This window comes from Pseudoalteromonas sp. 0303 (assembly GCF_013349995.1).
In the GTDB taxonomy this organism is placed as follows: domain Bacteria; phylum Pseudomonadota; class Gammaproteobacteria; order Enterobacterales; family Alteromonadaceae; genus Pseudoalteromonas.
Genome location: NZ_JABVXF010000005.1, coordinates 57,672 through 173,014, shown reverse-complemented (window position 1 = coordinate 173,014; position 115,343 = coordinate 57,672). Strand labels below are relative to the sequence as shown.

The 115,343-nt window shown below is 40.9% G+C and carries 90 protein-coding genes and 2 pseudogenes (2 of these 92 cut by a window edge); 47 read left to right on the top strand and 45 right to left on the bottom strand.

The window, feature by feature from the left end:
• Together HUS62_RS05695 and upp are read right to left on the bottom strand one after the other, a co-directional pair.
• Positions 1-160: the beginning of a uracil-xanthine permease family protein gene (locus HUS62_RS05695; RefSeq protein ID WP_054562436.1), read on the bottom strand. Its footprint begins 1,079 nt before the window's first position; only the first 160 of its 1,239 coding nucleotides appear in the window; its start codon is at positions 158-160; its stop codon lies beyond the left edge, outside the window.
• A 9-nt stretch (positions 161-169) separates the two neighbouring features.
• Complete coding sequence (gene upp / locus HUS62_RS05690; protein ID WP_054562437.1) at positions 170-799, bottom strand: uracil phosphoribosyltransferase; 630 nt, start codon at positions 797-799, stop codon at positions 170-172.
• Positions 800-990: 191 nt separating this feature from the next.
• Here upp and HUS62_RS05685 point away from each other — a divergent pair, with 191 nt between their 5' ends.
• On the top strand, positions 991-1,809 hold the full coding sequence (locus HUS62_RS05685) for an ABC transporter substrate-binding protein (protein WP_175078840.1): 819 nt from the start codon (positions 991-993) through the stop codon (positions 1,807-1,809).
• Here HUS62_RS05685 and HUS62_RS05680 read toward each other — a convergent pair.
• From HUS62_RS05680 to HUS62_RS05650, 7 genes are all read right to left on the bottom strand, one after another.
• A complete protein-coding gene (locus HUS62_RS05680; RefSeq protein ID WP_175078839.1) occupies positions 1,806-2,777 on the bottom strand; it encodes a Gfo/Idh/MocA family protein in 972 nt (323 codons plus the stop codon). The two genes, HUS62_RS05685 and HUS62_RS05680, sit on opposite strands and share 4 nt — an antisense overlap.
• A gap of 2 nt (positions 2,778-2,779) precedes the next feature.
• On the bottom strand, positions 2,780-3,727 hold the full coding sequence (locus tag HUS62_RS05675) for a phosphotransferase (RefSeq protein ID WP_175078838.1): 948 nt from the start codon (positions 3,725-3,727) through the stop codon (positions 2,780-2,782).
• Between the two features lie 145 nt (positions 3,728-3,872).
• Positions 3,873-6,128, bottom strand: coding sequence for an acyl-CoA dehydrogenase (locus HUS62_RS05670; protein WP_054562441.1), 2,256 nt, complete (start codon positions 6,126-6,128; stop codon positions 3,873-3,875).
• Between the two features lie 253 nt (positions 6,129-6,381).
• Positions 6,382-7,914 (bottom strand): phospholipase D family protein, encoded by a 1,533-nt coding sequence (locus HUS62_RS05665; RefSeq protein WP_119853037.1) that lies wholly within the window; start codon positions 7,912-7,914, stop codon positions 6,382-6,384.
• A gap of 157 nt (positions 7,915-8,071) precedes the next feature.
• Entirely contained in the window at positions 8,072-8,266 is a 195-nt protein-coding gene (locus tag HUS62_RS05660) for a (2Fe-2S)-binding protein (protein WP_054554573.1), read from the bottom strand.
• A gap of 304 nt (positions 8,267-8,570) precedes the next feature.
• Entirely contained in the window at positions 8,571-9,026 is a 456-nt protein-coding gene (locus HUS62_RS05655; protein ID WP_175078852.1) for a type II toxin-antitoxin system YhaV family toxin, read from the bottom strand.
• A gap of 20 nt (positions 9,027-9,046) precedes the next feature.
• Entirely contained in the window at positions 9,047-9,376 is a 330-nt protein-coding gene (locus HUS62_RS05650; protein WP_062565737.1) for a type II toxin-antitoxin system PrlF family antitoxin, read from the bottom strand.
• Positions 9,377-9,762: 386 nt separating this feature from the next.
• On the opposite strand from HUS62_RS05650, the gene HUS62_RS05645 reads away from it, so the two are divergent.
• Complete coding sequence (locus tag HUS62_RS05645; RefSeq protein WP_175078837.1) at positions 9,763-10,608, top strand: hypothetical protein; 846 nt, start codon at positions 9,763-9,765, stop codon at positions 10,606-10,608.
• A 117-nt stretch (positions 10,609-10,725) separates the two neighbouring features.
• Here the strand turns inward: HUS62_RS05645 and HUS62_RS05640 are convergent.
• Positions 10,726-11,099 (bottom strand): annotated as a pseudogene (locus HUS62_RS05640) (transposase); the annotation flags it as partial.
• Positions 11,100-11,354: 255 nt separating this feature from the next.
• Here HUS62_RS05640 and HUS62_RS05635 point away from each other — a divergent pair.
• Entirely contained in the window at positions 11,355-12,362 is a 1,008-nt protein-coding gene (locus tag HUS62_RS05635; protein ID WP_175078836.1) for a hypothetical protein, read from the top strand.
• Positions 12,363-12,745: 383 nt separating this feature from the next.
• On the opposite strand, the gene HUS62_RS05630 is transcribed toward HUS62_RS05635, so the two are convergent.
• On the bottom strand, positions 12,746-12,955 hold the full coding sequence (locus HUS62_RS05630; protein ID WP_175078835.1) for a hypothetical protein: 210 nt from the start codon (positions 12,953-12,955) through the stop codon (positions 12,746-12,748).
• A gap of 132 nt (positions 12,956-13,087) precedes the next feature.
• On the opposite strand from HUS62_RS05630, the gene HUS62_RS05625 reads away from it, so the two are divergent.
• Entirely contained in the window at positions 13,088-15,361 is a 2,274-nt protein-coding gene (locus HUS62_RS05625; RefSeq protein ID WP_175078834.1) for a CHRD domain-containing protein, read from the top strand.
• 87 nt (positions 15,362-15,448) lie between these two features.
• Here HUS62_RS05625 and HUS62_RS05620 read toward each other — a convergent pair whose 3' ends face one another.
• The 4 genes from HUS62_RS05620 to HUS62_RS05605 form a co-directional block, all read right to left on the bottom strand.
• A complete protein-coding gene (locus HUS62_RS05620) occupies positions 15,449-16,108 on the bottom strand; it encodes a hypothetical protein (protein WP_175078833.1) in 660 nt (219 codons plus the stop codon).
• 29 nt (positions 16,109-16,137) lie between these two features.
• Positions 16,138-16,653 (bottom strand): DUF6436 domain-containing protein, encoded by a 516-nt coding sequence (locus tag HUS62_RS05615; RefSeq protein ID WP_175078832.1) that lies wholly within the window; start codon positions 16,651-16,653, stop codon positions 16,138-16,140.
• Positions 16,637-18,103: a methyl-accepting chemotaxis protein gene (locus HUS62_RS05610; RefSeq protein ID WP_175078831.1), complete on the bottom strand. Its 1,467-nt coding sequence runs from the start codon at positions 18,101-18,103 to the stop codon at positions 16,637-16,639. The genes HUS62_RS05615 and HUS62_RS05610 overlap by 17 nt, the downstream gene beginning before the upstream one ends.
• Positions 18,104-18,179: 76 nt before the next feature.
• Positions 18,180-18,734, bottom strand: coding sequence for an isochorismatase family protein (locus HUS62_RS05605; RefSeq protein ID WP_175078830.1), 555 nt, complete (start codon positions 18,732-18,734; stop codon positions 18,180-18,182).
• Between the two features lie 253 nt (positions 18,735-18,987).
• On the opposite strand from HUS62_RS05605, the gene HUS62_RS05600 reads away from it, so the two are divergent.
• Complete coding sequence (locus tag HUS62_RS05600) at positions 18,988-23,439, top strand: EAL domain-containing protein (protein ID WP_175078829.1); 4,452 nt, start codon at positions 18,988-18,990, stop codon at positions 23,437-23,439.
• Between the two features lie 144 nt (positions 23,440-23,583).
• On the opposite strand, the gene HUS62_RS05595 is transcribed toward HUS62_RS05600, so the two are convergent.
• The 3 genes from HUS62_RS05595 to HUS62_RS05585 form a co-directional block, all read right to left on the bottom strand.
• Positions 23,584-24,477 (bottom strand): cation diffusion facilitator family transporter, encoded by an 894-nt coding sequence (locus tag HUS62_RS05595; RefSeq protein ID WP_175078828.1) that lies wholly within the window; start codon positions 24,475-24,477, stop codon positions 23,584-23,586.
• A 260-nt stretch (positions 24,478-24,737) separates the two neighbouring features.
• Positions 24,738-26,672 carry a methyl-accepting chemotaxis protein gene (locus HUS62_RS05590; protein ID WP_175078827.1) on the bottom strand — a complete coding sequence of 645 codons (1,935 nt, stop codon included), beginning with the start codon at positions 26,670-26,672 and terminating at the stop codon, positions 24,738-24,740.
• 229 nt (positions 26,673-26,901) lie between these two features.
• Complete coding sequence (locus HUS62_RS05585; protein ID WP_175078826.1) at positions 26,902-27,867, bottom strand: AraC family transcriptional regulator; 966 nt, start codon at positions 27,865-27,867, stop codon at positions 26,902-26,904.
• Between the two features lie 97 nt (positions 27,868-27,964).
• On the opposite strand from HUS62_RS05585, the gene HUS62_RS05580 reads away from it, so the two are divergent.
• The 8 genes from HUS62_RS05580 (at position 27,965) to HUS62_RS05545 (ending at position 35,871) form a co-directional block, all read left to right on the top strand.
• Positions 27,965-28,285, top strand: a complete 321-nt coding sequence (locus HUS62_RS05580; RefSeq protein WP_175078825.1) for a DUF962 domain-containing protein — start codon at positions 27,965-27,967, stop codon at positions 28,283-28,285.
• Between the two features lie 9 nt (positions 28,286-28,294).
• Positions 28,295-29,044, top strand: a complete 750-nt coding sequence (locus HUS62_RS05575) for a class II aldolase/adducin family protein (protein ID WP_220094968.1) — start codon at positions 28,295-28,297, stop codon at positions 29,042-29,044.
• 9 nt (positions 29,045-29,053) lie between these two features.
• A complete protein-coding gene (locus HUS62_RS05570) occupies positions 29,054-29,941 on the top strand; it encodes a bile acid:sodium symporter family protein (protein WP_175078824.1) in 888 nt (295 codons plus the stop codon).
• Between the two features lie 260 nt (positions 29,942-30,201).
• Positions 30,202-31,107 carry a GGDEF domain-containing protein gene (locus HUS62_RS05565; protein ID WP_175078823.1) on the top strand — a complete coding sequence of 302 codons (906 nt, stop codon included), beginning with the start codon at positions 30,202-30,204 and terminating at the stop codon, positions 31,105-31,107.
• Between the two features lie 122 nt (positions 31,108-31,229).
• Positions 31,230-32,183, top strand: a complete 954-nt coding sequence (locus tag HUS62_RS05560) for a slipin family protein (RefSeq protein ID WP_054562473.1) — start codon at positions 31,230-31,232, stop codon at positions 32,181-32,183.
• A gap of 8 nt (positions 32,184-32,191) precedes the next feature.
• Positions 32,192-32,644, top strand: a complete 453-nt coding sequence (locus tag HUS62_RS05555) for an NfeD family protein (protein WP_054562474.1) — start codon at positions 32,192-32,194, stop codon at positions 32,642-32,644.
• Positions 32,645-32,747: 103 nt separating this feature from the next.
• Positions 32,748-33,584: a patatin family protein gene (locus tag HUS62_RS05550; RefSeq protein ID WP_175078822.1), complete on the top strand. Its 837-nt coding sequence runs from the start codon at positions 32,748-32,750 to the stop codon at positions 33,582-33,584.
• An 88-nt stretch (positions 33,585-33,672) separates the two neighbouring features.
• Positions 33,673-35,871: a carbohydrate-binding family V/XII gene (locus HUS62_RS05545; protein WP_175078821.1), complete on the top strand. Its 2,199-nt coding sequence runs from the start codon at positions 33,673-33,675 to the stop codon at positions 35,869-35,871.
• Between the two features lie 34 nt (positions 35,872-35,905).
• Here the strand turns inward: HUS62_RS05545 and HUS62_RS05540 are convergent, their stop codons facing one another.
• From HUS62_RS05540 to galE, 4 genes are all read right to left on the bottom strand, one after another.
• The gene (locus HUS62_RS05540; protein WP_175078820.1) at positions 35,906-37,471 is read right to left on the bottom strand and encodes a sodium/sugar symporter; all 1,566 of its coding nucleotides are present in this window, start codon (positions 37,469-37,471) and stop codon (positions 35,906-35,908) included.
• A gap of 82 nt (positions 37,472-37,553) precedes the next feature.
• Positions 37,554-38,693: a galactokinase gene (gene galK, locus HUS62_RS05535; RefSeq protein WP_175078850.1), complete on the bottom strand. Its 1,140-nt coding sequence runs from the start codon at positions 38,691-38,693 to the stop codon at positions 37,554-37,556.
• Positions 38,693-39,736, bottom strand: a complete 1,044-nt coding sequence (locus HUS62_RS05530) for a UDP-glucose--hexose-1-phosphate uridylyltransferase (RefSeq protein ID WP_175078849.1) — start codon at positions 39,734-39,736, stop codon at positions 38,693-38,695. Before HUS62_RS05530 ends, galK begins: the two co-directional genes overlap by 1 nt.
• Before the next feature lie 270 nt (positions 39,737-40,006).
• On the bottom strand, positions 40,007-41,017 hold the full coding sequence (galE, locus tag HUS62_RS05525) for a UDP-glucose 4-epimerase GalE (RefSeq protein WP_175078819.1): 1,011 nt from the start codon (positions 41,015-41,017) through the stop codon (positions 40,007-40,009).
• Between the two features lie 162 nt (positions 41,018-41,179).
• Between galE and HUS62_RS05520 the strand changes: the two genes are divergently transcribed.
• From HUS62_RS05520 to HUS62_RS05505, 4 genes are all read left to right on the top strand, one after another.
• Positions 41,180-42,184, top strand: coding sequence for a substrate-binding domain-containing protein (locus tag HUS62_RS05520; RefSeq protein WP_175078818.1), 1,005 nt, complete (start codon positions 41,180-41,182; stop codon positions 42,182-42,184).
• A 110-nt stretch (positions 42,185-42,294) separates the two neighbouring features.
• On the top strand, positions 42,295-43,920 hold the full coding sequence (locus HUS62_RS05515) for a methyl-accepting chemotaxis protein (RefSeq protein WP_175078817.1): 1,626 nt from the start codon (positions 42,295-42,297) through the stop codon (positions 43,918-43,920).
• 36 nt (positions 43,921-43,956) lie between these two features.
• Positions 43,957-44,763 carry an ABC transporter substrate-binding protein gene (locus HUS62_RS05510; protein WP_175078816.1) on the top strand — a complete coding sequence of 269 codons (807 nt, stop codon included), beginning with the start codon at positions 43,957-43,959 and terminating at the stop codon, positions 44,761-44,763.
• A gap of 2 nt (positions 44,764-44,765) precedes the next feature.
• Positions 44,766-45,236, top strand: coding sequence for a DM13 domain-containing protein (locus tag HUS62_RS05505; RefSeq protein ID WP_175078815.1), 471 nt, complete (start codon positions 44,766-44,768; stop codon positions 45,234-45,236).
• 101 nt (positions 45,237-45,337) lie between these two features.
• Here HUS62_RS05505 and ahpF read toward each other — a convergent pair whose 3' ends face one another.
• From ahpF to HUS62_RS05485, 4 genes are all read right to left on the bottom strand, one after another.
• Positions 45,338-46,918 (bottom strand): alkyl hydroperoxide reductase subunit F, encoded by a 1,581-nt coding sequence (ahpF, locus tag HUS62_RS05500; RefSeq protein WP_175078814.1) that lies wholly within the window; start codon positions 46,916-46,918, stop codon positions 45,338-45,340.
• Positions 46,919-47,068: 150 nt separating this feature from the next.
• Positions 47,069-47,638: an alkyl hydroperoxide reductase subunit C gene (ahpC, locus tag HUS62_RS05495; protein ID WP_054553958.1), complete on the bottom strand. Its 570-nt coding sequence runs from the start codon at positions 47,636-47,638 to the stop codon at positions 47,069-47,071.
• Positions 47,639-47,846: 208 nt separating this feature from the next.
• Positions 47,847-48,350 carry a 2,4'-dihydroxyacetophenone dioxygenase family protein gene (locus HUS62_RS05490; protein WP_054562481.1) on the bottom strand — a complete coding sequence of 168 codons (504 nt, stop codon included), beginning with the start codon at positions 48,348-48,350 and terminating at the stop codon, positions 47,847-47,849.
• A gap of 47 nt (positions 48,351-48,397) precedes the next feature.
• Entirely contained in the window at positions 48,398-49,399 is a 1,002-nt protein-coding gene (locus tag HUS62_RS05485) for an NAD(P)-dependent oxidoreductase (protein WP_175078813.1), read from the bottom strand.
• Positions 49,400-49,547: 148 nt separating this feature from the next.
• On the opposite strand from HUS62_RS05485, the gene HUS62_RS05480 reads away from it, so the two are divergent.
• From HUS62_RS05480 to HUS62_RS05445, 8 genes are all read left to right on the top strand, one after another.
• Positions 49,548-50,567 (top strand): AraC family transcriptional regulator, encoded by a 1,020-nt coding sequence (locus HUS62_RS05480; protein ID WP_175078812.1) that lies wholly within the window; start codon positions 49,548-49,550, stop codon positions 50,565-50,567.
• 97 nt (positions 50,568-50,664) lie between these two features.
• On the top strand, positions 50,665-51,345 hold the full coding sequence (locus HUS62_RS05475) for an SDR family NAD(P)-dependent oxidoreductase (protein WP_175078811.1): 681 nt from the start codon (positions 50,665-50,667) through the stop codon (positions 51,343-51,345).
• Between the two features lie 9 nt (positions 51,346-51,354).
• The gene (locus tag HUS62_RS05470) at positions 51,355-52,890 is read left to right on the top strand and encodes an AMP-binding protein (protein ID WP_175078810.1); all 1,536 of its coding nucleotides are present in this window, start codon (positions 51,355-51,357) and stop codon (positions 52,888-52,890) included.
• A 99-nt stretch (positions 52,891-52,989) separates the two neighbouring features.
• Positions 52,990-53,409 carry a DUF3429 domain-containing protein gene (locus HUS62_RS05465; RefSeq protein WP_130167664.1) on the top strand — a complete coding sequence of 140 codons (420 nt, stop codon included), beginning with the start codon at positions 52,990-52,992 and terminating at the stop codon, positions 53,407-53,409.
• Positions 53,410-53,463: 54 nt separating this feature from the next.
• The gene (locus tag HUS62_RS05460; RefSeq protein ID WP_130167665.1) at positions 53,464-53,835 is read left to right on the top strand and encodes a hypothetical protein; all 372 of its coding nucleotides are present in this window, start codon (positions 53,464-53,466) and stop codon (positions 53,833-53,835) included.
• A gap of 4 nt (positions 53,836-53,839) precedes the next feature.
• On the top strand, positions 53,840-54,640 hold the full coding sequence (locus HUS62_RS05455) for a class I SAM-dependent methyltransferase (RefSeq protein ID WP_175078809.1): 801 nt from the start codon (positions 53,840-53,842) through the stop codon (positions 54,638-54,640).
• Between the two features lie 2 nt (positions 54,641-54,642).
• On the top strand, positions 54,643-55,629 hold the full coding sequence (locus tag HUS62_RS05450; RefSeq protein ID WP_175078808.1) for a Gfo/Idh/MocA family protein: 987 nt from the start codon (positions 54,643-54,645) through the stop codon (positions 55,627-55,629).
• 160 nt (positions 55,630-55,789) lie between these two features.
• The gene (locus tag HUS62_RS05445) at positions 55,790-57,466 is read left to right on the top strand and encodes a methyl-accepting chemotaxis protein (protein ID WP_175078807.1); all 1,677 of its coding nucleotides are present in this window, start codon (positions 55,790-55,792) and stop codon (positions 57,464-57,466) included.
• Between the two features lie 32 nt (positions 57,467-57,498).
• On the opposite strand, the gene HUS62_RS23355 is transcribed toward HUS62_RS05445, so the two are convergent.
• On the bottom strand, positions 57,499-58,149 hold the full coding sequence (locus HUS62_RS23355) for a TonB-dependent receptor domain-containing protein (protein ID WP_282658447.1): 651 nt from the start codon (positions 58,147-58,149) through the stop codon (positions 57,499-57,501).
• Positions 58,150-58,342: 193 nt separating this feature from the next.
• Between HUS62_RS23355 and HUS62_RS05435 the strand changes: the two genes are divergently transcribed.
• The 3 genes from HUS62_RS05435 to HUS62_RS05425 all read left to right on the top strand — a co-directional run bounded on the left by HUS62_RS05435 (position 58,343) and on the right by HUS62_RS05425 (position 63,516).
• Positions 58,343-59,224 (top strand): DMT family transporter, encoded by an 882-nt coding sequence (locus tag HUS62_RS05435; RefSeq protein ID WP_175078806.1) that lies wholly within the window; start codon positions 58,343-58,345, stop codon positions 59,222-59,224.
• A gap of 166 nt (positions 59,225-59,390) precedes the next feature.
• Entirely contained in the window at positions 59,391-61,037 is a 1,647-nt protein-coding gene (locus HUS62_RS05430; RefSeq protein WP_175078805.1) for a hypothetical protein, read from the top strand.
• A 400-nt stretch (positions 61,038-61,437) separates the two neighbouring features.
• Complete coding sequence (locus tag HUS62_RS05425; RefSeq protein WP_175078804.1) at positions 61,438-63,516, top strand: TonB-dependent siderophore receptor; 2,079 nt, start codon at positions 61,438-61,440, stop codon at positions 63,514-63,516.
• Between the two features lie 46 nt (positions 63,517-63,562).
• On the opposite strand, the gene HUS62_RS23350 is transcribed toward HUS62_RS05425, so the two are convergent.
• From HUS62_RS23350 to HUS62_RS05410, 3 genes are all read right to left on the bottom strand, one after another.
• Positions 63,563-64,621: a thrombospondin type 3 repeat-containing protein gene (locus tag HUS62_RS23350; protein ID WP_282658446.1), complete on the bottom strand. Its 1,059-nt coding sequence runs from the start codon at positions 64,619-64,621 to the stop codon at positions 63,563-63,565.
• A 65-nt stretch (positions 64,622-64,686) separates the two neighbouring features.
• Positions 64,687-65,685, bottom strand: a complete 999-nt coding sequence (locus tag HUS62_RS23055; RefSeq protein ID WP_175078803.1) for a PHB depolymerase family esterase — start codon at positions 65,683-65,685, stop codon at positions 64,687-64,689.
• A 275-nt stretch (positions 65,686-65,960) separates the two neighbouring features.
• Positions 65,961-68,915, bottom strand: a complete 2,955-nt coding sequence (locus HUS62_RS05410) for a glycoside hydrolase family 2 TIM barrel-domain containing protein (RefSeq protein WP_175078802.1) — start codon at positions 68,913-68,915, stop codon at positions 65,961-65,963.
• Positions 68,916-69,620: 705 nt separating this feature from the next.
• Between HUS62_RS05410 and HUS62_RS05405 the strand changes: the two genes are divergently transcribed.
• Positions 69,621-72,401 (top strand): TonB-dependent receptor, encoded by a 2,781-nt coding sequence (locus tag HUS62_RS05405; RefSeq protein ID WP_175078801.1) that lies wholly within the window; start codon positions 69,621-69,623, stop codon positions 72,399-72,401.
• A 288-nt stretch (positions 72,402-72,689) separates the two neighbouring features.
• Positions 72,690-74,132 carry a glucuronate isomerase gene (gene uxaC / locus HUS62_RS05400; RefSeq protein ID WP_175078800.1) on the top strand — a complete coding sequence of 481 codons (1,443 nt, stop codon included), beginning with the start codon at positions 72,690-72,692 and terminating at the stop codon, positions 74,130-74,132.
• Between the two features lie 35 nt (positions 74,133-74,167).
• On the opposite strand, the gene HUS62_RS05395 is transcribed toward uxaC, so the two are convergent.
• From HUS62_RS05395 to HUS62_RS05380, 4 genes are all read right to left on the bottom strand, one after another.
• Positions 74,168-75,184 carry a LacI family DNA-binding transcriptional regulator gene (locus HUS62_RS05395; RefSeq protein ID WP_175078799.1) on the bottom strand — a complete coding sequence of 339 codons (1,017 nt, stop codon included), beginning with the start codon at positions 75,182-75,184 and terminating at the stop codon, positions 74,168-74,170.
• A gap of 88 nt (positions 75,185-75,272) precedes the next feature.
• Positions 75,273-76,574 (bottom strand): TRAP transporter large permease, encoded by a 1,302-nt coding sequence (locus HUS62_RS05390; RefSeq protein WP_175078798.1) that lies wholly within the window; start codon positions 76,572-76,574, stop codon positions 75,273-75,275.
• Entirely contained in the window at positions 76,574-77,059 is a 486-nt protein-coding gene (locus tag HUS62_RS05385) for a TRAP transporter small permease (protein WP_062565778.1), read from the bottom strand. The genes HUS62_RS05390 and HUS62_RS05385 overlap by 1 nt, the downstream gene beginning before the upstream one ends.
• A complete protein-coding gene (locus HUS62_RS05380; protein WP_175078848.1) occupies positions 77,056-77,952 on the bottom strand; it encodes a TRAP transporter substrate-binding protein in 897 nt (298 codons plus the stop codon). Before HUS62_RS05380 ends, HUS62_RS05385 begins: the two co-directional genes overlap by 4 nt.
• Positions 77,953-78,330: 378 nt before the next feature.
• Between HUS62_RS05380 and HUS62_RS05375 the strand changes: the two genes are divergently transcribed.
• From HUS62_RS05375 to HUS62_RS05365, 3 genes are read left to right on the top strand one after another with little or no spacing between them, the layout of a single operon-like run.
• Positions 78,331-79,788 carry a tagaturonate reductase gene (locus tag HUS62_RS05375; protein ID WP_175078797.1) on the top strand — a complete coding sequence of 486 codons (1,458 nt, stop codon included), beginning with the start codon at positions 78,331-78,333 and terminating at the stop codon, positions 79,786-79,788.
• Positions 79,789-79,790: 2 nt separating this feature from the next.
• The gene (locus HUS62_RS05370) at positions 79,791-81,278 is read left to right on the top strand and encodes a UxaA family hydrolase (protein WP_175078796.1); all 1,488 of its coding nucleotides are present in this window, start codon (positions 79,791-79,793) and stop codon (positions 81,276-81,278) included.
• Positions 81,278-82,198: a sugar kinase gene (locus HUS62_RS05365; protein WP_175078795.1), complete on the top strand. Its 921-nt coding sequence runs from the start codon at positions 81,278-81,280 to the stop codon at positions 82,196-82,198. The genes HUS62_RS05370 and HUS62_RS05365 overlap by 1 nt, the downstream gene beginning before the upstream one ends.
• A 75-nt stretch (positions 82,199-82,273) precedes the next feature.
• On the opposite strand, the gene HUS62_RS05360 is transcribed toward HUS62_RS05365, so the two are convergent.
• Positions 82,274-84,250, bottom strand: a complete 1,977-nt coding sequence (locus HUS62_RS05360) for a ligand-gated channel protein (protein ID WP_175078794.1) — start codon at positions 84,248-84,250, stop codon at positions 82,274-82,276.
• A 118-nt stretch (positions 84,251-84,368) separates the two neighbouring features.
• On the opposite strand from HUS62_RS05360, the gene HUS62_RS05355 reads away from it, so the two are divergent.
• Complete coding sequence (locus tag HUS62_RS05355; protein ID WP_058584682.1) at positions 84,369-85,277, top strand: LysR family transcriptional regulator; 909 nt, start codon at positions 84,369-84,371, stop codon at positions 85,275-85,277.
• Positions 85,278-85,335: 58 nt separating this feature from the next.
• On the opposite strand, the gene HUS62_RS05350 is transcribed toward HUS62_RS05355, so the two are convergent.
• Both HUS62_RS05350 and HUS62_RS05345 read right to left on the bottom strand, forming a co-directional pair.
• Positions 85,336-85,953, bottom strand: coding sequence for a LysE family translocator (locus tag HUS62_RS05350; protein WP_054562642.1), 618 nt, complete (start codon positions 85,951-85,953; stop codon positions 85,336-85,338).
• Between the two features lie 91 nt (positions 85,954-86,044).
• Positions 86,045-86,804: pseudogene (locus tag HUS62_RS05345) on the bottom strand (SDR family NAD(P)-dependent oxidoreductase).
• 29 nt (positions 86,805-86,833) lie between these two features.
• Between HUS62_RS05345 and HUS62_RS05340 the strand changes: the two are divergent.
• A complete protein-coding gene (locus HUS62_RS05340; protein ID WP_282658445.1) occupies positions 86,834-87,820 on the top strand; it encodes a LysR family transcriptional regulator in 987 nt (328 codons plus the stop codon).
• A 24-nt stretch (positions 87,821-87,844) separates the two neighbouring features.
• Here the strand turns inward: HUS62_RS05340 and HUS62_RS05335 are convergent, their stop codons facing one another.
• From HUS62_RS05335 to HUS62_RS05325, 3 genes are all read right to left on the bottom strand, one after another.
• Complete coding sequence (locus tag HUS62_RS05335) at positions 87,845-88,942, bottom strand: serine hydrolase (protein ID WP_252949912.1); 1,098 nt, start codon at positions 88,940-88,942, stop codon at positions 87,845-87,847.
• Between the two features lie 109 nt (positions 88,943-89,051).
• Positions 89,052-89,651 carry a hypothetical protein gene (locus HUS62_RS05330; RefSeq protein ID WP_175078792.1) on the bottom strand — a complete coding sequence of 200 codons (600 nt, stop codon included), beginning with the start codon at positions 89,649-89,651 and terminating at the stop codon, positions 89,052-89,054.
• A 108-nt stretch (positions 89,652-89,759) separates the two neighbouring features.
• The gene (locus tag HUS62_RS05325) at positions 89,760-92,213 is read right to left on the bottom strand and encodes a prolyl oligopeptidase family serine peptidase (protein WP_175078791.1); all 2,454 of its coding nucleotides are present in this window, start codon (positions 92,211-92,213) and stop codon (positions 89,760-89,762) included.
• A 162-nt stretch (positions 92,214-92,375) separates the two neighbouring features.
• Between HUS62_RS05325 and HUS62_RS05320 the strand changes: the two genes are divergently transcribed.
• The 4 genes from HUS62_RS05320 (at position 92,376) to HUS62_RS05305 (ending at position 98,339) form a co-directional block, all read left to right on the top strand.
• Positions 92,376-93,383 (top strand): LacI family DNA-binding transcriptional regulator, encoded by a 1,008-nt coding sequence (locus HUS62_RS05320; protein ID WP_054553993.1) that lies wholly within the window; start codon positions 92,376-92,378, stop codon positions 93,381-93,383.
• Positions 93,380-94,600 carry a glycosyltransferase gene (locus HUS62_RS05315; RefSeq protein ID WP_175078790.1) on the top strand — a complete coding sequence of 407 codons (1,221 nt, stop codon included), beginning with the start codon at positions 93,380-93,382 and terminating at the stop codon, positions 94,598-94,600. The genes HUS62_RS05320 and HUS62_RS05315 overlap by 4 nt, the downstream gene beginning before the upstream one ends.
• A 149-nt stretch (positions 94,601-94,749) precedes the next feature.
• Positions 94,750-95,976 (top strand): threonine/serine exporter ThrE family protein, encoded by a 1,227-nt coding sequence (locus HUS62_RS05310; protein ID WP_082401625.1) that lies wholly within the window; start codon positions 94,750-94,752, stop codon positions 95,974-95,976.
• Positions 95,977-96,101: 125 nt separating this feature from the next.
• The gene (locus tag HUS62_RS05305; RefSeq protein WP_175078846.1) at positions 96,102-98,339 is read left to right on the top strand and encodes a CDC27 family protein; all 2,238 of its coding nucleotides are present in this window, start codon (positions 96,102-96,104) and stop codon (positions 98,337-98,339) included.
• A 54-nt stretch (positions 98,340-98,393) separates the two neighbouring features.
• Here the strand turns inward: HUS62_RS05305 and HUS62_RS05300 are convergent, their stop codons facing one another.
• Positions 98,394-99,890 carry an arylsulfatase gene (locus tag HUS62_RS05300; RefSeq protein ID WP_175078789.1) on the bottom strand — a complete coding sequence of 499 codons (1,497 nt, stop codon included), beginning with the start codon at positions 99,888-99,890 and terminating at the stop codon, positions 98,394-98,396.
• A 389-nt stretch (positions 99,891-100,279) separates the two neighbouring features.
• Here HUS62_RS05300 and HUS62_RS05295 point away from each other — a divergent pair, with 389 nt between their 5' ends.
• The 3 genes from HUS62_RS05295 to HUS62_RS05285 all read left to right on the top strand — a co-directional run bounded on the left by HUS62_RS05295 (position 100,280) and on the right by HUS62_RS05285 (position 102,852).
• Positions 100,280-101,071: a hypothetical protein gene (locus HUS62_RS05295; RefSeq protein WP_175078788.1), complete on the top strand. Its 792-nt coding sequence runs from the start codon at positions 100,280-100,282 to the stop codon at positions 101,069-101,071.
• A 38-nt stretch (positions 101,072-101,109) separates the two neighbouring features.
• Positions 101,110-102,279, top strand: a complete 1,170-nt coding sequence (locus HUS62_RS05290) for a BamA/TamA family outer membrane protein (protein WP_175078787.1) — start codon at positions 101,110-101,112, stop codon at positions 102,277-102,279.
• 111 nt (positions 102,280-102,390) lie between these two features.
• Entirely contained in the window at positions 102,391-102,852 is a 462-nt protein-coding gene (locus tag HUS62_RS05285; protein WP_175078786.1) for a hypothetical protein, read from the top strand.
• An 898-nt stretch (positions 102,853-103,750) separates the two neighbouring features.
• Here the strand turns inward: HUS62_RS05285 and HUS62_RS05280 are convergent.
• Positions 103,751-105,271 (bottom strand): aldehyde dehydrogenase family protein, encoded by a 1,521-nt coding sequence (locus tag HUS62_RS05280; protein WP_063701273.1) that lies wholly within the window; start codon positions 105,269-105,271, stop codon positions 103,751-103,753.
• A 177-nt stretch (positions 105,272-105,448) separates the two neighbouring features.
• On the opposite strand from HUS62_RS05280, the gene HUS62_RS05275 reads away from it, so the two are divergent.
• Complete coding sequence (locus tag HUS62_RS05275) at positions 105,449-106,357, top strand: AraC family transcriptional regulator (RefSeq protein ID WP_054562517.1); 909 nt, start codon at positions 105,449-105,451, stop codon at positions 106,355-106,357.
• Here the strand turns inward: HUS62_RS05275 and HUS62_RS05270 are convergent.
• Complete coding sequence (locus HUS62_RS05270) at positions 106,347-107,018, bottom strand: YoaK family protein (RefSeq protein WP_175078785.1); 672 nt, start codon at positions 107,016-107,018, stop codon at positions 106,347-106,349. The two genes, HUS62_RS05275 and HUS62_RS05270, sit on opposite strands and share 11 nt — an antisense overlap.
• 129 nt (positions 107,019-107,147) lie before the next feature.
• On the opposite strand from HUS62_RS05270, the gene HUS62_RS05265 reads away from it, so the two are divergent.
• Positions 107,148-108,179, top strand: coding sequence for a LacI family DNA-binding transcriptional regulator (locus HUS62_RS05265; RefSeq protein WP_175078784.1), 1,032 nt, complete (start codon positions 107,148-107,150; stop codon positions 108,177-108,179).
• Here the strand turns inward: HUS62_RS05265 and gtfA are convergent.
• Positions 108,176-109,648: a sucrose phosphorylase gene (gtfA, locus tag HUS62_RS05260; protein ID WP_175078783.1), complete on the bottom strand. Its 1,473-nt coding sequence runs from the start codon at positions 109,646-109,648 to the stop codon at positions 108,176-108,178. The two genes, HUS62_RS05265 and gtfA, sit on opposite strands and share 4 nt — an antisense overlap.
• 138 nt (positions 109,649-109,786) lie before the next feature.
• On the opposite strand from gtfA, the gene HUS62_RS05255 reads away from it, so the two are divergent.
• The 3 genes from HUS62_RS05255 to HUS62_RS05245 all read left to right on the top strand — a co-directional run bounded on the left by HUS62_RS05255 (position 109,787) and on the right by HUS62_RS05245 (position 114,833).
• On the top strand, positions 109,787-111,007 hold the full coding sequence (locus tag HUS62_RS05255; RefSeq protein ID WP_175078782.1) for a sugar MFS transporter: 1,221 nt from the start codon (positions 109,787-109,789) through the stop codon (positions 111,005-111,007).
• A 152-nt stretch (positions 111,008-111,159) separates the two neighbouring features.
• Positions 111,160-113,559 carry a TonB-dependent siderophore receptor gene (locus tag HUS62_RS05250; protein WP_175078781.1) on the top strand — a complete coding sequence of 800 codons (2,400 nt, stop codon included), beginning with the start codon at positions 111,160-111,162 and terminating at the stop codon, positions 113,557-113,559.
• Between the two features lie 188 nt (positions 113,560-113,747).
• Complete coding sequence (locus HUS62_RS05245; protein ID WP_175078780.1) at positions 113,748-114,833, top strand: methyl-accepting chemotaxis protein; 1,086 nt, start codon at positions 113,748-113,750, stop codon at positions 114,831-114,833.
• A gap of 63 nt (positions 114,834-114,896) precedes the next feature.
• On the opposite strand, the gene HUS62_RS05240 is transcribed toward HUS62_RS05245, so the two are convergent.
• Positions 114,897-115,343: the 3' end of a sugar efflux transporter gene (locus HUS62_RS05240; RefSeq protein WP_282658444.1), read on the bottom strand. Its footprint extends 765 nt past the window's final position; 447 of the gene's 1,212 nt are visible here — the last part of the coding sequence; its start codon lies beyond the right edge, outside the window — the gene reads right to left on this strand; the stop codon is at positions 114,897-114,899.

Here is a 115,343-nt window from a genome sequence, read left to right as displayed (position 1 = left end):
CCACATGAAACAGCAAGGTTCCTAAGCCTGCGGTAAATAAAGCCACATTGGGATCAAGGCCTGTTAGTAACGGCACAAGTACTAGTGCGCCAAATGCTACAAACAGCATTTGCGCGCCAGTTAGAATAGTTTTTAACGAAAATGTTTGATGGTTTTCCACGTGAGCGCCTTACACTGTGCCAAAAATCTTGTCACCGGCATCTCCTAAGCCTGGAATGATATATCCTTTTTCGTTTAAATGACTGTCTAAAGATGCTGTGAAAATTTCAACATCTGGGTGGGCTGCAAGGGTTTTTTCTACGCCTTCTGGTGCTGCTACTAATACAATCACTTTAATATCTTTACAGCCTGCTTTTTTAAGCATATCGATAGTTGCAATCATTGAACCACCGGTTGCAAGCATTGGGTCAATAACAAGGCTTAAACGCTCATCAATTTTACCAACCAGTTTTTCAAAATAAGGCACTGGCTCCAATGTTTCTTCGTTACGCTGAAGACCAACAACACTTACTTTTGCAGCAGGTAATAACTGCATAACACCATCCATCATACCAAGGCCGGCACGTAGAATAGGCACAACAGTAATTTTTTTACCTTTGATATGTTCTACATCTAATGTTGAACCATCCCACCCTGTGATTTGAACACTTTCTAATGGTAGGTTTTTTGTTGCTTCGTAAGTAAGCAAAGTACCTACTTCAGACGACAGCTCACGAAAACTTTTAGTACTAATACCTTCTGCACGCATAAGGCCAAGTTTGTGTTGAACTAACGGATGAGTAATTACATGGATAGACATAAGTAGAACCTAAATGAGATAAATTACGCCTATTTTAGCGCAAAATAGTCTTCTCGACTGCAAAAAATGCATGTTCATCGCATTAATTCTTTGAATTGGTCTAAAATTACACTATCAGCTGCAAATATTAATTTTTTTGCAACAACACGCACCGGCAATGTTTAACATTTTATTTATTTTGGGCCGCAGTAATGAAAACGTTTATCTTCACTTCGATACTACTTTTGTGTATTTGCCTACCGGTCCACAGTGAAACACTCGATATTCAAGTTATGGCAGACTTTGTTCCGCAAGATGGCGGTAACCCTGAAAATGAGGCCACCACGTTTTTGCTGGCTGCCGCAGCTGAATTAGGCGATGAAATCAGCCTACATTTTATACCTGCAAGCCGCTTAAGAGAGTGGCAGCAATTAAGAAAAATGAACAATGTTTGCTTGTACAATAAATTAAAAACCCCAGAGCGTGAAGCTCATGCTGTGTTTAGTCAGTACCCTCTGATGGCATTTCCTTCAAATAAACTGGTGGTATTTAATAAGCCCACCATTCCAGACGCCATTACCCTATTACAAGCTATCTATTACTACGACTTAACAATAGGTGTCACCAAAGGTCGTTCATACTCAGAAGAGACTGATAAGTTTGTCCGTTTAAATGATGAGCACTTTTTTATACTCGATGGGGCAACAAATGCACCAAGGCTCGGGCAAATGTTATTTCAAAATAAAATTGATGCCGTTTTAGAATACCAAACTGTATTTAGCAACCGTTATAAACGAGCTCCGGGACTGAGTAGTATTCGTTATATAAACCTTAAACCAGAAAAAGCCGCCGTGTTTGGTTATATTGCTTGTTCACCAACAGAGGTCGGCAAACAAGCAATTGCGCTATTCGATAAAGCGCTTAAAACAGAAAAGGTACGCACATTAATTAGTGAGCGCCTAATGGAGTTATTTCACGAAGGTGAAAACACACAAATTGTAAATGCCTTCAATGCAGCGTTTGAGCACTAAGCCGATAAAATCTGCTCCATTACCCAACTTGTATGAAGTGCGCTCTCACCAGTTGATGGATGAGGTTGCTGAGCATGAAAATAGTTCGCCATATTTTCAACATGATATTGTTGAATATGTGCAGGGTTATCAATTACGAACTCTTGTTTGCCCTGTGCGTTGTTAAGCACAATCGGCTTTTCGTCAAAAACACTAAAGCTAAGCTCGCCTTCACTGCCATAAATCATCACATCATCAAAACGATTTGCTGAAGCAAAATTCCAGCTCCCGGTGCCGGTAACACCAGATTGATGCTGCCAGTGCGCGGTAATAGCATCGAATGCTGAATATAAGTCTTGTTGATTAGCACATAAACCATGCACCTTACTAAAGTCACCTACAAGGTAGGCAAGTAAATCAAGACCATGGCTGGCTAAATCGTCGAAGTAACCTCCTCGTGCCACGTTTTGATCTGTGCGCCAGTTGTACTCACCCGATAAATCAAGAGCGTTAGGAGCTTTACTTAAATGCCAACTAACATGACGAGGCTTACCAATCGCACCTTGTTCTAATAACTGTTTAACGTGATTAAAGCGTGGTAATGAACGGCGATAATAAGCCACAAATAGCGGCTGTTTAGCCTCTTTAAACGCTGCGACAATATCAAGGCTGTCTTGATAACTTGGCGCCAGTGGCTTTTCAATACAACACGGTTTACCTGCCGCAGCAACCTCAAGAGCATACGCTTTATGGCTATCTGGCGGCGTGGCAATATACACTGCATCAACACTGTTATCGTTAATTAATTCGCTTGGCGATGCGAACACCTTTGCGACATTATGGCGTTTAGCGTAATCATGGGCTTTTTCTAGGTCGCGACGTGTCACCCCAATAAGCGCAATACCTTCTGCTTGTTGATAAGCAGGGCCGCTTTTCACTTCGGTTACAGCACCACAGCCGATAATGGCAAATCGCATTGGCTTATTCATTATTAACCCTTTATTTTTAAGTAAGTTACAAATTGCTGCTGCATGTAGCCGTTTATTTTAGCATGTTCAGGGCTCCAACCTGCTAAAAAGCGATAAAAATCGCTCCATGCGTAACACCAAAGCGCTCGCCAACTGCTAACAACATGCGCTGGGTTTACATTCGGTTGATAACGTTTTAGTGCCTGTGTGAGGGTGTCAAAATAGCGATTTAAATAGTCATCGGCAACTGATTTTAATGCCGTATCATTAAAGCAACTGCCTAAAAAATACATGACATCAATCACCCCAACACCCTTGCCAACATATTGAAAATCATAGCCAAGAACATGCTGGTTTTGTGGCGCAATCGCAAAATTGGCAAGCTTAGCATCACCATGAATTAACGTTTGGTAAGGTGACTCACTCAGCGCTATATCAATAGCGTGTGCCTGCGCTTTTAAGCTTAAATCACTCATGCGTTGTAGCTCATCAGGCCGCGTTGCTAAATGCCAATAACTACCTCGCGGCCAAATGCCATCGGCAGAACTTGCTAAATGAAAAGCATGAAAGTGTGCAAGCCAGTTTATAATTGCTTCAATGTCATTGTGTGTAGCACTTGCAGGCTGGTAGCCAAGCGCACTGAAATCACTAAATACCAGCGCTTGTTTACTGCCCTCTTGTATTGCCTCAATACAGTGGATAGACGCAGCTTCATGGGGTAATTGCTCTGCGTAATGCCGATACCAATTAAATTCGACTAAGTAAGATTGGCGCTTTCTGGCAAGCGCAAAATCACTTTGTTTTATACGACTATGATTGATCTGACTAGGCACTTCAATCGCTTTAATTACCGCAGCAGCACCATTCATTTGGCAACGAATAATCTCACCGCATCCACTCCATACTGATGCAGCTTGCTGTAGCTCTGTAATATTTGAAAAGTGACAAGTAACGAATTGCCTAAGATCCATAACGCTCTGTAATTTATATAAACCGGTGGCAATGGTAGGTGATATTGGCTATTGGCACAACGGCCTATTGGCAATAAAAAACCCGTGCTAGGCACGGGTTTTCGAAGATAAAGTCCTAATACTGCTCAGGACTTGCATTGTTGAATTACTCGTTTACCACACTTTTAAGTGGGTTAACTGGCTTTGCATTGTCATCCAGTAAGTTCATATCAAAGTCGAACTCATCAACACGAATCGCTTTTTCACGCTTCTTGTTGTAATCAATCAGTTTTGCATATTCTTCTTCGTTGATAACACTTGCAACAAGTGCATTATCAAGCGTTTCTGCAAAACGAACGCCCGGCTTAATAGTTTTAGCACGCAGAGCTTTTTTAACTTTCTTAAGTAAATCAAGGCATGCCATTTTCGCTTTGTACGCTTGCTCATTGATGTAATGACCATCACCTTCAATTGGGTTAACCAAGTGAGTGATTTGCGCTTTAAATGCCGTATCCATTTGCGCTTGAGTCGCAAGTTCACGGATTAAATCATCGCTGATCTTAGGCATTTTCATTGAGTAGTTCATCGTAATGAAACGCATAAATTTACGAGTACCACTTGCAGGGAAGTTATCTAAGAACTTATGCAATGCTTCTTCAGCGCTTTGTAGTGCAAAGCGAGTCGCATAGTGGAAGTAAGGTGCAGCTTGCTCACGTTCACTGCTTGCTACTTTTTGCTCGTAGTATTTAATTGATGCCATAGCAGCGTATAAGAAGCTCATTACGTCGCCTAAACGTGCAGATAACATCTCTGCTTGCTTAAGTTTGCCACCTAGTACCAATAACGAGAAGTCAGCGTAAACGGCAAGTTTTGCAGATAATTTATGCGCTGCTTTTTCGTATTCACGTACTTCTGGTAGTGACGATTTAGCACCCGCAGTAAACGGTAATACGCCTAAACGGAAAGCTCGTAAGCTATTAGCTACACTGTAACCCACTGTTTTACGTAAGATGCTGTTGAATTCTTTATCTGCATTTTTGTCTTCGCTGTGGATAGACTCAACCATAGTTTGTAGGTAAGGGTGACAACGCATTACACCTTGACCAAAAATCATAAGGTTACGAGTAAGAATGTTTGCACCTTCAACCGTGATTGCGATTGGTTGTGCAACATATCCACTTGCTAATGTATTTTGCGGACCATTTTGAATTGCTTTACCTGCTTGAATATCCATTGCTGAATCAAGCACGTTACGACCAATTTCTGTCATGTGGTATTTAGCAATCGCAGTAACTACAGATGGTTTTAAGCCCATGCCTAAACCTTCTGTTGTTAATACACGCATTGCTTCTTGAAGGTAAGTTTTACCTGCGATATCAGCAAGCTTCTCTTGGATACCTTCGAATTGACCAATCGCCAGACCAAACTGCTCACGTACTGCAGCGTACTCAGAAGCACCTTTGAATGCCACTTGTGATGAGCTAACACCTAATGCCGGTAGAGAGATACCACGGCCTGCACCTAAACAGCTAACCAGCATTTGCCAGCCACGACCGATGTTCTTTTGACCACCAATGATGAAGTCCATTGGTACAAATACTTTTTCGCCGCGAGTCGTACCGTTGTAAAAACGGATGCCCATAGGATCATGACGATTACCAAGTTCAACACCTGGGTGATCTTTAGGGATAAGCGCACAGGTAATACCTAAGTTTTCTTTGCCACCTAGTAAACCATCAGGGTCAACTACTTTAAATGCTAAACCTAATACTGTCGCAATTGGCGCAAGTGTGATGTAGCGTTTGTCCCAGGTAATTTCTAAGCCTAACACTTCTTCGCCATTGAACTGACCACGTTTAACAACACCAATATCTGGAATACCACCCGCATCAGAACCCGCTTCTGGGCTAGTTAGAGCGAAACATGGAATATCACGACCATTAGCAAGACGTGGTAAGTAGTGATCTTGTTGTTCTTTAGTACCAAAGTGAAGTAATAGCTCACCTGGGCCTAAAGAGTTAGGAACCATCACGGTTACCGCAACCGCAGAACTCTTAGTCGCGATAGTCGCAACGATTGTTGAGTTTGCATAAGGGCTGAATTCTAAACCGCCGAATGATTTAGGAATGATAAGCGAGAAAAAACGCTCTTTTTTCAAGAAATCAAGAATGTAGTCAGGAAGATGAACACCGTTTTGAATTTCAGAATCATCAATCATTGATAATAATTCTTTCACTGGGCCATCTAAGAATGCTTGCTCTTCAGCGCTCAGCTTAGCTGCTGGCACGTCACGAAGTGCATCGAAATCAGGTTTACCTTGGTAGATTGAACCTTCTAACCAAACATCACCCGCATCTAACGCTTCTTGTTCTGTAATTGAAATACTAGGTAATACTTTTTTTAATTTTGTACGTAAGCTCATAATAAACTCATCCGACCAGATAGTAATACCTACATTACGTCATAAAACGAGCAATAGATCAATTGGTCCAACCAGTTTTTTTAACATTTTTTTATATTTATTTTTTCTTTGCACGCTAAGCACTTGAATACAATGGGTTTACACGTGTACGCTCAAACACCATTTTTTATCCCGAAATGGTTAACAACTAAAGGCTGAAAGCAAAAAGCCCAACTAAAAAGTTGGGCCTAGGCATAAATACTGAAGAAATGGCTTATAGCTCATCTTCGATAGGGAATAACGAAATAAACCACACTTGAAAACGTCGCCACGAAGACGTTTGTGGTTCTTCATCAAACTGCTCATTACTCACGGTATCGAGCCAAACTAAGTCATTATCTTTGAGCTCAACTTTCCAGGCATATTCAGGCATTTGCGTATCAACCCAATGGGCCAAAAAGCGGCTAAGCTTTTCGCTTTCGATTAAAACGCCCATCTCGGTATTTAAATCAAGCGAGCGAGGGTCGAGGTTCATGGTGCCCACAAAAATCTTTTCATCATCAAAGGTCATGGTTTTTGCGTGTAAACTTGCTTGTGATGACCCGGTTACTTTACGCCCTGCTTTGCGCTTAATGGCCATTAAGTCACTGGGTTTTAACTCCCACAGCTTAACCCCGCCTTTTACGAGATCTTCTCGGTACTTTTTATAACCAGCATGCACCGCAGATACATCGGTAGCAGCCAAAGAATTAGTCAGTACAGTGACATCAACGCCCTGCTTTGCCCAATTGGTCAGTAATTTAACGCCCTGCTCACGAGGAATAAAATACGGCGACACAATAATTGCTTTTTGTTTCGGCTCGCCCATTTCTTTAAATAACATTGGCGACATATTGGCCGATTTTTCACTGACGTCGTTCATTACCTTATCGGGATGATCATAAAACAACACAGACTTTTGCCAATCGAATTCTATTTCATCGTGCAATAAGCGTTTTACAAAGGCGCTTTCGCGTAACTGCTCAACGTAATTACTCTGCTGATTTTGCTCAACATAGGTCGATAAGCTTTTAGTGATATCAATAAGTGATTGCTCATCACGCTCACCGTGCAAATCTTCAACAGGGTAAGACAGCTGATGGTTCCAATATAAATCAAATGCCTTTGATGCCTCTGGCACAATTTCGCCAACACTCATCACATCTAAATCAATAAATTCAGAATGATCTTCAGCAGAGAAATACGCATTACCTATGTTGCGCCCACCGGTGATAAAAATCCGATTATCAACAATAAAGCTCTTGTTATGCATACGTCTTGAAAGCTGGCTAAAGTTGGTAACAAAACCGAGCGCTCTAAAACGACGATTAGGAAATGGATTAAATAATCGAACTTCAATATTAGGGTGAACAGCCAGTGCAGCTAAATCAAGCTCACTGTCGGCTTGCGATAAGTCATCAAGCAACAAGCGAATTCTTACCCCCCTATCTGCGGCTTTTAATAAAAAGGCCGTAAATAAAATGGTGGTTTGCTGCCTGTGGTATAAATAGTACTGCACATCAATGGTGTGCTCTGCAGAATCAATGAGCGCCAACCTAGCTACAAAGGCATCGACCCCATCTGCTAAAGGATAAAACCCTGATAACCCAGGATGATTATTACCCACTGCATCTCCTATGGTACTGGGTGTATCCGCTGCAATGGCATAGCTTGGTTGAATGGACTCTCGTGAAGGTAACTGCGCACAGCCCGCGGTGATTAAAATGAGTACTGCACAAAAAAGTGATTTTGAAGAGTCTATTATCATGGCTTCCTACCAATGACCGTGTGATACACGTATCTGCTTTGTTATAACCCTAATAAATGAAGGGGTTAAAAGCAAATAAAAACTCGTAAGTATGGGGATAAATTAGAAGAATTAAACGAAGAAAAATAGTTAAGTAAACATGCTTAAGAGCAAGTAATTACGCTACTTGCTCAGTGATATCTGCAATTTCGATCAGTTTGCGATTAAGAATTTTTTTACAACAACCACAACACTTGCCGCACTGGCTACCCACTTGCAGCTCTTTTGATAAATCGCGCATCGTCATAGCGCCATCATCAATTGTTTGTTCGATTTTTTTATCAGTCACACCATGACATAAACAGATATACATGAATGCAAACCACTCTCATTTCTCTTGATGGTCAGCATATTAATCTAAACGGTAATAGTTCGCAATAGTGTTATAGACAATATTTGCATAACTTTTATACCGAAATTTCATAAATGGTACACAACTAAAAATTTTCCCTTATGATTTGGGCAGTTAGTTAAAGGCGGCTAAAGAAAAAAATTTAACTTTTTTGAGAGGGGTTAGTTTTGTAGTTGAATGAAAAAGATGGGCTGGCTTAAATACAGAGCATCAGTAAAATCACAGAGAAGACAAACTTCAACAACTGGAAAAACACGCGCCTTGATTATGGGAAGAGCAACTCGTCCTTAGCTGCTTTTAAAAGTTCATCCCATCCCTCTGGAGGGTGACCAGAATTTAACACCTTTTCGAATACTTTGTAGGCATCGGTTTTACTACCGTATGCACGTTTATTATTTTCATCATTGACCCATGCATAAACGATGATTTTTGACCCTAAATGATATCGAAAAAACAAACGGTATTGTTGGAAGAATTTTGCTCGAAACCAGTGCTTGTTATCATCACCTAATGTGCTTCCTTGGCGAAATTCAGGGCTGGTAGGATCGTGCGGTATGAGTTCAAAGATTAACCGTTGAATAGCGGCTAATCGTTTCGTGGCATTTTTTTTAAGGTAGCCCTTCGGATCTTTATTCCGAAGAGCCTCAACTTCTGTTTTAAGGCTTATGTATTGCTCTTTAAACAATGGATGAGTATAAAGTGTCCAACCATTTACGACCATTGGTATCGTTTTTTGCAAACTTACTCGTCCTCATCCAATAACGGAGCATCTAAATCGATTTCAACACCTTCAATCAACACATCAACGTTTTCTCGCATACTTGCTGATAACGGTTCTATTCTTTCAGGATGAGCCTGCATATCACGCGCTATGAATGATAAAAACTCGCCAAGTACAGGATCGCTTTCTTGCACTGCTGCACGCGAAATAACAACGCTGCCATCAGATTGAATCGTGTATTTAATTTTATCTTTTTTACCTAAGTGCAACGCCTTACGAACAGGGCTAGGCACCGTAGTTTGAAAACGGTCTGTCAATGTTGATTCAGTTTCTAAAGCAACTTGTGCCATAACAACCTCTGTCTTTTATTTGCTTCATTAGCTTTGATTTTAGTACGAACGAACAGGCAATGCAAATGCATTACCTTTTTAAAATGAGCTAGAAAATACACAAGTTGCTAATGCTGAAAGGGGACTTGCCTAGACCTCAGCTAACTGAGTGTGCGCTCATTCCCTCACGACGTAACATGATACAAAGCACCTGCAAACTCTAATCGTAGTGGCCTAGCCATCCTTTCACTATCAATCTTGGTTAGTTAATAACTAAAAATTAGGCCTCAATAAGCTAAAAAAAGACCTAACCCTGTTTGTTACTATTGCATGAGATTCTCCAAATTGGAGTAATATTTTGTCGATTTAAATCTTATTCTAGAGCTTGTTCTTATAAAGTCAGCGATATGAAATCATCTTTATCTAGATTTTTTCAAAATGCAGAACTAAAAGATGCGCTCCAGGATGCAAAATCAAAAATTGATGAATTAAACTCTGCTCGGAAAGAGCAAGAATTAATAATCTCAAGTTTGATTCAGGCTAACTCGGAAGTCGGTCAATTAAAAGGTCAAAACGCAAAGGCTTTAGAAGAAAAGAATTTAGAAATAAAGCGACTCAAAGACCAGTTATATTTAAAACGAATTACAGTGGCTCAGCGTATAGTTGAAGCAGAAAAAAGCATTATAAAACTTCACTCATTTAAGAAATTCATTAATTCTTCAGTTGGAATTGAGCAGCACAATAAAGTATTGGCAGAGATCCCAGTCAAGGAAGCTGAATATCTTGCAGGAATTGAGAAGCTTATGGATAAAGTCGAGCTAGGTAAATCTCAGTTCTATTCGCGTTTTGATAGCTATACACAAAACACAATTATTACTTTGGAGCCTAATTGGAAACTTGAGAGGCAATACTTAAATTATATCACCAGTATTGTTTCTAATAGGCCCAAACCTAACTATCGACCTAAAACTTCGAATGTAAGGAATGGTCCAAAAGTTGACTTTGTAGGTATATTTTCATTGCCTTGGCACATTGTCCGTAATAAGTACGCCGTATATTTTGTTTATGAGGTTAATGGAAAAAGGTATGAAGTTCCGTTTATTTTGCCTGTATTTGCTACGCAAGGTAAGGATTATGGCGATAGGAGATGTTATAGAGGTCACCCTTTAGGCTCTGGTTATAAAGGGGAAGGAAATCGAATTCTATGTATCATGTATGATACACATCCGGAAATGCTCGAAAAGAATACTTAATTGCTAGTAACTATTTTGCAGATGCATTGTCTGCTGAGATTAAAATCCCTATGGGTAAATTGCTAAATATTTAGCTCGCAGCTAGACCCTGTACCACATTTTGTGTAACTGCCAGTTTTAAATAATATATTTTAATCGGTCTTCGAATTCGATCATGAATCGATTTAAGGCCGATTTCCAATTTCTTATCGGAATCGCCCTTTTTTTAGATGCCTGCTCAACAGCCAAGTAAACTACTTTTTTAGCCAAGTCATCATGCGGGAACAGCTTACGCTTTTTGATGGCTTTGTGGATAACTGAGTTCAGCGATTCGATGGCATTGGTAGTGTAAATAGCTTTTCTGATACCTTCGGGGTAATTAAATAAGGTGCTGTCGTTCTGCCAATTATTACGCCATGAGCAAGAGATATTAGGGTATATTTGCTATCCCAGCGGTGCTCGAAATATTCTAAGGCCATTAAGGCTTCGTCCTCAGTTACTAATTGGTATATGTACAAACTATGGGGTCACCCATTAGTTCTTTGTTCTGCTTTCAAAAAGACTTCTTGCTATCTACCCAATGCAATGTCTACTTTGATGAATTCGTATTATTTATTTTCAATGCTCTGTGCTTTCCTTCTGAAAGTAGCCCCTTGTAACAGGTGAGTATTTATATATATCAGGAACTTATATTTTTTGACAAGAGAGAATTTCATGTAATTATGGAGGCACTTAAAACAAAAACACTTCATCAACATAGGATCACCATGAAAAAACTAACAGCTACTTTAGGCATCGCAATAGCTCTGTCTTTATCTGCATGTAAGAGTACTCCTGTAGACCCTGCTAAACTTGCAGAAAAAGAATCTCTAAGCAAAGTAACACTAGTAAAAGATATTGAAGTAACACCCACAGGTAGCGAGCGCATCAACAAAACACGTTATCTCGCCCGTAACTTGATGGGAACAAAAGACCGCAAAGAACTTGCCCAAAGAATTGCAAACGAATCACCTGGGTGGAACGTCGCTGAACCGACCATTGGCTTTATTGGTGCAGCCGCTTTAACAGGCAACCCAATGTCGCTAGAAGGCAGCTCTCAAGCTGTAACAATTGGCGCAGCGCTTGATATGGCAAGCTATATCTTTGATGGCTCGAAAGAAAAAATTGGCCAAATTTGGCTGCCAAGCGAAGTAAACGGCAAGACAATTGATACTCCTGAGCAAGCAAAAACAATTGCTGTGGAACTAACATTTGAAGCGCTAAAAACCGCGTTTAGCAACCACGGTTATGACATTAAAGAAAGTGGCACAATGTCGAAAGGCTACAACCTAATTTATTCAGGCACATTACGCCCTGACGCAAATACATCTGACTTTCCTAACAAGCCAAAACATATCTTAGCGATAGTAACGTCTATTGATTATCAAAAAATCGAGACTATAGACCCAATTGAAGCGCTGTCACTTGGTTTTAAACCTGCTTACCGCTCGTCACCTGCAGGCCATCAAATTACTATTTTAGGCGGCCATAAAGTAGATGAAAATGGCCAAACGTTAACAGCCACCACTGAATCAGGCCACGAAATCGTAGACGTTCAAGAAGTCCTATGGCAAAAAGCAATTGGTCGTAGCCTATATCGTGATATATCTAAAGAGATTCCATGGGTTCAGGGTGACGACTCATACGGCAACCGTTACGTCGTACATAACGGCTACGTGTACAGCTTCTTCTCAACGAGCCCTAATATATTCCTGACCAAACAAATTGACGGTTAATAGACATCTGGTCGCTTACCTTCCTTTCACCCCCTTCTTCATAAATATTATAAAAGCAGGGGGTAGCTCTTTCTTCTACCCCTAATAATTATTTTACTAAAAGAACTGTTCACAAGCACGGAGAATAAAGCAGTACTTGACTGCCTAATGAAACGATTTTGAATCCTTTGAGTCAAGTATTTCAATATTATCTCACCTGTAAATGAGCCAATTACTTGTTATCATAATTCAGTTAGGGAAAGTAAAGCTTAACCTTACTCTCAAATTTTGGTGTACATTTTTTATGACGATGGTAGAGATAACCATGCCTCTTTACTTATCAAAATTACACTTATAAATATGCAATTGGCAAAGCAACTGCGAACAAGCTCTTTGATTTGAACTTACGCTTTATTGTTAAACAGCATACCTGAGTGATTACTAGACGTAGGAGCAAACAAAGAGTTTATCATCGTAGAAACATTACTTTTTACGGCAAGCTGGACTGCATTTATTTCTTCATCAAGTTGTTTATTAAGCTCTAGTAACTCACTTTCTCGTTGTTCTGGAGCTAGACCTTTATTGCTTTTTAAACTATTAATCCCCTTTTTCAACAAACCAACACTAAAGAACCAGTTTTTAACTTTTAAATAACCTTTTGTGATCGTTTTTTAAATACCTGCCGTATACCTTATTGAAATGGACACGTCGTAACGTCCGAACATACAAAGATATAAGGAAGAACGATGAAATACATACTCCTGGCTAGTAGCTTACTTTTTCTCACCGCGTGTAGCGATGATGATGACGATAATACCGAAGTTGTTACTCCCCCCCCAGTTCAAGAATTCACTCCGAGTAATACTTACTCTGTAACTCTAAGTGGCAAACAAGAAGTGCCAATGAATGACTCAATGCAAACTGCGACTGCAACGGTAGAGCTTGACGAAGGTTTAATGCAATTTCGTGCAACACTTGATGCAAGCTCAGTTGAAGGTTTTAGCGCAGCACACATACACGACGGCGATTTAGGCGCTAATGGTGATGTTGCCTTTACATTTGAGGCCACTACCAATGGTATGTATGAAGTCGCAATTACCGACCTTGATGAAAGCCTAATTGCTGATTTAATGGATGGTGATTGGTATATAAACCTTCATACCGAACAATATGCAGACGGCGAACTTCGTGCGCAAATTGTGCCTGATACAACGAGTATCATCACGTTTGTTTTAAATGGCGATCAGCAAGTGCCTATGAACGACAGTGACGCAATGGGTTATGGCTATGCATCTTATGATAGCGCCACGACAGAATTACGGCTTCGTGCGGTGACTATGGGTGTTGATGACGCTACAGCAGCTCATATCCATACAGGTAAATTAGGCTCAAATGGTGATGTATTCGTGACTTTAGAACAAGACGACGAAGTCATGACTGACTGGGTTGTACCAGAAGGCACCATGATCGACAGCGACACTCTGGCAGTACTTTTAGACGGCGGTCACTATGTTAACGTTCACACACCTGAATTTGCCGGTGGCGAAATTCGCGGCCAAATCTTAACAGACAACTATGCAGTTGCGACCTTTGACTTGAGTGGTAATCAAGAAGTGCCTATGGTCAGCACCATGGCTGATGGTGATGGTTATGCCCTTGTTGATACAACAGACTACAGTGTAGAGCTAACTGTTGTCACGTCAGGCTTAGACGATGCAAGTGCTGCGCACATTCATACAGGCCGCATCGGGACTAATGGCGATGTATTAGTAGCTCTTGAACAATCAATGGATGATAGCAATGTCTGGATGACACCAAGCAACACGCAAATCAATGCAGATATTTTTGCAGTGCTGGCTTCTGGCGGTCACTATGTCAATGTTCATACACCTGCTAATGCTGGCGGCGAGCTTCGCGGGCAAATCTTAACCAGTAACTTTGGTTTTACGAGTTTTAAACTAAGCGGTGATCAAGAAGTTCCTGCAGTTGAAACTGATGCAAGCGGTGAAGGCTATGCATTAATCAACATGGATAACTATGCCCTAGAGCTATTAGTAAACACAATGGGTGTTGATGATGCGACAGGTGCACACATTCACACTGGCCGAATTGGCACGAATGGCGACGTACTCGTTGCACTTGAGCAGTCAACAGCTGACGCAGGCATGTGGATGACACCAGCAAATACCATGATCAACGCAGAGATATTTGAGGTACTTGCATCAGGTGGTCATTACGTTAACGTGCATACGCCTGCTAACATGGGTGGCGAAATTAGAGGTCAAATCTTAACTGATAACTATCAGCTCGTTACTTTCCCACTTAGTGGTATGCAAGAAGTTCCTGCTGTTGATACGATGGCATCAGGTAGTGGTTATGCCTTAGTCAATATGGATAATTACCATCTAGAATTAAGAGCGTTAACCGAAGGTGTGAGTGATGCTACTGCTGCCCACATTCATACAGGTCGTATTGGCACCAATGGCGACGTTCTTGCCGCGTTAGAGCAGTCAAGCGATAACATAAACCTGTGGCAAACACCTGAAAACACCATGATCAATGCAGATATTTTTGCAGTACTCGCATCAGGTGGTCACTACGTTAATGTGCATACTCCAGCTAACCCAGGTGGTGAACTACGTGGTCAAATCCTTACCGACAACTACGTGTTTGTAACCTTCCCGCTTTCTGGTGAACAAGAAGTACCCGCAGTCACAACGGATGCATCTGGTGATGGTTATGCGCTAGTGGATACCAATGATTACAGTGTTGAGCTGCAAGTACTAACATCAGGTGTAAGCGATGCAACTGCTGCCCATATTCATACTGGCGTAGCAGGTGATAATGGCCCTGTGTTAGCTCCTCTTGTACAAGACAGTGATGATATGAATCGCTGGATGAGCAGCACGGGCTTAATGATAGACGCCGATATGTTTTCAGTTTTAGCTTCAGGCGGTCATTATGTAAACATTCATACCCCTGCAAACCCAAGCGGTGAGATACGAGGCCAAATTCAATAACTTTATAGAGTCAGAGGCCAATATACTTGGCCTCTTTTATGACTAAGCATGAGAAGATTACGTCATAAAAAGTTATACCATTAAACTTTATTGGCTCATGATATTTGGCACTCTAATCCGCTCTGATTCACTCTTATCTTTATTCAAAACTGCGAGTGTCTCATTATCAATCCATCTAATATCGCCTAGTAAGCCATTAAACAGAAACTCATCAGGCTCAGCACTAAATAAACGTTTTGAAAACAGCACTTCCCCGATTTTATTTTTGATTTTTACAAAACAATCAAAGCTCATCGATTCGTGATGGCACTCTAATTCTGAAATAAGTTTTCTGTTACGGTTATGCTTTTTTCGAAAGGTATAATGGTTAACAAAACTATCTCTCAAAACCGCTGCATATGCTTGATTAAACGGCTCTATTGGCCATTCATACATTACTGTTAATTTAACTAATGCTTGCTGCAACGTATCTAATAGGCATAGTTTCTTTTCATACTCACCTAATCTATTAAATGCTATAAAATCAAAAGGTTGATAAAATTTAAGCACAGAACTACTTAACTCTGTGGTCCCATCACGTTTATCCGATTCACTTAACTTAATAATTACTCGGTAAATTCCGTTAGTCTCTATCTGACAAAAATACCGTTCATAATGGGCGTATACACTTCTAGAAAATAAGGTAAATTTTCTACATTCGGCTAGCTCTTGTTTAAAGGCCCACAGATCAAATTCTTTTAATTTCATGTTTATTTTAACGCTGCTTTTTTAATAGCTCAGTTAATCTCACAATAGCACCCCTCAGCATCTGAGTTAATAAACTGGCTATTAAAACCCGCACGTAAGTTTGCAATTACTAACTCAACAAAGCCATTCTGACTTGAACAGGCGAGTCCTTTTGATAATGGCCCTGCATACACAAGCTGTTGATTTTCTGAAACAAGTACTGCGGCAGGTTGAGCGGGTAATATTGCAGCAACCGCAGATGTTGGTTTAAGTTTTATTACTTTAATACCTTGCTCTGCTGCATAGCTGCTAAGGCTTGTTATGTGCGGTTGTGAGCGCTCTGAGCATACACAGGTATTTTCATCAATAATGTACAAGGTATCTGTATTTGTGGTGCCAAGCCCCATACTTTGTTGAAAAGCAGGTAACCAATTTGCTGTGGCTAGCTTTTTATCTGGATCAAAGGAGCTTGCTTGTTGAGAATAAGCAAACACCAAGGCTAATGCTACAGAGGCAACCCAAAGTAGAGTTGCCACTATCAGCCATTTGCTATTTGAATTTAGCAATACCTTGCTCCAGTACATCGATACTTACATCAATTAACTGTACGCGATCGGTGAGTTTTTCAATCATCAAGTTGTCGTTGGCTTGATTAGCAATTAAGGCCTGTGAATTATCGGCAATAGCACGCGTATTACCCGCTTGATTTTGCACTACATGAGCAACTGCCTGTGAGCTACTTGCAGCAACATTCACCTGCTCTGTCATCTCGGTAATTTGCAGTTTCATCTGCGAACTAATGGCCGACAACTGCTCTATAAGCGCAACACTACCCTGCATAGACTTGGTTGATGAGGCACTGTTTTGCATCAAGCTTTCAAGCGTATTAGTTATTTTATCCGTCGTGTTTTTACTGCGTGTTGCCAAGTTTCTAACTTCATCAGCCACTACCGCAAAGCCGCGGCCTTGTTCACCAGCACGCGCAGCTTCAATTGCAGCGTTAAGCGCAAGTAAATTCGTTTGCTCAGCAATTGACGAAATTTCATTAAGTAATTCTGAGATATGCGAACATGCACTCACCAGTTGGCCTATATTTTGATCTGCTTCTTGAAGGTTATTAGCAAGCTCAGCCGTTTTGCTGTCTGTATTAGCCACTTCATTTAATGCCTCTGTAGCACTTAAATGGAGCTGCTCAAACTGTGTTTGTAGCTCATTACTTTCTTGTTCAACATGAGCAAAGCCTTCGGCGACTCGTTCACCTGACTGCGCGATATCCGTCGATAGCTGCTCACGATTAAGTGCTTGCTCATGCAATTCGTCGTGTACTTCAAGTAATTGTTTAGACTGGTTTTTTAAAACACTACTTTGGCTTTGAACATCACCAATCACGCTCGATACAAAACCTAGTAAGCGGTTAAAACCCGCTACAGCTTCACTGTGACTATCATCCGCTCTTAAACTAATATTAATGCTGTTTTCGTCGGCCATTATCTGCTCTGTCGTTGTGCTTAACGATAAGCCAGAACTACGTTCACGATGTAGGGTTTTAGCAATATAGCCAGCTACAATTGCTTCAACAATGGCATACACGGCATGAATAAGTACGGTGCTAAAATACAATCGATCTGGGTCAAAAACGTATAAACCGACTTCGTTTATCTGTAAAAAGTAAAAGCTCAAATGGTGAACTGCCACAAAAGCAAGTGCAGTAATAAACACGCGCCATTCAACAAACATGATCAACACGGCCATTAAAATAAATATTTCAAAGTGAACTTCAATGAGGCCGCAGCTTTGTTGGATGTGTAAAAACGAAAACATCATGCAACCGGCAGCCACAACATGAGCTGTTAATTTGCTCGTTGGGTATTGATGGAGCATCCAAAGCGGTAAAGATAGCAATAATAAACCCGTTACCACACCTGTAATTAGGGTCGAATAGATAAAGCCTAAAACTAAAGATTCAACAAACAATAAAAGGAACAAATAAGTAAAAAGGCGGCGCACACTCGTCATAGATAAAGCCTTAATTATTAAATAATTTACAAAAATACAATTAATCGAGCTAATACGGTTTGATGCGCATCATGGTTCACTTTATTAATTGCAATAATGCTCTAAATTGTTCGGTCCCTGCTTTTTCTAGCCATTGAAATATCACACTTTCTGTACAGCTAATAATAGCACCTGCTGCCAATAGCTGCTTAATTGCTAACTCTTTGTGTTTTTCGTTGCGTGATGCAATGGCATCTTCAACCACAAATACCTGATAGCCATTGGCAATTAAGTCTAAACAAGTTTGCAGTACACACACATGCGACTCGGTACCTGTTACCACGATTTGTTTACGGTTAAAGCCAGCCAATTGGTTGTTAAATTGCGCTTCTTGGCATGCGCTAAAATGTATTTTGTGATAGCAGTTAGTGCCAGTTATAAAAGGTAAGAGCTGTTCACTACTTTTACCTAACTTGGTTGGATTTTGTTCGGTAAATAAATAGGGAATATCTAAAGCTTTAGCTGCTTTAATTAACTTTTCGGTCTGGTTAACAGCTAAGCCAAAGTCGTTAATTACCGGTTCAAGCCCTGCCTGAAGGTCAATAATCAATAACAATGCATTACTTTTTTGGCTTATAAATGAATGGCGCATCACGCTCTCTAATTGCTGATAATTGAACTAGTTATAGCATAGGTTTCAGTTTCAGCAACAAGTAGACCTTATTACTATTTTTTCTTTTCAGAACCATTAATTACGGTCATAATTGTGCTATATTTTGTTAAAAATTATGCGCAAATAATAATTTAGGGTTAATCAGTCAGTGCCTAAGCTTTTTCTTTTGATTTTCAGTTTGCTGCTCTTCACGCTCTCCTCTTCAGCGTTGGCACAAAACTATGCTTTGCAAATGCAGCGTATTTCAACCGATGAAGGACTTACGCAAGGCAGTGTAACTAAAATCGTGCAAGATGATTTAGGCTTTATTTGGATTGGTACCTACCAAGGCTTAAATAGGTATGATGGTTATCAGGTAGCCCCTTTTGCTGGTGAATATATTCTTGATCAGCGACAAATTACGGCAATGCATAAAACTGACGACGGAAACATTTTCGTCAGCACTGAGTTTTCAGGTGCTTTTCTAATCGACCCAAAAACGCTAAAAGTCGAAAAAATCTATTCTGGCAAACTAGACCCTGAAGATGTTTTCTTTTCGCCTATTTTAGCAATCACTGAAGACAATCACTTTTTTTACTTCGCTATTGCCCAGCACGTTTATTCATACAACAAGCAATCAAAAAAGTTTTTGCATGAGTTTTCTATCAATAAAAAAGAACATATTGTACGAGCACTCACCCTGCACGACAACTTTTTATATATCGGCACGTCAAATGGGCTTTTCTCAAAAAACCTTGCAGATGATCATATCTCGCATATTCCACTAACCGATAAATCTAAGGTTACCGAAGATAATAAAAACGTTAAATTTTTAAGGGTTGATGCGCAACTGGGCTTATTTGTTGGCACTGTAGAGGGCATGTTTGATATCCCTTTTAACACTAACCTTTTACTGGCCTTTGATAAGGTAAGGCTGTTAATCCCTGACTTAAATATTTGGGATTATTCTGTTAGTGCATTTGGTGAATATATCGTCACAGAAAAAGGGTTGTTCGAATTTAATCGCCAAACCATGTCGGTTGAGTTCATCTTAAACTTTGAACAAAGTAAGTTTCTGATGACTGACAATTCAATTCAAGATGTCATGATTGATAAAACAGGGCTGCTCTGGCTTGCATCCCGCTCACAAGGCGTTTTTACTTGGTCAACACTCGCAAGACGTTTTAAACATATTGAATTAAAAAATACCCAAGCTCGCTTCAATAATAATGTCTGGTCAGTACTACAAGATCAAAACAATACAGTTTGGATTGGCACAGATAATGGCCTAATGAAGTACAACCAAGTTACTAAAGATATTACACCATACCTAGTTAGCAACGATGAAAAAGCCTTTCATGGTGAGCATGGTATTTATGGTATTACCAAGGCTAACATTGATGACAGCGACCGTTATCTATGGCTAATGAAATACATAGGTCTTGCCTTGTTTGATAAACAAAAAGGCGAACTGGTTCCTATAAAAGGCAATGCTGAGACCATGCACCTCATAAATTACGGCCCTAACTGGGGCTTTCGTGCTATGGGCAATGATCAATTTGCATTTTTAGATGAGCAAAACTTTTATAAGTACAATGGTAAAACGGGTGAACTTACCACTATTAAAGGATTAAAAGAACAAGTTGACCTAGTTAATGCCCATGCCTTTTTAAAGCCATTGCCTGACCACCCCAACGAATACGTACTGAGTATGTCGGGCAAGTTATACCGCTACAATGAGCAGACTCAAAAGTTAACATTGATATACCAAACAGAAAACTATAATCCCTTAGCATTCACCACAATTGATGACTGGGTGATGGATTATAACAATACCCTTTGGCTCGGCTCCGCTGACGAAGGGCTTATTGGCATTGATGCTAAAACTTACGAAGTTAAACACCGTATTAATATACAGTCTGGCTTAAAAGCTAAATCTGTTTTTGCATTGCAAATAGATCGTTTTGGTTTTTTATGGTTAGGTACTCAAAATGGCCTTTACCGCCTTGACTTAAGCTCCTTAGAACTTGACCGTTACTTTATTCGCGATGGTTTAGCAGTTAATGAATTTAACATTGACGCCGACACCACCTTAAATAACGGACAACTTGCATTTGGTAGTACCCGAGGCGTACTTTTACTTTCACCAGAAGACTTTTTATCATCGCCTGTAGAGGCAGGTAATATAAATACCGAAATTACCAATGTAACTTTGCTTTCGCGAGAGCTTAACTACCATCCATATAAATATGTGAATACGCCTCTGCGAATCACCTCAGATGATATGGGCTTAGCAGTTACCTTTTCTAATTTTGATACCATCAATAAAGATAAAACATCTTATCGAGTGACCCTTGATGGGCCAACCTCACTGCAATACGACAAGCTGACAACCAATGAGGTCTTTTTCACTAAATTACCGCCTGGCGATTATGTGTTATCAGTGTCGTCGTCAACCGAGTTAAGCGATGCTATATCAGCGTCTAGACAACTAAGATTTAATGTTGCACATGCACCTTGGTCATCCCCTGCTGCAAAAGCAAGTTATGTCGTTATTGTATCAGCTGTTTTGTTTTTCCTATTTTGGCAATACCATGCTCGCCAACAAATGATAGGCCGTGCTCATGCAGAAGTTTTAAAATCACAGCAACAAACCGAACTCGCTTTAAGTAGTACTAAAAGTGGTGTTTGGGAGATTAACCTAGCAGAGCAATTTTTAAGAACGACTCGTTTTTTTGCAGAACTGGGTTATGCCGAGTATAAAGACGGTATAAGCCTCAAAGAGTTTGTGAGTTTAGTGCACCCGCACGATCGCAATCATGTAACTAGTCAGTGGCAACTATTTTGTAAACAAACAAATAATGAGCAGTGGAACATAACTTACCGTTTAAAGCATAAAAACGGTAACTGGCTTTGGTATGAAGATATTGGCCGCATCGTTGCAAGCGATGAAAACAACCGTCCATTTAAAGTAACCGGCATCTATACCAATATTACTGAGCAACGTGCTAATGCACAGCAAGCCAGTGTTCTTGGTGAAGCATTTGGGCAAATAAACGACTGGTTGTTAATTTTAGACAATCAACTCAAACCATTTTCTGCCAATGCGAGTTTTGGCGAAGCATTCACCACTTCAAACAATGTTGCAGCTCTTACCAGTGGCGACTTTATTGCAGCTATAGGCCGTGCCAAATACCTTAAATATATAGACATACTAAAAACGCTTAAACCAAAACAAAACTGGAAAACAGAGGCTGTCATTCGTACTTTAAAAAGCCCTGCACACCCAGTTCATATTAGTGTCACGGCTGTAGCTAAGGAAAACCAATCAATTAGTCATTATGTAATTGTAATTTCAGACTTAACAGAACAAAAACGCGCTGAAGACGATTTACGTTATTTAGCAAATTATGACCCGTTAACGGGCTTGCCTAACCGCTCTTTAATGTATACAAAAATTAGCAACTGTATAAATAACGCCAAAAAATACAATAAACTAGCTGCATTATTATTTATTGATTTAGATAAATTTAAGCCCGTAAATGATTCATTCGGGCACGCTGTAGGCGACCAATTACTTTGTGACATAACGCAAAGAGTAAGCCTAATGTTGCCCGAAAACGCCATAATTGGCCGTCAAAGTGGTGATGAGTTTTTGGTTCTTATTAAAGATTTACACTCACCACAAACACTCAGTGATCTTGTTAAAAAACTCACTGAAGAGCTGGCAAACAAGGTTATAATTGACGACTTTTCAATCAATATTTCCGCAAGTGTTGGTGTGGCACTTTACCCATTTGATGCGAAAACAGCAGATGATTTAATTAAAAATTCAGATATCGCCATGATGCACGCTAAGCAATCTGGCCGTAACAATTTTAAATATTTCACTGAGCAGATGAATAACCAGCTAACCAAAAAGCTATTACTTGAAAATGCCTTGAAAGATGCGTTTAAAGATGATGAGTTATTTAATAACTATCAACCTATAGTTAATGCCAAAACAAAAAAAATAAATGGTGTAGAGCTTTTAATGCGTTGGGAAAATGAACAAGGTTTTGTATCTCCTGCAGAGTTTATTCCTATTGCTGAAGAGGTAGGCCTAATCGATGCGTTGACTGAACAAGCACTTGATAGAGCATTAACAGAGCTACTGCCAATGCTGCGTGCTAACCCGCAGTTTTATTTATCATTAAACCTGTCACCAACGCATATTTTAAAATCGAGCTTAACTGAACGCTTACTACTTATTTTGAATAACCACATGGTTAAGCCGGTTCAGCTACGTCTTGAAATTACAGAAAATACGCTTTTGGAAGATAAAGAGAAAGCCTCAAAACAGTTGCAAAAACTCAAAAATGCCGGCTTCAAACTATTACTTGATGACTTTGGCACAGGATACTCGTCACTGACTTACCTAAGCCAATTCCCGATTGATGTGATAAAAATTGACCAAAGCTTCGTGCGTAATATCGGCAAAGATAAAAGTAATGAATCTATTATTAGAACCATCCATGCGCTGTCATCAAACTTAGGCTTATATTGTATTGCTGAAGGGGTTGAGACAGGTGAGCAAATCAGTTTCTTAACCGAGATGGGCTGCGAAGACTTACAAGGTTACTACTTCGCAAAACCTATGTTGGCCGATGACCTCATTGCAGAAAGCACGATTCAGGGAATAGTTAAACGACTAAACATGCTTTAAACCATTTATTCAGACAGCGATAAAGCTCATTTTTATTAATGGGCTTATCAAAAAACCATCGTTTGCCTTTTTGATAAGCAAAAAAGATATCCTAACTTCATAGTGATACCTTTAAATTAAAAGAAAATTAAACTTTTTGCCACTTTAATTAACATGCTGGCATTCATGACTTTCTATTTGCAGCACACTTTTTCCAATTTTAAAGCGCGATAGCAATAGTTTTTCGACCTTTAAGCGACATGCTTCGTCATGCTTTTCAACGGTACAGTGCTGTTTTAAAACAACGTGCGCGCCTACAATAATGTCTTTATCTTGGCGCATGACCGTTACATTGTGAACATTTTGTACGTGTTCAACAGAGGCAATACTTTGTTCAATATCAGCTACATTTGGCAGCTTACTTCTGTTCTCAAGTAAACCTTGAATACAACGTATGATTACTTTAACCCCAGTAAACAAGACAAAGATAGCAATCAACATACTCGAAATAATATCAATTTCGGCCCAGCCAGTTAGGTGGATTAAAATACCAGCGAAGAAGGTTGAAACCGTTGAAATTAAGTCAAAAAACGAGTGTAAAAACACCGCATAAACGTTAATACTGGCTTTGCGCCCTTTGTATAACACCCAAGCTGCAGCACCATGAAACAAAAAACCAATAGCTGAAATAACCGACATCAGATAGCTATTAATTTGTAAATCATGGCCATCGCTATGATGAAAGTAACGTTCACCTCCTTCATAAAGGATGATCAAGCTAATGCTTAAATATAAGATGCCATTGATCAAGCCACCCGTAAGCTCTGCGCGCTGGTAGCCATCATTAAAGTTTTTTGCAAAATATATCGCCATGCTTGAGGCAATAAGCGCGATGAATAAAGAACTGTTATGAACAAACAAATGCCCAGCATCAGCAAGTACAGCAAGCGAATTCGAATAATAGGCGCCAATAACCTGTATCACCATAAACGAACATGTTATGGCTAAGGCAATCAACAAGCGGCGTCTAGATGCTTGGTGTGTTGTAATATCTGTCATGAAGAAGTGAAATACCTATCAGCTGGAAATGCGGTAATGATATAAAGTCTCAATTGTAATACGCAGCGCGCTTAAACGCACTAAAAACTTAGTTAATAGTCCCTTTTTGAAAGTTTTTTGCACGATGTGTTACTAATAAGAAAGGAATTAGCAGCAAACAAGTAAGCTGAATCACTCACTTGTAAGCTAAAAAACACTAAGGCGTTAACAATACATGTTGTTAAAGCCTGTTACTCGAGGCTGATTTAAAAAGCAGGCAATTAAACTTTAAACTGACTTACTAAATCTTTAAGGTGCTGAGCACGCGATAATAAGCTTTGCGTACCACGCTGTTGTTGTTCAGCGTTATCATGTATTTGCATCGCACTGTCAGAAATATCATGAGCCGACTGATTGATATGCTCAACCACCGTGCCCTGCTCTTCGGTTGCTGCTGCAACTTGGTGATTGCCTTGGCTGATAATTTCAAACTTCTGCTGAATAGACTGAAGTGCAGACACTGCAATATGCGTAAGCTCAGTCACTTTTTGACTACTTTGCGTACCTTCGGCAATCGCTTCTTGTGATTGCAATGATGAGCTTTGTAAACGCGAAATCTGTTCCCTAATTTCAGAAGTCGATGTTTGCGTACGCTGTGCAAGTGAGCGAACTTCATCAGCGACGACCGCAAAGCCTCGGCCTTGCTCACCCGCTCTTGCCGCTTCAATTGCCGCATTGAGTGCCAATAAATTAGTTTGTTCTGAAATTGCATTGATCACTTCAACAACCGAGTTGATCTCAGCTGCTTGATTTGCAAACTCACCGATACTTTTATCAACCGTGATCAAAATGTCATTCAGTTCATTCATGGTTTGCGCTGTGGCAGCCATACTTTGATTGGTTTGCACGGTTTCTCGTACCGCTTCTTCTGTGTCGCTTGCTGTACGATGAGCAATATCAGACACCTCGTTAATTGTTTGCCCCATTTCTGTAATAGCTGTGGCAACTTGATCGGTTTGCGCGCGCTGATCTTCGGTAGCAGCAAAGGTTTTGTTGGCAAAGCTCGCAAGATCGTCAATCCCCTCTCGCATCGCTTGCTCGGTGACACTGATTTCATCCACCAGCTCGGCTACTTTACCAATAATGGCATTAAAGCCCTTAGCAAGATGCCCCAGTTCATTATCAACACTGTCATCTAAACGTTTTGTTAAATCACCGCCGTGACCTGCCATACCAAGTAGCTCGTCACCAACACTGCGTATTTTCTTACTCAGCCAATTCGCAAAATAAAGCGTCAACACTAAGAAGATACCCGCAAGCACGACACTTACGATAATCGACATCCAAACGACTGTATTAATCGCACTTGAGATCTCTTGCTTTGGTTGAACTGCCACAAGAGTAAGGCCCGTTCCTTCAATTGGCATAACCCCAGCGTAAACATCTTCATCTGCGAGCTCGACTTGCGATAGAATAAAGCCTGTATGTTTACTGCTCAAAAAGCTTTGTAATGCGCTTAATGAAGCGACGCTTGTGACTTGTTTACCAATATAAGCATCATTTGCGTGTGCAATAATTCGCTTGCTCTCATCAATTAAGAATAAATACCCTTGCTCACCAATTTTACGCGACGTAACAATGCTAGAAATATCTGAAATATCATAACCAAGCCCTGCAACACCAAGGCGTTGCCCTGCAATTTCAACCAAGGTGTTAACGTATAAAGTGAGGTGTCCGCCCTGCTCACTTACATCTAAAGCAAGCGCTTGGCGTTTATCTGAGCTAATAAAGTCAAAAAACCAACTGTCTCTTGGCTCACTTTGTGAGATTGATTTGAAAAAGCCGTCTTGTGTGTAATAACTCATTGAGTTTTTACTCACCCAAAACACCGACGAAGCGCCGCTTTTTCTTTGTAAGTCAGCAAAGTACGCCATGACACGCTGATGAATTGGCGAGTTTTTCTCACCTTCGCTCATCCACGTATGCAGAATTTGGTTTTCAGCTAAAGACTGTGACACAGAGATGGGGTAGCGCATTTGAGCGTCAATTTCGGCAGCCACTTTACCCACAGCGTCCGGCAATAATTGCTTTTCTGTTTGTTGGTAATAAAGCCGAGAGAATTGGCTGGTATTGATTAAGGCGCTAACCACAGTGACAACAAACAATGCAATTAACACAAAACTAATAAAAATAGTGCGCAGCGATAGGTTTCGCATTCAGCAAGCCTCATACTTAATAGTGGAGTTTTGGTTTTAGATCATCCTTGCGTCCTATCAATAATTTTAGGTAACAAGTCTGTGTTAAGCAATTGCTATTTAAGCTTTTACTGTTGTTTTTGTATGAATAATTATCAAACTCAAACAGAATAGGAACAAACGCCAACTTGTACCTTTTTACTAGTTAAAATAATAGCTACAAACAGCTCACTGAAAAAAGCCGTGCTTACTATGACCCTGCTATTATTGCCATTTTTTGCTTGTAGGTTTTTGGCGACATGCCATACCAGCGATGAAATGCATGATGAAATGCACTAATTTCAGAGTAGCCACACAAAAAGGCTATTTCTGTGACAGAGAGATCTGTTTCGTTTAACAATGACACACTTTTTTGCTGTCTTAATCTTGCTAATTCGTTACTAAAACTTGTGCCCTCTTTTGCAAGACGCCGCTGCAGCGTTTTTTCACTCATGTTAAGTGCTTTTGCCATTGCTTTACTGGTGGTTTGGCCTTGAATTAAATGCCCTTCAAGCAAAATTCTCAGTACCTGCGTCACATTCGTTTGCGTCACTAGTTTCAACTGGCTTGATAACACAGGTTCACTATCGGTATTTTCGCTAAAAAAAAGGCTGTGGGTCGTTGCGCCGTATTCAATTTTGCAATTAAAGTGCGTATTAATCTCACTGTGTGGCTCTTTACGTTGCAAGCAAATTCGTGTTGGGTGCCAATTTTTCCCCTTTACAGTGCGCGCTATTTTCACACAAAACGCCATGGGCGCTTCGTAGCTTAGCAGTGACATATCACGCTCACCATCACTAAAGTTAAAGCGAAGTTCATACTCACTACCATGATCGATCAAAGAGACATTATGTGTATCGCCCATCAATTTTTGATACCGCAATATCAGCCGAAAAGCACTTAATAACTGTGTTGACTGAATAATAGCCATGCCTACCACCGGAATAGCGCGTACATTCATGTTACTGCCAACATAAAGACCTAAGTGGGTGTTTGGTAACATCGCTTGCGCTTGCTTCCAAAGCATACTGACACTGGCTTGTGGGTATCGGGCTGTTTGGCTACTTAATTCTGCTAAAGGAATATTTGCCGCTGCAAACAACTCATTAATTGGTAAGCCCTGCCATTTAAACGACTCAGCCATAGCACGTAACCACCAGCTTGATAAGGTTCTCATGCGCGTCCTTAATAAACAATTTAATGACTTATATTATCAAGTAAATAGAAGAATAAAAGCCTATTGTTAACCTGTAATTAACAACGGAGACAACAATATGGGCACTGTAGCAAGTAAACGCGAGTTCGCGAACTTTAAAGAGTTTTACCCCTATTACTTACAAGAACACAAAAATAAAGTCTGTCGACGCTTACATTTCATTGGCAGTTGGATTGTTTTGGCTATTTTGTTTGCCGCTATTTATCAGCAGCAATATAGCTGGCTAATTTTATGCCCAGTTGTGGGCTATGGCTTTGCTTGGGTTGGTCATTTCTTTTTTGAAAAAAATCGCCCCGCTACTTTTACACACCCTTTTTATAGCTTTATTGGTGATTGGGTCATGTTTAAAGACATTATTATTCGCAAAGTACCATTTTAGGAAAACACCATGACCATGAAACACACAGTATCAGAGCAAGAATGGCAAGCCCGTGTTGAGCTTGCTGCCGCGTATCGCCTAGTTGCTTTATATGGCTGGGATGATTTAATTTTTACCCATATTTCAATGCGTGTTCCCGGCACAGACAACGAATTTTTGATAAACCCGTATGGCATGATGTTTCACGAAATTACCGCATCAAGTCTTATCAAAGTAGATCAACAATGTAATAAGCTGCATGACAGTGAATACCCAGTTAATCCTGCGGGGTTTAATATTCATAGCTGTATTCATATGGCGCGTGATGATGCCCATTGCGTTATTCACACCCACTCACTCAATGGCACGGCAGTGTCTGCCAACAAAGACGGCTTATTGCCTATCTCTCAGCAAGCTGTTGTTGTGCACTCAGGTTTGGGTTATCACGACTACGAAGGCATAGCCCTTAACCCTGCTGAGCAAGACCGTTTAGTGAATGACCTTGGCACGAATAACTTTCTAATGCTACGTAATCATGGCCTATTAACAGTAGGTAAAACGGTTGCTGATGCATTTTTGTTTATGTATGTTTTTGAAGCTGCATGCGCTGTACAAACTCGTACTTCACAAAATACCGAGCAACTCGTACAAGTACCTAGCGCGATTATTGAGGGTATCAAAGGGCAAACTGAAGTTGCTACTAAGGGACTGGGCGGCGCAATTGCTTGGCCTGCCTTACTGCGCTTACTCGACAATAAAAGTCCGGGTTACGATCAATAAGGATATACCATGCAAATTGATATCATGACTAAAATAGTGCTGCCTTTAGCACTATTTATCATCATGTTTGGCATGGGGTTAGGGCTTAAAAAGCAAGACTTTAGGGCATTATTTATTAGCCCAAAAGCACTTTCAATAGGCTTAAGCTGCCAACTACTGTTATTGCCAAGCGTTGCGTTTGTATTAGCAATGAGTTTTACCCTAACCCCAGAGCTCGCTATTGGCCTGATTTTAGTGGCTTGCTGTCCGGGTGGTGTGACTTCAAACCTTTATACCTATTTATTCAAAGGGGATGTTGCGCTGTCAATAAGCCTAACCACGCTAGCAACATTTATCTCACCGTTTACCTTGCCACTGATTATTCATTTTGCCATGCAAATATTGAGTGTGCCGGGCCACGAATTTGCTTTGCCGGTGATTAAAACCATAGTGCAAATGCTGATGATAACGGTACTTCCTGTTTGCTTAGGAATGGTATTTAATCACTTTAAACCCCATCTGAGCTTGAAAATAGAACCCTTTATACGTCGTTTTTCGAGTGTATTCTTAATTGTGATAGTGTTTAGCATTATCCACAAAAATGCTGACCAAATGCTGAGCTTTTTTGCGACCAGTGGCATTGCAACGTTGACATTAAACCTTAGCACGCTGTTACTAGGGTTGTTTTTTGCAAAAATATCGGGCTTAGATCACAGGCAACAAATGAGCATTGCGGTTGAAGTTGGGCTACAAAATGGTACCTTAGCCATTTTAATTGCGAGCACCTTAATCAATAATGCCGCCATGGCAATTCCAGGTGCAACCTATAGCTTATCAATGTTTGTAACGGGTTATATTTTTTGTCGCTTATTTAGCGCGCATCATACAAAACACCTTGCCATTCTCAACAAAGCATAAAAGCCAAAGTGATGACTAAAAACAAGGAAGTTTTTAATCACACAAAAAGTAATAAAAAACAGTTAAAATTTGAGATAACCAAACGAGTCTAAAACACACTTAATAACAAAGTTCATCACCCATCCTAACTATTAATTTTTTATTTATTTTTCATAACTATACCTAAATCATTAGTTATAATTTTTGCTCTGTGGTCAGTCTTGTTTAATAAGATATTTTCGTTCACTATCAATTTATGGCTTGTTATATAGGGACATATTGTGGCCGAACTTAATAACTCTAAATTGCCCGTTCATGTTGCTGAATTAAAGTTTGCACTTGATAACGTACCCGCATACGTTTATATAAAAAATAAGCTCGGACATTACGTTTATGCTAATAAGCTTACCTTAGGTTTATTTGCTTGCTCTGAGAAAGAATTACAGCATAAAAGAGATGTGGACTTTTTCCCAATTCCTGACGTAAAAAAGCTAGCAAAAATTGACAAACGGGTGCTCAGCGGTGAGCGCACTCGTGAAGAAGTACAACTTACCTTTCCCGACGGACACCAATATATTTTCTGGGAAGTGAAAACCCCTATAATTTGCGACACAGAGCCTAATAAAGTCATCGGTATTTTAGGCATTGCAACTGACATTACCGAACGAAAACACCTTGAAGAACAACTCCTTTATGCTGCCTCAACCGACCCGTTAACGGAACTTTTAAACCGCCGCTATTTTTATGTTCACTTATCACTTGCGTTACAAATGAGCAAGCGTGACCAAAACTATGGCGCAGTAATATTTATCGACTTAAATAGGTTTAAAAAGTTAAACGATCAATATGGCCACAATACCGGCGACGCTTATCTTGTTGAGATTGCTGAAAGAATGAAAACAGTTGTGCGCGAAAAAGACTGTTTAGCCCGCATTGGTGGCGATGAGTTTGTTGTATTACTTGAAGGGCTAAGCCGAAATGAGCAAACAGCCAAACAAAATGCCTATCGCGTTGCCGATAAACTGCAAACAGCCATCGAAGTTGAGTTTATTCACCAAGATCTTAACTATAAGGGCTCAGCCAGTGTCGGCGTCACCATGTTTTTAGGTACACAAAAAACTGCTGAAGAGATCGTGGCACAAGCTGACCAACATATGTATTTGATAAAACATGCTCTTAATTATTAATACAATGCATAAAGAATAAAACTGCACTTAAACAGGTAACGATTACAAATCATTAGCGCGCTTTGCTTTGTGGTGCTAACCTGAGCAATGAAAAATAATATTAATTGTATTAAGGAAAGTACATGGACCCCGTTTCTAGCATTTTAGACCTTTTGTTAAATGTAGAAGTCTTTCTTCTAATTTTTGTTTTGGTGCTACTAAAAAGTAGCGTTAAATTTGTGCCGCAAAATCGTGCCTGGTTAATCGAGCGTTTTGGTAAGTACCATTCGACTAAAGAAGCCGGCTTAAACTTTATTGTGCCATTTATCGACCGTATTGCCGCTGACCGCAGCTTAAAAGAACAAGCGCAAGATGTGCCATCTCAGTCTGCTATCACTAAAGATAATATCTCGCTTATCGTCGATGGTGTGCTGTATTTCCGCGTGCTTGACCCGTATAAAGCCACTTATGGTGTTGATGACTATGTATTTGCGGTTACTCAGCTATCGCAAACAACGATGCGTTCTGAACTTGGTAAAATGGAACTAGATAAAACCTTTGAAGAGCGCGACATGTTAAACACCAACATAGTTACCGCGATTAACCAAGCATCTGAGCCTTGGGGTATTCAGGTTTTACGTTACGAAATTAAAGATATTGTGCCACCTAATTCTGTAATGGAAGCCATGGAAGCACAAATGAAAGCTGAGCGTGTAAAACGTGCGCAAATTTTAGAATCTGAAGGTGACCGTCAGTCTGCCATCAACGTGGCTGAAGGTAAAAAGCAAGCCCAAGTCCTTGCTGCCGAAGCTGAAAAAGCCGAGCAAATTTTACGCGCTGAAGGTGAAGCGAAAGCGATTATCGCCGTTGCTGAAGCGCAAGCAGATGCACTACGTAAAGTAGGTGAAGCCGCCGATACAGAGCAAGGCCAAAAAGCAATTCAACTCGACCTAGCCACTAAAGCCATTGCCGCTAAAGAAGCCATTGCTCGTGAGTCATCTGTGGTATTACTTCCTGAAAGTGGTACTGACGCAAGCTCGCTTGTAGCTCAAGGTATGTCTATTATTAACTCTTTGAATAAAAAGCAACAAAGTTAGGTGGGCTGATGGCATTTTTAGATACCCATTTAGCCGAAGCACTGATGATTATAGGTGTTATCGCGCTAATTGTTGAAGTTGCTGTACTGGGTATGAGTACCTATGTATTACTGTTTTTAGGCTTATCTTTATTTGCCAGTGGCTTACTAATGAATATAGGTCTACTTGATACGAGTTACACTACCGCGCTTTGGAGCAATATCGTGTTTACTCTTGGTTTTGCTCTCGTGCTTTGGAAACCTCTCAAACGCATGCAGGATAAAACCGATACTAAGCCGATACATAGTGATTTTGCTGAGCTTACCTTTGTCGTTAATGCCGATGTTGATGATAAAGGGTTAACCACACATCAGTATTCGGGTATTACCTGGCAATTAAAAAGTCAGTCTCCCATTGCTGCTGGTAGCACAGTAAAAGTAACCGACAAACAAGTTGGCGTACTTTGGGTAGAGGCAGTATAACTCAGCAATAGCTAAATCTCATTTAGAGTCAAAACTCTATTTAGTTTTGTAACCGTGTTTGCTATGGTTAGAAGCACTCACGGTTACAAGCAAGGTTGCGAAAATGAACAATAATAAGGCACTCGTTGTAGAAGGTGGTGCAATGCGTGGCATTTTTGCCACTGGCGTACTAGATGCTTTTATTCAAGCCAATTACCAACCTTTTAATCAATGCTATGGTGTTTCTGCCGGAGCCACTAACATTGCAGCTTATTTGTGCGCCCAATACAAACGTAACCATGCAGTGATTACCGATTACTCTTGCCGGCCTGAATTTATTGATTTTGTTCGTTTTATCAAAGGTGGCCACCTGTTTGATTTAGACTGGCTGTGGCAAGAAACCATCCGTGATATTCGCCTAGATCTCGACACCTTCGAAAAACAAGCCAGTGAATTTTATATAGTCACAACCAATATACAAACTGGGCAGGCAGAGTACTTAAAAGCAAATGCGGTTCATCTTGAAGAGCAATTAAAAGCCTCTTGTGCGCTGCCGATTGCTTATCGAGAGTTTCCTGTTATCGACAATTTGCAACTTACTGATGGTGGCGTAGCAGATTCTATTCCAATCCGTAAAGCATACGAAATGGGTAATAAAGAAATCACCGTTATTTTATCTCAGCCTCTTGGCTATAAGAAAAAGCCTTCAAAAGCGCCTTGGTTCGTTAAACGTCTTTATAAAAACACCCCTGCATTAGCAGAAGCCACCTTAAGACGCGCAGAAAATTACAATCAAAGCATTGATTTTATTACCAACCCACCAAGCGATTGTAAAATTAATATTATTGCACCGCCACCCAACTTTGCAGTTGGTCGAACAACCAAATCATTTAAAAAACTCAGTGCGGGCTATGAAATGGGTTTAAATGCGGGCTCAAATTTTTTAACTCAAGTTGCTTAAGCTAACGCTTTAAAAACAGGAACAATTTTTAAGCGTTTTCGATGTCATTGGCTATACTTTAAAGAGTTATGTTAGCCAAGGATTGACCATGAAACTCCCCCTACCTTTTATTACTGCCTGCAGGGTATTAATACTCTCTTTTTTATGTTTATTTTCATTTTTTAGCCAAGCTATTGAGTGGCCTCAACAAGTGCAAACATCACAAGGCACACTCATTGTTTATCAGCCACAACCCGAGAAACTAAACGGTAATACTTTAACAGCCCGTGCAGCAATGTCATTTTCGGTTTCAGGCAATGACGCTGTGTTTGGCGTATTTTGGTTTACCGCTAAACTAGATACTGATCGCGAAAACGATACCGTCACCGTTCGCAATATGACAGTCACCGATGTACGCTGGCCTGAGTCAAAAGATGCAGGCGAACAAAAATTTACTGCAGTCGTTAATGAAGCAATAAAAACCAGTCAATTCGAAACCTCGCTTTCGCAACTCACCGCCAGCCTTGAAAGTGCAGAAGCAGCAGAACAAAGTTTAACGCAGTTAAAAACCGACCCTCCAACGATTATTTTCAAAGAGCAACTGTCGGTATTATTGAGTTTTGATGGTGAACCTAAGTTTAGTAAAATTGAAAACAGCCAATATGAGCGGGCTTTAAACACCGCCATGACAGTGATTAAAGATAGCAAAAGCAAACTTTGTTATCTCACCGATGGGCAATTTTGGTATCAGGCAAAGCAAGCCAAAGGTCCTTATGACTATACTCAGTCACCACCGGCTGAACTTGTAAAAATGCTCCCTAAAGATACCGAAAGCTCCGATCTAAGTGCACCACCAGCCATTGTTGTAGCAACTAAACCCACCGAACTTATTGCAACAGATGGCGCAGCTAAATGGAAAAGCCTAACCGGTGGCGAGCTCATGTATGTGTTTAACACTGAAACCCCGTGGCTACGTGAAATGCAAACGAATAACATGTATGTCTTGTTATCTGGACGCTGGTATCGCGCAAAACAACAAACAGGCCCATGGACCTTTGTACGTGGCGACGAACTCCCCGAAAGCTTTGCCAATATTCCACCTGAATCAGATTTAGGGGGCCTTAGAGTTTCAGTTGCCGGTACTGAAGAAGCTGACGAAGCAGTATTAGATGCAAAAGTGCCGCAAACAGCGGCTATCAGCCGTAAAGACACAAGTTTAACTGTGTATTATGATGGCAAACCTAAATTTGAACGGATCCCGGGCACGCAGGTTTCTTATGCCATTAATACCGATGCACAAGTGCTGCAAATTAAAGGCAAATATTATGCAGTCGATAATGCAGTGTGGTTTAAGGCAGACTCCGCACAAGGCCCTTGGCTTGTTGCTGATAGCATTCCAAAAGACGACATAGCAAAAATTCCTCCAAGCTCTCCTGTTTACAACGTCACTTATGTTGATATATACGAGTCAACTCCTGAGGTGGTGTATGTTGGTTATTACCCAGGTTACATGTGGTCATACCCTTATTATGGCGTGCCAGTGTATGGAACGGGTTGGTATTATCCGCCATACTGGGGCGGTGGCTACTACTACCCTCGTCCACCAACTTGGGGTTTTAATATTGGCTATAACAACTGGACGGGTTGGTCGTTTGGCTTAAGTTGGAGCAATGGTTTTTTAAATTTAGGGATGAATTGGAATGTTGGTTGGCCAACCCATTATCGACCTTATCATTGCTGTAATGGCTGGTATGGCGGTGGTTATCGCGGGCCTGTTATTATTAATAATGGCAACATCAATATTGGTAACAAAATTAATGTTGGCCATAAACCTGGCCACCATAATAAACAACCAAGACATAACATTTATAAACGCGATCAAAGTAAATCTCGTCTTGCTTCAAAGCAGCAAGTGAAACGCGATTTAAAAACAGCCATCAGCCAACGCGATAAAGCAAACAACGTGTTTGCGGATCAAAAAGGTAACGTGCTCAAGCGTGATGCCGATAAATGGCAACAACGTGTTGAAGGTAAATGGCAAACATTACCTACCGATAAACAGCAACAAATCAAAGATCGGGCACAAAATATTGACCGCCAACAAGTGCAAAATAAATTGCAAAGCATAGATAAAAGTAAAGCGAAGCAAACATTACAGCAACGCCAGCACACTCAAAATAGGCAACAAAATCGTATGCAGCAATTAAATAGGGCAAATAGAGCACGTCAGCAAGGTATGCAGCGCCAACAAATGCGCCGCAATACACAAAGACAAATGCCGCGACAAGTACCTCGTCGCGGGCACTAAACAGTTAATTAAAAGCCAGTGAAAACTGGCTTTTTTACCACCAAACAGCGTATAGCACAGTAAGAATTGCTGCAACACCAATAGAGCCGATATTAAATCCAAAGCTCGTATTAAAGCACACTGATTTTGTATCAGCACACGCTGCAGAATCTTTTGAGCTTGATTGGGTAAGTAAAGATACAATCACACACATTACTAAACACAATAAGAAAACTAATCCAATTCGATCCATAAATGGTAGCTCAGGCCAAAAAGCACGAAGTAAAAATGAGATAACAGCAGATCCTAAAGCACTCGCTAATGCGCCTAGTGAATTAGCTTTATTCCAAAACATACCCATTAAGAAGATAACAACAATCCCAGGAGTAAATACCCCTGTAAACTCTTGAATGTATTGAAAGGCTTGATCAAATTCCCCTAACAATGGTTGTGCAGTAATTAAGGCAACTATCAATGAGAACACCGTTACCACTCGGCCAACAGTTACATAATGATTTTGGCTCTCAGTTGGTTTAATTAAACGATAAATGTCCATCGTAAAAATAGTAGAAATACTATTTGTCATTGATGCTAAAGACGACACTATTGCCCCAACTAAAGCAGCAAAGACTAACCCTTTAATACCCACCGGCATTAACGACATCATTGTTGGATAGGCTTGATCTGGCGTATTAAGTGTAGGATACAAGATAACAGCAGCAATCCCCGGAAGCACCACGATTAGCGGCATTAATAACTTAAGATATGCTGCGAAAACGATTCCTTTTTGTGCTTCGCCGACACTCTTAGCTGCGAGTGCACGCTGAATAATATACTGGTTAAATCCCCAATAGCTAATGTTCATTACCCATAAACCGCCTACTAATACGGATATGCCAGGCAAACTCAAATAATGCTCATTTTCAGGGCTTAAAATCATGTCAAAGTGAGTGGGTAATTGTGTACTTAAAACTTTGAAGCCAGCAATCATACCTTCACCATCTGCTACAGCATCCAAAGCCAAGTAACTAAGTAATAAACCGCCAAATACTAATAATACAACTTGAATAATGTCAGTATATGCAACCGCTTTTAACCCACCATATAGTGAGTAAGCAACCGAAAATACCGCCAAGAAAATCATGCCATACATCCAGTCAACTCCGGCAACGGTTTGTATAGCAAGGCCACCTAACCATAAGACGGCAGTTAAATTTACAAACAAATAAACAGCTAACCAAAATACTGCTAAGGTCAACTTTACCCGTTTGTCGAATCGCTTTTCCAGATACTGGGGCATTGTATAAATTTCATTTTTAATAAAAATTGGCAATAGATATTTACCGACCAATATTAAGGTAATTGCTGCCATCCACTCATAAGAAGCAATTGCTAGCCCCATAGCATAACCTGATCCAGACATACCAATTATTTGTTCTGCCGAAATATTTGATGCAATAAGTGAGGCACCTATTGCCCACCAAGGTAATGATTTACTTGCTAAAAAGTAGTCTTCTGTGTTCTTTTCATGGGAGTTATTTTCACGTGAAATCCATAGTGCAATAGCCAGTAAGACCAACACATAGATTATAAACACACCGAAATCGAAATTTTCCAACATGAGCTTACCCTCAAATTTGTGTGCTTACTAACTTGCACACGCTATTATTGTTGTCAATTATCAGCTAGTTACTGATATACATCTAAAAAGCACCTTGCTCTGCGGTACAGACAAAAATACTTTCTTTTAATCCTGTTTTATATTGATAATTTTGCTCTACACACTCTATGACCTCTGGAACAAGATCAGCAGGGACTAATGCCACAACACAACCACCAAAACCACCACCTGTCATACGAACGCCACCGCGCCCCTGTAATTGCTCATCAATAAGTCCAACTAAATAATCAATTTCAGGTGTTGTTATTTCAAAATCATCACGCATTGATGCATGTGACTGTCTCATTAGTTTACTAATGTCAGCATCATTTTTATTTTTCAAGGCACTAAACATTGCTAAAGTGCGCTCATTTTCTGTAACAATGTGCTTGGCACGGCGATATATTAAATTGCCCAATATAGATTTATATTTTTCTAACAGTGTCATCGTCGCATATCTCAATGAGGAAATGTCCATTATTTGAGCAGCCATTTCACATTGTTTTCGGCGTGAGTTATACTCACTCTCAACTAATCCACGCTTTACGTTTGAATTAATAATTAATAACCGATAGTTATCATCAATTACAGAGTGCTCGTACGATAGAGTCTCACAATCCAATAGCATTGCTTTGCCTTTCCTGCCAAGAGCAGAAATAAGCTGATCCATAATACCGCATGAACAACGAACAAATTCATTTTCAGCCTTTTGACTTATTAATGCAGCACTTACACCGTCTATTTTTAAACCATAAAGCTCATTAAATGTTTTTACGATTGCAACCTCAAATGAAGCTGAAGAGCTCAATCCAGCTCCCTGTGGAACATCGCCATTTACGATCAGATCGGCACCTTGCAGCTGTGGATATTGTTGATATAAGACCCCAACCACACCACGAATGTAATTACTCCAGCTTGGGTTTTGAACATGCTCGATTTCATCTAATTCGAACTGATTTAATTCAAATTCATAATCAGCGGCAATAATGCGGATAGTTTTATCGCTTCGCTTCGCCGCGACAATTTGAGTACCAAAGTTAATTGCAACAGGAAATACAAAGCCTTGATTATAGTCTGTATGTTCACCGATTAAGTTAACACGACCAGGCGCAGTAACATGGATCTCTGGCTTACGATTAAATATTTCTAAAAAAGTGTTCGTTATAATTTCTTTTGCAAACATCACTGAGCATTCCTGTAATGAGTAGAACTGAGTGCACGCAATCTCTCTGCTGCTTGCTCTGGTGTTAAATCTCGCTGGGCTTCTGCCATCATTTCATAACCGACCATAAACTTTTTCACTGTTGCTGAACGTAATAGAGGAGGGAAAAAATGGGCATGCAATGTCCATTCTGGATGAGATTGCCCATCGAATGGAGCACCATGCCATCCCATAGAGTAAGGAAATGAAGTGTTAAATAAGTTATCGTAGCGAGTTGTAATTTGCTGAACTATATCAGCTAAAGGAGCAACCGCTTGTTCTGGTAGTTCACTCATCCGTTCAATAGCAAACTTAGGCAGAAGTAAAGTTTCAAAAGGCCAAGCTGCCCAAAATGGTACGACTACGCACCAAAATTCATTCTCACAAACAACACGGTCACCTTCTTTGAGCTCCCTTTGAACATAATCTTGTAACAAGGCGCGATTATGCTCTTTATAATACTGATCAAAGTTTTCAGCTTTTCTTAACGCCAAAGTAGGAAGTTGTGATTGTGCCCACACCTGCCCATGAGGATGTGGGTTTGAACACCCCATCATGCTTCCTTTATTTTCAAAAACCTGAACCCACCTATATTGCTCACCTAATTCAGCTGTTTGTTGCTGCCAACACTTTACAACGGCTTGCATATCCTCTGCTTTTAATAAAGGTAAAGTTTTACTGTGATCCGGTGAAAAACAAATTACTCGACTACAGCCTTGCTCCACAGACAGCTTTAGCAATGGATCATCACTTTCAAAAGCAGGAGAATCTGTTTTTAAAGCTGCAAAATCATTTTCAAAAACAAATGTCTGGCTATAGTCTGGATTTACTTCACCATTAATGCGGGTATTAGTAGCGCATAAATAACACGTTTCATCATAGCTTTTCTCTGCAACAAGCTCTGTTTTTTCAGATTGTCCTTGCCATGGTCGCTTGGCTCTGTGAGGAGAAACAAGAACCCAATCGCCTGTTAGAAGATTAAGGCGTCGATGGGGATGTTCAGAGGGATCAAAGATGCTATTCATCATTTTTATCCTGCAATTTATTATTAATGATTACCAGAGGGTAAACGATCACCCTACCTCTCGCAACCTATTACCGATTCTAAAAAACCAACTTTTAACATGTAACAACATTATATAAACATAACATCATGAAATATATTTAATTTATATAAATAGCGCTATACTAAAAGTCTACTATTTAAGAAATTTCTTAGCGTCGAATAGGGGTTAATTTGATAATTAAAGCAAGTAAAGAACCGCCTGAATTAGCGCTCTTTACTTGTTCATAACTTAGAGGTACCCGTTAGGGTTCTTAGATTGCCAGCGCCATACATCTTGCATCATTGTTTCCATACTGAGTTTCGCTTGCCATCCAAGCTCAGCTTTAGCTTTATCTGCTTTAGCATAACAAGCAGCAACATCACCAGGACGCCGCCCCTGAATTGAACATGGAATTTGTTTATCACTTGCAACTTCAAAAGCAGCAACAACACCTAGCACACTTGTCCCTTGCCCTGTTCCTAGGTTGTAAATATGTACGCCACACTGACCATTTTTAGCTTCAAGGGCTGCGACATGGCCTTCAGCTAAATCTACAACGTGAATATAATCTCGCACACCTGTACCGTCTGTTGTCGGGTAATCATTACCAAATACAGCTAAGCTATCGCGTTTACCAACAGCAACTTGTGCTATAAATGGCACTAGGTTATTCGGGATCCCAAGAGGGTCTTCACCTATTAAGCCACTTTTATGGGCGCCAACCGGATTAAAATATCTTAGAATTATTATAGATATAGCGTTATTAGCTTGTGCAAAGTCTTGCAATATCTCTTCAACAAACAGCTTACTTCTTCCGTAAGGGTTTGTGGCTTTTACAGGAAAGTCTTCATCAATAGGCACACTTGATGGATCACCATACACGGTGGCTGACGAACTAAAAACTAAGTTTTTAACGTTATGCTTTTTCATGACCTCTAATAAAGTACAAGTCCCGTGTACATTATTATCGTAATACATTAAGGGTTCCATGACTGATTCACCAACAGCTTTAAGTCCAGCAAAATGAATCACGGCATCAATTTGATGTGCTGAAAATATACTACTTAACGAACTTTCATTTCTGATATCGCATTCATAAAAGATAACTTTTCGCCCAGTAATACGCTCAACCCTTCTGATTGCCTCATATTTACTATTTACCAAGTTATCTACCACAATGACATTATGGTTATTTTCGATCAATGAGATAAGTGTGTGAGAGCCAATATACCCAGCCCCACCGGTGACTAAAATATTCATAAAAACCTCCAAAGTAGATCTAAGGGTAAACGTTTACCTTTAAATAATAAAGCAATTTTTGATTATTTAGATAAGTCCACTCTTTTATTGCTAGGATAAAAGTGTAAAGTCGTTTAATATCTGATGAGTTAGTACAGTAATATAGTTAGGGACAGTAGTAAGATGGCAACCATAAAAGATATTGCTCAAATTGCAGGTGTATCCTTAGCAACAGTATCTCGCGTGGTTAATAACGGCCCAAAAGTGGGTGATGCTACCCGAAAACGAGTAAAGCAAGTAATGCAAGAACTTGGTTATCGGCCCAATGCGAATGCCCGTGCACTGGTCACTCAACGCAGTCAATCATTAGGGATTGTTTTACCTGAACTTTCAGATCCTTTTTTTGCTACCATGGCCCATGGTATAGAAACCATAGCCAGAAAAAATAACTCTCAAGTATTAATCAGTACTGGTTCAATAAAGAAAGAGACTGAACTAAAGGCAATTGAAACATTATTAGAACACCGTTGTGATGCGATGGTTGTGCATAGCAAAGCTCTTGATGATGAGACACTAATAAATTTTGCAAATACGGTACCGGGGTTTGTACTGATCAACCGTTATATACCGCAAATTAGCCATCGCTGTATTTGGCTAGACAATATAAGTGGCGGTAAAACAATGGCTAAGCATATGCTTAAGCAAGGTCATACGAAATTTGCTGTTGTTAGCAGTCAATATGATATTGATGATCCAAGCAACCGCTTAGCAGGTATTAAATCTGAATTAGAAAAGCACAATATTTTCTTAGATGACACGATGGTTGAGCTTAGCACCCCCGATCAACAAGGCGGCGAAATAGCCATGCAAAACCTCTTAGCCAAAGGTGCTGACTTTACTGCTGTACTGGCATATAACGATGCAATGGCATCAGGCGCAATGACAATGCTTCAAGATCACAATATTGATGTGCCCAATGAAGTCTCTATCATCGGTTATGATGATGTTTTACTAGCTAAATACTGCCGCCCAAAATTAACAACTCTGCGCTACCCTATCGAGATGATGGCAATGAAAGCAACTGAACTTGCGCTTGCATACCGCACTGGAGAAACACCTCAACAAGGAAGCACCTTCAAATACGCGCCTACTATAGTAAAGCGGGAGTCCGTTACCCGCAAAAACTGAATAGTTTGATGGCTTAGTTATATTGAGCGTAAATCATCATTGCAAAAACTTGCTTAAAACCATTTATCTATTAGCTTTAATACTAAGTCCTTACAAAAATTTGCACGCCCATGTTAAATAACTACACCGTTCGTACGCGATTAGCCGTCTTGGCTTTGTTACCGGTTACAGTTTTTGTGATCACCTCTATTTTTACAATGTCTATTATGTCGGGCATGGTAAAAGGCATCGACAGTTTGTATGACGATAGAGTCATCCCCCTTGAGCAGATAAAAACAGTATCGGACAATTACGCAGTTAGCATTGTTGATCTATTCCATAAATACCGCGCTGAGCAAATTTCAAAAACTGACTTTCTATCCGCCGTTGAAAATGCAAAAAATGTTGCTGATAGCAAATGGAAAAGCTACTTAGGGACCAAGCTAACGACAGAAGAGCAGCGCTTAGTTAATATCGTGGAAAAGAATCTCGCTGTAGTAGAAAGCGAACTAAGCACATTTTTAAACCAAGTAAAAAGTGACCAACTTAAAGCAGTACCTAACGAGGTGTTCGTAAAAAAACTTTACGATGTGTTTGACCCTCTCAGTGAAAGCTATCAAGGGCTAATAAGCTTACAAATCAATGAGGCTAACAAGTTTAAAAACGCCGCAGATAAAGATTTTGCTCAAGTCAGTATCGCTATGACTGCCTCTATCACTATATTAATAATTTTATTATTGGCTATTGCCTTTATTATATACCGCTCTATCCATAACCCATTGTTGTCGTTAAGTGAAACGATAGGTTCTATCTCAGAAAATGCCGATTTGCGTCTGCGCGCCAAAACCCATGGTAATGACGAAATAGCCCAAGCAGCAAACCACTTTAATGCCATGATGGAACGCATTCATGCACTTGTAAATGATGTAACCAGCGCAACACTCACCCTTTCATCCGCTGCTGAGCAAATGAACTCAATTAGCGACCAAGTTGCAAGCACAGCCACAGAGCAAGAGCATCAATCAGCGATGATTGCCACCGCTATTACGCAAATGAGTAGTGCCATTGAGCAAGTGGCCGCAAATGCATTATCAACATCAGAAAAAGCCACTCACACTGATAAAACAGCCAAGCAGGGTCAGCAGTCTGTGCAAGAAAATATCGATGCAATAAACCGTTTATCACATATCGTTAATGCGAATACAAAACTAATCAATGAGTTAAATACACAATCAACCGATATCAATCAAGTGGTAATGATGATCCAAGGTGTTGCAGAACAAACCAATTTACTCGCTTTAAATGCAGCTATTGAGGCAGCACGCGCAGGTGAGTCGGGTCGCGGTTTCGCAGTGGTAGCCGATGAAGTCAGGCAGCTTGCGCACAACACGCAAAAAGCCACAGCCAGTATTAACGAAATGATCAGTAAACTACAAGCAATGGCGCAGCAAGCAGTTACCGCCATGGGCAATGCAGACGAAAGTGCTAAACAAAGTGTTGAATATGCAGAGCGCTCATCACAATTACTGACTGAAATTACTCAAGAAATGGCTCTTATCGCCGATATGAACAACCAAGTATCCACCGCAACGGATGAGCAAACTACTGTTGCTAACGAACTAAGTTGTAATATTAATGAATTTAGTAGTAGCATTTCACTGGTTAGCGAAAGCTCGCAACAAAATGCACAAGCCAGCCAAGAGTTGGCCTCACTGGCTTCACGTCTACAACAGCAGGTGCATGTTTTCAAAGTATAGTCCTATAAACCTGCGCTCAAAAAAGGACTTAAATTAATGAACAGAGCAATACTGATATTTTTAATGACATTTGCTCTGTCGAGTCTACAAGTATTAGCTCATGAACAAATTGTTATTCAGCTTGCTAAACCTAGCTATAACGATGCGGCGAAAAATCAATATATTCACGATATTCTCGACAAAAGTTTTGCCGCAATGGGTGCGGATGTTGTACTGTTTTACAATATTAGGCCTATGAATAATAAACGTGTTGTAGAGCAGCTAAGCCATAATAAAACAATTACCTTAGCATGGCTTTCTTTACCCCAGCAACAAACTGATTCATTAGTCAGAACGACTATTCCTCTCTACAAGGGCTTACACGGCCAACGTTTGCTTATTATCCGCCATGAAGATCAAGAAAAGTTTAGCAACATCGAAACCCTTGCTGATTTAACTCCCTTGGTTGGCCTACAAAAACAGAGCTGGTCTGATTATACCGTACTGAAAAACAATGGTTTAACAGTCAATGGCGAGCTTGATTACCCAGGGATGGTAAAAGCCCTTGAAACAGGACTTGGTGATTACTTTCCACGCTCAGTACTGGCTATTGGCACCGAACTGAATAAACTAAAACAGTTCAATTTTGTCATTGCACCAAACATTATGTTGCAACACCCCAGCGACTATTACTTTTACTTAAGCAAAGAAAATCAACACATTAGAGATATACTAGAGCAAGGTATGCAAAAACTGCAGCAATCAGGTGAACTTGAGAAGCTCTATTTGCAATACTTTGGTGATGTTGAAAAACAGTTTTCTTTAAAGCAACGTCACATCATAACGCTAAAAAATAAGGAGTAAGCATGCTAAAAGCGCTGCTAATTATCATTATGACATTGGCGATTTTTGCTGCGGGTTTTATAGCTGGCGTGTACAGTTTACCTATTTTAACTGAACAACCAGCACCCGATATTGCTGTTTTGAAGCTGCATCAAGGTCGAGCTCAGTTTAGTGCAACGTTTAAACCCGACCTTAAAGGCTCAGACCGCTTGCATTATGGTGATGGCAAGGTGTATCTAACGAATGATGCTATTTCTATGCAAGGCTCGTTATCACCTGGTCCCGACTATCAACTTTATCTATCGCGAAACTTTATTGATAACGAAGCCGATTTTTTAGCACAAAAAGGCACTATGCAGCGTGTTGCAGGGGTGCGCTCGTTCAATGGCTTTAAATTAGTTGTACCACAAGGTATTGATGTCAGTGATTACAATACAGTGGTTATTTGGTGTGAAAGTTTTGAGGAGTTTATTACTGCAGCGCAGTATCAATAGCTGTACTAATAAAAAACAAAGCCGCCTTTGGAGAGGGCGGCTTTAAAGCGGCAACTATGGGTGTGAGCTGCCTAATCAAGAGTCATTGTTTATGCAACTAATTAGGCTGCATTTTCTGTGCTTTGAGTCTCATCGCTGTGGCGAATTAAGTAATCAAATGCACCTAAACTTGCCGTTGCACCACTGCCCATTGCAATAATGATTTGCTTAAACGGCGTTGTTGTTGCATCACCTGCAGCGTAAACCCCCGGTAATGATGTTGCACCTTTGCTATCAATTTCGATTTCGCCAAAGCGAGTCAGTGATAACGCTGAATCTTTTAACCATTCAGTGTTTGGCACCAAGCCGATTTGCACAAAGATACCTGCAAGCTCAAGTGATTTTTCATCGCCAGAGATGCGGTCAATATAGCTTAAGCCTGTTACTCGTTTACCATCACCAACAACTTCTGTCGTTTGCGCGTTTTTGATAATAGTAATGTTGTTTAAGCTATTTGCTTTACGAATAAGTACTTCGTCAGCACGTAAGGTATCAGCAAATTCAAGCACAGTGACATGCTCAACAATGTTTGCAAGGTCGATTGCAGCTTCAATACCAGAGTTACCACCGCCGATAACCGCTACCGCTTTGCCTTTAAATAACGGACCATCACAGTGAGGACAGTAAGCAACGCCATGACCGCGATACTCTTTCTCACCGGGTACATTCATTTCACGCCAGCGTGCACCAGTTGCTAATACCACTGATTTAGCATTTAAAACCGCGCCATTTTCTAGCGTAATTTGATAATTATCTTGCTTAGTAAGCGATGCCGCACGTTGGTTTTGCATAACATCAACATCGTATTCTTTTACGTGCTCTTCAAGTTGTGCAACCAATTTAGGGCCTTCGGTCGCTTTAACTGATATAAAGTTTTCAATTGCTAATGTGTCTGATACCTGACCACCAAAACGCTCTGCAACCACACCCGTATTTAAGCCTTTACGTGCTGAATAAATTGCCGCAGAAGCGCCTGCAGGGCCACCACCAACAACAAGTACATCGAATAACTCTTTATCGTTCAGTGCTTCGGCTTGGCGTGCAGCCGCTTTGGTATCTACTTTATTTAAGATATCAGTCAAGTTTACAGCGCCTTGGCTGAATAACTCACCATTTAAGTACACAGCGGGTACTGCTAACACATTACGCTCGTTCACTTCGTCTTGGAACAAGGCGCCATCAATCATCGTAGCCGTAACATTTTCATTGTGTGCCGCCATCAGGTTAATTGCTTGCACTACTTGCGGACATGTTTGACAACTTAATGAAATATACACTTCAAAGTTAAGCGGCCCAGGCAATGATTTAATTTGTTCAATTTCAGTCTCTGATGCCTTACTTGGATGACCGCCTGTATGCAGTAGAGAAAGGATCAAGCTTGTGAATTCGTGGCCCATAGGCACACCCGCAAATGTGATTTGCGTATTGTTAATAGGTGAAGATACCACCATAGATGGACGACGCACATCTTGGCTAGGGTTATCTCGCACCGAGAATTTGTCGCTTAACGAAGCTAAATCGTTTGCTAAGTTTTTAAGTTCTGTTGATTTATTGCTGTCATCCAAGGCGATAAGCAGCTCAACAGGGCTGGTAATAGAAGCAAAGTGGCTTGTTAATTGGTTTTTGATATTTGTATCTAACATGGCTTAGCCCTTGAGTTCAGAATAAATAATCTAGAAAAATTTTAGGGATAACTGCCCATCACCCGCTAATGTGCTTAATGTGAGTTGTGATGGGCAATTAAGGTTGCATTGAGATAGCAAAGCTTTGCTATCGTTTAATGCTGTGGCAAATTAGATTTTGCCAACTAGGTCTAGTGAAGGAGCAAGTGTCTCTTCACCTGGCTGCCATGATGCAGGACATACTTCACCGTCGTGATTAGCAATGTACTGTGCAGCTTGTACTTTACGTACTAACTCTTTCGCGCTTCGACCGATACCTAAGTCGTGAGTTTCGATTACTTTGATTTCGCCTTCAGGGTTCATTACGAATGTACCACGAAGAGCAAGACCTTCGTCTTCAATCATCACACCGAAGTTACGTGTAATACGACCTGTAGGGTCACCAATCATTGGGAATTTGATTTTACCAATTGTGTCAGACGTATCGTGCCATGCTTTGTGAGTGAAGTGCGTGTCAGTTGATACTGAGTAAACTTCAACACCCATTTCTTGAAGCTGCTCGTAGTAATCAGCAACATCACCAAGCTCTGTAGGACACACGAAAGTGAAGTCTGCTGGGTAGAAGAAGAAGATTGACCACTTACCTAGCACGTCTTTTTCTGTTAGTTCTACAAAGTCACCGTTGTGGTAAGCTGTTGCATTGAATGGTTGTAGTTTTGTGTTAATTAATGAAGTGCTCATAATATTCCTCATTGATGTATTTAAAAAAGTTTAATTAACGCAGCCTTGCGTCTGCTTGATTAATACAATAGAGGTGTGAGCGATTAAAATAAAATTGATTGTTTAGATTAAATTGATTTGTTTTTTAGATTGAAAGATTGGAAATGCCAAAAACTATAAAGCCCTCAATCACTTATGTAATCAAGGGCTTTCACTTCAGGGAATAAAATTACTTACTAAAACCATATAAACTCTTTGGTTTAATGTAGTTAGGCTCAATTCCTTGCTCTTTTGCGGCTGCTAACATCACTTGCTCAATCCAACCTGCATCCATAATGTTCATATAGTTACCATCTGGGTCAAAGTTAATGTTAGATCCCATAACCACCATAAAGGTATCGGTCACTTCAGTGTTGTCTGCTGGTACTTGAAATTGATGAATAGAACCACCTGGCTCAAACAAATAGCTACCAGCCACTTGTAAATCGTCAGGGTATTCTGTGTAGTGCCAGCTGCCTGCTAGGGTATATAAATGTACAACCCCAGTATGAAAGTGCTTTGGCAAAACCGTACCCGGCTCAAATAAAACACGTAATACCCATACCCCATTTTCAGAATCCAGCATGAGTGGATAAATGTGCACGCCTGGTAAAGCGTTTTTAATTAGCTTTTCATCATTTGTATGAATAGTCAGTAAGAAATCTTGATGATTAATAATATCTGGTAATGCCATGTGTGTGCCCTCTTTTCACTTGCTCTCAATAAGTTAACTAGTTGTCTTTAATTTGCTGTGGCGGTATCTGTGCGTGGTTCTTCTTTACAAAGCCCTTGTTCATACGCCCACTGCAATGCATTTTGCATACCTTGCTGTAATGTAAATTCTGGTTTATAACCAAAAATGTTCTGCGCCTTTTCATTACTGTACGCTGCACTTTTACGACTTAGCATGCGCATGGTCGACGGATTGATATCTGTGGTTTTACCAACAAGGTGATAACACCACTCAATGAACCCTGTTAGCTTTAACGCTAAAGCCAAATTCACTACTGTGACGTGATTTTTCCCTTGTGCCTGTGCCAAGTAATTAAAATAAACTTGATTAGTCACTTGCTCAGGGCCTGATAGATTAAAAATTTCACCGCTTGCATCGTCGCTCATGGCACTTTGGTAAATGCCTTTGACTAAATCATCAATATAAACAGGCCCAAACATGCCCTCTGGTACCATGAACTTGCCTTTGGCGATTTCTTGTAATGGGTAAGCTATCCACGGTCTTGAGCCGGGCCCATAGACATCGCCAGGGCGAATTATTGTGACATTGAGTTTTTTACTGGCGTGATAGCTTAGTGATAAATGCTCACTCATCATTTTCGAATCGTTATAGGCTCTGCCATCAGGGAACAAAGGCGCATCTTCTTTAATATCAGTTTGCCAATCACTACCATAGACGGCCGTCGACGAAATATGAATAAAGCGCTTTACTGTGTTTGCAGCCACCGCTGCATCAAGTAAGTTTTTCGTCCAACCCACATTCGCCTGCCATGTTTGTTTATAGCTAAACGCATTTGAAACAATTGCCGCTGTATGAATAACTAAATCGCAGTCATTCATTAATGAGCGCCAACTCGCTGGCTCATTCAAATTACCAGCAACAATGTTAAATTCTTCACAGGGTGTTAAATCAACGCCGCATACATCGACCCCATGCGCTTTAAAGTAGCGTGCGAGAGTGCGGCCAATAAAACCATTGCCGCCACTGATAAAAACTTTTGAGTAGTTCATTGTGTGTTCCTCTAAGCACGTTACAGCCTTAATTGCAGTCAACAGGCCAATCAGTTAATACATTGTTAAACTTTAATGACCTGTATTACTTTACTTTTAACGCAATTTTTTTTACTTTTTACGCCAACGCACTAAAAAAGAGCACACTATGCCCCGATTAACACAAGCACCCGATCTAATTAGAGTATCTGCTCTACACGGCTATATTGAACTGATCGAAAGTAAATTGGTGAACCCTGACGCACTATTATCGCGCGTTGGTTTAGACAGAAAACAACTACAAGATGCCAATAACTTTGTGCAGTATCAGCAACTCATTCAGCTATTAGAACTCACGGCGAAAGAATTAAACCTGCCCTATTTCGGGCTAGAATTAGGCCGTTGGCAAAGCTTGAATATTTTAGGGTCTGTTGGTTATTTGATGGGCAATTGCGACACCCTTGAAATGGCGCTAAAAAATTTAACTAAGTACTATCATGTTCATCAAAATAGCGCTGACTTACTCCTTGAAGTAGACCAAGACTATGTAAAGCTATCGTTTTTTGTTCGCACGAGCCTAAAGGTGAGCGTTTATCATGGTGCCGACTTAGCTTTAAGCGTCGGGGTCAATTTATTAAAACAATTAACCGATGATCAAATAAAACTCCACCGCTTGGAGCTTCCCCATAGCTGCGATGAAAATCCGAGTGTTTATCGTCAAGCTCTTGGCCAAGTTCCGGTATTTAACTGTGCACACACCGCAGTAGTATTTGAGAAAAAATACCTAAAGCTCCCTATTAAGAATTCAGATAAGCAGTTGTTTTCTATACTTAGCCAACAGCTTGGACAGCCAGCAGACACAAAACGCGAAAACATTGCAGATCATGTTGAAGTACTGATCAAGCAATACTTACTCCACGAAGAGTTTGGTGTAAACCTAATAGCCGAAAAGCTATCAATGAGTGCTCGTAGCTTGCAGCGTCACTTAACAAAGCATGACACAACCTTTCGTGAATTAGTCGATGATGTACGCTGTAATCTAGCACACCAATATTTAACAGAATCTAGCCTCAGTTTATCGAACATCTCAGATATCTTAAGCTTTTCTAATTACAGCGAGTTTACTCGCGCTTTTAAGCGCTGGTATGGCATTCCACCAAAAGATTATCGTAAGTTACACTCGAGCTAATGGCGTAAAAAGTTAAAAACAGGTCGTTAAAAGCTAAGTTTTCTGTTAACAATTTATATATATTGACTAGCTAGTTTCGCTAATTAGTGGTCGTGCAATGTTAAGAAGAGTGTTTATTACCGGTGTCAACAGTGGCATTGGGTTCGAATTGGCAAAGCAATATATTAGCCGTGGTGACGATGTCGCTTTATTTGACGTACATTTCAACGAACAAACAAAACAATCGTTAAGTGAGCTTGCTGATGATTACCAATACATTGAGTATTTTGCTACGCATATCTGCGATAATGAAGCGCTGCAAACTCAAGTAAATAATGCAATCGCAGCGATAGGCAAACCAGATTTAGCCATTTTTAGCTGCAGTACCAATGAGCAACTAAGTAAAGAAAATAGTATTGCTTGTCAGCACTTTGCAACACTAATAACGCCACACTTAAGCATGAACGGCCACCTAGCAATTACATCCCCCCTTATTGATGCAACTAAATTTACGCCACAACCAAGCGCTTTGATTTTAGCCAAAAAGCTACGCAAGAAATTTAAGCCAAATAACATAAAAATCAGCTTAATTTGCGAAAGCGAAAAACATATGGCTGTGGCAAACCCTATCGATACCGCAAAGCATATTCTGCGAGGCTTAGATAAACAAAAATTAATGGTGATCCTAGGCTTACAATCTAAACTAACCTATATCATGAGTCGTTACTTACCGAATTGGATAATGGGTTCTGTGATGGATCGCCTCATTAAACAACAATTAATAAGAACAACACGCTAAGGAATCCCCATGAACACACATGATAACCTAACACAATTAATTGAGCACACGTGTCAAACTTATGCTGACCTTCCTGCCTATAACAGTGCAGGTAAAACACTCAGCTATGCCCAAGTTGAACAACAGTCTCGCTACTTGGCACAGTGGTTTCAACAACAAAGTGGTCTTGTTGCTGGAGACAGAATAGCCATTCAATTACCGAATATTGTTGATTACCCTATCGTTACCTATGCAGCATTTCGTGCAGGATTAATCGTAGTCAATACCAATCCGCTTTATACTGCCCGTGAAATGCTACATCAGTTTAATGATGCAGATGTTAAAGCCATTGTTATTCTTGATGCTCTTACCGATAAATTAGCAACGGTTATCAATGATACGTCGATCAAAACCGTTATTGTTGCAGCGGCTGTTGCTGAGCCGACGTTGCAAGAGGGTCAATTTTCGTTAAACGAACTCATTCGCCAAGGTGAAAGACTCGCCCCTCTTGATGCTCATCAAGCAAGTCGTGACGATATTGCTGTTTTACAATACACCGGCGGCACCACAGGGGTTGCCAAAGCTGCGATGCTTAGTCATGGCAACATTTTAGCTAATGCCGAGCAAATGAATGAGCGCTTTGACAATATTTTAAAGCCCGGTCAAGAAACGGGTATTTGCCCGCTTCCGCTTTATCATATTTACGCCTTTACAGTGAATATGGTTGGCCTATTTGCCATGGGGCAATTTAACGTACTGATCCCAAATCCTCGTGATTTAGATGCGTTAGTTAAGCAAATCGAACCATTTGAGATTAATTACTTTTCAGGGATTAACACCTTATTTATTGGCTTGTGTATGCACCCAGGGTTCAAAGCACTGAATTTTTCAAACCTAAAAATGACCGTCTCTGGGGGCGCAGCTTTAACACATGCTGCAGCTGATGCGTGGATGAACACCACAGGTTGTACAATCACAGAAGGCTATGGCTTATCAGAAACTTCGCCTGTTGCAACCTTAAACGACTTTAAAAAAGAAGAAATTGGTAGTATTGGCCGCCCACTCTCAAACACTACTGTGGAAATTTGGGATGAAAACGACGAGCCTGTTGCTGACGGTGAGTCTGGCGAAATTGTTGTTAAAGGCCCGCAGGTGATGATGGGTTATTGGCAGCGCCAAGACGAAACCGACAAATGTATGAAGCGAGGTTTTTTCAAAACTGGTGATGTGGGTCTAAAACTACCAAGTGGAAATTACAAAATTGTAGACCGTTTAAAAGACATGATTATTGTTTCTGGCTTTAACGTGTACCCTAACGAAGTAGAAAACGTACTTTGTCAGCACCCAGCTATCTGTGAAGCAGCCGTTATTGGTGCAAAAGATGAAAAAACCGGTGAGCGTGTCTGTGCCTACATTACTTTAAAAGAGCAGATTGATGAGCAACAAGTGAGTGACTATTGCCGCGAAAACTTAAGTGCTTATAAAGTGCCTAAATCAATCATTTTTATGGAACAATTGCCTAAATCGACGGTTGGCAAAATTCTACGTCGAGAATTACGCCAATAATAAAGCGATCGTTTTAGCCGCCTAACTGGTATAAAATAGTTAAAAGATAAAAGCATACCGTTAGGTATGCTTTTTAATTTAAGCGGTCAAAAGGTCATTATGGAAAAGTTTATTAATCACATTCAACTCGGTTACTTAGGTTTACTACCGTTTTTAGGCTGCGTAGGCTGGCCACTTATTGCAGGAAGTAATGCCGTCAACTTAGACTTTTTCACTTTTTATAGCATCGCTATTTTAGCCTTTATGGCTGGCAATTTATGGCATGCAGGACAGCAAACGCATGCTGATGCTATAAAAGCGATTATTCCTATCTTACCGATTGGCTTTTTAAGCTTTTTACCAGCAACTTGGACACTGGCTTGGCTCGCAGCAAGTTTTTGGTTAGTGCTGTTATTTGAAAAAAGCTCACCACAGTGGCAAACCTATCACGTTGATTATCAAAAAATGCGTTTTGTTTTAACGTCAGTGGTTTTTGTATGCCACATATTTGTAATTGGCATGAGTATCTATCCTGAGTAGCCCTTTTCTTGCGTTTGCGGTAACATCCGCGGCTCAGTTTTTTAAGGACTTGCTATGATAGATCAACTGCGCGCTAAACTAGACCACCTTGGCGAAAATTACGTAGAAAAAAACGCCCACTTTAAGGTAAAAGTGATCCCATTTTTTTGTGCGATTCACATTAAAAAAGATCATAAAAACCAAGGCAGCTTAAAGCTATATTCTAATCAGTTGATTGAAATATTTTTAGCTACCATGTTCTTGTTATTCGGCTTAATGCTTTTTGATACAGACGCAGGTTTTACCCATGGTCCTATTCATATCGTTATAGCCGTATTGATTAGTTTTAACTTAATCTTTAAGCAAATAGCCATTGAAGGGCTTAAAACTCGCTTAGCCCTTTGCCCTGAAATCGCACAAGAAACAACGCCAGCACAAGGCAAATAACAACATGTTTTTAGACCCTAGTTGGCGCATATTAACGGTTGGCGATGGTGATTTATCATTTTCACACTCTATTGCTCGTTATATAAAACCGGCCAAGCTTGTTGCTTCAACTTATGATGATGCAAACACCATAGAACAAAAATATGCCGACAATGCACTTCGCGCCTTGCGACAACTTAACATTGAAACACTCACTGAGTTTGATGTAACAAAGCCAGACTCGTGGCAGCGCTTAGATGGCGCTTGTTTTGATGTGGTTATTTTTCAATTTCCACTTATACCCGCGTTTAAAGGTGAAGCTGCATTTAAGGCAAATACCCAACAAGGTGGTATGAATGTTTTAAACCGTGCTTTGTTGCATCGCTACCTAGACTACGCAAGCCAGTTCGCATTAGATAAAAACGGCCCGATGCTCTGCTACATCACCTCTAAAGATGTAAAACCTTATCGCGAATGGAATATTGAAGGCAGCTTAAATCAAGGGCTGACTTGCCAATATCTAGGACAAATGCCATTCGATATTAATTTATTCCCTGGCTATAAAATTCGCAATGTTGATCGCGATAAACACGTTAAAGACACCAGCGGCATTACCTATGTATTTAGCGAAAAAACTGACAATAGTATTACTGAAAAGCTGACTTTACCCGCTTATTTAGGTGATAAACACTGTGCATTATGCCGCGTAGGCCCTTATATGGCACAAGAAGATGAAGACAAACATTTGTTAAGCAAAAAACATAAACAAATGGAAAAGTTTGAACTGGATTGGCAAGCATGGCTTGCACAAAACAACGAGGAGTAACCATGAACTTTGTGATTGTAGGTACCAATTTTATAAGCGATACACTACTGAGTGCAGCTAAACAAATTGAACAATTCTCCTTATATGGTGTGTGCTCTCGAGAGCAGCAAACAGGCGAGGCTTTCCTTGCAAAGCACGATGCTCAAAAGGCTAAGGTGTTTACCAATATTGAGCAAGTATGCGAAGACCCATTAGTCGATGCTGTCTACATTGCTGCGCCAAATAGCTTACACAAAGAATATGCTGTAATGTGTTTAAAAGCCGGTAAACATGTTTTAGGTGAAAAGCCTTCGGCTGCTAATAGTAAAGAACTAGAGGCCATCATTCAGGCGGCCAAAACACATCAACGCTTATACATGGAAGCGATGATGACCACCCATTTACCAAACTTCGCACGCTTAAAAAATGCAATTGCAAAGATTGGCACACCCCGCAAATATATTGGTCAATATAGTCAGTACTCATCACGTTACGATAAATATAAAAATGGCGAGCGACCAAATACTTTCTTGCCAGAATTTGCTAACGGTGCATTAGTCGATTTAGGTATCTATCCGCTGTATATTTTACTCGCATTATGGGGCGCGCCTCAGAGTGTAAAAGCCAGCGGCGTGTTACTTGAGACCGGCGTTGATGGAGCTGGCGATGTATTATTAAATTACGCAGATAAGCAAGCGGTGATCAGCTATTCGAAAATCTCGCAAGGCGATAATTTTACTGAGATCCAAGGTGAAAAAGGCCGTATTCGTATCGAAGCAGTCTCTTTATTAAAGCGTATGCAATATATAGGTAACGATGGCACAGTTGAAGAGCTCTCTGAGCCATTTGATGAACACTTTATGCGCCATGAAGTAAACCACTTTATTCAAGCAGCGAATGCCGGACAAATTGAGTCATCAGTTAATACTCATACACTGTCAAAACAAGTTATGGCGGTGCTCGATGAAGCACGAAGCCAACTTGGCGTTGTGTATCCCGCAGACCAATAAATGCATTATTCAAGGGCAATGGACACTGCCCTTGTTATTTTTAGCCCCCTTCATACAAGCTTAAATGACGACCTCTAATTAACTTACTCGTAATTTTTATTGAAATTAGATTTTTGTACTATGGTTAATAATATTTACTTTCAATGAGAAGGGTAATATTTTGACTATTCGCTTTTTACTCAGAGCTGTTTTCGCAGCAACCATTACCCTTGCAGCAGGTCTACTCCTCATTATTCTATTTTTGCAATCAGGCCAAGATGAAAGTATGGAGTCGGCCCAACAGCGTTATGAACTAAGCCACCTTGCTAAGTATTCATCTTCAAATTCGATTCACTTAACTGAACTTGCTCGTCAACACGTTGTAACCCTAGAAAATCGCTATAAAGGGGAATACCAAGAACTTGTTGACCAAATTCAAGGAAAAGCTGCTTGGCTAAATGGCGAAAAGAAGAGCTATGTGCAGCGTTTAAAAGCCTTTAATGTGGCTGCTGATGATTTAGCCCTGTTGCAAAAATCCAACGACTTATCACTTAAACTTGTTGAAACAGAAGAAAAAGCATTTAGCTTGGTCAATGATTTGCTTGGCCGAGATACCAATAACTTAACCCCTAGCGAGCATAAAAGGTGGGTGCAAGCTATCGAGCTTTTAACCAACGATGCTTACATGGCAGAAGTTGAGAAAATTCAGCAACCCGTGAAAGCTTTTTTAAGTTCAATCGAGGAAAAAAGTGCGGCTGAAGTCAAAGGAAATCACGACCGTGTGGTTACCTTGAGTTTAATTAGTACCGTTTTAGTCCTGACTATTATTGCTACCTTAATAGTGTGTTACTGGCAATTAGAGAAAAAAGTGATTAAAGCAACTCATGCCTTAATTGATGAAGCTAAGCGTATCTCTGAAGGGGATCTATCTCGCTATATTGACCACAAAGCCGATGACGAAATAGGCCAGCTTGCGAGCAGCTTTAATATTATGGTTGATAAGCTATCTCAGCTTCTTAAAGAAATACATGATCAATCAGAGCAGGCCCAAGTAGCAGCAAAAAGCCTAGATGAAATTTCACAACAAGCTAAAACGCTCAATGATATTCAAAGCCAAGCGATTGAGGTGATTTCAAGCTCAGTCTATGAAAACTCAACGGCCGTTAAAGAAGTGTCTCAAAACTGTGCAGAAGCGGCAAGCAGTGCCACCGCAGCTAATCAAAAAACCCAAGATGGTCTACAGGTTGTACAACAAGGAGTTAGCTCTGTTGAATCAGTGGCCGATACACTCACCAAATCACTAACAGACCTTAACCAACTCGAGTCCTCTGTGAATGAAGTCACGGTTATTTTAAGTGTTATCAGTAATATAGCCGAACAAACTAATTTATTGGCACTCAATGCCGCAATCGAAGCTGCGAGAGCAGGTGAACAAGGCCGAGGTTTTGCCGTTGTTGCTGATGAGGTAAGAACTTTGGCTAGTCGCACACAAAGCTCTACTCTTGAGATCCAAGATAAAATTGACTCATTACAATCTGCAACCAATGCTGTGACGCAGAGGATACGCTCTAGCGATAATCAAATTAAAGAAGCGGTGATAAACTCAGAAAAAGTGGGCCATATGCTCGATGAAATTAGCGTACAAGCAAAAGCCATTTCTGATGCCAATATGACCATAGCTTCTGCATCTGAGCAGCAATCTCAAGTAACAGAAGAAATCGCCCAGCGTTTAAACGAAGTACAAGACACCAGTCGAAAGTCGCAGCAACAAACGCAAAGCATTTCGGACTCATCGAGTAAGCTGGCTAACTTGGCGAATAACTTAAACGGGCAAATTAATCGCTTTAAATTAAGCTAGTCGCTGATCAAGCTCAGCGACTAGCGATTAGTTTAAAATCGGTAAGTAACAGATGCACCGATAGTTTGCGGGTTAACTACTGCCACATAGCCTTGTGGGTAACGACCACTGACAGGTTCTTGTGAGGTATATGCTTCTTCATCTAAGGCGTTGTTGATGAAGGCACTTATCAACCATTGTTCAGTATCATAAGTCATCGATAAACGCGTAATGGTGTAATCACCCGCAACACGCTCTTCTGTGTTTGTTAAGTCGCCATAAAACTCATCAACATAATTGGCACTTAAATTCACTTTTAGACTATCGGTAAACCAATGCGACAGACCTAAACTCGCCGTTAACTCCGGTGCAGAGTTTAAATCATTGCCAACGGCATCAGGAAAGGCTGATGATTCATCAATTTTAGTTTTCAATAAACCGAAACCGCCATGTAACTGCCACTGATCGCCCAACATGCTGTAAGCTTCAACTTCTAAACCATAGCTATGAGCATCTTCAATATTAGTGATTTTATGCTCGATGCGCAGACCCGCTGTTAACGTTAATCCGCTTAAGTTAAAACTTGTTCCACCATAGACTGCGGTCGATTTACTGTTATCGTCGCCGTAACAGTTTGTTGATCCTACACTGTCAAAGTCTTGGTCGCGGTCAAAATGGTAAGGCCAGCAACAAAAACAGACCACTCAAATCATCATGCAGGCCTTTGAACAAGCAAGCCAAATTTAAACATTTTGAGCATGGGTATCAAAGCAATTTGATACCCGCAATTTTGCTTTATCGAAAATCTGTGTCCGTTTAACGAAAAACATTTCTTCTCCAATAAAACATCAGTAGAATCGCCGCAAACTTGAGCTATTAACTTTCATAAGGACAGTAATGCAGCGCACCATTCCACCGTTTTTTATTGCTGTTATTTGCGTGCTTCTCGCAATGGTTACCATTCAATCTGGAGCCTCTGTTGCAAAGCAATTATTCCCTTTAATTGGCCCTGAAGGCACCACCGCACTACGCTTGGGTTTTTCAGCTGCTATTTTGTGCCTTGTGTTTAAACCTTGGCGAGCGTTTCCGCCTATTGGGCAACGTATGCCGATCATCGTTTATGGTTTGAGTTTAGGTGGCATGAACATTTTGTTTTATTACGCAATTGAACGTATTCCTTTAGGGATAGGTGTTGCGCTAGAGTTTACTGGCCCCCTTGCAGTTGCTCTGCTTTCGTCACGTAAAAAACGCGACCTATTTTGGGTAGCCTGCGCCATTGCTGGCATAATTTTATTGCTCCCAGATATGAAAGGCGAAGACAGCCTCGACCCAGTTGGCGTTATTTTAGCCCTTGCGGCGGGAGCGTGTTGGGCGTTTTATATATTGTTTGGCAAAAAGACCGGAAACCAAGGCTCAGGCGGAATGACCGTTGCCATGGGTATGAGCGTCGCCGCGATTGTACTTGTGCCTTTCGGCGCAGCTTCTCAAGGCGCTGCACTATTGAGTTGGGAAGTATTACCGCTCGGTATTTTAGTGGCAGTCATGTCAAGTGCACTGCCCTATACCTTAGAAATGGTGGCACTACGCAATATGCCAGCACAAGGCTTTAGCATTATGATGAGCCTAGAGCCGGCGATTGCAGCATTGGCTGGCTTTATAATCCTAGGTGAATTTTTAAGCGTGTGGCAATGGCTAGCTATTTTATTAGTGATTACCGCTTCGGTTGGCAGCTCGATGTCGAGTAATTCAGAAGATCAGAAAAGTCAGAAAAATAGCTAATTCAACATTTAAAACACATTTACCAATACTTAAAGGTTAAATATCAGACTCAAAAACAGCTTTTATCGGCATTCGTAAAGTGGGAGTTCTCACTATAATGCTCACTATTAATACAAAGTGGTCTTATCTCTTTGTGTCGGAATAAACCTAATAGTGGGATTTACTTATGTCGATAAAAGCCAAATTATTTCTATCAACCCTAGCTCTTTCAAGTAGCTTTGTGACTTCTTATGCAATCGCTAATAGCTGCCAAGGGGAATTAGTAGCTATGAATGCCGGCCGAGGCGAGTTAGGTGTTGTATTCGGTCTCGATGAGCTGCAAAAAACAGCTAGAGCAGACTCTGTTGCAAAATTTAGTTCTGCTGCAATTGCATATGACGAAACAACTAACCGCACTTATTATGTGTCTTCACCTATTCCACTTGAATTCAAAGTAGATGTTAGCCATCTTGATATCAGTGATGAACAACGTCCAAGTTTACCTATTAGAGGTGACAAATATAAATACAGTCGCTTAGCCTATTTTGATCATGCAACAGGCGAGCATGTTGTTGTAGGTAAGACAAAATCAGTTTTCGGTATGGCATACGCTTCAGATACTGATTCACTTTTTGCAGTCAGCTTCTCAAAGCTATATCGCATAGACAAATACTCGGGCGAAGAAACTGTGCTAGCTGACTTCAGTGGCATTGATGGTTTAAGCCGCGCTGATTTAGTCATTAAAAATGGCGACCTTTTATTAGTAACAGCGACTTCTGTATATAGCATTGACCGTAATGACTATTCATATACTAAATTAGCCAATCACAACTTAGTTAATGTCACAGGTGCAACATTAAGCCAAAAAGGTGACGTTTTAATCAGTCGTGTGATTATTAATGATCATGGTGATCAAAACGAATCTAAAATTTATAAGCTTAGCCCTTATTCAGGAAAAACTTGTCTGGTTGCAACCTTGCCGATTCACATTAGTGACTTAACAACAAACACATCAAGCTCAACAAGTTGTTACACTGAAGCGCCTTGCGCTATTTCAAATGATGGCATTCCTTACTACTCAGAAACGGTTAATAACCAACTAGGTGGTGTATGGCAGTCATTTGATTTTCAAGATCAGTATTTTACAAAGCCAGCTGTGTTTTCATCAGCAGCAACTGTACATGATGAAAATGGTGGTGTTATTCGTTTAAAGAATATTGAAACAAATAGTTCTGAAATTTCATTCCAGAATTGGCAATATTTAAACACAAAACATAACGAAACTGAGTCTTTTGACTTTTTAACAATGAATGAGGGTCGCTATACAATGAGCGACGGTACAATTGTCGAAATTGGTAGTTTTGGCTTGTCTAACTCTAGAGAGTTTAAAGACGTTGTATTTTCAGAAGCATTTAGTGCCAAACCTTACGTCTTTTTGCAAACTCAAACCTACAATGGCGGACACAGTGCCTATACACGTGCAGCAAGCTTATCAACAACAGGCTTTAAAGCTGCATTTTATGAGCAAGAAAGCTTAAATGAAGGTCATGTTGCTGAACGAGTGGCTTATTTTGCAATTTTACCTGGTTCAGGCACTTCTGGCACACTAGAAACAGTCGCAGGTAACAAAGATTACAATCTATACCAAGCCGATATTGATCATGACGGTGGTCAGATAGGCAAGCATTTCTACTTCCTCCAAGAAGAACAATCAATGGATGATGAAGTACTTCACTCTACAGAGCGAGTACACGTGATGGATATTGAGGAAGTAAGCCTTGCTCAAACTGTTACTGTTCGTGGTGAAGACACATACACCCTCCGCAGAAAATAAATACTCCTAAATCTAGGCGCCTCAGGGCGCCTTTTTCATATCCTATTAGTAATACCAATCCGCAATAATACTTAATCATTTTGAGGGATTAAACCTGTCGCTACCTGCGTTAAAAATTTCTGATTTAGAACAACTAAATAACGAAATTTTTGCCTTGTTACCAACGAGGTTTTATTGCCTCAAAATAGACCACTTAATTAAGCGAATTGGTATAAACTTGCCTTTTCATATAGACAAAACTCTTCGACATAATTTGTTACATTTATTTATATTAACATATCACTTTTGCGATGAATGGTGATGATAACTATTATCAGTTGTGATAACTTACCCACCGATTGTTTCCCTATTAAAAACAATAACCCTATAAAAATTTGCTAAATAACACGCGGAGATAAAAATGAAATTCACTCAGTTGCCTATTGCAACCGCTATTCTTTGTGCACTCTACCCTCAAATCAGTTTTGCAGAGCAAACGACTGACGTAGAGGCTAATCTCGAAAAAATCGAAATTGTAGGTATTCGACAAAACCGTATTAGTGAAGGAGCGACAGGTTTAGCGCTAGAAATTGATGAAACTCCGCAATCTATCAGTGTGATCTCTGCTGAGCAACTAAAGAATTATTCCGCTTTTAACATTAATGATGCTTTACGCTTAGCACCTGGTATCAATGTTGAAGAATGGGAAACTAACCGTACCAACTACACATCACGTGGTTTTGAAATTAAGAATACACAAATCGATGGCGTTGGCTTACCGAATGACTGGGGTATCGTTACCGGCGCAATGGAAGCATACGGCTACGAAAAAATTGAAGTTATTCGTGGTGCCAATGGCTTACTCACTGGTGTAGGTAATGCATCGGGTACGCTTAACTATGTGCGCAAACGCCCTAAAAATGAAAACGGCGGCGAAATCGGTGTCTCTGTTGGTTCATGGGATTTTAAACGTTTACAAGCTGACTATTCTCTTTTATTAACCGAATCAGGTAGTTGGGCTGCACGCTTTGTGGCTGCCGCAGAAGATAAAGAATCATACCTAGATGGCCTTGAGAACAACCGCGAGTTTTTCTCTGCGGTGGTAGATGGTCAGCTTACAGATAACTCAACTGTTACCTTGGGTTATTCATATCAAGACGCTGATACCGATGGCAACACCTGGGGCGGTCTTGTTTATAACTACACAGATGGCACGCAAGCTAAATGGGATGTCAGCGACACAACCACTCAAGAATGGACAATGTGGGACACCATTAACACCTCTGCATTTGTTGAGTACAACTATGTTTTTGCAAACGCGTGGCAACTTCAAGCGAGCTACAACTTCCGCGGTTTTGAAGAGCAAGATAAACTTTTTTATGCCTATGGCACTATTGATAAAGATACTAACCTTGGCTTAGTAGGTTCTCCTGGTCGTTATGATAGTGAAATCGATGCTGATTTATTTGAAATCAAAGCATTTGGTGCCTTTGAATTGTTTGGTAAAGAGCACCAAGCGAGCTTTGGGGTAAGCCATGCAAAAAGTGATGATGTGATGTATCAGCACCCGTTTGATTTTGCAAATACACCAGCGGCTGGACCAACTCCTGCGTTTCCGTACGATTTAGATGCGATCCCTGAACCTGATTGGTTAACGCCGGTTCTGTATTCAGATATTGAACAAAAGCTAACCCGTTACTTTGGCTCTGCTCAGTTAAATATTACGGATAAATTATTTACTGTGGTTGGTTTTAACGCTATTGAATTTGAACGCTCAGGTATGAATGCCGGTGCATCAATCGATAATGACGAAAACGAAACAAGCCCATATATCGGTTTTACCTATAAGTTAAACGACGATTTAAACTTATATGCTAGTTACTCAGATATTTATCAGCCGCAAGAGCAAGCTGATTACAACGGCCAATACTTAGCACCTACCAAAGGCACTAACTTTGAAACTGGTGTTAAGGCTTCTTGGTTTGATGATGCCCTAATGACAACATTTGCCTACTTTACTGCAGAGCAAGATAACTTTGCGCAATATGCGGGCCTCACTGAAGATGGTATTTATTACTATGAAGGCGTGTCTATTGAGTCAGAAGGTTATGAATTTGAAGTCACTGGTAAAATCACCGACGCTATGAATATCGTCGCATCTTATACACATATTGATGTTACAGATGAAAATGGTGATGACACCAATAAATGGGCACCTCGCGATGTTGTTGGTGTAACAGTGGATTATGCATTAACAGATGCAATGGTTGTGGGTTTAAATGGCCGTTGGCAATCTAAAATCGAAAGCACTGATTACAATGTTAAGCAAGGTAGTTACGCCCTGCTAAACGCCTTCGCGCGTTGGAATATTAATGACCAAGTAGCAGTACAAGCTAACGTTAATAATATTACTGATGAGCAGTACATCAATAGCTTACAAACCGTGGGTTATTACGGCGCGCCAACAAACGGTAGCCTAACTCTGACCTATAAGTTCTAAACGATGTTTAGAAAAAAGTGTCGCCCGCATGGGCGACACACATTTATTAATTAGGGCAATTACCTAATTCATAATACCCAGCACTAGTTTGCGCTAAGGTACTGGTATAAAAAGTGTTATAAAGACCTAGGTTATCACCTGAGCCCACCGCATAGGCGTAAGAGCCATTCGTGGTTGCGCGATTTGCTTGCACATGCGCATAGTTGCTTGAGGTGGTTTCAGTGCATTGGTATTCACCATTCGGTGTTGAGTCACACGCATCACCCACACCATCTGCATCACTATCTAGCTGATCACTATTGGCCACCAGCGGGCAGTTATCTAAGCTATCACTGACACCATCACTGTCGGAGTCACTCGTTTCACCATCAGGTGTGCTGTCATACACATTACCAATCCCGTCATTATCGTTATCGGCTTGATCAGCATTCGCTACATTCGGGCAATTATCTGCGCCGTCGAGCACACCGTCGTTGTCTGCGTCATTAGTCGGTTCTGTGATGGTTTTGCATGCTTGTAATGGCCCTGCACAACTTGAGTCATCATCAGCAATCCACTGACATTGATTTGTGCCCGCTGAATACTCGCGCATTGTAAAGGCAGCGGTTCCAAACGCTAAATAACAGGCAGAATAACCTTCGCCCCAGCTAATATGGCCTTCGTTGATATGAAGATTGTAATCGCCTGTTACACCAGCATCGATGACAAAACTAATACTATCTGTTGATGTAAGCGCAGTATCATCAGTTGCGGTGATCACTGCGCTATTATTGCCACCAGCTAGATTGCATTGCTCAGCAAAATACTCAAGCCCATTCACAGTAGCCGTCACATCACCATTGCTAAAACTGACCACGACAGTGCTTAAATTTTGATTATTATCAATCACCGTTCCCGTCACTGTAGCGCACTGCCCGCTTACACTTGCCGCAGTGTCACTCAGTAGCGGTGCTGTAGCTGCTGGCTCTGGTCCAACGCGTACCGTTAGATTAGCTTCATCACCTTGTTTCGATTCGTTATCTGTGGCACTGACACGCACTTCATAAAGACCATCGCTGAGTGCACTTGTCACCCCGCTAAAGGTATTATTCGCATCGACTTGCACGTTCAGTGACTCAATTAAGCTTGCCGCGCCACCGGCTAGGCTTTACACGTTAATATCAACATTGGTTACATTGCCTTCTGGGTCGACTGCACTGCCGTAATGGTGAGCTGGTTATTACTGTCTGTGGCAGTTAAATTACTAATTTCAGGGCCTGCATTACGATCAACTCGTTTATTATTCGCCGCAAAGTACTCACCGAGATAGGTTGCAAAATTAATACTGTTTGCCGCCACATAATCGCCAGACACACCTTGCCCGCCCGACCATGAGTGATCCAAATTATTAAACCACAGCATAGCGACCCGGTTGTCTTGCCAAAGTGACTGCTCAGCGGTACGCGTTGCATCATCACTTATTGTCGTTGTGCCTGAAAGTTGATTAATCCCATAAAGGGCAGCAAAGCCATCTGCGTTTTGTTGGTTATAACAGGTATTCACTGTGGTATCGGCAGTACCGTGACCAATCACCGCTATTTGTGTAGCAAAGTGACCTTTATAACTGCCAGCATAGCTTTCACAACGGGATACAAAGGTGTTTTCAGACACTGTTTCACAGGTCGAAATCGCCCCACTTGAACTTGTGCCGATGGTTGGCCCGGCGCTTGGTGCAACTCCGGCAAATACATCAGGCGCCACACAAGCCGTTTGTGCAGCCATTGCGGCTCCAGATGATAAGCCTGCAATATACACTTGTTTAGGGTCAATATTACGCGCTGCATCAGAACTTAATGCATTGGCTAAATTAATTAAATTCTTATAATCGCCAGAGCTTCTATTGATTGCTCCTTGCCAATATGACCAGCAGCTATAGCCTGCTTTATTCATAGCATCAGGAACGGCTATTACCATGCCATGGGCTTCGGCTGCATCTTCAAAATTCGCAGTTAAGTAGTTATTAATGGGTTGCACGCAGCCATGCAGTACTAGCATCAAAGAATGGCCATTGCCTATGCTTGATTGCGTATCAGGAGTGTAAATATGAACATTATTAAAACCGCCAATGCTGACATTTTGCTGCCAACTCCCTGCAAAACTTGGCTGTGAGAAAATAGCAGCACAGAGCACTGCGAGCGGAGTAAACGACGCTGATTTTCATTTACATAATTGTGTTACTTTTTGCATATATCGCCTTTATAGTCGTTATCATTGTTGTCTGTCAGTTGATGACTAACTCAATGTAGTAGAACTATTTAAAAAGCAATCTATAACTATAGTGCTACACCACTAATAAATTTTAAGCTTAAATAACCACCTTTAATTGATGCACTTTAGTGGATTAAAACAAAAAAGCGCTGCAGGTTTCTGCAGCGCTTTTACTAAAACGAGTAACTTTTTGTAAATTAGTATATCGTTAGCTTGATATTGTTTATTCCTCTTTCTGCCACAGGTCGACCTTGTGGGCCAAGGTGGTGGGCTGCATGGAACTTAGACCCTATTGCACTAATTCTGTGTAAGAAGCTAATTTCTTCATCATATTTAAGTGCTAATGTATTATCAGGGCGCTCGCCATCATCAGGCTGCATAACTCGCGCATATAGATCTGGAGTTGCAGTAGAGAAAGTGATTTCACTTTGCTCAGAGCTTAATGTAAGCCACTGAATATCCGAGAAGTACCCTTTAAACTCTGGTAATTCCCAGCGCTCGCCAGCAACGCCTTCATTATAATCATTTTCCCAAACAGAGTAGTTTACGCCCTCTAAGCGGTTAGCCCATACACGGTAAGGGCCATCACCTAACCAACGTTTATGCTCAATTGCTTTTTTCGGATAATTAAAACCAACGCCATGAAGGATGTATTCACCGTCAAGCCAGTAATCAACATCCATTGATAAATGACCTTCAGGGTGAACAGTCCAAGTTAGCTTTGTAATACCTGCTGGCGGGTTCATCACTTCAATCACTAAATCATTAGCAATAATTTCAGACTTTAATTCTGTCGGTTTTTTATCTTGTTGCGCTTCTTTCTCAGCATTTGGATCATGAGTTAGCCATGAACCAATACCATTATAAACCCCTTTATTTAGTGAGTTATCAGAACGAAGTAGCTTAGGACCATTTGTCAACGCCGCAGTTTGACCTTGCTTACTGTATGACTTTAATAGACCTGTTGTTGCATCAAAAATAATTGTTCTATCAGCAGCCTTAACCGCTAACTCAGATTCGTTTTGACTAACAATTTGAGCTGGTTTAGTTGCTGATGCCTGATTTTCAAATTGCTCTTGAGTTAATTTTGCAAGTTTAGCAGCGCTTTGGATAGGCCAAGCATCTGTCCAAATTGAATTCTGCTGCTGGTCAAAAAATTCAACCTCTAACCACCCATTTTGCTGCCAATTGTCAGGTAAGTTCAATTGTACTGTTCCTGTCGAGTCTGGCTTAATAGCAGGGAGTGTGGCTTTATTGCTCGCTACAAGCTGCTTTTTATCAGAAAACGCTGTCACTGGCTGATATAAACGCCATTCGAGCGACATAGTTGATAAATCAACAAAGTCATACAAGTTTTTAACTTGCAACTGACCGTCAAAAGAACCGGCAAGTAACTGGCCATTCTTTAAGTTTTCAACTTGGATTGGTGACCAAATCTCTTTAATTGTAAAAAAGCTCGCTTCTTTTTCACCATAAGGTCCAACAATACCATCTGGTGCATGGTTAAAGTCGGTATCAACACGACCATTTTGATCTGTACGCTCAACACCTTCATCAGCAAACACCCATAGGAAACCACCGGCACCAACAGGAGTTGACATCATGAAGTCCCAAAAATCTCTCAAACCTGCACCATGGCCACCATCATATAAGCCATGTAAGAACTCGGTTGGGAAAAATACTTCATTACGGGCTTTTTTAGCTACCAGTTCCGAGTAAGTTGGGTAATGATCAGTATCGATATTACGGAACAACTCCCAAGGATGAAGAATTGGACGGTTTTGAATGTCATAAAGGTGATAATCATCATCAACATCGGTATTAAAACCGCCTTCATTACCGTTCGCCCAGAATAAAATACTTGGGTGTGTTTGGTCGCGTTTAACAAGCTGTGCAACTAGGCGTCTCGCTGATGGTGTATCAATAACTGGCTTTTGCCATGTGCCTAACTCATTAATAACATAAATACCAAGACGATCTGCCGCTTCTAAAAAGTGCACATCGGGTGGGTAATGCGACATTCTAACAGCATTCATGTTCATGCTTTTCATCGTCTTAATGTCATCGATGCTGGCTTGTTTAGTCATAGTACGCCCAGTTGCTGGACGGAAGCTGTGACGGTTAACCCCTTTAAGGATAATTTTTTCGCCATTCAAATATAAGCCGTCATGTGGGCGTAATTCAAAAGTTCTAAAGCCAAAGGTTTTATCGAAACTATGTAGAGTTTTAGAGCCTTCTTTTAAATCAATACGTACTTGATATAAATTAGGCGTCTCGGCGCTCCAAAGCTCAGGAGAGTCAACATTAGTGGCTAAGTGCACTTTGTTACCATTAAGTGTGGCATTAAACGTTTCACTTACAGGGTTGCCATCTAAATCTAAAATTTGTGCTTCAACTGCAGAAGCATTTGATTTATCTAGTCCTTCGAGATAAACATCCATTTTAAATTCACCAGACGCTTTTGCATCTAATGAAACCCAATCAATATGAGATTGTGGCAAAGACTGTAAAAAGACTTGACGATAGATACCACCGAACACCCAGTAGTCTGCTGCGCGTTCTGCTGCTTCGATACTTTTGTTAGCCGAAACTTTATCTACCACAACCTTTAGCTCATTAGCTTCACCACTTTTTAAATATGGCGTTATGTCATAGCTGAATCGATAAAAACCACCTTGGTGGGTTGGGCCCACTTGTTGTTGGTTCACAAACACAGTGGCATCTGTCATCACACCATCAAAAACAATTTCAATTTTGCGACCAGACCAATCAGCAGGTAGGGTAAAATCACGACGATAAATACCTTGTTCGCTATGTTTATCTGGGATGTAGCCGTAATCATAGTTACCGAAGCCTTGTTGCTCCCAGTTAGAAGGAACATCTATTTTACTCCACTCACCACAATTTTGCCCTTCACTACAGTAAAAGTCCCATTTCACCGCATCATCACTACCAGTACCGCTTAACATCATGATGTCTGTTTTAGCTTGCTCATTAGGCTGAACGTCAACACTTTGCTGACTATTACAGGCTACAAACAAGAAGCTTAAGCAAGCGATAAACGCATTTCTTATAATACTGGTTTCAAACCATGCAGATTTGCTTATTAACCTTAGCTTTTTTTCAAGCCGGCCAAAATAATCCTTCCTCATATGTGTTCCTCTAACTGTTGAAATTATAATGTTTTTAGAAAATTTTTAGTCTACACAAGCTAATATTAACATCAATTATATACATATCATAATACAATTGCCACCGGTAGCATTTTAAGCTTTATCCTCCTTGCGTGCTTGTTTTACGCATCATATTTGACACTACAAAACGTACTATCATATTAATTTTAATAAATAAATTAACAATCATGTCATTTATTACTTAGCTTGCACCAAAAAGAAATAAAGCTTTGCACAACAACAGAACAAACTCTTCCTGAAGCAAAAAATAATACAAATTGCTATGTAACTACACTCTCATGCTCTTTTTTCGAAATTCCACCGCAAAAATAAACACCTGATAAAAAACAACTTATTTTAAAAAATAAGCAAAAACATGTAACAAATCATTAAAAAGAATATAATAATACTTAAACATCTAAATTTTCTGTGTTATAAAATTTAGGAGCGTGGTTAGGGGGATGAAGACAACACAACAAGCCTGGCATGCTTACTTGCGGTGCAACTATTTGGCTAAAAATGCCACCGGTGGCAAAGATGCAGGGAAAATACACTTAATAAAAAAACACACGATATCAGCACCTTGTCGAACATTAGAGGTTTTTCTAATGATGCTGATTTAACACTGAATCAAATAACTTCTGTTATTGATTCGCATTAAAATAATTTTGGAGGTTATTTTAAATGTTTAAGAAAACGACATTAGCCAGCACAATTTGTATGGCCCTTTTTGGGCAATGTGTTTATGCAGCAGATGAGGCTGCAGAGCAAACACAAAACGCTCAAGCAAATGACAACAATGATTCCCTTGAAATAATTGAAGTTGTTGGGATCCGAAGCAGCTTAAATAAAGCCGTTAATATCAAGCGCCAATCAATTCAGGTTGTTGATGCGATTGTTGCCGAAGATATTGGTAAGTTTCCTGATAATAACCTTGTTGAGGCGCTACAACGTGTTACGGGTGTACAGGTAACAGACCGCGCATCGGGTGAAGTAAATACTGTTACAATCCGTGGCTTAACCGATGTTACAACAACAATTAATGGCCGCGAAATGTTCACCGCAGCAGGGCGTCAACTTGCTGTTGCAGACATACCTGCGGCACTACTTGAAAGTGTAGAGGTATACAAAACACGCAACGCCAGCCAATTAGCGAGCGGTATTGCGGGTCAACTTAATGTTCGCACCCAACGCCCATTTAATTTTGAAGGCTCAAAGGTTGTAGTCAATGCCCGTGGCGTTTATCAAGACCAATCTGAAGAAACCGATCCTATAGTAAGTGTGCTTGCCAGCAATCGTTGGGAATCATCAGTTGGTGATCTCGGCGCATTAATTAACCTTTCATTTGCTAGCACCAGCTACCGAGATGAGAATAGTGCACCAGGTGGTTTCGTGCCATTTAGAGCTGATAACTTAAATCGCATTTACCCATGGCCAACAGGCCTTGAACACGGTATGGACAGAACGCCAGGGGCAACCATGTATGACCCTGCAACTGACAGTGAGGTTGAGTACTATCTAAGTCGTGACGCACTAAATCAGTCAGATCTAACTGGTAAACGTGAACGCCCGGCAGTAAACCTGTCATTTCAATGGGCACCAAATGATACATCAGAGTATATTTTCGAAGCATTTTACAATGGCTACCGCAACGAAAGTAATAACCACCTACTATTTTCATACGCAGATTCTTCACGGGTAGAAACGGTGACACAACCAGTGTTGTTTGAAGGCACAAATGTCATCAAATCTCGTGCTTGGGGTGACTCAGGTGCATTTACCAGCGGCGACTTTTCTAAGAGCCAAACTGATAGCTACATGTTTGCATTAGGTGGTAAATGGGCGCTATCTGAAGATGCAACACTAAAATCTGAGTTGGTCTATCAAACAAGTAAATATGAACGTGAGTTTGTTGCTATGCAGGCAAATACTCGTTTCCCATTTGTCATGGCAGACTTCAATCATGAAGACGGCATCATGGCATGGACTGTTTACGATGAAGAGTTTGGTACTCCACTTGATTTAACCGATCCAAGCTTATGGACCACCAGTACCATGTTCGACAACGGCGGTGAGGATAATGGTGATGGCTTAACATTCACGCTTGACCTCGACTTCTATGTTGACTGGGGTATCTTTACAAAAGCTAAAGCAGGTGTTCGTTATGATAAACGTACAGCTGATAGCAGTAGTCGTGATTCTAATCGATTTAACCCTATTCCATTAGCATCTCTAGGCTCAGAAGCGCACTACGTAAATAGTGATTTCTTTGATGGGAAAAGTGATTTGCCGAGATCATGGGTTGCCTTTAATGCAAAAAACTTATGGCAAAACCGTGCAGAGTATCGTGATACGTTTAATTTCTACGATAGCGCCGATGGCGAGCGTCGAATGACGCTACAAAAGAACTTCGATATCGACCAAACTTCATGGGCTGCGTATGTGCAAAGCCAATTTGAAACACAACTTTTTGGTAATCGATTAGACGGTGATATTGGTCTTCGCTATACCTACGCAGGCGCTGACATGGACTTTTACCACTGGGATGGAGAAGTTGGTGGCATAGTACAAAGTACTGGCCGAAATAGTAGCGCAAAATTTTTACCTAACTTAACGCTACGCTATCATTTAAGCGATGATTTAATTACTCGTTTTGCTTATACGCAAACCTTACGCCGCCCAGAGTTTGGCCAATTAAATAGTTTTATTAATTTACGTCCAGACACTACAAATGTTGGCTACGGCAACGCTAGCGGTGGTAATCAAAGTCTACGCCCAGTTGAATCTACTAACTATGACTTCTCACTAGAATACTACTTTAATGAAGGTAGCTCAGCGTATGCGACCTACTTCTACAGAGATATTGAAGGGTTTGTTTTTGATTCATTACGCCAAGCTCAATTTCCAAACCCAGAAACAGGCGAGATGGAAGATTATATACTTTCTCAACCTGGCAACACCTCCAATGGTGTTCTTAAAGGCGTTGAAGTTGGCTTAGTTTACTTCCCTGAATCTGTTCCACAGTGGTTAGATGGCATTGGCCTTCAAGCAAGTGGTACCTTCTTAGATTCGGATCAAGACATTCCAATCTTCAGCAACGAAGGTGAATTAACAGGGTACACAAACAGAAGCGTATTTGGTGTTTCAGATACCTCTTACAGCGGTGTATTAATTTATGAACGAGAAAATTTCAGCACTCGCCTCTCTTACGTTTGGCGTGACTCATTCTTAAATCGCTATGGCTCAGGTCGTTTCGCGCATCCACGAGGTGTTTATCGTCGACCAGAACAAAGTTTAGACTTCCAAGTAAGTTACGATGTCACTGAAGACTTGGTTGTGACATTTGATGCAACAAACCTAACAGATGAGGTTTATCGTCAATACTACGAACTACCAACTGTTCTAAACGACTCAGCATCTATTTATAGCCGTACATTCGGCTTAGGATTCCGCTATAGCTTCTAACTAAGTTTAGCAAAACCAAGGAAGGTTTATTTGATTTCCCCATCAAGTTAGAAAATAAAGCACTGTACCCTTAGGGTCAGTGCTTTTTTCATTTTAGATAGACTAAATTTATCTACGCGCAACAACATTGCTACCGGTGGCAATGTTTGCTAAAGTTGTTTGCATAAATAACAGTCTTAGGCCATTAAAAAACAACTAACGCGCCTAAGTTACTCACTGCTAATTAAGTTTAGTCATTACATATTTAAATTTTGCCACCGCTGGCAACGCAAGATTTTGATGAACCTTATGTCAATTAAATCACAGCCGCTTTCACTTCACCCTGATAGGCTATTTTCGAGTGACCCGGCAATTGTTAGTGTTGCCCGAGAGCTTTATGAACAAATAAAAGACCTTCCAATAGTCAGCCCACATGGCCATACAGACCCAAAGTGGTTTAATAAAAACCCTAACTTTGGTAACGCCACTGAACTCTTTATAAAACCAGATCACTATGTATTTAGAATGCTTTACAGCCAAGGTATTGATTTAACCGAGCTTGGTATTCCTGAGCATGGTATCGATGGCGATTTAACACGATCAAAAAATGCAGATCCAAAAAAAGCTTGGCAGATTTTTGCGGATAACTATTACCTATTTGCAGGCACCCCAAGTGGCTATTGGTTAGATGCCGTTTTTTATGATGTATTTGGTTTTAAAGAAAAGCTTAACTCTGAAAACGCACAACAATACTACGATAAAATCACCACTGAACTTGCAACAGATGCTTATAAACCGCAAGCATTAATGGATCGCTTTAATATAGAACTCATAGCAACAACTGAAGGTGCATTAGACTCACTAGAACATCATAAAGAGATGGCTGAAACGGCCATGGCCAAACGAGTTATAACCACATTTAGGCCTGATGATGTTGTGGATGCGAGCCGAGAAGACTTTACTGATAACCTCGCTAAGCTTGGCGAATTAACAGACCAAGATACCAGTACTTGGCAAGGTTATTTAGAAGCGATCCGAGTTCGTCGCGCTTACTTTAAAAAAGAAGGTCGAGCAACTGCAACCGACCATGGTCACCCCAGTGCGATTACAGCTGATCTATCATTATCTGAATGTGAAGCATTATTTAAAAAATGCCGCACAGGTAACGCAACAGAACAAGAGCAAGAGCTATTTCGTGGTCAAATGCTAACGGAGCTGGCAGGTATGAGTATTGAAGATGGCCTTGTGATGCAAATTCATCCTGGTGCACATCGTAATCATAACCAGCCAATTTTCAATCAATTTGGCCGTGATAAAGGCGCAGATATTCCGAGCCAAACCGAGTATGTTAATGCGCTTAAGCCGCTTTTAACTAAATATGGTAATCATCCAAAGTTAAAAATCATTTTATTTACCCTAGATGAAACGACTTACAGTCGTGAGCTGGCACCGCTTGCTGGTCACTACCCTAGTTTAAAACTAGGTCCGGCATGGTGGTTTCATGATAGCCCTGCAGGTATGCTGCGTTTTCGTCAGCAAACAACTGAAACCGCAGGTTTCTATAATACGGTCGGTTTTAATGATGACACGCGAGCTTTTCTATCGATTCCAGCAAGGCATGATGTGGCACGTCGAGTTGATTGCCGCTACTTAGCAGAGCTTGTTACAAATCATCAAATAACGATTGAAACAGCCCACGAGCTTGCTTATCAACTAACTTATGGGTTGGTTAAAAAGGCGTATAACTTATAAAAATCGAGCACGGCATTACTGCCATAATGTCGTGCTTACTTAGGAACTCGAGATGTTGATTCGCGTGTCACCAGATGTGGCGTTACTGTTTTTGGCATAGGTAGTTTGTCTTGATTACCACGAGAGCGATTAATCAACTTTTGTACGGCTAAGCATGCCATATTAAATACAGGTCGGCGTATTGTTGTCAGCGATGGAATGATCCGAGATGCAAGAATATTGTCATCGAACCCCGCGACCGATAACTGTTCCGGCACTTTAATACCTTGGTTGTTAGCCACACGGAGCACAGCTGCAGCCATCTCATCATTATTAGCAACGATTGCTGTTGGCCTAGGTTGTTTGCTTAACAACTCCCTAGCGCACTCTAAACCACTGTCGTAACTATTTTTGCCTTCAACAATATATTCTGAGGGTAAATTTACATCATAAACCTGCAACTCAGCTAAAAAGCCAGCTAAACGCTCTATTGATGAACGATAATTTTGTGGGCCAGAAATAAAGCCAATGTCTTGATGGCCTAATTCGACTAAATGGTCTGCCATATCACGCATTGCTGCACGCTCGTCAGATACAACAATATTATCAGCGTCATCCAAATCAACTGACGCAAGCCTTACGTAAGGACAATCAATATCTCTTAAAGCTGCTGCTAGCTCTTTGTTTTCTGATACCGGAGGCAAGATAATGACGCCATCTAATTTTGAGCGAGCAATAAAGCGTAAGCAGTCATCAACAAAATCTTCGCGTTTTGCAGAACCTGGGTGTACCACTAACTCGTAGCCTAATTCAGCACAGACACTCAATGCACCTCGTTGCACTTCATCAATATAGAGTGCATCAGGGTTATCATAAATTAGCCCTAACAAATACGAACGGCTTGAGGCTAAACCCCTGGCTTGCTTATCTGGCGAGAAGCCTGTTTGCTTTATTATCTCAAGCACTTTTTCACGTGTTGCTTCACCTACCGCAGGTGAGCTATTTATTACACGAGAAACGGTACGTTTTGATACCCCCGATAAACGGGCAATATCATTTATTGTCACTGACATAGAAGATTCCGAAATAACTAACTTAGCTATAGTAGCACCAAGCTTTTATCCATAAAAGCTGTTAACTCTAGCAAAGCAATTGTTTTTATTAATCAATCAACCCTAGTAAGCGAGGTAAAAACTCACTTATGGCAGGTAAATAGGTCACCAACATAAGCACCATAAACATCACACAATACAAAGGCATCATTGGCTTAATGATTTTATGAAGCGAAGTTTTTGCTACTGCGCAGCTGACAAACAATACACTACCAACCGGCGGCGATACCAAACCGATTGATAAATTAAGCACTATCATTACCCCAAATTGCACTGGCGACATGCCAAACTGTGCTGCAACGGGCAAAAAGATCGGAGTAAATATAAGCACAGCAGGTGTCATATCAATAAAAGCACCCACTAATATTAAAATGAGATTGATTAATAACAAAATCAGTAATGGGTTATCACTTAAGGTTAAGAAAAATTGACTCACCATTTGCGGAATGTGTGAATATGATAAAACCCACGACATCGCACTAGAAGCGGCAATAATAAGCATCACGATTGCCGTTGTTTCACAAGCTTTTAGCAGTAGTTTAGGTAACTCATCTAGCGATAATTCTTTATATACAAAAACGGCTAAAACCAGTGCATATAATACAGCGACAGCACCGGCCTCTGTGGCTGTGAATACCCCCCCTATAATACCGCCAATAACGATTATTATGAGTAACAAACTAGGGATGGCTGAAATCACTTTTTCTAAAACTAAAGCAAGTGGTAAACGTGCTGCTACGGGGTAGTTGTTTTTTAAAGAATAGATGGCACAGACCAACATCAGTGTTAAGCCCAGTAAAATACCTGGTAAATAACCTGCAACAAACAATGCCGCGATCGACACACCACCACTTGCTATGGCATAAATGATTAAGATGTTACTTGGCGGTATTAGCATACCCGTTGTTGCTGCGCTGGCTGTAACTGCGGCGGCGAAATTTTCACTATAACCGTGCTTTTTCATTTCTGGCACCATAAAGCTGCCTATCGCCGATGTGGCCGCCACTGCTGAACCAGAAATTGCGCCAAACATCATACAAGACATCACATTGACCAGCGCTAGACCGCCCGGTAAAAAACCGACCATAGCCATAGCAGATTCAATTAAACGCCTAGCAATGCCCCCCTGCCCCATGATCAGACCCGATAAAATAAAAAACGGAATGGCCAGTAGTGCAAAGCTATCTATTCCCCCTATCATTTGCTGCGCAATGGTCGTTGCCGCTGGAGTAAAATCCATGTGTAAAACCAGTGCTAACAACGTCGACAAAGCAATACTAATTGAGATCGGAACATTGATTAACAGTAGTGTGAAGAAGCAAACCAGCAACAAGATGGCTGTCATTTCCATTATTCTTGCTCCTGTGTTTGTCTAAAAAAATAAATGATATTTTCGATGCAATTAAGTGTGATAAGTACGCCGCTAATTGGCAAAGCAACATAAATGAACCCCATATTGATCCCAAGAGCAGCTGAACGTTGATCTAATGCAAAGCTTAAGTTCATCAACATACCGCCTCCATAAACTAATAGGCTGAGCGCGGTAATCAGTACTGAAAACTCAATTAAAAATGAACACTTACGACGTATCGTTGGAATCATCTTCTGATAGAAAAGATCAAGCCCTAAGTGTGCTCGGGTACGATAGGCATACGAAGCACCTAAAACGCCAATCCACATAAGTAAAAAACGAGCAAGTTCTTCAGTGTAAGAGTTAGGGGACCGCAAAATAAAGCGTGAGAACACCTGCCAACTAACGACTGCAACAATGGCAAACATCGCAACAATTAATACCCATTCAATGAGCTGATTTATTTTCGCATTAAACTCTTTCATAACGCCTCCTGCATCGCTTTTATTGCCGCAATTTGTGCGGCGATAGGCGTGCCTTTAAATGAGGCATGAAAAGGGGCTACTTTCTCTTGAAACACTTGTTTATCTGGGTAAATAACCTCAACACCCGCATCAACAACGGCCTGTAATGCCTGATCAGATGCTGATTGCCACAAACTACGTTGATAGGTAACAGAATCTTGCATTGCCAACTTCAGCCAGTATTGCTGCTGAGTCGTTAATTGCTGCCAAACCTTTTGACTAGCAACTACGATGTCAGGCACAAACGTGTGTTCATCTAGGGTGTAGTATTTCGCAATTTCATAATGACGAGATAGGTAATAGCTAGGCGGGTTATTTTCTGCACCATCGACAACACCTTGTTGCAGCGCAGAATAAAGTTCACCCCACGCAATGGGAGTGGCAGCGCCACCTAAAGACTGCACAGTAGCAATAGCCATTGGGCTAGTTACAACTCTAATTTTGCTACCAATTAAGTCATCGGGCGTTCTAATAGCAGCATCTGTTGTGTAAAAACTGCGACTCCCCGCATCATAATAGCCAAGCCCTTTAAGGCGAGCTACAGCTAGGTCATCAAGCAATTTTTGCCCAAGCTGACTATTAAGCACTTTCCAAAAGTGCTCACTATCGTTAAATAAATAAGGCACCCCAAATACTTTCATTTGAGGCACAAAGCCTTCAAGTGGGCTTGATGATACTTTTGTCATCGACAAACTACCGATTTGTAATAGCTCTATTAACTCTCTTTCCGTGCCTAATTGTGCTGCGGGATAAATCACAATTTCCATTTGATTATCAGAGTAATAAGCTAAACGCTCTGCCATATACTCCATGGCTTGATGAGTAACATGGCGGCTATCTAATGTATGCGCCATTGTTAGGCGAATAACCTTGTTGTCGTCACTGCAAGCACTGATAAAAAGTAAACAGCAGCAGAGAAATAGCGTGCTCAGAAGATTTTTATGCATTGTTGTGTCTTCTTTGTGTGTTCAGTTGTGTGTTCATGTTGTCTTATATAATCCTTTATATTTCATTAAGGTACACGGCAATCCAAGCTATGACCTGCGTATCCATTTAAAAATTTTTTGAGTTTTCAATGGATAGCTATAAACAAACGTTAATTGTATTACTTATTTGTTAAAGGCCAGTTTTGACTACCGGTAGCAAATTGTCAAATCTTATTTGCCACCGGTGGCAAAATTAACTACTATGTTCTGCAATACACTGTAACAATGCTAAGAGCGGGCACAAAAATGCAAACTTTAAATCGTAAAAACTTTAATAAAAACAAATATCCAACGAGTATTATGCAGTTTGGAGAAGGCAATTTTTTACGTGCATTTGTCGATTGGCAAATAGATAAGCTTAACGAACAAACCGGTTTAAATGCCGGTGTTGCTATCATCAGACCCATCGACTACGACTCACTGCCGCTTCTTAATATACAGGATGGCTTATATACCTGTATTATTCGTGGTATCAATGAGCAAAACAAAGCTGTTTCTGAGCAGCGTATTATCAGTTGCGTTAACGAAGAAATCCCAGTTTACAAAGAATTTGATAACTATTTAAAGCTTGCCGAGAACAGCGACCTTAAAGTCATTTTTTCGAATACGACAGAAGCCGGCATTGAATACATTCCCGAGGACAAGTTATCTGATACCCCTGCAAAGGCATTTCCTGCAAAACTAACGCAATGGTTATTTCACCGCTTCAAGCACTTCAATGGTGCAAGTAGTAGTGGCATGATCATAATTCCTTGTGAACTTATTGATTATAATGGCGAAAAGCTTAAAGAGATTGTATTGCAGTACAGTCAGTTATGGGATTTACCAAGCGAGTTTGTAAACTGGCTTAACGAGCACAATCATTTTTGTTCATCTCTCGTTGACCGTATTGTGACGGGTTTTCCGCGCGATGAACATCAAGCTTTACAGCAACAATGCGGTTATTACGACAACTTCATGGTAACAGCTGAGTACTTTCATTTATTTGTGATCCAAGGACCACAGCATTTAGCTGATGTATTACACCTTGAAGGAAGTGACTTAAACATTAAGGTTGTTGACGATATTGCGCCTTATAAGCAACGAAAAGTGGCTATTTTGAACGGTGCCCATACAGCTATGGTTCCACTTGCCTATATGGCAAATATTGATTCGGTTGGCGAGGCTCTCGCTTCACCTCTGCTTGAAAAATACGTTACTAAACTGATATTTGATGAAATCATCCCTACTCTATCCTTACCTAAAGAAGAGTTGCAGATTTTCGCTAATGACGTATTAAACCGCTTTAGAAACCCTTATATATGTCACCTACTGATGTCTATTTCATTAAATAGCATGACTAAATTCAAAACACGCTTGTTACCTCAATTAGAGCAATATATTAGCGACAACAAAACTGTACCACCACTCATCGCAACAGCTTTAGCTGGGCAAATATTGTTTTATCGTGGCGAGCGAAATGGCGACAAAATTAAATTAGCCGACAGTCCAAAGTGGTTGGCTTTATTCAACGAGCAATGGCAACAACATCAGCAAGGATCAATAACAACCTATGAGCTAGTAAGCTCTGTGTTAGCTGCAAACTGGCATTGGGATAAAGACTTAAATGAAATTGCAGGCCTTACAGATAAAGTGACTGAGCAACTAAGTCTAATGCTATCAAGCTCAGTTGAACAAACGCTTGTTAACTTATTGGAGTCATAAGCATGAGCAGACTATTACGACTTCACAATACTGATGATGTGGCGATTGCCTTACAGCCAATCAATGCAAATGAAAGAATCGAATTTGAAGGCTTTTCTTTTAAAACGTTAGAAGACATAGATAAGGGTCATAAAGTTGCGCTTAAGCCGATTGCTAAGGGTGAGCGAGTCATTAAATATGGCGCCCCAATTGGTTTTGCACTTGAAGATATTAATCCTGGCGCATGGGTACACACACATTGCATCAAAACAACATTGCATGATGAATTAACATACCAATATCAGCCAGAGTTCGTTACACAAGCCCCCGAGGAGCCATCACCTGAGGTTAATATTTATCGTCGTGCCAATGGTGAGATTGGTATTCGCAACGAGATATGGTTGATCCCAACCGTTGGCTGCGTGAATGGCATGATCAAACAAATGAAAGATGAGTTTTTACGTAACCATGCTGATCTTGAAATTGATGGCGTACACATATTTCCACATCAATTTGGCTGCTCTCAGTTAGGCGATGATTTAGAAACCACAAAAGTTTTATTGCAAGATATGGCCTTACACCCTAATGCCGGTGGCGCGTTAATCGTTGGTCTAGGTTGCGAAAATAACCAATTAGCAGCTTTTAAAGCGGGTTTAGGTGAAATAGACGAATCACGAATTAAGTTTTTAATTTCACAGCACTCTGATGATGAAGTTGAAGATGGCGTAGCTCTACTAGAAGAAATCTACAGCGTCGTTAAACACGATAAGCGAGAAACTGGCAAGCTCAGTGAAGTAAAATTTGGCCTTGAGTGTGGAGGCAGTGATGGCCTATCTGGGATCACAGCCAACCCTATGCTTGGCTACTTCTCTGATTACTTAATCGCTCAAGGAGGCACGACAGTCCTGACGGAAGTCCCCGAAATGTTTGGTGCAGAGACATTACTCATGTCTCGCTGTAAAGATGAAGAAACCTTTAATCAACTTGTCAGCATGGTTAATAACTTTAAAGGTTATTACAAAGCACATAATCAGCCTATTTACGAAAACCCTTCTCCAGGCAATAAAAAAGGCGGAATTAGTACATTAGAAGATAAGTCGTTGGGTTGTACACAAAAGGCTGGCACAAGCAAAGTGCAGGCTGTGCTTGAGTATGGTGAACGCTTAAGTGTCGCTGGTTTAAATTTACTCAATGCACCAGGTAATGATCCCATTGCCACCAGCGCACTTGCCGCTGCAGGCTGTCATATTGTGTTATTCACAACCGGCCGAGGTACGCCTTATGGTGGCTTTGTGCCGACTTTAAAAATTGCTACTAACTCAGAGCTAGCAAATAAAAAAACGCGCTGGATAGACTTTGATGCCGGTGTGCTAGTCAGCGGTAAAAGCATGCCTGAAGTACATCAGGAATTTGTCGATTTATTAGTTGAGATAGTAAACGGCAAGCCGACATGTAACGAGGTTAATGATATTCGTGAAGTCGCTATTTGGAAAAAAGGAGTCACTCTGTAATGCAGGCTAAAAAAGTCGCCATTATTGGAGAGTGTATGGTGGAATTGTCTGGCGAGCTGTTCACAGCCATGCAACAAAACTTTGGTGGTGACACCATGAATACCGCAATTTACCTAAAGAAATTAGCAGGCGAAAAAGTCGATGTCTGTTATGTAACTGCCATGGGTGAAGATGCATTAAGCCAAGCTATGATCGCTCGTTGGCAGGGTTATCAAATAAATTGCGACTTTGTTCTCAAAGATAAGCAAAGACACGCTGGCCTTTATATGATTCAAACAGACCAACATGGCGAGCGTTCTTTTCAATATTGGCGCAATAATTCTGCAGCAAAGCACCTTGTTCAGCAGCCCAAATTTTATAATATCATCAATAAATTAACTGAGTTTGATGCTGTTTATTTATCAGGCATTAGTTTGGCGATTTTGCCCCCAGATGATTGCTATACATTACTTAACGAGCTGACAAACTTAAAGCGCGCAGGTGTAAAAATAATTTATGATAGCAATCACAGGCCTTCGTTATGGCACTCGATGCAATACTGTCAGGATATTAATAAGCGGATGGCGCAATTAGCCGACCTAGCTTTGGTTACGTTTGATGATGAAGCAATGATTTGGAGTTGCAAAGATATTTCAGCTTGTAGAGAGTGGCTTCATCAATTAGGCGTTAAAGAACTTGTAATTAAAGATGGTGAAAATGGTTGCCAATACAGTACGTTAGAGCAAAAAAATGCAACGCATTATCCTACCAATAAAATTAACAAAGTCATTGATACAACAGCGGCAGGAGATGCATTTAATGCTGGCTTTTTATCGGCTTGGCTGCAGGTTCAAGCTATCGAAAAATGCGCAAAACAAGGAAATTATATTGCAGGGCAAGTCATTCAGCACTACGGCGCTATCGTTGAGATAACAACCTAAGTTTTACTAAAATAAGGTTTAACCACCAATTAACTTAGTGGTTAAACCTGCAAATACGAATAACTTGATAATTATTTAAAAGTTAAAGCCTAGAGAAACCCAATAACGGCGACCATCTTCAACATATCCGTATTCATCTTCAGTGATTTCTTTATCAAACAGATTATAAACACCAAATCCTAACTTAATGCTGCGGCTTAAATCATAGTTACCACCAATATCAGCCAAGGTGTAATCTGGCGCAATTAAGCTATCTTGCGACGGGCCTGTTGTCGGCTGGCTTTCTTCGCCGCGGTAATGAACACGCAGCCAGGTACCTAGCTTATCAACCGGGCGCCAATTAACTGATGTTTGTAAAATATGCTTCGGTAATTGGTTAAGTGGGCTGCCTTTGTATTCACCGGTTTTTTGCTCAGAGTCGGTGTAGGTGTAGTTGGCACTGACATCAAGCTCACTGGTAATGTCGTAAGATACTGATAACTCAAAGCCTTGCGTAACGGCTTCATCCACATTGACATAGGTCGTTGGCATTGAACCAAACTGGTTTGGTCCATCAGTACACTGAGTGAGTGGGCACGAAATACGGGTAATTTTATCTTCAAACTCGTTGTAAAATACGGTGCTTGAAAGCGATAAATCACGGCTGGCATCATAGTAGATACCCATTTCGTAGTTTACTGATTTTTCTGGGCTTAAATCTGGGTTACCGTAAATATTACCACCTCGGCTCACTTGCCCCCAAGCTGCGGTAGATTGACGAATATTCGGTGCTCTAAAGCCTGTTGAGATGCCGCCTTTCACCGTCAACGACTTAGTTGCTGTATACACGCCATACAAACGCGGGCTGAAATGGCCTGAAAAATTACCATCATGGTCATAACGAAGACCTGTAGTGAGTTTAAATTGCTTGGTTGCAACCCACTCATCTTCGGCAAATACTGACCATTGCTCGTTCTCAACATGCGTTAGGTCACTAATGCGGTTACTGGTGTAATCGTCTAGCTCTTCTTTTAAATATGACGCACCAAATGCAGTATTATGATTGGTAAATGGTAAAGTCCAGCTTGTTTGCACATCGGTATTTTCGACATACATTTCGCGAGAGGTATTATCGAATTTATCGTACTTTAAGTAACTGCGTGATGAGCCAAAATCATAAAAACCATTATGACTTAGTGAGTAGCTTTCTTGGTCATACTCTGTGCTTGATGACTCTGGGCAACCACGTCGGCCACAACTTTCACCTTCAGCTAAAGGAGCAACTGTTTTGCCTAATGTTTCGTCGAGTTTTTGTTTTGCAGAACCTACTTCAAGCATAATTTCATGGCTATCAGATGGCGTTAAGATAAACTTTGCTTTGATATTACTTTGCTCTTTACCACGAAAACCGGCTTCGAAATCGTCTTCGTCACGCTTTGAAAACTGACCAGATAACTGCATACCTAATAACTCAGGAATTAAACCACCCGCAGTGAAGAAGCTGCCTTGGTTGATATTACCCGATTCACTTGATTCTTGAATCGTGCTGTCTAAGCGTACTTCACCGTACCATTTTTCAGGTGTTTTACGGGTAATAATATTGATAACACCACCGATTGCATCTGAGCCATATAGTGAAGACATAGGGCCGCGAATAACTTCAATACGCTCAATTGCTGAAATAGGTGGAGTCCATGCCCCTTCTACACCTGGGCCATCACTGTTTGGACGAGTTTCGCGTGAGGTTTGGCGCTGGCCGTCAATTAAAATCAAAGTATATTGACTTGCCATCCCTCGAAGACTGATATCTTTTCTGTCGCCACCACCTGTGACAACTACACCGGGAACGTCGGTCATTGCATCGGTTAGATCTCGATAAAAACGTTTTTCAAGCTGCTCACGGTCAATAACACTGATACTGGCTGGTGCCTCTTTAAGCATTTGCTCGTAACCGGAAGCCGATACAACTATTACTTCCATGTCTTGTTTTTTGTCATCAGCGTATGCAAAATGGGAAAGACCTGCTAACACAGCAGCGGTGAGTGGTAAAACAGAAGAAACAACCCGCGTCATAATAATACTCCGTGACTTTTTGTTTATAAATGATAATAATTAGCGTTTGCATACTAATGAGAAGTCCCGATTTTCACAATTTACGATTTCTTAAAACTGAATTAAGAAGGCCTGAACCATGAATTCCAAGCTGATAAAAACATTGCGTGTATTTTCTCGTACTGTTGAAACAGGCAACATGAGCAGTGCAGCTGCAGAGTTATCGATGACCACATCGGCTGTCAGTCAACACATTAAGCAATTAGAACAAGAAATCGGATTGAGCCTATTTAACCGCAGCCCGCGCGAACTGACTTTAACCGAAGCGGGCCACCTGTATTATCAAAGCTGTTTAAAAATACTGGCACTGGCTGATCAGGCCAGTACGCAATTGCAACAATTACAAAATAAACCCAGTGGCGAGCTCAAATTAGTTGCGCCTGTGGGGTTTGGCGGTGGCCTATTAAGCGAGCCATTAGATCGCTTAATTAACGAGTTTGATGATTTACGTATTCAGTTAATTTTGACTGATGAGCCAATTGATATGATCAAATGCGGCGCTGACCTAGCGATTGCGATTGGCCCATTAACTGACTCAAACCTCGTTGCTCGTAAATTAGCAACTTGGCCGTTAAAGCTATGTGCTCATAAAGACCATGCAATTAGCAAACTCGATAAAGCCAATTGGGAAGACCTTGGCAACTTTGCCCGTATCGCCCACAGCAACGCCGACAGTAATGCGTTTAACCCGTCAACGCTGGCAAGCAAGCCGTTACCGAAAGCAAAGATCACCGTAAATAATATGCAAAGCTTAATTAAATTAGTGTGTGATGGTGTTGGCTATGGCGTATTACCAGAGCCAGAAGTCAGGCATTTACTAAAATCGAAAGAGCTGGTTGAAATCGCACCTGAGTGGGCAATGCCAAATTACACTGTTTATGCCGTAACACCAGCCAGAGACAGCTTAGCGGCAAAAACAAAAACTGCCATTGATACATTAAAACTGTGTTTTAACCATGTTTCTAAGCAAGTTGAATTAGTTGATTAAGACGCTACAAGGATAATACCCATTTGCCGTATTCGGATGGGTATTATCCAAATTAGTATTAACCTAGCGCCAGCCAAACGCCCACGCACATCATTAGCGCGCCAGCAATACGATTTAACCACTTCACATTATCGCCTTTATCCAAAAACAGCCTTAAGCTTTTACCGCCTGTTGCGTAAATCAACATACAGATAAATTCGCTCAGCATAATAATGCTCACTAATACCGCAAGCTGAGGAGCAACCGCTAAATCAACATTAATAAACGGAGGGAGTAAAGAAATCATAAATGCCCACCCTTTTGGGTTTGCAATGGCAGTAATATACCCCTGCGAAAACAATTGCCCACGACCAATTTGCTGCTGTGTATCATCATTAGGTTTAAAGCTGGTTTTAGCGCGCCACATATTAACCCCTAGGTAAATTAAGTACGCACCACCTAAGTATTTTAAAAAGGCAAATAACTCAGGGTAATTAAGCATAATACTAGCAACCCCAATCACCGCAGCAATGGCTACCGTGGCAACGCCTAACACCTCGCCGACCATCATCCACAGCGTACGTCTAACGCCCACACTCATCCCTAACGTCATGGCGAGCGTCATACACATACCAGGTGTAATAGAAACAAAGAAAAAGGTCGGAATAAAAACCGCGAGTACTGCTAAATCGAGCATAAATGCAATCACATGTTTATTGCTTAAAAAGAGAAAGCGATTAAATCACATTCACTTAAATAAGCAAACAAACACGCGATTGCTAACAGGCTTATAAAAACATACCGCCCGATGCTTCAATGCGTTGTCCGGTTACCCAACGGTTTTCATCACCGAGTAATTGCGCAATCATAGGGCCAATATCATCAGCTTGGCCAACGCGCCCCATAGCTGTAAATGAACTGACTAATTGAGCAACATGCTCATTATCACGGACAGCACCGCCACCAAAATCAGTGGCAATTGCACCAGGTGCGACGACATTCACGGCAATATTGCGACCAGCCAGTTCTTTTGCCATGTATTTGGTTAATACCTCAACGGCCCCTTTCATGGTGGCGTAGGCCGCTTTTCCTGGTAATGCAAAACGTGTCAGCCCTGAAGATAAGTTAATAATACGCCCGCCATCCATTGATCATCTCATGCAGTGTTTGCGTTAAGAAAAACACCCCTTTTACATGTACATTCATCAAATTATCAAACATAGCTTCGCTGGTATCAGCAAATGCACTGTCACTACCATGGCCTGCGTTATTAATTAAATAATCAAATCGAGAGGTTTGCCATTGTGTTGCCAAGGTACTTTCAAGTGTTTGTTTAAATTCAGCAAAACCTAAAATATCGCTCACATCAAGTTGAATGGCGACGGCTTTTGCCCCTAGCGCTGCGACTTCTTCTACAACTTGCTGCGCTTCATCTTTATGGCTTCTGTAAGTAAATACGCAATCAATGTTCTTACGTGCCAAACTTAAAACTGTATTTTTACCTAAACCGCGATTACCACCTGTGATCACTGCAATTTTGTTGCTCATCGTGTTTACCCTTTTGCTTTGAAGTAATTGTGAGCAATCAGTATATTTACACTGCAAATTCAGATAAACCATGTAAAATTGAATTAACTGTTCGTAAATTACAAACAATCATGAATGAACTGAATGCCATGAAAACCTTTGTTCAGGTTGCAGAGCTAAAAAGCTTTTCGGCTTCAGCACTTGCACTGAGCATGCCTAAATCATCTGTCTCGCTGTTGGTCAAACAACTCGAAGATACGTTAGGTGCTCGGCTTTTAAACCGCACAACAAGGCGAGTTACGCTGACCAACGAAGGCACTGTTTTTTATCAGCGCTGCAAAGATATGCTTGCTGATATAGACGAACTACAAACCCTATTTCATAAAAAAGACGAAGCGTTATCAGGGCGTCTTAGAGTAGATATGCCACAGCCAATTAGCAGACGTTTAGTGCTGCCGAATCTAGACAGCTTTTTATCTGCACACCCGCAATTAGAGATTGAGCTGAGTAGTTCAGACAGACGAGTTAACCTAATTGAAGAAGGCTTTGATTGTGTAGTGCGAGTCGGTCATTTAGAAGACTCATCGCTGATTGCGAAAAAAATAGGCCACTGCCCGATGATTAACTGTGTAAGCCCAGGTTATATTAAAAACTATGGCAACATCACCAAACTTAGCGATTTAGCCGAGCACTACATTGTTCGCTATAGCCAAACACTCGGCCAACTTGACCCAGGCTTTGAATACCAAGATACACAATGCGATTGGCAAACCCTGACCATGAAATCACAACTTACAGTTAACAACACGGATGCCTACAAAGCAGCGTGCTTAGCAGGGCTTGGCCTTATTCAAGTGCCTCGTCATGGAGTTCTTGACGAGCTCAGCTGTGGTGAACTTATCCAAGTTTTACCTGACTATAATTTGCCGCCCATGCCTATGAATATCGTCTACCCAAATCGACGCCATTTACCAAGGCGCACCCGAGTGTTTATTGATTGGTTAAGCGAGCAATTAAAACCGATTACGCAGAGCTAGGATACTTGCTATGTGCGCTTCAGTTTAACTACCTTTAATTATAGATAGCAAAAGTTGATCAATTTCATTATTCACTCCACCAACGCTACTATTGTTTAATATTACATAACCAATATTTTTATCTGTCACAGAGCGAGTTAAGGATGTCCAGCCTCTATTAAACCCTGCAAAACCTAGACTGTTATTCTCAGAGTCTACGACATAACTCATACTCCATCGCCCTTCGGTGTGAGGCTGAGCTTGAATCATATTTGCAATAAGCTGATTTGATAAAATATTTGAACCAATGTAATTACCTTGCTCATTTTTTAGCACTGCCTGATTAAGCTTAGCTAAATCATCTGCCGTTGTTATAAAGCCAGCGGCAGCAGTTTCTGTAAAATACACCATAGCTGTTTTGTTGCCATTCTCATCGTAAGGACTAGCCAGCATTGCCGGAGAAATACTATTAATATCAAACGAAGAGTTTGTCATTCCGAGGGGTAAAAGAACGTTTTCAGTCATAAAATTACTGAAAGATTGATTAGTCAGGTCTTCAATTAGCAGCTGAACTATCGTGTAACCACCACCTGAGTATGACCATTTAGTGTCAGGTTCATGAATAATTTTAACGGCTCCATCACCCGTGTTATTGCCTTCTAATGACTCTACAAGAGTAGGTAATGGATCTTCAGCGCTCCATCCATTGTAGCCACTTAATGAAAGCCCTGCAGTATGAGAGAGAATATTACGTAAAGTTACTTTGTTAGCATCAAACTGAGAATTCGGTATTTTCCAGCTTTTTAAGTAATCGTTAATTGGTTTATCAAGTTCAACTTTACCTTGTTCAACTAGTTTCATTGCGCCCCAAGCTGTAACCACTTTAGAAATGGAGCCAACATTGAATAAAGTTTTGTGTGTGATTGGGGTTCTATTTTCAGCGTCAGCATAGCCATAAGAATATGAACCAAGCACCTCTTTTCCTTGAACAATCGATATAGCAATACCACGCGCTTTGCTTTTTTCAAGAATTAAAGGGATTTCCTTATCTAGCACTTTAGAAAATTCTAAACTTTTGGTTTGTTTTGCATGCAATGAGCAGGACGATATTAAAAATAATATTAGAATTATAAACTTATTCATGAGCATCCTTGTTTTGTAACGACCGCATCAAAGGCCTAATTTAATTGACTACAATAGCATGCATAGCAGAAACCAAGCACTTAGGGCCTTCCCCTTAAGCTATTGCCTGCTAAAGTTTTAGAGCTGATAGTAACTTATCAGCTTCATCAGATAGCTTTACACGTTCATCCATTTCTGAAACATGCTTTAAGCGCGTGTAGATTTCAATATAACGTGTTCTTGCTTTTACAAAAGCTTCTGAATGATAGCAGCTGTAAATCCACTCCCGCTCTTGCTCTGATATGCTTTCGGGAACTCTGTGTGGTACTTCTTCACAATACTCTAACATTGAGAAGTTTGTTAGATGGCGCATATCAATAGGCTCTACTTTTTCATCAAGTAGCCATGGCAATAAATATACATTCGAAAACATAGTTTCAGCTAGTTCGTAAGACGCCTTATTAATATCACCAATCCGAAACGTTAGTATCGAACGACACAACATTTGCACTGGCTCACCCATATCATCAGGGAACTGTGAATCATGCCACTGTATGTGTTGCTCAGCTTTTTTCATATCATTGAGTACGAGCAACAAAGGAAAAATTAAATATCGCTTACCATAGCCATCTGAGATACAGCCATAATCTCTAATCTCTCGGTTAAAAGCCGATTTATAGCTAGATATCTTTGCTCGAATTTTCTTGTCGGTATCTGGAATTATAAACATGAACAACATTTCCTCTTATTTGCTAACCGCTTATCTACGGATAAGAATATGCGGGTAGGCAATACAAAAATCCCCGCTATAAGGCGGGGATTTTTAATATTTTACTAATTACTGAGTGACACCTTCAGCGGCAACTGGCTCTGCGGGTTTTTCATCACTTAATAAGTATTTATCTAACCACTGCTCTTGCTCCCAAAGCACATGCAGCAAGCTCTTACGAGCTCGATAGCCATGCGCCTCATAAGGTAACATTACTAAGCGGGCTTCTTTACCTAGGCCTTTTAATGCAGCATACATACGCTCACTTTGCATTGGGAAAGTACCCGAATTAGGATCTTCTTGACCGTGGATCATCAGCATAGGTTCATTGATTTTCTCAGCGTGGAAAAACGGTGACATTGCCGCATACACATCTTGTGCTTGCCAAAAATCACGCTCTTCGCCTTGGAAACCAAATGGCGTTAAGGTGCGATTGTAAGCACCACTGCGAGCAATACCGGTTTTAAATAAGTCGCTGTGCGCTAATAAATTTGCCACCATAAAGGCACCATAAGAGTGACCTGCAATGGCAATGTTATCTTTATCTGCCACACCTTTTTCAACAAGTACATCAACCGCAGCCTTAGCACTTGCCACCAGCTGCTTACGGAATAAGTCGTTTGGCTCTTTACCATCAACACCCACAATTGGCATTTTCGGGTCGTCAAATACAGCAATACCTTTTGCAAGATAAGGCATTGGCCCCCAATAACCGATATAAGTAAACTCATACGGCGACTCGCGCATTTGTGACGCAACGGCTTTATCTTTATATTCAAGCGGATAAGCCCACATTAGAACCGGTAACGGGCCTTGAGTTGAATCATAACCCGGCGGTAAATAAAGCGTACCACTAAGCTCAACACCATCATCACGCTTGTATCGAATTAGCTCTTTAGTCACTCCTTTAAACTCTGGATAAGGGTGCTCAAAAGTCGTAAGTTGAGTCAGGGTTTTATCGTCTAAATCGCGAATAAAAAAGTTAGGTTGCTCAGTTTTAGATTCGCGAATCGTAATTAAACGCTCGCCTTCATCATCAAGCATGGCACGCACACGCTCATAGTATGGCGCTTCTGATTGCCAAATGCGTGTTGTGGTATTAGTTTTTACATCATAACGGTCTAAAAACGGAATATTGCCCTGCTCAGATGCACCATTACCGCGTAAGAAAAGATAACGCCCACCAACAACTTTTAATACATCAGCGCCTAAATCATTTTTTTCATAAATTGGGTAACCTGGGTTTTTGTAGGCATCGTTATAGCTGCGCTCAGAAAATAACACGCGATTTTTATCTGCATTACGAGGTTGAATAACAAATGTGCGAACTTGTCGGTCGCTAAAGCGCCATTCAGATAACAGAGCAACATTACCGTTGCCCCAAGTTATTGAGTCAAAACGGCGTTCAACTTTAGCAAATAACTTAGCATCACGTTTAAATGGTGCTTTTAGGCTATAAAGGTAATCGTGATGAGGAACGTCGGTTTTCATATCACCGCCGTCTTGTGCTTCTGCCCAAATGACTTCAGCGCCTTGATCTGCTCGCCATTGAAATTCGCGGCGACCAGTACGCACACTGTCATAACCTTGTGGAATGTTATCTGCTAAAGGCTGCTTCGCAAGCTCTGCAAGCGTATAGCCACGCATTCCCCAAATTTGCCAAGTCGCAGCAAATCGGCTGTAAGGCACTTGATAAGAAAAAGGCTCATCAATCATGCCAACCAAAATATTGGTTGAATCAGGTGAGACCGAAAACGATTTAATTAAGCCCGGTTGACCAATTGGTTGGCCCTGACCACTAAGCGGAATATAAGTCAGCTGGCTTTGCGCAAAAAACTTAAATTGTGCTTCATCATATGGGCTAGTTAACAAGTTTTGATAAGTACGAGCAGGCGCTTTTTCACCACTACTTTGCTGAATAACTGGTACAATCTGCGAGCTGTCGTTGCTGATACGTGCTTTACCAATATTAACCGCTGCATTAGCTACAATGGCGCTGCTATCTGGCAACCAAGTATAAGGCGTGCGCGTTAGCACTGAATTAAGTGGTGTATCACTTAACTGGCGGGCTTGCTTAGTACTTACATTATAAACCCATAAATTAGCACTCGATGCTTGCTCAACCACAAACGCCAAGTATTGACTATCGCTTGACCAACTTGGTGAGCGTAAAATGCCATTTGGCAAACCAGATACAACAATTTCAGAACCGGTTTCAACATGCTTAAGCACTAACGATGTAAACTTATTACGCACTCGTGAGCGCGAAAAATTAGCAGGATTAAGCTTAATACCAGCAAGTTTCAACTCTTCTTTGGCTAAGTCTTGTAAGGTATCGATGCGTTTTCTATCAAATAACGCCAGCCACTGGCCATCATTCGATAAATAACTACTCGGTGCAAGCTTAGCGTCAACCACAGCAGCCAGTGCAGGCGATGGAGTTTGATAACCTTGATTAGCAAAACTGGGTGTGCAAACAGCTGCGCCAATAACTAGCGCAAAAAGCAGTTTAAATGCTTTCATGTTCGTTCCTTTTTCGTTTTTATTTTCGATTCTGTAAACAAGTAGAACATGTTTGCAGCATTTCATAAAGAGTTTCGACCCTTTTGGCAGCCAATCAGTGACTTAAACAGCTAAATTACGCTAAAATAAAAGCACTCTATTCGCCACTTTTTGCTAATAAAAATGAAAAAATCGACAGGCAAAGTCACAATTTGGGATGTTGCTGAACAAGCACAAGTTTCAAAATCAACCGTGTCTTTGGTCCTTACCAACAGTGATAAGGTCAGTAAAAAAAGTAAAGAAAAAGTACTGGCTGCCATTGATAAGCTTGGCTATGTGTATAACCGCGATGCTGCTGCACTACGCAGCAAGCGCTCAAACCTCGTCGCGTTGGTTATAAATGACTTAACCAACCCGTATTCAGCTCAGCTTGCTGTTGGTCTCGAAAAACACATCTTTGAGCTTGGCATGCTGCCAATGCTGGTGAATATTGCGGAGTGTGTCGAAAGGCAAACTCAAGTGGTGAAAACCCTAAAAGAATACAACGTATCGGCGTTTATTATGTGTCCGGCACCGGGGACTGAGCAACAGTGGCAAGATGATTTAATAAATAGTGGTTTTCCGGTTATTAATATCATGCGTGAAATTCCCTTTTCAGCAGCGCCGTGTATTTTGCCTGATAACAAAAAAGGCACACATATTTCGACCAGCCATATTTTATCGCAAGGTATAGAAGAGGTAGCCTTTTTAGGCGGCACCGCAGAAATATCTGATTACCATGAACGTTTAAGTGGTTTTTTAGCTGCGCTTGAGCAGTTTAATATCACTGACGAAAAACCGGTTATTCAAGCACCGACAAACCGCCAAGGTGGCCGAGAAGCCTTTAATACCCTTATAAAACAAGCGCCAAATACCAAAGCCATTGTCTGTTTTAATGATGTGATTGCTTATGGCGCGATTGAAGCTATGCGCCAACATGGCCTAGAGCCGGGTAAAGACATTAAAGTTATTGGCTTTGATGACCTAGAAGATTCCCGCTTAATGCTACCTTCTCTTTCAACCATCGCCATTAATGCCGATGAAATCGGTAAACGCACCTGTCAGGTGCTAAAAGAACTATTAGATAAATCAACACCGCCAGTTCGCACCTTGGTGGATGTTAACTTAAAAATACGAGATTCAAGTCAATGAAAAAAGTGTTAGTGATCGGCTATGTATGGCCTGAGCCTAATTCGTCGGCAGCCGGCACCCACATGATGTCACTCCTGCGCGCCTTTCGTGCAGAAAACTGGCAAGTCGAATTTGCAAGCCCAGCGCAAAAAACCGAACACATGGTGGATCTCAGCGAAGATGGCATTACCACACAAGTAATTGCATTAAACTGCTCTAGCTTTGATGAGTACGTACAAGCGTATAACCCTGATATTGTGATGTTTGACCGCTTTATGATGGAAGAACAGTTTGGTTGGCGAGTCGACAAATACTGCCCTAATGCACTTAAAGTTCTCGATACCGAAGATTTACAGTGTCTAAGAAATGCCCGTCACGACGCTCATAAAGCAGGTAGAGAATTCAGCCATAGCGATTTACACAGTGATATTGCCAAGCGAGAAATCGCCGCTATTTTACGCTCAGACATCAGCTTAATTATCTCGCATTACGAGATGCAGCTACTCAATGACGTTTTCAAAGTCGATAACGCCCTACTTCACCACCTACCATTTTTGGTTGATTTACAGCATATCCCCACCAGCACCAAATCATTTTCAGAGCGTAAACACTTTATGACCATTGGTAATTTTCGTCATGCGCCAAACTGGGATGCAGTGTTGTACTTACAACAGATTTGGCCGCTGATCCGCAAACAATTACCCGATGCCGAACTCCACATTTATGGCTCTTACCCGCCACCAAAGGCAACAGCGCTGAACAATCCAAAAACCGGCTTTTTAATCAAAGGCTGGGCTGATGATGCTTATCAAGTGATGGAAGATGCCCGAGTATGTTTATCGCCACTGCGTTTTGGGGCTGGTATTAAGGGTAAGTTACTCGAAGCGATGATCATGCAAACGCCGAGCGTAACAACTCCTATTGGTAGTGAAGGCATGCATCAAAATGAGCTTTGGTCAGGCGCAATCTGTGAAGATGCACAGCAATTTGCAGATGCAGCAGTGGCACTTTATCAAGATGAAGCGTTATTTACTCAGGCACAGCAAAATGGCCAGCAGTTATTGCAAAAATATTATGATAAATCAAAACTTCAGTCGCAGTTAATCGCTAAAATCACCGCCATTAGTGAGTCATTAGCGCAGCATAGACAGCAAAATTTTACCGGCCAAATGCTCAAACATCACACCATGCGTTCGACCCAATACATGGCGCAGTGGATTGAAGCAAAAAATAAGTAATTTTGCCGTAAATAACACTAGACATAGCGGCTTTTGTCGCTAAAATCGCGCTGGTCAATTTAAGCGATATAGTCTAGCTATTGGACTATATCTTATTGAATTTTGGTCTATCCTTAACTGAACAATTTAACCTTTGGTTCAAAACGCCTTTGAAAACCGCAACGTTTACTGAAAAACGAAAATTTATCGTGAAGCTTGGCAAAATGCTTCATAAATACGGTACACCTGCATACCGACTAGAAGCACACTTAATGGAAGTTGCGACTTACCTCGGTTTGAAATCATCTTTTGTTATGTCGCCAACATCAGTGACATTTGTTATTTGGACAGATGGGCACGAAGAAGAGTACACCCATGTTGCGCGTGTTGATCCGGGCGATCATGACTTAGGCTCGCTGGCAGATACCGATGACTTAGTAAACAAAATGCTTAATGGCGAGCTGACGCTACAAGAGGTCGATAAACAGCTCGATATTATTTACACCATGCCAAACCCATATAATAAATTTATGACTGGCGTTGCATTTGCAACCTCAGGTGGTGCATTTGCCATGTTGATGGGTACTAGCTGGAATGATGTATTTTGGTCAGCACTTATTACCTTAGTGGTGTATTTATTTGTACTTTGGTCAACACGCTCTAAACGTGTTGCCCATATGCTTGAACCATTAGTAGCCATTGTATCGGCGATTATAGCCTGTGCTATTAGTGTCTATATTGATGCCCAAATCAACATACGGCTAGTGGTACTTTCTGCCATCATTGTGTTTATACCCGGCTTAGCGTTAGCCCTAGGTTTGGCAGAGTTAGCGGCAAGACATTTAGTATCTGGTACGGCTCGGGTGATGGACTCATTCATGCTTCTGTTTAAACTGTATTTTGGCGCCTTTATTGGTATTGGTATTGGTTTTGCTATTTTTGGTCAAAGTGACTTTGTGCAACCTGAGCCTTTACCCAAATGGACAGCTTGGCTTGCTATTTTCATGCTATGTAGCAGCCTAATCGTGATTTTTAGAACCAAGCTAAAACATGCTGTTTGGTCTATTGCATCTGGCTTTATAGCGTATGGTACAAGTATTGGTTCAGCCATGTACCTAGACTACACATTAGGCACATTTGTAGGCGCATTAGCCGTGGGCGTTTTTAGCAACTTATTCAACCGCGTTGTCAATGCTCCAGCCTCTATTGTAGCTATGCAAGGACTAATCGTATTGGTACCTGGTAGTAAAACCTATATTGGCTTGAACTCACTTATTGAAGGCCAAGATTTCGTTTATGCAGACCATATTGGCCAACAAACCTTTTTAATTTTCATGTCATTAGTGGCGGGGCTTATCTTTGCTAACGTCGCGCTGCCACCAAAGAAAAGTTTATAACTTACTAAGCCCGAGTTTCTCGGGCTTTTTTATACCCTCGTTTTAATAAGCCGACTTTGCTTATCAGCAATAAACTGATATAACTCTAAGTGCATGTGGTAAAAATAAAAAGGATTTATTCAGTGATGAGATTGGCTTGGCTGTTATGCAGCTTTTTCGCATTTAATGCGTTTGCAGAACCCCAGTGTATTAACTGTCATCAAAGCCAAGTTGAAGACTGGCAAACATCCCATCATTTTCATGCTATGGAAAAAGCTACTCCCACTACGGTGCTTGGTAATTTCAACGAACAAACCCTTGACTACCAAGGCCAGCAAGCGCGCTTTTATCAACAAGACCAACAACTTTTTATAAGCATGCCAAACCTTGATGGCAAGCTGACTGATTACCCGGTTTTATACACATTTGGCTATGAGCCATTGCAGCAATACATGTTTGATATGGGCCAAGGTCACATTCAGCTGTTTCCATTTGCATGGGACTCGCGCAGTAAAACAGACGGCGGTCAGCGCTGGTTTGTACTGCACCCTGAGCAGAAAAAACACGACCTATTTCATTGGTCGCAAAAAGGCCAAAACTGGAATCATATGTGTGCCGATTGCCACTCAACTGATTTCAAAAAGCAATTTGACCTTAAAACGAATAGCTTTGATTCGAGTTATTCAAGCATTAACGTGAGCTGTAAAGCGTGTCATGGCGATCCACAAGCTCATTTAAAATGGGCTGATGGCGATAGCAGTATTGCCGATAAGGGCTTTACTCATAATATTAAAAAGCAAACTCCGCTGTTTACCCAAAAAGCCGATGGCAGTATGCAAAGCGTGCAGCCACTAGTAAAAAGCGAGCAAGTGCAAGTGTGCGCAACTTGCCATGCTCGCCGCTCACAGCTTGACGACCGCAAAGACCCACATAGCTTTTTACAAAGCTTTCAAGGCTCATTACTCACTCCTGAGCTTTATCACGTTGATGGTCAAGTGTGGGACGAAGACTATGTTTGGGGTTCATTCTTACAAAGTAAAATGTTCAATGCCGGGGTAACATGTAGTAACTGTCATAACCCTCATTCGGGTAAATTAAAGCTACCGGGTAATCAAACCTGTACGCAATGTCATAGCCAAGAGGTGTTCGATACGCCGAAACATCACGGTCACAAAGTGGCAAGTACTGGTAGCCAATGTGTTGATTGTCATATGCCTGCCACCACCTATATGCAAGTTGATGCAAGGCGCGACCACAGCTTTCGGGTACCACGCCCAGACTTAACATTAAAAACAAATGCCCCAAATGCTTGTAATAGCTGCCATGAAGATAAGACACCGCAGTGGGCGGTTAGCAACATAAAAGACTGGCATCCAAATTCAAAACACCTTGGTACTGCGCATTTTTCTGAGGCGTTTTATGCCGCCGATAACCGTTTACCTAATGCCTCAACCATGCTGACCAAAATCGTGCAAGATAAAGGCTTTCCTGAGATTATTCGCGCTTCAGCATTAAGCCGTTTAGCCACAAGCCCTGATAACAACGCTGTCGTTGCGATTGCTCGCTCAGTAAAAGACAGCGAGCCATTAAAACGCCAAGCCGCCATTGAAGCGGCCATGCCATTTGATATTAACCAGCGCTGGCGTTTATTAAACCCGCTTTTAGATGATGAGCATTTACCTATCAGAGCTGAAGCTGCAAGAGCACTGGCGGCCATGTTAACTCAGCCCTTTCCGGCGGGTCTTAGTGAGCAAGATAGCAAACGTTTAAATTCAGCCCTTGATGAGTACAAAGGCATTCAAGAGTATCAAGCAGAGCGTGGCTATTCCCATACCAATTTAGGTAATCTGGCACTCACACTACAAAAGCCAGCGCAAGCCAAAACACATTACCTACAAGCAATCAGTGTTGAGCCTATTTTTGCTCCTGCTTATGTCAATTTAGCTGATTTATATCGCAACCAAGGCGATGAAAAAGCAGCGCAAGCCATCTTGAAACAAGGCTTAGACGTTAACGCAGAAAGCGGCGATATTCATTATGCTCTGGCAATGAGCCTTATTCGCACAAAACAAAAAGACACTGCCCTTACTCATTTACAAAAAGCAGCGCAGCTTGCGCAAGAGAATGCAAACTATCAGTTTACCTACGCGCTACTATTACAAGATTTAGGCAATATGCCTGCTGCTATCTCGGCCCTTGAGCGCGCTTTTAATCTAACACCGAATAACCCAGATATCAGTTACAGTTTGGCGCAGTGGTATGTGGCAGAAGAGAACTACAAACAAGCGCTGTTTTATGCCAGAAACCTAGCCCGCTTGGTACCGGGTAACCAACAAGTTGAGCAGTTTGTGAAACAGCTCGAAATGATGAATAGCATCAATTAATAAGTATTAAAAAAGGGCCAAGTAGGCCCTTTCAACTTAACTTATGGTTAGTAATTAATGACCATAGTTTAGTGATTTTGCTTTTTCGATTGCTTCATTCACGTTAAGAGACGCAGACTCTTGACGCGGTGGGAACTCTACAAAAGATTGTACATGTTCGTTTAACTTAGCAATGATTGGCTGTAGCAACCAACTCTTACGCATGATTTGGTGGAAACCTGTTACTCCATCATAGTGCTCTAATGGATCTTTACGTAAGTTAAATAGTTTAGGCATGCTGTGAGTTACCATGTCTTCGTAATATAAACCATTTGGTTTAGTTGCAAAGTGCATTTTCCAAGGGCCAAAACGAACTGCTGTAAGCTGAGACTCATAGTAATAGAAGAAATAATTACGTGCAGACTTATCCGCTTTACCAGTCCAATAAGCTAGGTTGTTTTCACCATCAATATACACTTTGTCTGACTTTTTAAGCTTTTCTCGTAAGTTCTTTTCACCTAGTGCAGCAGCAACAGTTGGGAAAACATCTTCATGTGAAGAAATACCATTTAGCTTTAGGCCTTTAGGTATTTTGTTTGGCCAACGAACTAAGAAAGGCACACGCACGCCCCCTTCCCAGGTTGTCATTTTTTCACCGCGGAATTCAGTTGTGCCTGCATCTGGCCAGCTTGATTGCTCAGGGCCATTATCACTGGTGTAAATAACAATTGTGTTATCGGCAATTTTTAGCTCATCAAGTTTATCAAGCAGCTTGCCAACATGGCCATCATGTTCAATCAGGCCACTACCAAATACGTCTTCTTCAGAGCTAATACCCGTCGCTAAATTACGGCTTTCTGGTTTTAAGTGTGTGTAAACGTGCATACGACTAGACGCATGCCAAATAAAGAATGGCTTTTTCGCCTTAACTGCACGTTCCATAAAGTTAAGTGAGCGCTCTAACACTTCTTCGTCAAAGGTTTCCATACGTTTGCGAGTAAGCGGGCCTGTATCGATAATTTTGCCATTGGCGTAAGATTCGATAACACCACGTGGACCAAACTTTTTCACAAACTCAGGATCTTTTGGGTAATCCGCTTGTTCAGGTTCTTCGGATACATTGAGGTGATACAAGTTACCGTAAAATTCATCAAAGCCATGCTTTGTTGGTAAGTGCTCATCTAAATCACCTAAGTGGTTTTTACCAAATTGCGCAGTCATATAACCGCGATCTTTTAAAAATTCAGCTAAGGTAGGATCGGCTTCTTTAATACCGAGAGGGTTACCCGGTTGGCCTACCGTTGTTAGGCCTGTTCGAATTGGTAATTGCCCCATTAAAAACGCAGCACGACCCGCTGTACAACTTGGTTGTGCATAGTGATCTGTAAACAATGCACCTTCGTTAGCAATGCGATCAATATTAGGGGTTGGGTAGGTCATACCGTGCGAGTATGCACTGAGTGAGATTGGCGCAACGTCATCAACCATAATGGCTAATACGTTCGGTTTATCTGCAGCAAGGCTTACCGTTGAAACTAAGCCACAAATAGCCGCCGCTATTAGTTTTTTCATAAATCATCCCTTTTCATTAATAATACTTTTTACTCTAGATGAGCAGCTTTTAGTATAGATTAAAAAACAAACCAGTCTAGTCTCTAAAAGCGGCAAAAGCGATTTAAATCAAATTTCCACAAAAATCACGCATTTTCATTAACCAGTTGATAAATTAATATAAATTGTTACTAAAGTGCTTTTTGAGAGCTTCGTTGTATTTGCTGAGGCTTGTTCGATTTTTGTTCTCGCATTTGTCACTATTTTTATGCTATTTTTATTTTAGAAAAGAATAAATTGATGCCTCTTTAGAGGCTGAAGTCGAGAATTTATTAAGCTAAAAGTATCTAATTTCAACTTATATAAACTAAAAAACATTTATTTTTCAACCTTTTGTGTAAGGAAAACACATGACTTCTCTTCGATTCCCCTCTTTACTAGCGCTTATGATTGCAGCCTCGAGCCATGCGGCTGAGCAAAAAGAAGTACAAGACATGTCAGACCCTCTGGCCGTTTATACTCAAGTAGGTGTTGGCGCTACAAATAAAGGGCTCAATTTCAAAGTGGGCCAAGCATACGATACGGGCATAGCAACAACTGCCGGCATGAATGTGATTGAAGTAAAAGGCATATATGGCGATGCGCTAGGCTGGGAGAGCGATAGCAAAACGACGGATTCAATTGACTCATTTCGCTTTCGAAACTTCTCTGTTGATTTAAGCACTATGAGTGCAACGCAGATTGATGCTAACTATAACCTAAATGCCAACCTTGTCGCTGACGAAAGTATGGATGTTTCGTATAGCTTTATAAAAGCTTTAAAACCTATGGGGCGTTTTACGTTTTACCCGTTAGCTGGGGTGGGGGCGTCGCTCGGTGAAAATACCCTAGAAGATGACGGCACTCGTGACAGCGGTTATTCCATTATGGGTGCTTATGGTTTAATAGGTATGTACGCGAAAATAACCATTAACGATAAAATTTGGCTTAACTACAATCCATTTTGGCTAACAACTATCGGCGGCAGCGATAACTATAAAGACCACTACTATGGTCTAAACCAAAGCCATATTTTGACTCATGAATTTGCAGCAAGTTACCAAATTAACCCGCGTATGAATCTACGCTATTTCGCAAACTGGAATGAAAACGTTGATTTTATGGATGGCGATCATCGTCTCGAATTTAATTATCAGCTATAAAATTTGAAGTAACACGAAACAACAAGGTAAGGGATTAAGTGAAAAAAGTTGTACTAGTAAATATACTTACAGCAAGTTTGCTAAGCACACCAAGCTTTTCATCAAGTTATGATGAATATGCAATAAAACCTGCAGAGCAGCAATTAAGTAATCAACAACAAAAAGTTGATGAACCTATTTCATTTTTACCCATACCGACTTTTATTACAGAGCCAGCTGTAGGGCCAGGCCTTGGTGTTGTTGGCCTTTTTTTTCATGATAACGAAGAGAAAGCCAAAAAGAAGAAAAAAGAAGGCTCAACCCTACCACAAAGTATTAGCTTGGTGGGCCTAATGGGCACTAAAAATGGCACCAAAGGCGGTGCTGTTGGCCACATTACCTTTTGGGATGAAGACCGTATTCGCTATCAAGGGATTGTTGGCTGGGCGAGTATAAATCTTGATTTTTATACCTTCGACGAGATCAAGCTACTCACACCATTATCGTTGAATATTGAAGGCCCAGCGGTGTTTCAAAACCTTAAGTTACGCTATGACGACAGTAACTTCTTTTACGGCTTTAAACAGATTTATCGTAAAGTTGAAATAAGCTTAGCTGAAAACCCTATCGAAGATTTTCTGCTCGAAAACAATATTATCAAAGAGCACCTTTCACTTGATGTAAATACGTCAGGTATTGGCCCATTAATAGAATACGATAGCCGAGATAACCCCCTTAACCCTGAGCGGGGCTTTAATTATAAGGCCGAATATTTATATTATGATGAGGCTATTGGCAGTAAAGTTGATTACACGAGCTTAAAGCTTACCGCCTTAAATTACTGGCGTTACACCGATAAATTCAACTTTGCTCTGCGCATGCAGTATGACTCAGTTAACAACCGTGGTGAAAAACGCTTACCGGTATATATTCCGCCAAGTATTAGTCTTCGCGGTGTGTCTGCAACTCGCTATCAAGGCCTTGATGTATTTGTTACCGAAGCAGAAGCGAGCTATAAAATCACTCATAAAATAAAGCTCAATGTGTTTACTGGCATGGGCTGGGCGGCCGATAACTTTTCTGACTTATCAAAAGCCGAAACCATAGATACTGTGGGTGCAGGCTTTCGCTATTTAATTGATGAACATTACGGTATTAGCATTGGCTTAGATGTAGCCCATGGCCCTGAACAGAATGCAATTTACATTCAAGCGGGTTCTACTTGGTAATCGAAGCTAATACTTTTGTCAGCATCTTAACAATCAGTTAAACCTAAAGGTTGAATTAATTTATTTCATTGCTATTATCAATAGCTAAATAAATATTCAAGGATTGAACGGATGCATAAAAAAGTATCAACCAACCATTATCCATTCAAAGACTTTAAACCCCATGGGCTTGTCGAGTTTTATCAACGTGAACATGTGCTTTTAACTACTGCTACGGGTCCTTTCAACGAAGAGATTATTGACGCACACTCTTTTATGCAAAAAGATTACATCAACAAGCTCAGCACTGATTATGGTCAGTGGTTTGAGTTGGTTGAGTTTGAAAACTCATGCATGGCAACACCAGGAGCACTTGAAAAACTAATGGTGTATTTTTCTGAGCTTCGACGTAAAGGTATTGCGCCGGCCAAAACAGCCTTAGTCATAAAAGAAGGGCTTGAAGGCGGTAGCTTGTTGAGTGATACCTACTGCAATTTGTATAAACGAGCTGGCATGGTAATGAGTGTATTTAAGTCAAAAACAGCGGCTCTAAACTGGTTAACAGAAGAGCCTGCTACAGAATTAGCTTGTTAATACAATTTAATTTAAAAAGGTGTTGCTCTTCTTCACGCAAGGCCAACACTTCAACTCCCCTCAGGGGTCTACCAAACTCTTTGCTAAAGATACTACTTAATTACAACTCGGCTATACAAGCACTGGCACACTATCCTGGCACAACCACATAAACAGGTCTAGTAAACTGACTGGCGTTTTTTGACAAGTTCAGAGCTGTAAAGATGAGTGATGAGTGATAAGTAAAGCGTCAAGCGTTTCATAAAAATCCATTTTAAATAGTTATTATGTTTAAAAAGCACCCTATTTAATCACTAAGGCATTGTTGTGGCAATAAAAAGCACTTCACATGCTAATAGATTAAAAAAATTCATCTATCAGGTTTATTTTAATCGTTTGTCGGTTTAGAAGGATTACTCTAAAGTTAACCCATCAGCGCTTTTAAGCTAAACAGCTTCACACCATTGAGAGTGTTTGCGCTAACCGAATTGTTGTCACAAAAAGTCTAGCTTGTGTGTTCTCTGGGCTTTTTATATACCGAGTTACTGCACACGCGGTAACTCAACCAAATTGTTGTCAAAAGCTTAGCTTGTGTGTTCTCTAAGCTTTTTTATTCCGAGTCATTGCACTTGCGGTGGCTCAACCAAATTGTTGTCAAAAGCTTAGTTTGTGTGTTCTCTAAGCTTTTTTATTCCGAGTTACTGCAAACGCGGTGACTCAACCAAATTGTTGTCAAAAGCTTAGTTTGTGTGTTCTCTAAGCTTTTTTATTCCGAGTCACTGCACGCGCGGTGACTCAACCAAATTGTTGTCGAAAAGCCTGGCTTGTGTGTTCGCCGGGCTTTTTTATGCCCGCTATAAAATAAAAACGCCACTAGATGTGGCGTTTGGGTAGTTTCGACAACAATAAGAAATTGCTTTTAAAAGAAGCCCAGTGGATTCTCACTGTAACTTACTAATAGGTTTTTAGTTTGTTGGTAATGATCAAGGGCGAGTTTATGTGTTTCGCGGCCTATGCCTGACTTTTTATAGCCGCCAAACGCTGCGTGTGCTGGGTACATATGATAGCAGTTGGTCCAAACACGACCCGCTTCAATCTTACGACCAAAGTGATAAGCACGGTTCATATTTCGACTCCACACACCTGCTCCTAAGCCAAACTCAGAGCTATTAGCAAGGGCTAACGCTTCGTCTTCATCTTTAAAAGTCGACATTGAAATAACCGGGCCAAAAATCTCTTCTTGGAACACACGCATGTCGTTAGTGCCTTTTAACAGTGTTGGTTGAATGTAGTAACCGCCGTTAAACTCATCAGACAGTTGTTCGACTTCGCCGCCTGCAAGCACTTCGGCCCCTTCTTGTTTACCAATTTCGATGTAACTTAGGATCTTATCAAACTGAGCTTGTGATGCTTGAGCACCCACCATGGTTTCGGTATCAAGTGGATTACCCCGTTTAATTTGTAGCGTTCGGGCAAGAACACGCTCAATAAATTGCTCGTAAATATCTTCTTGAATAAATAAACGCGATGGGCACGTACACACTTCACCTTGGTTAAAGTACGCAAGTACAGCCCCTTCAATCGCCTTACTCAAAAACTCATCGTCTTTTTCCATTACATCGTTAAAGAAGATATTTGGCGATTTACCACCTAGCTCAACCGTCGAAGGAATAATATTATCAGCAGCGCATTTTAAGATATGTGAACCCACTGGCGTTGAACCTGTAAAGGCAATCTTCGCAATTCGAGTACTGGTTGCCAGCGCTTCACCCGCTTCTTTACCGTAGCCGTTTACCACATTTAGAACACCTGCAGGCAATAAGTCACCAATCACTTCAAGTAGCACTAATATTGATGCTGGCGTTTGTTCAGCTGGTTTTAAAACAATACAGTTACCCGCAGCAAGGGCTGGTGCAAGTTTCCATGCAGCCATCAACAATGGAAAGTTCCAAGGAATAATTTGCCCTACTACACCTAGTGGCTCATGAAAATGATAGGCCACCGTGGTTTCGTCTATCTCACCGATTGAACCTTCTTGCGCGCGCACACAACCTGCGAAATAGCGAAAGTGATCAGCCGCGAGTGGCACATCTGCCGCAAGTGTTTCACGAATTGCTTTACCGTTATCCCAGGTTTCGGCCACTGCCAGCATTTCTAGGTTTTGTTCAATACGATCGGCAATTTTTAATAAGATATTGCTACGCTCGGTGACCGACGTTGTTCCCCATGCCGCTTTTGCATCGTGGGCTTTATCAAGTGCCAGTTCGATATCTTCTTTTGATGAACGAGGTACTTTACAAAACACTTTACCGTTTACTGGGCTGATGTTTTCAAAGTATTCTCCTTTTACAGGGGCAACCCATTGGCCACCAATATAATTCTCATACTGCGCTTTAAAGTTAACTTTTGCGCCTTCACTACCTGGATTTGCATAAATCATAATGTGTTCTCTCTTCAAATTGTTGTGTTTTATTTAGCATTGACTAAATCATGCGGTAGGTTATTGTTTAATGAACCGCTAACAATTGAAGTTAGCTCAGTTACTGAAAACACACTTGATTCCTAGTCCAGACTTTTTGACTATTTGTCCAGAATTTAGGACGACAGCGAGGCAACAATGAACACATCAGTTAGCAATAGAAGTTTAGATAAAAAACGACAACGTATTGATGTGCTTATTGAAAATAAAGTCAGTTTTGCGGGCGAACATGCCGAATTAAGTATTTACGACACCTATTTAGATGCCCAAAAAGTGGCGTTACATTCCACTGAATTATTATTTTGCGGCATGATCAGCGGTAAAAAAATCATGCATGTCGCCGACAGTGATTATCATGAAGAGTTTTTACCAAACCAGTCATTTGTACTTGCCCCAGAGCAAGGGGTGCTAATCGATTTTCCCAATGCATCTCTCAATCAGCCAACAACCTGTTTAGCGATTGAAATCAGTACCGATAAAATAAGCCAAGTAGTTGATGCTCTTAATTTTAACCAGCAAATTACCCAGGATGACTTTTTCCAATATCAAGCCAAGTTAGTGCACGCCCAGCATAATCCGCAAACTCAACAACTGCTGGAGCGAATGATCACTCTATTTAGCGAAAATGAGCAACACCGCGATTACTTAATTGATTTATCACTTAATGAACTCATAACCCGTCTGTTACAGCAGCAAAGTCGAGACTTAATGATAGCAAGTTGTAAGCAAGGCAAGCTCGCAACCCCATTAAGCCATGTAGTAAGCTATATAGAACAGCATCTTGCTGAGAATATTGATATTGATGTGTTATGTAAGATAGCCTGTATGAGCCGCAGTAAATTTTATCAGCAATTTAAGTTAGCCTTTGGTGTTACGCCCGCTCTTTGGCAACAACAATTACGCTTACAAAAAGCGTATAAACTGCTCGAAAAAGGGGAGGCGATTAGCCAAGTTTGTTACCAATTAGGCTTTAATAACCCAAGCCATTTTAGCCGTGTGTTTAAACAAGCCTTTGGCGCAACACCTAAAAGTATCGCTAACCATTAAGTTCTGGATTGCGATGAGAATAAACACGATAGGTCAAGGCAAGTAAAATACAAATAGCACTAGGCACATAAAGCGCCGCAAAGCTCATTTTTGCAAATAACCATGCCCCTGCTAAGCCGCCAAGAATAAACCCTAAAATGATTAGGCCGAACAGTTTAGCCTTACGTTTATCAAGCGCCTCGCCACGTAAAACCCGACCAAACATAATACCTAAATCAGTAAAGATACCCGTTACATGGGTGGTACGAACAATTGCACCACTGTAAGTTGTTGCTAAGGCGTTTTGTAAACCACATGCCGCAGAGGCCAAAAAGTGCCCGTAACCCGAGCCATTAAACAATAACCAAAGTGCGCCCAGTAAAAGCCCTGCTTCAATCAATAATGCCGTGTCGTAATGACGACCTAGTTTAAGTGCTGAACTATGCAGTAAAAAGCCAGCAATACCAGACCCAACTAAAAATGACAGTAATACGCCTAATAAATGCAAAGCATCAAGGCTATTGCCATGTATAAGATCTGCGCCAAGCAAGGTTGCAGTTCCTGATAAATGCGATACAGCTTGATGCTCAAAGCTTAGTAAACCAACTGCATTCACACACCCAGCCACCAGCGCTAAAATAAATGCGCCAATCTCAACCCATTTTGGTAACTTAGAAATCACTCGCTATTCGCCTTTTTCTCACACTCGTACTCATTCTTTTATGGTACGCCTATTTTTATGACTAAAAACACTTTTTTTCGACTCTTTATATGGTAATTTACCATTAAGTAAATCGATTAAGAACCTACAATGACAAAGCCAAAAAGTTGGACGCTGAAAAGTATTGCCCAAGAGTTAGGCGTTTCAAATGCCACCGTATCAAATGCGTTTAACCGCCCTGATCAATTATCGAAAGCACGCCGCGAAGAAATTTTGGCGGCCTGTAAAAAGCTCGGCTATTTTGGCCCAAACAAGGCGGCGCAATCATTACGCCGAGGCACCTTTAATATTGTTGCTTTAGTATTGCCAGACAGCGTTGAATATATGGTATCAGATCCGGTTGCTAGCAGCTTTATGCGCGGTGTATCGGCGGTGCTCGAAAAAAATGGCATTAATCTTTTATTATTTTCAGGTAACAACGATAACCTAAATAGCGTAGTCGATTTTGTTGATGGCTTTATTTGTTATGGTCGCCCTCGTAATAAACAACTTGTTGAACAGTTAAAACAGGTTGCCAAGCATGTTGTCACGGTTGATTTTAACATCGGTCGTGATGCCTCTGTAAACGTAAATAACCAACAAGCCAGTTTCGATATTGCCAAACATGCACTACAAAAAAATGATGATCGGGTTGCTATTTTAGGCCTGCGCTTACTCGATAACGACGTATTATGCCGAGTATACGAACATCATGAGTTTGAAGCCGGTCAGTCGATTGCTCATCAACGACTGCGCGGTTATCATCAAGCAATCAGCGATGCTGGCATCACCCTGGGTGAAGATAGAACATGGAATATTCCAGAAAGCAGTGAACGCTTTGCAAGCATAGCCGCCAAAGAAGCGCTTAGCAGCACACCAAGACCAAACGTGTTGTTGTGTATGAGTGATTTAATTGCCCTTGCCGCCATGCGCGAAGCATTAAAAATGGGATTATCGATTCCTGAAGATGTCAGAATTGTTGGTTTTGATGGCATAAATGAAGGCCAACGATTTGTGCCAAAACTCACAACGGTCCATCAAAATAGCGAAGAAAAAGGCCGCATTGCTGCGACCTTGTTTCTATCGAAAGAGCAGCAAACAGCCGAAATCGACTATCAACTGCAATTGGGTCAAAGTAGTTAAGCTAAAAAGTCAGCCAAATCAACAATGCTTTGTTCGCCGTCTCGGTGATCGACAATGATCACTTCACGGCTAGCGAAGTCAACTTTTAACTCGATTGAGCTGGTATCATCATGCCAGCTTAAACGACACACACTGCCTTCACCTTTCGCAATAAACTCACCGTTAAATGCTGGATGCTCATTACGTAATTGAATCAGCTTGATTAAACCTTTCACCACAGGTTTAGCAAGCGCAGCATCAATGTCTTGCGCATTTAAGTAAGGGCGATTGATATCACGACCTACATTGGTGCGAGCCAATAATTCCATATCGTTTTCACAAGCGAACAGGCCACCATAATAAACTTGTGGAATACCTGGCGCGAAGAACTGTATTGCACGCGCTAATAAGTAATCAAAGTCATCTGCACCCAAGGCATTGTAGTATGTGCAGTTAACTTGATATAAATCGACATTACTTGCTGCTGCACCAGTTGCTAGGCGGCTTTGCCCTTCACTCTTTTCATGAATGGTTTCAACCAAGTTATCAATTTCTGCTGCATTTAATAAACCCGGTTTATCACCCATTGGGCCTGCGTCAATGATGCCAATGCCATCATGGGTATCGAGAACCGTTAAACAGTTACGCGGCGAAATGGTTAGCCAATTCAGTAAAGCTTGCGCATCATTGCTAAACAAGCTGTGTAAAATAAGTGGTGGTAAAGCAAAGTCATAAACCATATTTACACGCTTTGCGACTTCAACCTGAGTTTGAAAATGGCTATGGATCTCAGCAATGGTTTCCATACCCGCTTCATTTGCTTGCGCCGAAAGCTTATTTAAATACTCAAACGTTTCGTCCAACATAAAGCAATTTGTGCCAGCTTCTTTAATCGCATAGCCTGCTGCATCTAAACGAATAATGTTGACATTATTATCAGCAAATTTGCCAAGCACCGTATTTAAATACTCGATACCCGCCGTTGATTTCACATTAATATCAATTTGGTTATCGGTAAATGTGGTCCAAAAATCATAGGTTTTGCCATCACCACACGCAATAGGTGTAAAGCAGCTACCCGGACGCGGACGGTAAATCGCTTGTTGCTCAGCCCCTGACATGCCATTTGGGAATACATCGTCTTTAGTTAAAAATAAATCCCAAAATTCAGATTGCTTGCCTTTCGCAAGTACATCTTTAAATTGGAAAGATTGTGCTGAAACATGGTTAACAATTAAATCAGCCATAAGGTCATAGTTTGCACCAAGCACGTTAATATCGTCCCAGCTACCAAGGCGCGAGTCTACTTCACTATGATCAATAGGATCAAAGCCAGCATCACTGCCATCAATCGGATTATAAAATGGCAACAAATGTACACCTGCAAACACATTGTTAAGTGGGCCATTTAATAAATTACTTAATTCATCAATACCTTGACCGGTAATACGGTCTGCGTAGGTGATTAATTGCACTTTATTGTTGATCATAATTGTTAATACCAAGTTGAAACTTAATCGATTAAGATATATCTTTAACCACGACAGCAAATTATTCAAGCAGTTTTTATAGTTTTTATACACTAATATACATAGTAAAGGCGCAGACCTTTCGGTGGGGATACAATAATGAATAGAACACACGATCCTTTGCAAACCATTAGATGGCTGACATACATGATGTTTTTTATGTTTGCGATGACCTCTGATGCGGTTGGTATGATCATTCCTGAGCTTATCGAAGAATTTAATTTAAGCATGACCCAAGCCAGTGCTTTCCATTATGCACCTATGGCACTTATTGCTTTTAGTGGCCTGTTTTTAGGTTTTTTGGCCGACAGTTTTGGGCGCAAACAAACCATCATGCTGGGGCTCGGCATATTCACCATTTGTTGTTTTCTGTTCGCCGTTAGCAGTAGTTTTAGCATATTTGTAGTGTTACTTAGCTGTATTGGCCTTGCTATTGGTTTATTCAAAACAGGTGCTTTGGCGCTGTTAGGTGATATTTCTAAAAACAATTTAGAACACACAAAAACCATGAATTTGGTCGAAGGCTTCTTTGGTGTTGGCGCCATTGTAGGCCCTGCCCTTGTCAGCTTTTTAATCACCCAAAAGGTAAGCTGGACCTACCTTTACGTTATTGCTGGGGTTTTATGTTTAATTTTAACCTTAATTGCTTGGCGTGCGGATTATCCAAAACCTAAAAAGCTTGAAGAACACGCCAAACCGGCCTCTCTTGCAACCACCATGAGTATGATGAAAAACCCTTACGCACTTGGCTTTTCTTTAGCGATTGCCCTTTATGTTGCAACCGAAGTGGCTATTTATGTGTGGATGCCTACTCTACTTGGCGATTACAACGGCCCTTGGCAATTACTGGCAACCTATGCACTAACCTTATTTTTCATTTTACGCGCTGCTGGTCGTTTCTTAGCGGTGTGGCTGCTGAATCACTTCAGTTGGCAAGCAGCGATGCTGTATTTAAGCTTAGGAATTGCACTGTGTTATTTAGGCTTAATCTTCGGCGGCGTTGATTGGGCGGTATTCTTACTCCCTTTATCTGGGCTATTCATGTCGATGATCTACCCAACTTTAAACTCAAAAGGTATTTCTTGCTTTGCGGTACAACAGCACGGTGCAGTTGCTGGGGTTATTTTGTTTTTTACTGCCCTTTCTGCGGCAGCAGGCCCATTATTAATGGGTGTGATCAGTGACTACTTTGGCCACATTCGTTACGGCTTTTATCTCGCAACAGGTTTCGCATGTTTACTGTTTTTAGCCATGCTATATAACTACTTATGTAACCCTGCTGAACAAGCTTTAGCGCAGCACAGTGCATTAAGCCACTAAATAAAAATCGTTAAAAATCAATTATCGAACATAAATCGTGCAAGTTTTTCGCTAAAAAGACTTGCACTGTGTAAAATTATTGTTACCTTTACTTAATCGATTAAGATAGCAATTTAGACAACAAACCATCTGGGATTGAGACGAGGCACATTATGACAACACACAAACATGCCCTTTACACATTAAGCGCGCTTGCATTAGCAGTAAGCCAAAACTTACACGCCGAAGAGCAAGCACAACCTGAGGCTAAAAAAAGCGGTCTTGAAACAATCGTTGTAACCGGTGTACCACGCCGTACAACCATCATGGCATCAAGCTCATCGGTTAGCAGTGTTACATTAGCTGAAATTGAAGTATCAACACCTCGTTCTACTGCAGAAGCATTTAGAACAATCCCGGGTGTTCGTTCAGAATCAACTGGTGGTGAAGGTAACGCAAATATCGCGGTACGTGGTTTACCGGTTGCATCGGGCGGTGCTAAATTCTTGCAACTACAAGAAGATGGCTTACCAGTTATGCAATTTGGCGATATTGCCTTTGGTAACGCAGACATTTTCATGCGCTTAGATTCAACAGTGCAAAGTGTTGAATCAATCCGTGGTGGCTCAGCATCAACAGCAGCAAGTGATGCCCCAGGTGGTATCATCAACTTTATTTCAAAAACGGGTGAGAACGAATCAGGCAGTGTATCGACCACCGTAGGCCTTGATTATGATTCAATTCGTACAGACTTTGAGTATGGTACGTATTTAAACGACAGTGTGCGCTATCACATTGGTGGCTTCGTTCGCCAAGGTGAAGGTCCACGTGAAACCGGTTATACATCAAATAAAGGTGGCCAAATTAAGGCAAACTTAACTAAAGAATTTGATGCTGGTTATGTTCGCGTTTACTTTAAACACCTCGATGATAAGAGCGTAGGTTACCTACCTATGCCTATGTACTCAGATGGCGATTCAATCCCAGGTTTCGATGCACAATCAGATACGCCGCATTCAGCGCTTTTCACACAAACTCTGCGTTTAAATGGTGATAACCAAATCAGCACAGGCGATATGACCGACGGTATGAACCCAGTTGTTACCTCAGTGGGTTTTGAAGCTGCATTTGATTTAGAAAACGACTGGCGCATCGAAAACCGCTTTAGAACATCATCAGTAAGCGGTAACTTTATTTCTCTTATTCCAGCTGAAGTTGCAAGCGCAAGCTCTATTGCTTCTAGTATTGCTGGTGATGGTGCATCGCTTGTTTATGCAAATGGTGGTTCAGCAGGCGAAGCCTATGGCGATGACGATTTAGCAATGCGTATTCATACATTTGATGTAACGCTAAACGACATGGGTTCAATTGTTAATGACCTTAAGCTCACTAAGTCGTTTTCTGATGAAACTAGCGTTACCTTTGGTTACTTTGCATCAAGCCAATCGATTGATATGTCGTGGCTTTGGAACTCATATGTTATGGAGCTAAAAGGCGACAACGCTGCATTACTTGACGTTTACGCTGCAAATGGCGACAGCTATTCAGATAATGGCTTGTACGCTTATGGTACACCTTACTGGGGTAACTGCTGTCAGCGTAACTACGACACAGAATACGAAACACGCGCACCTTACATTAACTTAGCCACTAAGTTTGGCGATTTAAGCATTGATGCAAGTGCTCGCTATGATTCAGGTGAAGCACGCGGTAACTACGCAGGTGCCGTAACATCAACAATTGATATGAATGGCGACGGTACTATCTCAATTCCTGAGCAAAGTGTTGTTGGTATTGATAATGCAAACCCAAGCATTGTTAACTACGACTGGCATTACAGCTCATACTCAATTGGTGCAAACTACCAAATTGATCCAAGCTTTGCGACATTTGCCCGCTTAAGTAAAGGCGGCCGCGCAAATGCAGACCGCTTACTATTCGGTAAAGTAGAAGCAGATGGTTCGGTTGCCGAAGCCGATGCAATTGATGAAGTAAACCAATACGAAATCGGTGTGAAAAAACGTTTTGATTCGCTATCAGTATTTGCAACAGCATTCTACGCAGAAACTGAAGAGCAAAACTTCGAAGCAACATCACAAAAATTCTTTGACCGCGAGTACGAAGCAAAAGGTATTGAGGTTGAATCAACCTACTACGTAGGTGATTGGGACTTCCGTGGTAACTTTACTTGGACAGACGCAGAAATTGCTAAAGATGCGTTATCGCCAGAGTTAGTCGGTAATACACCACGTCGTCAAGCTGACCTTATTTACTCACTAATGGCAACTTACAACTTTGATAAAGGTGCTGCTGGTCTAAGCTTTATTGGTACAACAGATGCTTACGCACAAGACAGTAACGACCTTGAGTTTGATGGCTATACACAAGTGAATGGATTTGTAAGTTACAATCTGTCTGAAAACTTAAGTCTATCGCTTAACGTGAACAACCTGTTCGACACCGTAGGTATCACAGAAGCAGAAGAAGGCTCAGTACCAGATAACGACATTATTCGTGCCCGTACTATTAACGGCCGTACAACGTCGCTTACTTTAAAATACTCTTTCTATTAATTACTCTCCTCCCTCGTTTTAGCCCAGTTTTTACTGGGCTTTTTCGGCTTTAATAACCAATTTTTTCTACTACACTTAATCAAATAGTCGTAATTACCACCACTCTAATAAAAAACACTGATAATAAGTTAATACTTTGATCTATAATCAGCATGGTTAGGTATTAACCATATAAATTAGGAACATACATGTTTGTCTCTAGCAAAAGCCACTCTTTACTCCAAGATCAATACAACGCGCTATTAGCTGAAGTTGAGGCACTTAAAGCCGACAATCACGTATTACGTGACGAAAACGAACGCTTAGAAGCAAAATTACATCAGCAAGCTGATGATGCAGACCAACTGTTCCTTGCCAACTTATTGAATAGTTCGATTGAATGTATCACACAAATTGAGGGGGTACGCCAAACTGTACTCGACTCATACCTTGTTATCGAAGAAGAAAGCCAAGTTACTTTACAAATAAGCCAACTATTAAACGACTCAAATAATGCTTTGCAACATATTGTGAGTGAAATGGCGAGTATGGCAGGCAAAATGGGCAGCATGACCAGTAACATTACGGGTCTGTCTGATATGGCCGATAGCATCAACACCTTTGTATCAACCATTTCTAAAATTTCTGATCAAACCAACTTACTTGCGCTAAATGCCGCAATCGAAGCTGCCCGTGCTGGTGAGGCTGGTCGTGGGTTTAGCGTTGTTGCCGACGAAGTTCGTACACTTGCAACCAACACCAATAAATCAGCCCAAGAAGTATCTGATCTAGTCAAAGAGATCATCAATAAAACTGGCGAAACGGTGACCTCGGTTGAAGATATCCAGCAAAATAACACTCAGCTTTCAACAAGTTTTGATACGCTAAACAATGACTATGGTTCAATCATGAGCCACTGTAATTCGATGAAAGAAACCATTATTAATGCAGCCACACGCTCATTTGTGCAAACCGTAAAACTAGATCATATTGTTTGGAAAGGTGAAGTTTACTCAGTTGCCAATGGCACAAGTAATAAGTCGATTGATGACTTTTCAGATCACACCATGTGCCGATTAGGTAAATGGTATAATTCAGAGCAATCAAATGGCTTCAAACAACACAATGCTTATCGTCAATTAGAAGAGCCGCATCGTGAAGTTCATCGCAATGGTGTTGAAGCGTTAGTCATGCTGCAAACTGGCAATAAAGACGCAGCGATTAATCACATTAATAAGATGGAAGCAGCTAGTGAACGAGTTATGCATTTACTGGATCAAATCGCTAATGGCTAATGATTAGTTACTCATAATCAAAAAACCGAGCTCAATGCTCGGTTTTTTATCTATTTAAGCTAGTTATTCAACTAAGCCTTCTTGCAGTACTGGCATAACAGTTTCTTGCTGCTCTTGGCGCTTCACATAGCTAAACAACATTAAGCATCCAAGGGCTAAACTTGCAGCTAGCATAGAGCCAAGGGTTGCAAACCTAAAACTATAAAACTGTGCAACAACCCCTGTTGCCCCTGCCCCGCACATAACACCAAGTTTAATGGCGTTCGTGTAAAACGCAGAGGTAAACCCTATTCGCTCGGGGAGCTGATCTTGTAAGACGGTTAAGCCAATGCCCGCAAAAATACCGTAAAACAGGCCGTTTAAAACTTGCAACGCGATTAAATGCCATACTTGGCTGGCAAAAAACACCCCTAAATAAAATACAATTGCACAACAAAATGCCACTGCAAGCATCGCAACTTTATTGTATTTTTTAGCAAGCTTTGCCCCATACAGCATGATAGGAATTTC

What these genes read in the sequence shown, in the direction of transcription:
- HUS62_RS05490 (WP_054562481.1), bottom strand. Translation starts at nt 48,350, where the DNA reads ATGGCATTACCAGATATTATTAATCATCAAGATTTCTTACTGACTATT.
- HUS62_RS05635 (WP_175078836.1), top strand. Translation starts at nt 11,355, where the DNA reads ATGAAAAAACTAACAGCTACTTTAGGCATCGCAATAGCTCTGTCTTTA.
- HUS62_RS05360 (WP_175078794.1), bottom strand. Translation starts at nt 84,250, where the DNA reads ATGACGCGGGTTGTTTCTTCTGTTTTACCACTCACCGCTGCTGTGTTA.
- HUS62_RS05375 (WP_175078797.1), top strand. Translation starts at nt 78,331, where the DNA reads ATGCAAACTTTAAATCGTAAAAACTTTAATAAAAACAAATATCCAACG.
- HUS62_RS05435 (WP_175078806.1), top strand. Translation starts at nt 58,343, where the DNA reads ATGCAGCGCACCATTCCACCGTTTTTTATTGCTGTTATTTGCGTGCTT.
- HUS62_RS05475 (WP_175078811.1), top strand. Translation starts at nt 50,665, where the DNA reads ATGTTAAGAAGAGTGTTTATTACCGGTGTCAACAGTGGCATTGGGTTC.
- HUS62_RS05560 (WP_054562473.1), top strand. Translation starts at nt 31,230, where the DNA reads ATGGACCCCGTTTCTAGCATTTTAGACCTTTTGTTAAATGTAGAAGTC.
- galK (WP_175078850.1), bottom strand. Translation starts at nt 38,693, where the DNA reads ATGTTTGCAAAAGAAATTATAACGAACACTTTTTTAGAAATATTTAAT.
- HUS62_RS05395 (WP_175078799.1), bottom strand. Translation starts at nt 75,184, where the DNA reads ATGTCAGTGACAATAAATGATATTGCCCGTTTATCGGGGGTATCAAAA.
- HUS62_RS05460 (WP_130167665.1), top strand. Translation starts at nt 53,464, where the DNA reads ATGATAGATCAACTGCGCGCTAAACTAGACCACCTTGGCGAAAATTAC.
- HUS62_RS05280 (WP_063701273.1), bottom strand. Translation starts at nt 105,271, where the DNA reads ATGATTTATGCAAATCCAGGTAGTGAAGGCGCAAAAGTTAACTTTAAA.
- HUS62_RS05330 (WP_175078792.1), bottom strand. Translation starts at nt 89,651, where the DNA reads ATGTTTATAATTCCAGATACCGACAAGAAAATTCGAGCAAAGATATCT.
- HUS62_RS05390 (WP_175078798.1), bottom strand. Translation starts at nt 76,574, where the DNA reads ATGGAAATGACAGCCATCTTGTTGCTGGTTTGCTTCTTCACACTACTG.
- HUS62_RS05570 (WP_175078824.1), top strand. Translation starts at nt 29,054, where the DNA reads ATGCAAATTGATATCATGACTAAAATAGTGCTGCCTTTAGCACTATTT.
- HUS62_RS05540 (WP_175078820.1), bottom strand. Translation starts at nt 37,471, where the DNA reads ATGTTGGAAAATTTCGATTTCGGTGTGTTTATAATCTATGTGTTGGTC.
- HUS62_RS05300 (WP_175078789.1), bottom strand. Translation starts at nt 99,890, where the DNA reads ATGAAAAAACTAATAGCGGCGGCTATTTGTGGCTTAGTTTCAACGGTA.
- HUS62_RS05520 (WP_175078818.1), top strand. Translation starts at nt 41,180, where the DNA reads ATGGCAACCATAAAAGATATTGCTCAAATTGCAGGTGTATCCTTAGCA.
- HUS62_RS05455 (WP_175078809.1), top strand. Translation starts at nt 53,840, where the DNA reads ATGTTTTTAGACCCTAGTTGGCGCATATTAACGGTTGGCGATGGTGAT.
- HUS62_RS05515 (WP_175078817.1), top strand. Translation starts at nt 42,295, where the DNA reads ATGTTAAATAACTACACCGTTCGTACGCGATTAGCCGTCTTGGCTTTG.
- HUS62_RS05590 (WP_175078827.1), bottom strand. Translation starts at nt 26,672, where the DNA reads ATGCGAAACCTATCGCTGCGCACTATTTTTATTAGTTTTGTGTTAATT.
- HUS62_RS05365 (WP_175078795.1), top strand. Translation starts at nt 81,278, where the DNA reads ATGCAGGCTAAAAAAGTCGCCATTATTGGAGAGTGTATGGTGGAATTG.
- HUS62_RS05385 (WP_062565778.1), bottom strand. Translation starts at nt 77,059, where the DNA reads ATGAAAGAGTTTAATGCGAAAATAAATCAGCTCATTGAATGGGTATTA.
- HUS62_RS05470 (WP_175078810.1), top strand. Translation starts at nt 51,355, where the DNA reads ATGAACACACATGATAACCTAACACAATTAATTGAGCACACGTGTCAA.
- HUS62_RS05295 (WP_175078788.1), top strand. Translation starts at nt 100,280, where the DNA reads ATGACTTCTCTTCGATTCCCCTCTTTACTAGCGCTTATGATTGCAGCC.
- HUS62_RS05250 (WP_175078781.1), top strand. Translation starts at nt 111,160, where the DNA reads ATGACAACACACAAACATGCCCTTTACACATTAAGCGCGCTTGCATTA.
- HUS62_RS05355 (WP_058584682.1), top strand. Translation starts at nt 84,369, where the DNA reads ATGAATTCCAAGCTGATAAAAACATTGCGTGTATTTTCTCGTACTGTT.
- ahpC (WP_054553958.1), bottom strand. Translation starts at nt 47,638, where the DNA reads ATGAGCACTTCATTAATTAACACAAAACTACAACCATTCAATGCAACA.
- HUS62_RS05410 (WP_175078802.1), bottom strand. Translation starts at nt 68,915, where the DNA reads ATGAGGAAGGATTATTTTGGCCGGCTTGAAAAAAAGCTAAGGTTAATA.
- HUS62_RS05580 (WP_175078825.1), top strand. Translation starts at nt 27,965, where the DNA reads ATGGGCACTGTAGCAAGTAAACGCGAGTTCGCGAACTTTAAAGAGTTT.
- HUS62_RS05555 (WP_054562474.1), top strand. Translation starts at nt 32,192, where the DNA reads ATGGCATTTTTAGATACCCATTTAGCCGAAGCACTGATGATTATAGGT.
- HUS62_RS05425 (WP_175078804.1), top strand. Translation starts at nt 61,438, where the DNA reads ATGAAATTCACTCAGTTGCCTATTGCAACCGCTATTCTTTGTGCACTC.
- HUS62_RS05335 (WP_252949912.1), bottom strand. Translation starts at nt 88,942, where the DNA reads ATGAATAAGTTTATAATTCTAATATTATTTTTAATATCGTCCTGCTCA.
- HUS62_RS05465 (WP_130167664.1), top strand. Translation starts at nt 52,990, where the DNA reads ATGGAAAAGTTTATTAATCACATTCAACTCGGTTACTTAGGTTTACTA.
- HUS62_RS05585 (WP_175078826.1), bottom strand. Translation starts at nt 27,867, where the DNA reads ATGAGAACCTTATCAAGCTGGTGGTTACGTGCTATGGCTGAGTCGTTT.
- HUS62_RS05510 (WP_175078816.1), top strand. Translation starts at nt 43,957, where the DNA reads ATGAACAGAGCAATACTGATATTTTTAATGACATTTGCTCTGTCGAGT.
- HUS62_RS05275 (WP_054562517.1), top strand. Translation starts at nt 105,449, where the DNA reads ATGAACACATCAGTTAGCAATAGAAGTTTAGATAAAAAACGACAACGT.
- HUS62_RS05370 (WP_175078796.1), top strand. Translation starts at nt 79,791, where the DNA reads ATGAGCAGACTATTACGACTTCACAATACTGATGATGTGGCGATTGCC.
- galE (WP_175078819.1), bottom strand. Translation starts at nt 41,017, where the DNA reads ATGAATATTTTAGTCACCGGTGGGGCTGGGTATATTGGCTCTCACACA.
- HUS62_RS05505 (WP_175078815.1), top strand. Translation starts at nt 44,766, where the DNA reads ATGCTAAAAGCGCTGCTAATTATCATTATGACATTGGCGATTTTTGCT.
- HUS62_RS05320 (WP_054553993.1), top strand. Translation starts at nt 92,376, where the DNA reads ATGAAAAAATCGACAGGCAAAGTCACAATTTGGGATGTTGCTGAACAA.
- HUS62_RS05670 (WP_054562441.1), bottom strand. Translation starts at nt 6,128, where the DNA reads ATGAGCTTACGTACAAAATTAAAAAAAGTATTACCTAGTATTTCAATT.
- HUS62_RS05685 (WP_175078840.1), top strand. Translation starts at nt 991, where the DNA reads ATGAAAACGTTTATCTTCACTTCGATACTACTTTTGTGTATTTGCCTA.
- HUS62_RS05550 (WP_175078822.1), top strand. Translation starts at nt 32,748, where the DNA reads ATGAACAATAATAAGGCACTCGTTGTAGAAGGTGGTGCAATGCGTGGC.
- HUS62_RS05480 (WP_175078812.1), top strand. Translation starts at nt 49,548, where the DNA reads ATGCCCCGATTAACACAAGCACCCGATCTAATTAGAGTATCTGCTCTA.
- HUS62_RS05665 (WP_119853037.1), bottom strand. Translation starts at nt 7,914, where the DNA reads ATGATAATAGACTCTTCAAAATCACTTTTTTGTGCAGTACTCATTTTA.
- HUS62_RS05645 (WP_175078837.1), top strand. Translation starts at nt 9,763, where the DNA reads ATGAAATCATCTTTATCTAGATTTTTTCAAAATGCAGAACTAAAAGAT.
- HUS62_RS05325 (WP_175078791.1), bottom strand. Translation starts at nt 92,213, where the DNA reads ATGAAAGCATTTAAACTGCTTTTTGCGCTAGTTATTGGCGCAGCTGTT.
- HUS62_RS05605 (WP_175078830.1), bottom strand. Translation starts at nt 18,734, where the DNA reads ATGCGCCATTCATTTATAAGCCAAAAAAGTAATGCATTGTTATTGATT.
- HUS62_RS05545 (WP_175078821.1), top strand. Translation starts at nt 33,673, where the DNA reads ATGAAACTCCCCCTACCTTTTATTACTGCCTGCAGGGTATTAATACTC.
- HUS62_RS05450 (WP_175078808.1), top strand. Translation starts at nt 54,643, where the DNA reads ATGAACTTTGTGATTGTAGGTACCAATTTTATAAGCGATACACTACTG.
- HUS62_RS05265 (WP_175078784.1), top strand. Translation starts at nt 107,148, where the DNA reads ATGACAAAGCCAAAAAGTTGGACGCTGAAAAGTATTGCCCAAGAGTTA.
- HUS62_RS05485 (WP_175078813.1), bottom strand. Translation starts at nt 49,399, where the DNA reads ATGAACTACTCAAAAGTTTTTATCAGTGGCGGCAATGGTTTTATTGGC.
- uxaC (WP_175078800.1), top strand. Translation starts at nt 72,690, where the DNA reads ATGTCAATTAAATCACAGCCGCTTTCACTTCACCCTGATAGGCTATTT.
- HUS62_RS05660 (WP_054554573.1), bottom strand. Translation starts at nt 8,266, where the DNA reads ATGTATATCTGTTTATGTCATGGTGTGACTGATAAAAAAATCGAACAA.
- ahpF (WP_175078814.1), bottom strand. Translation starts at nt 46,918, where the DNA reads ATGTTAGATACAAATATCAAAAACCAATTAACAAGCCACTTTGCTTCT.
- HUS62_RS05620 (WP_175078833.1), bottom strand. Translation starts at nt 16,108, where the DNA reads ATGAAATTAAAAGAATTTGATCTGTGGGCCTTTAAACAAGAGCTAGCC.
- HUS62_RS05680 (WP_175078839.1), bottom strand. Translation starts at nt 2,777, where the DNA reads ATGAATAAGCCAATGCGATTTGCCATTATCGGCTGTGGTGCTGTAACC.
- HUS62_RS05600 (WP_175078829.1), top strand. Translation starts at nt 18,988, where the DNA reads ATGCAGCGTATTTCAACCGATGAAGGACTTACGCAAGGCAGTGTAACT.
- HUS62_RS05675 (WP_175078838.1), bottom strand. Translation starts at nt 3,727, where the DNA reads ATGGATCTTAGGCAATTCGTTACTTGTCACTTTTCAAATATTACAGAG.
- HUS62_RS05595 (WP_175078828.1), bottom strand. Translation starts at nt 24,477, where the DNA reads ATGACAGATATTACAACACACCAAGCATCTAGACGCCGCTTGTTGATT.
- HUS62_RS05430 (WP_175078805.1), top strand. Translation starts at nt 59,391, where the DNA reads ATGTCGATAAAAGCCAAATTATTTCTATCAACCCTAGCTCTTTCAAGT.
- HUS62_RS05350 (WP_054562642.1), bottom strand. Translation starts at nt 85,953, where the DNA reads ATGCTCGATTTAGCAGTACTCGCGGTTTTTATTCCGACCTTTTTCTTT.
- HUS62_RS05285 (WP_175078786.1), top strand. Translation starts at nt 102,391, where the DNA reads ATGCATAAAAAAGTATCAACCAACCATTATCCATTCAAAGACTTTAAA.
- gtfA (WP_175078783.1), bottom strand. Translation starts at nt 109,648, where the DNA reads ATGATCAACAATAAAGTGCAATTAATCACCTACGCAGACCGTATTACC.
- HUS62_RS05255 (WP_175078782.1), top strand. Translation starts at nt 109,787, where the DNA reads ATGAATAGAACACACGATCCTTTGCAAACCATTAGATGGCTGACATAC.
- HUS62_RS05305 (WP_175078846.1), top strand. Translation starts at nt 96,102, where the DNA reads ATGAGATTGGCTTGGCTGTTATGCAGCTTTTTCGCATTTAATGCGTTT.
- HUS62_RS05245 (WP_175078780.1), top strand. Translation starts at nt 113,748, where the DNA reads ATGTTTGTCTCTAGCAAAAGCCACTCTTTACTCCAAGATCAATACAAC.
- HUS62_RS05380 (WP_175078848.1), bottom strand. Translation starts at nt 77,952, where the DNA reads ATGGCGCATACATTAGATAGCCGCCATGTTACTCATCAAGCCATGGAG.
- HUS62_RS05625 (WP_175078834.1), top strand. Translation starts at nt 13,088, where the DNA reads ATGAAATACATACTCCTGGCTAGTAGCTTACTTTTTCTCACCGCGTGT.
- HUS62_RS05405 (WP_175078801.1), top strand. Translation starts at nt 69,621, where the DNA reads ATGTTTAAGAAAACGACATTAGCCAGCACAATTTGTATGGCCCTTTTT.
- HUS62_RS05610 (WP_175078831.1), bottom strand. Translation starts at nt 18,103, where the DNA reads ATGACGAGTGTGCGCCGCCTTTTTACTTATTTGTTCCTTTTATTGTTT.
- HUS62_RS05575 (WP_220094968.1), top strand. Translation starts at nt 28,295, where the DNA reads ATGACCATGAAACACACAGTATCAGAGCAAGAATGGCAAGCCCGTGTT.
- HUS62_RS05650 (WP_062565737.1), bottom strand. Translation starts at nt 9,376, where the DNA reads ATGGCACAAGTTGCTTTAGAAACTGAATCAACATTGACAGACCGTTTT.
- HUS62_RS05530 (WP_175078849.1), bottom strand. Translation starts at nt 39,736, where the DNA reads ATGAATAGCATCTTTGATCCCTCTGAACATCCCCATCGACGCCTTAAT.
- HUS62_RS05315 (WP_175078790.1), top strand. Translation starts at nt 93,380, where the DNA reads ATGAAAAAAGTGTTAGTGATCGGCTATGTATGGCCTGAGCCTAATTCG.
- upp (WP_054562437.1), bottom strand. Translation starts at nt 799, where the DNA reads ATGTCTATCCATGTAATTACTCATCCGTTAGTTCAACACAAACTTGGC.
- HUS62_RS05655 (WP_175078852.1), bottom strand. Translation starts at nt 9,026, where the DNA reads ATGGTCGTAAATGGTTGGACACTTTATACTCATCCATTGTTTAAAGAG.